The 115,343-nt window shown below is 53.1% G+C and carries 78 protein-coding genes (2 of these 78 cut by a window edge); 48 read left to right on the plus strand and 30 right to left on the minus strand.

Going from position 1 to position 115,343, the window contains the following annotated elements; all coding sequences use genetic code 11:
* Window positions 1-1,237 carry the 3' portion of a glycosyl hydrolase gene (locus tag DUE52_RS17470; RefSeq protein ID WP_114407326.1) on the plus strand. 1,589 nt of this gene lie to the left of the window's left edge, so only the last 1,237 of its 2,826 coding nucleotides appear in the window; its start codon lies beyond the left edge, outside the window; the stop codon is at window positions 1,235-1,237.
* Window positions 1,234-1,953 (plus strand): SGNH/GDSL hydrolase family protein, encoded by a 720-nt coding sequence (locus DUE52_RS17475; RefSeq protein WP_114407327.1) that lies wholly within the window; start codon window positions 1,234-1,236, stop codon window positions 1,951-1,953. Before DUE52_RS17470 ends, DUE52_RS17475 begins: the two co-directional genes overlap by 4 nt.
* Here the strand turns inward: DUE52_RS17475 and DUE52_RS17480 are convergent.
* From DUE52_RS17480 to DUE52_RS17490, 3 genes are all read right to left on the minus strand, one after another.
* On the minus strand, window positions 1,943-2,707 hold the full coding sequence (locus DUE52_RS17480; RefSeq protein WP_114407328.1) for a GntR family transcriptional regulator: 765 nt from the start codon (window positions 2,705-2,707) through the stop codon (window positions 1,943-1,945). The genes DUE52_RS17475 and DUE52_RS17480 overlap by 11 nt on opposite strands.
* 220 nt (window positions 2,708-2,927) lie before the next feature.
* Entirely contained in the window at window positions 2,928-3,266 is a 339-nt protein-coding gene (ytxJ, locus tag DUE52_RS17485; protein ID WP_114407329.1) for a bacillithiol system redox-active protein YtxJ, read from the minus strand.
* Between the two features lie 65 nt (window positions 3,267-3,331).
* Window positions 3,332-3,631, minus strand: a complete 300-nt coding sequence (locus DUE52_RS17490) for a phosphoribosylpyrophosphate synthetase (protein ID WP_114407330.1) — start codon at window positions 3,629-3,631, stop codon at window positions 3,332-3,334.
* Between the two features lie 66 nt (window positions 3,632-3,697).
* On the opposite strand from DUE52_RS17490, the gene DUE52_RS17495 reads away from it, so the two are divergent.
* Genes DUE52_RS17495 through rsgA form a run of 3 tightly spaced genes read left to right on the plus strand, consistent with a single transcriptional unit; the run spans window position 3,698 to window position 6,342 of the window.
* Window positions 3,698-4,951 (plus strand): 3-deoxy-D-manno-octulosonic acid transferase, encoded by a 1,254-nt coding sequence (locus tag DUE52_RS17495; RefSeq protein ID WP_114407331.1) that lies wholly within the window; start codon window positions 3,698-3,700, stop codon window positions 4,949-4,951.
* 30 nt (window positions 4,952-4,981) lie between these two features.
* Complete coding sequence (locus tag DUE52_RS17500) at window positions 4,982-5,374, plus strand: GxxExxY protein (protein WP_114407332.1); 393 nt, start codon at window positions 4,982-4,984, stop codon at window positions 5,372-5,374.
* A gap of 41 nt (window positions 5,375-5,415) precedes the next feature.
* The gene (gene rsgA / locus DUE52_RS17505; protein ID WP_114407333.1) at window positions 5,416-6,342 is read left to right on the plus strand and encodes a ribosome small subunit-dependent GTPase A; all 927 of its coding nucleotides are present in this window, start codon (window positions 5,416-5,418) and stop codon (window positions 6,340-6,342) included.
* A gap of 68 nt (window positions 6,343-6,410) precedes the next feature.
* Here the strand turns inward: rsgA and DUE52_RS17510 are convergent, their stop codons facing one another.
* Genes DUE52_RS17510 through mce form a run of 5 tightly spaced genes read right to left on the minus strand, consistent with a single transcriptional unit; the run spans window position 6,411 to window position 10,981 of the window.
* Complete coding sequence (locus tag DUE52_RS17510) at window positions 6,411-7,346, minus strand: sugar phosphate isomerase/epimerase family protein (protein WP_229312206.1); 936 nt, start codon at window positions 7,344-7,346, stop codon at window positions 6,411-6,413.
* Between the two features lie 10 nt (window positions 7,347-7,356).
* Entirely contained in the window at window positions 7,357-8,733 is a 1,377-nt protein-coding gene (locus tag DUE52_RS17515; RefSeq protein ID WP_114407335.1) for a cystathionine beta-synthase, read from the minus strand.
* On the minus strand, window positions 8,730-9,353 hold the full coding sequence (locus DUE52_RS17520) for a DUF4276 family protein (RefSeq protein ID WP_114407336.1): 624 nt from the start codon (window positions 9,351-9,353) through the stop codon (window positions 8,730-8,732). Before DUE52_RS17520 ends, DUE52_RS17515 begins: the two co-directional genes overlap by 4 nt.
* Window positions 9,350-10,510, minus strand: coding sequence for an AAA family ATPase (locus tag DUE52_RS17525; RefSeq protein ID WP_229312207.1), 1,161 nt, complete (start codon window positions 10,508-10,510; stop codon window positions 9,350-9,352). The genes DUE52_RS17520 and DUE52_RS17525 overlap by 4 nt, the downstream gene beginning before the upstream one ends.
* 51 nt (window positions 10,511-10,561) lie before the next feature.
* The gene (gene mce / locus DUE52_RS17530; protein ID WP_114407337.1) at window positions 10,562-10,981 is read right to left on the minus strand and encodes a methylmalonyl-CoA epimerase; all 420 of its coding nucleotides are present in this window, start codon (window positions 10,979-10,981) and stop codon (window positions 10,562-10,564) included.
* A gap of 170 nt (window positions 10,982-11,151) precedes the next feature.
* Between mce and DUE52_RS17535 the strand changes: the two genes are divergently transcribed.
* A complete protein-coding gene (locus DUE52_RS17535; RefSeq protein WP_114407338.1) occupies window positions 11,152-11,478 on the plus strand; it encodes a HesB/IscA family protein in 327 nt (108 codons plus the stop codon).
* Between the two features lie 68 nt (window positions 11,479-11,546).
* Here DUE52_RS17535 and DUE52_RS17540 read toward each other — a convergent pair whose 3' ends face one another.
* Entirely contained in the window at window positions 11,547-11,960 is a 414-nt protein-coding gene (locus DUE52_RS17540) for an energy transducer TonB (protein ID WP_114407339.1), read from the minus strand.
* A 41-nt stretch (window positions 11,961-12,001) separates the two neighbouring features.
* On the opposite strand from DUE52_RS17540, the gene DUE52_RS17545 reads away from it, so the two are divergent.
* On the plus strand, window positions 12,002-12,559 hold the full coding sequence (locus tag DUE52_RS17545) for an acyl-CoA thioesterase (protein ID WP_114407340.1): 558 nt from the start codon (window positions 12,002-12,004) through the stop codon (window positions 12,557-12,559).
* Window positions 12,560-12,620: 61 nt separating this feature from the next.
* Here DUE52_RS17545 and DUE52_RS17550 read toward each other — a convergent pair whose 3' ends face one another.
* The 3 genes from DUE52_RS17550 to DUE52_RS17560 all read right to left on the minus strand — a co-directional run bounded on the left by DUE52_RS17550 (window position 12,621) and on the right by DUE52_RS17560 (window position 14,869).
* Window positions 12,621-13,052 (minus strand): nuclear transport factor 2 family protein, encoded by a 432-nt coding sequence (locus DUE52_RS17550; RefSeq protein ID WP_114407341.1) that lies wholly within the window; start codon window positions 13,050-13,052, stop codon window positions 12,621-12,623.
* A 65-nt stretch (window positions 13,053-13,117) separates the two neighbouring features.
* Window positions 13,118-14,077, minus strand: coding sequence for a methylenetetrahydrofolate reductase [NAD(P)H] (gene metF, locus DUE52_RS17555; RefSeq protein ID WP_114407342.1), 960 nt, complete (start codon window positions 14,075-14,077; stop codon window positions 13,118-13,120).
* A gap of 126 nt (window positions 14,078-14,203) precedes the next feature.
* The gene (locus tag DUE52_RS17560; RefSeq protein WP_229312208.1) at window positions 14,204-14,869 is read right to left on the minus strand and encodes a response regulator transcription factor; all 666 of its coding nucleotides are present in this window, start codon (window positions 14,867-14,869) and stop codon (window positions 14,204-14,206) included.
* Window positions 14,870-15,467: 598 nt separating this feature from the next.
* On the opposite strand from DUE52_RS17560, the gene DUE52_RS17565 reads away from it, so the two are divergent.
* On the plus strand, window positions 15,468-16,568 hold the full coding sequence (locus DUE52_RS17565) for a ScyD/ScyE family protein (protein ID WP_114407343.1): 1,101 nt from the start codon (window positions 15,468-15,470) through the stop codon (window positions 16,566-16,568).
* Between the two features lie 89 nt (window positions 16,569-16,657).
* On the opposite strand, the gene DUE52_RS17570 is transcribed toward DUE52_RS17565, so the two are convergent.
* The 4 genes from DUE52_RS17570 to DUE52_RS17585 form a co-directional block, all read right to left on the minus strand.
* A complete protein-coding gene (locus DUE52_RS17570; RefSeq protein ID WP_114407344.1) occupies window positions 16,658-17,407 on the minus strand; it encodes a porin family protein in 750 nt (249 codons plus the stop codon).
* 59 nt (window positions 17,408-17,466) lie between these two features.
* Window positions 17,467-18,627, minus strand: a complete 1,161-nt coding sequence (locus DUE52_RS17575; RefSeq protein WP_114407345.1) for an NAD(P)-binding domain-containing protein — start codon at window positions 18,625-18,627, stop codon at window positions 17,467-17,469.
* Window positions 18,628-18,661: 34 nt separating this feature from the next.
* Entirely contained in the window at window positions 18,662-19,945 is a 1,284-nt protein-coding gene (locus DUE52_RS17580; RefSeq protein WP_114407346.1) for a M20/M25/M40 family metallo-hydrolase, read from the minus strand.
* A 166-nt stretch (window positions 19,946-20,111) separates the two neighbouring features.
* A complete protein-coding gene (locus DUE52_RS17585; RefSeq protein WP_114407347.1) occupies window positions 20,112-21,263 on the minus strand; it encodes a fatty acid desaturase family protein in 1,152 nt (383 codons plus the stop codon).
* A 329-nt stretch (window positions 21,264-21,592) separates the two neighbouring features.
* Here DUE52_RS17585 and DUE52_RS17590 point away from each other — a divergent pair, with 329 nt between their 5' ends.
* A complete protein-coding gene (locus tag DUE52_RS17590; protein ID WP_114407348.1) occupies window positions 21,593-22,612 on the plus strand; it encodes a zinc-binding alcohol dehydrogenase family protein in 1,020 nt (339 codons plus the stop codon).
* A 71-nt stretch (window positions 22,613-22,683) separates the two neighbouring features.
* Window positions 22,684-23,268, plus strand: a complete 585-nt coding sequence (locus DUE52_RS17595; RefSeq protein ID WP_114407349.1) for a PepSY domain-containing protein — start codon at window positions 22,684-22,686, stop codon at window positions 23,266-23,268.
* A gap of 241 nt (window positions 23,269-23,509) precedes the next feature.
* Here the strand turns inward: DUE52_RS17595 and DUE52_RS17600 are convergent, their stop codons facing one another.
* The 5 genes from DUE52_RS17600 to DUE52_RS17620 form a co-directional block, all read right to left on the minus strand.
* On the minus strand, window positions 23,510-25,915 hold the full coding sequence (locus tag DUE52_RS17600) for a TonB-dependent receptor (protein ID WP_114407350.1): 2,406 nt from the start codon (window positions 25,913-25,915) through the stop codon (window positions 23,510-23,512).
* Window positions 25,916-26,085: 170 nt separating this feature from the next.
* The gene (locus tag DUE52_RS17605) at window positions 26,086-26,634 is read right to left on the minus strand and encodes a hypothetical protein (RefSeq protein WP_133299865.1); all 549 of its coding nucleotides are present in this window, start codon (window positions 26,632-26,634) and stop codon (window positions 26,086-26,088) included.
* A gap of 133 nt (window positions 26,635-26,767) precedes the next feature.
* Complete coding sequence (locus DUE52_RS17610) at window positions 26,768-29,839, minus strand: VPS10 domain-containing protein (RefSeq protein ID WP_114407352.1); 3,072 nt, start codon at window positions 29,837-29,839, stop codon at window positions 26,768-26,770.
* A 98-nt stretch (window positions 29,840-29,937) separates the two neighbouring features.
* Window positions 29,938-31,341, minus strand: a complete 1,404-nt coding sequence (locus DUE52_RS17615; protein WP_114407452.1) for a RagB/SusD family nutrient uptake outer membrane protein — start codon at window positions 31,339-31,341, stop codon at window positions 29,938-29,940.
* Window positions 31,342-31,389: 48 nt separating this feature from the next.
* Window positions 31,390-34,380: a SusC/RagA family TonB-linked outer membrane protein gene (locus DUE52_RS17620; RefSeq protein WP_114407353.1), complete on the minus strand. Its 2,991-nt coding sequence runs from the start codon at window positions 34,378-34,380 to the stop codon at window positions 31,390-31,392.
* 1,174 nt (window positions 34,381-35,554) lie between these two features.
* Between DUE52_RS17620 and DUE52_RS17625 the strand changes: the two genes are divergently transcribed.
* The 5 genes from DUE52_RS17625 (at window position 35,555) to DUE52_RS17645 (ending at window position 45,525) form a co-directional block, all read left to right on the plus strand.
* The gene (locus DUE52_RS17625; RefSeq protein WP_114407354.1) at window positions 35,555-38,815 is read left to right on the plus strand and encodes a WD40/YVTN/BNR-like repeat-containing protein; all 3,261 of its coding nucleotides are present in this window, start codon (window positions 35,555-35,557) and stop codon (window positions 38,813-38,815) included.
* Between the two features lie 991 nt (window positions 38,816-39,806).
* On the plus strand, window positions 39,807-40,769 hold the full coding sequence (locus DUE52_RS17630; protein WP_114407355.1) for an NAD-dependent epimerase/dehydratase family protein: 963 nt from the start codon (window positions 39,807-39,809) through the stop codon (window positions 40,767-40,769).
* Window position 40,770: 1 nt separating this feature from the next.
* Window positions 40,771-41,970: a glycine C-acetyltransferase gene (gene kbl, locus DUE52_RS17635; protein ID WP_114407356.1), complete on the plus strand. Its 1,200-nt coding sequence runs from the start codon at window positions 40,771-40,773 to the stop codon at window positions 41,968-41,970.
* Window positions 41,971-42,088: 118 nt separating this feature from the next.
* On the plus strand, window positions 42,089-43,075 hold the full coding sequence (locus DUE52_RS17640) for a DMT family transporter (protein WP_114407357.1): 987 nt from the start codon (window positions 42,089-42,091) through the stop codon (window positions 43,073-43,075).
* A gap of 197 nt (window positions 43,076-43,272) precedes the next feature.
* The gene (locus tag DUE52_RS17645; protein ID WP_165840964.1) at window positions 43,273-45,525 is read left to right on the plus strand and encodes an ELWxxDGT repeat protein; all 2,253 of its coding nucleotides are present in this window, start codon (window positions 43,273-43,275) and stop codon (window positions 45,523-45,525) included.
* A gap of 137 nt (window positions 45,526-45,662) precedes the next feature.
* Here DUE52_RS17645 and DUE52_RS17650 read toward each other — a convergent pair whose 3' ends face one another.
* Together DUE52_RS17650 and DUE52_RS17655 are read right to left on the minus strand one after the other, a co-directional pair.
* Complete coding sequence (locus DUE52_RS17650; RefSeq protein ID WP_114407359.1) at window positions 45,663-47,441, minus strand: glycoside hydrolase family 9 protein; 1,779 nt, start codon at window positions 47,439-47,441, stop codon at window positions 45,663-45,665.
* Between the two features lie 104 nt (window positions 47,442-47,545).
* The gene (locus tag DUE52_RS17655) at window positions 47,546-48,103 is read right to left on the minus strand and encodes a sigma-70 family RNA polymerase sigma factor (RefSeq protein WP_114407360.1); all 558 of its coding nucleotides are present in this window, start codon (window positions 48,101-48,103) and stop codon (window positions 47,546-47,548) included.
* 372 nt (window positions 48,104-48,475) lie between these two features.
* On the opposite strand from DUE52_RS17655, the gene DUE52_RS17660 reads away from it, so the two are divergent.
* The 25 genes from DUE52_RS17660 (at window position 48,476) to DUE52_RS17780 (ending at window position 92,340) form a co-directional block, all read left to right on the plus strand.
* The gene (locus tag DUE52_RS17660; RefSeq protein WP_114407361.1) at window positions 48,476-48,727 is read left to right on the plus strand and encodes a hypothetical protein; all 252 of its coding nucleotides are present in this window, start codon (window positions 48,476-48,478) and stop codon (window positions 48,725-48,727) included.
* Window positions 48,728-49,018: 291 nt separating this feature from the next.
* Window positions 49,019-52,072 carry a SusC/RagA family TonB-linked outer membrane protein gene (locus tag DUE52_RS17665; protein ID WP_114407453.1) on the plus strand — a complete coding sequence of 1,018 codons (3,054 nt, stop codon included), beginning with the start codon at window positions 49,019-49,021 and terminating at the stop codon, window positions 52,070-52,072.
* A gap of 11 nt (window positions 52,073-52,083) precedes the next feature.
* Window positions 52,084-53,577, plus strand: a complete 1,494-nt coding sequence (locus DUE52_RS17670) for a RagB/SusD family nutrient uptake outer membrane protein (RefSeq protein WP_114407362.1) — start codon at window positions 52,084-52,086, stop codon at window positions 53,575-53,577.
* Between the two features lie 124 nt (window positions 53,578-53,701).
* Window positions 53,702-56,062: a DUF1549 domain-containing protein gene (locus DUE52_RS17675; RefSeq protein WP_170315700.1), complete on the plus strand. Its 2,361-nt coding sequence runs from the start codon at window positions 53,702-53,704 to the stop codon at window positions 56,060-56,062.
* A 55-nt stretch (window positions 56,063-56,117) separates the two neighbouring features.
* Window positions 56,118-57,551, plus strand: a complete 1,434-nt coding sequence (locus DUE52_RS17680; protein ID WP_114407363.1) for a DUF1501 domain-containing protein — start codon at window positions 56,118-56,120, stop codon at window positions 57,549-57,551.
* Between the two features lie 399 nt (window positions 57,552-57,950).
* The gene (locus tag DUE52_RS17685; protein WP_114407364.1) at window positions 57,951-61,160 is read left to right on the plus strand and encodes a SusC/RagA family TonB-linked outer membrane protein; all 3,210 of its coding nucleotides are present in this window, start codon (window positions 57,951-57,953) and stop codon (window positions 61,158-61,160) included.
* Window positions 61,161-61,209: 49 nt separating this feature from the next.
* Entirely contained in the window at window positions 61,210-62,718 is a 1,509-nt protein-coding gene (locus DUE52_RS17690) for a RagB/SusD family nutrient uptake outer membrane protein (protein ID WP_114407365.1), read from the plus strand.
* 411 nt (window positions 62,719-63,129) lie between these two features.
* Complete coding sequence (locus DUE52_RS17695) at window positions 63,130-65,823, plus strand: c-type cytochrome (protein WP_114407366.1); 2,694 nt, start codon at window positions 63,130-63,132, stop codon at window positions 65,821-65,823.
* Between the two features lie 143 nt (window positions 65,824-65,966).
* On the plus strand, window positions 65,967-66,755 hold the full coding sequence (locus DUE52_RS17700) for a 3-keto-disaccharide hydrolase (protein WP_114407367.1): 789 nt from the start codon (window positions 65,967-65,969) through the stop codon (window positions 66,753-66,755).
* A 124-nt stretch (window positions 66,756-66,879) separates the two neighbouring features.
* The gene (locus DUE52_RS17705; protein WP_114407368.1) at window positions 66,880-67,935 is read left to right on the plus strand and encodes an aldose 1-epimerase family protein; all 1,056 of its coding nucleotides are present in this window, start codon (window positions 66,880-66,882) and stop codon (window positions 67,933-67,935) included.
* Window positions 67,936-67,964: 29 nt separating this feature from the next.
* On the plus strand, window positions 67,965-69,188 hold the full coding sequence (locus DUE52_RS17710; protein WP_114407369.1) for a class I mannose-6-phosphate isomerase: 1,224 nt from the start codon (window positions 67,965-67,967) through the stop codon (window positions 69,186-69,188).
* A 22-nt stretch (window positions 69,189-69,210) separates the two neighbouring features.
* Complete coding sequence (locus DUE52_RS17715; RefSeq protein ID WP_114407370.1) at window positions 69,211-70,242, plus strand: sugar phosphate isomerase/epimerase family protein; 1,032 nt, start codon at window positions 69,211-69,213, stop codon at window positions 70,240-70,242.
* A gap of 115 nt (window positions 70,243-70,357) precedes the next feature.
* On the plus strand, window positions 70,358-71,521 hold the full coding sequence (locus DUE52_RS17720) for a Gfo/Idh/MocA family protein (RefSeq protein WP_114407371.1): 1,164 nt from the start codon (window positions 70,358-70,360) through the stop codon (window positions 71,519-71,521).
* A 111-nt stretch (window positions 71,522-71,632) separates the two neighbouring features.
* Window positions 71,633-73,123 (plus strand): sugar ABC transporter ATP-binding protein, encoded by a 1,491-nt coding sequence (locus DUE52_RS17725; RefSeq protein ID WP_114407372.1) that lies wholly within the window; start codon window positions 71,633-71,635, stop codon window positions 73,121-73,123.
* Between the two features lie 23 nt (window positions 73,124-73,146).
* A complete protein-coding gene (locus DUE52_RS17730; protein ID WP_114407373.1) occupies window positions 73,147-74,130 on the plus strand; it encodes an ABC transporter permease in 984 nt (327 codons plus the stop codon).
* Between the two features lie 90 nt (window positions 74,131-74,220).
* A complete protein-coding gene (locus tag DUE52_RS17735; protein WP_114407374.1) occupies window positions 74,221-75,162 on the plus strand; it encodes a sugar ABC transporter substrate-binding protein in 942 nt (313 codons plus the stop codon).
* Window positions 75,163-75,301: 139 nt separating this feature from the next.
* The gene (locus DUE52_RS17740; protein WP_114407375.1) at window positions 75,302-77,626 is read left to right on the plus strand and encodes a PSD1 and planctomycete cytochrome C domain-containing protein; all 2,325 of its coding nucleotides are present in this window, start codon (window positions 75,302-75,304) and stop codon (window positions 77,624-77,626) included.
* 5 nt (window positions 77,627-77,631) lie between these two features.
* Window positions 77,632-79,086 carry a DUF1501 domain-containing protein gene (locus DUE52_RS17745; RefSeq protein ID WP_114407376.1) on the plus strand — a complete coding sequence of 485 codons (1,455 nt, stop codon included), beginning with the start codon at window positions 77,632-77,634 and terminating at the stop codon, window positions 79,084-79,086.
* A gap of 42 nt (window positions 79,087-79,128) precedes the next feature.
* On the plus strand, window positions 79,129-81,300 hold the full coding sequence (locus tag DUE52_RS17750; protein ID WP_114407377.1) for a c-type cytochrome domain-containing protein: 2,172 nt from the start codon (window positions 79,129-79,131) through the stop codon (window positions 81,298-81,300).
* A gap of 65 nt (window positions 81,301-81,365) precedes the next feature.
* Window positions 81,366-81,971: an RNA polymerase sigma factor gene (locus DUE52_RS17755; protein WP_114407378.1), complete on the plus strand. Its 606-nt coding sequence runs from the start codon at window positions 81,366-81,368 to the stop codon at window positions 81,969-81,971.
* Between the two features lie 112 nt (window positions 81,972-82,083).
* Window positions 82,084-83,211, plus strand: coding sequence for a FecR family protein (locus DUE52_RS17760; protein ID WP_114407379.1), 1,128 nt, complete (start codon window positions 82,084-82,086; stop codon window positions 83,209-83,211).
* Window positions 83,212-83,458: 247 nt separating this feature from the next.
* Window positions 83,459-86,848 (plus strand): TonB-dependent receptor, encoded by a 3,390-nt coding sequence (locus tag DUE52_RS17765; protein WP_229312209.1) that lies wholly within the window; start codon window positions 83,459-83,461, stop codon window positions 86,846-86,848.
* Window positions 86,849-86,868: 20 nt separating this feature from the next.
* A complete protein-coding gene (locus DUE52_RS17770; RefSeq protein WP_114407381.1) occupies window positions 86,869-88,407 on the plus strand; it encodes a RagB/SusD family nutrient uptake outer membrane protein in 1,539 nt (512 codons plus the stop codon).
* Between the two features lie 121 nt (window positions 88,408-88,528).
* Complete coding sequence (locus tag DUE52_RS17775; protein WP_114407382.1) at window positions 88,529-90,877, plus strand: PSD1 and planctomycete cytochrome C domain-containing protein; 2,349 nt, start codon at window positions 88,529-88,531, stop codon at window positions 90,875-90,877.
* Window positions 90,878-90,882: 5 nt separating this feature from the next.
* Window positions 90,883-92,340 (plus strand): DUF1501 domain-containing protein, encoded by a 1,458-nt coding sequence (locus DUE52_RS17780; protein WP_114407383.1) that lies wholly within the window; start codon window positions 90,883-90,885, stop codon window positions 92,338-92,340.
* 223 nt (window positions 92,341-92,563) lie between these two features.
* Here DUE52_RS17780 and DUE52_RS17785 read toward each other — a convergent pair whose 3' ends face one another.
* Window positions 92,564-93,805 (minus strand): alkaline phosphatase family protein, encoded by a 1,242-nt coding sequence (locus DUE52_RS17785; RefSeq protein WP_114407384.1) that lies wholly within the window; start codon window positions 93,803-93,805, stop codon window positions 92,564-92,566.
* Between the two features lie 6 nt (window positions 93,806-93,811).
* A complete protein-coding gene (rhaT, locus tag DUE52_RS17790; RefSeq protein WP_114407385.1) occupies window positions 93,812-94,849 on the minus strand; it encodes an L-rhamnose/proton symporter RhaT in 1,038 nt (345 codons plus the stop codon).
* A 473-nt stretch (window positions 94,850-95,322) separates the two neighbouring features.
* Here rhaT and DUE52_RS17795 point away from each other — a divergent pair, with 473 nt between their 5' ends.
* The 6 genes from DUE52_RS17795 (at window position 95,323) to DUE52_RS17820 (ending at window position 102,685) form a co-directional block, all read left to right on the plus strand.
* The gene (locus tag DUE52_RS17795) at window positions 95,323-96,033 is read left to right on the plus strand and encodes an SDR family NAD(P)-dependent oxidoreductase (protein WP_114407386.1); all 711 of its coding nucleotides are present in this window, start codon (window positions 95,323-95,325) and stop codon (window positions 96,031-96,033) included.
* 64 nt (window positions 96,034-96,097) lie between these two features.
* On the plus strand, window positions 96,098-98,995 hold the full coding sequence (locus DUE52_RS17800) for a M16 family metallopeptidase (RefSeq protein ID WP_114407387.1): 2,898 nt from the start codon (window positions 96,098-96,100) through the stop codon (window positions 98,993-98,995).
* Window positions 98,996-99,300: 305 nt separating this feature from the next.
* Window positions 99,301-100,545 carry a hypothetical protein gene (locus DUE52_RS17805; RefSeq protein ID WP_114407388.1) on the plus strand — a complete coding sequence of 415 codons (1,245 nt, stop codon included), beginning with the start codon at window positions 99,301-99,303 and terminating at the stop codon, window positions 100,543-100,545.
* A 139-nt stretch (window positions 100,546-100,684) separates the two neighbouring features.
* Window positions 100,685-101,296: a TetR/AcrR family transcriptional regulator gene (locus DUE52_RS17810; protein ID WP_114407389.1), complete on the plus strand. Its 612-nt coding sequence runs from the start codon at window positions 100,685-100,687 to the stop codon at window positions 101,294-101,296.
* Between the two features lie 72 nt (window positions 101,297-101,368).
* Window positions 101,369-102,115 (plus strand): SDR family oxidoreductase, encoded by a 747-nt coding sequence (locus DUE52_RS17815; RefSeq protein ID WP_114407390.1) that lies wholly within the window; start codon window positions 101,369-101,371, stop codon window positions 102,113-102,115.
* A 90-nt stretch (window positions 102,116-102,205) separates the two neighbouring features.
* Window positions 102,206-102,685 (plus strand): YdeI/OmpD-associated family protein, encoded by a 480-nt coding sequence (locus DUE52_RS17820; RefSeq protein ID WP_114407391.1) that lies wholly within the window; start codon window positions 102,206-102,208, stop codon window positions 102,683-102,685.
* Between the two features lie 108 nt (window positions 102,686-102,793).
* On the opposite strand, the gene DUE52_RS17825 is transcribed toward DUE52_RS17820, so the two are convergent.
* The gene (locus tag DUE52_RS17825; RefSeq protein WP_114407392.1) at window positions 102,794-103,231 is read right to left on the minus strand and encodes a nuclear transport factor 2 family protein; all 438 of its coding nucleotides are present in this window, start codon (window positions 103,229-103,231) and stop codon (window positions 102,794-102,796) included.
* 247 nt (window positions 103,232-103,478) lie between these two features.
* Window positions 103,479-105,980, minus strand: a complete 2,502-nt coding sequence (locus DUE52_RS17830) for a glycoside hydrolase family 95 protein (protein ID WP_229312210.1) — start codon at window positions 105,978-105,980, stop codon at window positions 103,479-103,481.
* A gap of 627 nt (window positions 105,981-106,607) precedes the next feature.
* Between DUE52_RS17830 and DUE52_RS17835 the strand changes: the two genes are divergently transcribed.
* A complete protein-coding gene (locus tag DUE52_RS17835) occupies window positions 106,608-109,157 on the plus strand; it encodes a TonB-dependent receptor (RefSeq protein WP_229312211.1) in 2,550 nt (849 codons plus the stop codon).
* A gap of 21 nt (window positions 109,158-109,178) precedes the next feature.
* On the opposite strand, the gene DUE52_RS17840 is transcribed toward DUE52_RS17835, so the two are convergent.
* Window positions 109,179-109,865: an SDR family NAD(P)-dependent oxidoreductase gene (locus DUE52_RS17840; RefSeq protein WP_114407395.1), complete on the minus strand. Its 687-nt coding sequence runs from the start codon at window positions 109,863-109,865 to the stop codon at window positions 109,179-109,181.
* A 113-nt stretch (window positions 109,866-109,978) separates the two neighbouring features.
* Between DUE52_RS17840 and DUE52_RS17845 the strand changes: the two genes are divergently transcribed.
* Complete coding sequence (locus DUE52_RS17845) at window positions 109,979-112,597, plus strand: PQQ-dependent sugar dehydrogenase (protein WP_114407396.1); 2,619 nt, start codon at window positions 109,979-109,981, stop codon at window positions 112,595-112,597.
* Here DUE52_RS17845 and DUE52_RS17850 read toward each other — a convergent pair.
* Together DUE52_RS17850 and fdhD are read right to left on the minus strand one after the other, a co-directional pair.
* Window positions 112,578-114,860, minus strand: a complete 2,283-nt coding sequence (locus DUE52_RS17850; protein WP_114407397.1) for an FdhF/YdeP family oxidoreductase — start codon at window positions 114,858-114,860, stop codon at window positions 112,578-112,580. The two genes, DUE52_RS17845 and DUE52_RS17850, sit on opposite strands and share 20 nt — an antisense overlap.
* A 147-nt stretch (window positions 114,861-115,007) precedes the next feature.
* Window positions 115,008-115,343: the final stretch of a formate dehydrogenase accessory sulfurtransferase FdhD gene (gene fdhD / locus DUE52_RS17855; protein ID WP_114407398.1), read on the minus strand. The gene runs 480 nt beyond the window's last position; only the last 336 of its 816 coding nucleotides appear in the window; the start codon falls outside the window, past its right edge — the gene reads right to left on this strand; its stop codon occupies window positions 115,008-115,010.

Here is a 115,343-nt window from a genome sequence, read left to right on the forward strand (position 1 = left end):
TTACGGCGATAAAGTCCCGAATTTTGTACCGCCCAAAAACACCCGGTTTTCGGTTGGAGCAGGCTACGATTACGAGATTATCAACACGGATATTCTGCTCAATGACCTCACCGTAAAAAACGGAAAACTGACGTTATCGAATGGGGCCACGTTCAGCGTGCTGGCGTTGGGTGATGTGGAAAATCTATCGCCAAAAATCCGGGCCAAACTCCGGGATCTGGCGAAAAAAGGAGCGGTGATCAGTGGTACGAATTTTTCGAATGAAACCGCTTTGGCTTTGCTTAAAAAACGCAACATTGGGCCGGATTTTAGTTCTACGAATCTACCCTTATCTGCTTTGGATTTTGTTCATTACCGCCACCAGACTACGGATTTTTACCTGATTCGAAACACCACCGATCAGCCCCTTTCGGCCAACGTTTCATTTCGACAAACGGGTAAAGCACCGGAAATCTGGAATCCGGTTACGGGTGAAATGGTGCCGGTTTCTGTTTTTAATCAGGAGAAACAACAGATTCGCTTACCGTTGAGCTTACCGGCGTATGGCTCCTGTTTTATCGTATTCAATCCGTCTGTCTCCAAACCGCCCTATACCGGTTTTGCCTCAGCCAATCCACTGCCGCTGTTTGAATACACACCCAACGGCTTGCGGTTTTTGCAACCGGGAACAGTCGAATTAACGAGCAAAAACACAGCGGCAACGAAGCGGATTAATACTGAAATCAGAACGCAGGACATAACGGGAGCCTGGCAGCTTGGTTTTGCAAAAAATTGGGGGGCGCCGGAGTCGGTCACGTTGCCGAAACTCATCTCCTGGACGGAGTCCGACCAACCCGGCATCCGGTATTTTTCGGGCATCGGCACCTACGAGAAAACGTTTTCCTTCTCCCCGACTTTTGATTTGTCACAGAACGAGCGAGTCTTTTTAAATCTGGGAAAATTGTCGGAACTAGCGGATGTTTGGCTAAACGGCCAGCATCTGGGCATCAGTTGGGCCGAACCGCACCGTTTTGACATCACGAATTTGGTAAAAACCGGTGACAATACCTTGAAAGTGGAAGTGGCCAACACCTGGTCGAACCGGCTGACGGGCGATGCCATCACTGGCGAAAAGTTTACGAACACCAACATTGCCATTGGGTATAAAGGAACGCCCTGGAAACAGGTTCCGCTCATCGAATCCGGTTTATTGGGGCCGGTTACGATCCAAACCATCAAAACACAAGCCGTAAAATGAGAAAAGTGACTGGTTTTCTTATTGCTTTAATACTGAATTTCGCCGGTGTTTCAAAGGCGCAAAACCCGGCCATTGCCGATCCGGCGACGTATTTGGCCGATTTACAAAAGGAAATGGTGATCGAGTGGCCGAAAAACCGGACGATCAACCTGGTTTTTCACGGCCATTCGGTGCCCGCTGGATACTGGCACAACCACGAAGTCCACACGCTGGAATCGTATCCGAATCTGGTGCTGACGAAACTGAAAGAACGCTATCCGTATGCGGTGATCAACGTGATTGTGACGGCGATTGGTGGGGAAAATTCAGTGAAAGGTCAGGAACGGTTTGAACGGGATGTTTTGGTACATAAACCGGATGTTCTGTTCATCGACTACGCCCTCAACGACCGGGGAGCCGGATTGGAAAAAGCCAAAGAAGCCTGGGAGAAAATGATTCAGTCGGCGCTTTCCAAAAATATAAAAATCATTTTACTGACACCTTCACCCGATCAGCGGGTCGATATTCTGGCCGCCGGAAATCCGCTGGAACAGCACACCAATCAGATTATAAAACTGGCCGAAACGCACCACATCGGACTGGTCGATTCGTATGCACAATTCAAAAAAATCACTACGAAAGGTGATTTAGTGAAGTATATGTCGCACGTTAATCATCCCAACCTGGAAGGGCATCAACTGATTACCAACGAATTGGTCAAGTGGTTTACGAAGTGATCGGTTTAGCGGGCCGGTAGTCGTGTTCGGGGCTGGCAATGACGGCGAATTTGTATTTATCACCGTGGTAATACGAGCGTTCGATTTCAACCACTTTCTCACCCGTACAGATGACCGCGCTGTCCAGCACAAAAGCCGGTGTGGGTTTACTGATCTCAAAATTATTGGTGTTGGGCTGCATGATGGTTACGCCCAGCGTTTGTTGTACTTCCGTGATTTTCAGGTGGTAGCTATTTTCGTAGACTTTGAAATACGAAATTTCTGTCGGCATTTTATTGATCTTCGGACACAAGGTAAGGGATATGTATTTCACTTCATCCTTGATCAATAAATCATCCGCATACCGAAGTTGGTGCAGTTTTAAAACCGGGCCGTCGATGATAAAATGTCGCCCGTTTATTTCGGAGGAAATTCCATCATCCAGAATGGTTTTTTCCAGAACGATATTTTTAGGCGTAAAACCTTCGGCAATTAAACTATCGTGAAAACCGCGTCGGGTCGCATAGATGGACCCCAGCGTACGGATTAAATGGTGGTCGTCGGTGCGGTTTAATACATACGTTCCCTTGCCTTTTATCCGCTTCGCCCAGCCTTTTGATTCGATTTCGAGCAGGGCTTTCCGCGCCGTTGTATTACTGATACCAAAAAATTTAATCAACTCATTTTCGGAAGGAATCTGGTCACCCGGCTGCAACTCGCCGGTTTTAATTTTCTCGATAATGCTATCGCTGATTGCAATGAATTTTGATTTCATTTCTGCTGGTAACTAAAAAACCCATTCACTGCCCGATTGCCGAGAAGAAGACTCCGCTCTAAAAAGTAGTGTTTCACGACCGAAATTACGGTAGTCTTGCCCAAAGTGCAAAATGTCCGGTTATCTATTGCGGCTCGACCGGGCAGTTTGGAGCCGGTTGCATAAAAAAAGCGCCAGTCTTCCCCGGAAGACGGCGCTTGGCAATTCGATCAGAATTGAATTATGCCGATACGACCTGCTGTTTCAGGTCATCGAACGAAATTTCAAAATGAGACGCATCGTAAATGCATTCGCCATTCTGAATCAGGAGAACCTGCGGGGATTGATGATCGACCCCGAACTCGTCGGCCACCTGGCCCGACACGGAACGGAATGCAATCAGGTCTAGATAATACGGTTTGATACCGACTGAGTTGCTCCAATTGCGTTCCATTCGGCTCAAAGCCGTCGAACTGATGGAGCAGCGGGTGCTGTGTTTGAAAATCAATACCGGCTGTTCGGCCGACTCTTGTTTGATTTGGGCTAATTGGGCGTTGTCTTGCAGTTTGTTCCAGTTCATGATGCTTGTTCACACGTAACTACGTGCTTATAAGCCCGATTGCGCTGGAAAAGTTTCTTTCGGAATCAGTGAATCTTTAATTTTTCCATCATTTCATTCGACACTTCGTCTGCGTAGGCCCCATAAGCGCTGACCAACGTTCCTTTCATGCCATCGGTCGACTCGATCGCGTAAAGAATGGAACTGTCATCCGGGTTGCTCATGCCTTCGAAACGGAACACGTCCACAATGTGAAACTGCTCGGGCCGAAGCTGGACGTTTGGCGTGTGGCAAATCAGGCAGTCGTCGGCAATATTAAAGTCGTGCGTGTAGCCTTTTTTAGTGAGGTCGTCGAGGGCTTCGACGAGGGTATCATACGATTGCATGGGCTGATGCGTTAAAATATACCGATTGAGTTTGTAGTTTTACGGATCGAACCAACGAACATCCGCTTGCTTTCTGCACTGTATACAACGTCCATCCTACTTTACCAGGCTGCGCTTCAGGTTGCGGCCCGGTTTCACCCCAAAGCCCGGCTGGCGGTGGAGGGGCGACGTGGATGGATGGAACAAATAAACACAAAATTGGCTGATAATACAGCACCGATTGCCTGGTTTCATGCGGCTTCGCTGGGTGAATTCGAGCAGGGGCGTCCGGTGATGGAGGCTTTCCGGCAACAGTATCCCGGGTATAAAATCCTGCTGACGTTCTTCTCGCCGTCGGGCTATGAGGTTCGAAAAAACTACGCGGGGGCTGATTATATCTTTTATCTTCCCTTCGATACGGCCGCCAACGCCCGGCAGTTTGTCGGGCGCGTCAACCCGACCATTGCGTTTTTTATCAAGTATGAATTCTGGTATCACTACCTGAGGGAATTGAAAGCCCGGCAGATTCCGATTTTTTCGTTTTCGGCTATTTTCCGGCCCGACCAGATCTTTTTCAAACCCTACGGCAGTTTCTATCGCTCCTTTTTGCGGTTTTTCAACCATATTCTGGTGCAGAATCAGGAGTCGGTCGATTTGCTAAAGAGCATCGGTGTAACCAATGTGACGCTGGCGGGCGATACGCGGTTCGACCGGGTGAAGCAGGTGGCTGATGCCAAAAAGGACATCCCGGTGGCCCGGCTGTTCAAAGCCGATACGCCCCTGCTGGTGGTCGGCAGCGCGTGGCAGGCGGATATGGATGTGCTGATTCCGTTTTTGAACCGCTTCGACAAACCGCTAAAAGTCATCATTGCGCCCCACGAGATTCACGACGACGAAATCGAACGCTGGCGCAGCCAGCTCCCCGGCCCAACCATCCGGTTTTCGGAAGCGCAATTTCTTAACCATCAAACCATTGAACCATTTAGCACTTTAATCATCGACAACGTCGGTATGCTTTCGTCGCTTTACCAGTACGGCGAATTTGCTTATATCGGTGGCGCGTTTGGGAAGGGATTGCACAACATTCTGGAAGCCGCGACTTTCCGGATGCCGCTGTTTTTCGGACCCAACTACGGCAAATTTCAGGAAGCGGTCGATCTGGTGAAGGCGGGGGCGGCTTTTCCGGTTTCCAACTCCGCTGAACTGGAGACCGTTTTTACGCGGCTTTATGAGGATTCTTCAGCGGCTTCCGCTATTTCCGGTGATTACGTTACTCTGAATACCGGTGCTACGTCTAAAGTGATGGAGATTGTGAAGGACACAATTGTTTCGCGGAGATAAGCGAAGTTTCACAGAGTTTAGCGGAGGTATATGGAGGATAGTAAGTTGTCGTATCAGATTATTCGGGGGGCGATTGAGGTTCATCGGGCATTAGGGCCGGGTTTACTGGAATCGGCTTATCAGGAGTGTTTGCAGTATGAACTATCGGAATATGGGTTGTATGTTGAACGAGAAAAACCGATGCCGATAGTTTATAAAGAGGTTCGACTGAATCACGGGTACCGGATGGATTTATTGGTAGAAGGACGAATCGTTGTGGAAACGAAAACCGTGGAGACACTAACGGATGTTCATTTTGCCCAACTGCTCACCTATCTAAAATTAGGCAAATTTCGGTTAGGTTTGTTAATCAATTTTCACGTAACCTTGTTAAAACAAGGAGTCAGCAGAGTCCTGAACCCGGAACTAAGAAACTCCGCTTAACTCTTTTAAACTCTGCTCAACTCCGCGAAACAAAAATAACCTTGCAAAACGGCTTAATCCTACGCTCCACCGGCTCCTGGTACGAAGTCCGCAACAACGACGGACACATTTACCGCGCCCGGCTGAAAGGCAAATTCAAGATTCAGGGCCTGAAGGTCACCAACCCGATTGCCGTGGGCGACCGCGTGCGCTTCGAACTGGAAGATGAACTCGAAAATACCGTGGTCATCACCGACATCGAGCCCCGCGACAATTACATTATCCGCAAATCCGTTCACAAAACCGGCCATGGACACATTCTGGCCGCCAACCTCGACCAGGCGGTTTTGATCGTCACGCTGGCGTTTCCGCGCACCTCGCTCGGTTTCATCGACCGGTTTCTGGTCACCTCCGAATCGTTCCGCATCCCGACTACGCTGGTTTTCAACAAAGCTGATATTTTGAAAGACGAGGCCCTGGACTACCAGCGGGAAATCATCGACTTATACGAAAACATTGGCTACCGTTGTCTGGAAACCTCAGCCACCGAAGGTGCGAACGTCGACGTGTTCCGGAAGTTGCTGGATCAGAAAATCAGTCTGCTGGCGGGCCATTCAGGCGTTGGAAAGTCATCACTAGTCAATGCCGTGGCTCCCGATCTGCACCTGCGAACGAATGAAGTTTCGACGTTTGCCAACAAAGGTGTTCACACCACGACATTCGCCGAGATGTTCGAGATTGCGCCCGACACCTACATCATCGACACGCCCGGTATCAAGGAATTGGGGTTGGCCGATATGGCGAAAGAGGAAATCAGCCACTATTTTCCCGAAATGCGTGACCGCCTGAACCAGTGCCGGTTTCACAACTGCCTGCACATCAACGAACCGGGTTGCGCCATCAAGGAAGCCGTCGGCACCGAAGACATTGCCGAAAGCCGCTACTGGAGTTATCTGGGCATGGTTTCGGGGGACGACAACCGGAGGTAGTTATAAATGATGAGTTATGAATGATGGATGATGAATTTACTATATGTACATTCATCGTTCATCATCCATCATTCATAATTCTTTAGGGCTTTCTTGACTTTTTCGTAGAAGACGGGGACTTTCGTTCGGGGGTCGCCTTTGCCCAGCGTTTCGATGGGGAGATAACCGCGATAACCCGATTCGCGGACAATCTGCATGATTTTAGGCAAATCCGTCACGACTTCCTGCCCGTTGATAAACAGGTTTTCCTTGATCTGCCACGTTGCTGCGTGCGGAGCCACGCTGGCGATCTGCGCGTAGGGATCGCCGATTTTAAAGCTGCCAATATCCAGATTAACCGCCAGCCATTCCGAGTTTACCCGTCTGACAACGTCCAGAAGCTGATCCGCCGTCTGAATAAAATCCGCGTGGTTTTGCAGGACAATGATCACGCCCTGCCGGGCCGCGAACTCGACACATTCCTGAAGCGCGTCAACAACCCAAGTCGTAACTTCCTCGCGGTTATAACCGGCTTTGAGTTCCTTGCCAACTCCGGAGAAAACCCGCAAGACGGGTGCCCCGAACCGGGCGGCAAAGCCCACCCATTTTTTGACCAGCTCGATTTCGGCTTTCCGGCGCGTTAGGTCGGGCAACGTAAAGTCGTTCCGCACGCCGGTTCCGCTGATGTCGAGGCCCAGCCGAAATGCTTTTCGCTTGATTTCGTAAAGATAACTGTCGTCTGGTAAAGCCGGATAGCCGGGGAAGTAATAGGCGGTCGGATCAACCGCATCGAAGCCCAGTTCCGCGCAAAAAGTCAGCACCTGTTCCAACGTCATCTGGCCACTCATCAGCGGATCGTTGAACGAGTAAAGATTGCAACTAAGCCGAACCCGCTCCGGTTTGGCCTCTAGCAAAGGAGTCACCGAAGGCACTCCACTAACCAGAAGTGGCACGCCAGCAAAGGCGGTTTTGAGAAAACTCCGGCGATCCGATTGCGGCTTTTCCATCCATCGTTCATCATTCATAACTCATCGTTCAATTGGTGATCGCTGCCAGCAAATCCGCCTGCGTAATGATGTGGACCTGCTGGTTTTCGTCGCGCACCAGCAACGCCTTGTTGTCGCGGTCGATGAGTGACGACAGCACATCGACGGTGTTGTCGAGCGCGACAAATTTGAATGGTTTGTCCATCACCTCGCCGACAGTGAGGTCTTTCACGGCGGGGTCTTCGATGAGTTTGCTCAAAATGGTCGAGTCGGTCAGGCTGCCGACGATTTCGCCGTTGGTTTCCGTCACCGGAATTTGCGAAATGCTGTGCTGGTTGAGCAGCCGGATGGCGTCGCCCACTTTCAGTTCCCGGCCGACGGTCGTTAGGGCTCCTTTTCCGTTTTTGCTGCGAACAATGTCGCGGGCGGTCGAAAACTCGCGGGATTCCAGAAAACCGTGGTCTTTCATCCAGGTATCGTTGTAGATTTTGCCGAGGTAGCGTGTGCCGTGGTCGGGCAGCAGAATGATCAGCACATCGTCGTCGGTCAGGTGTTCCCGCGCCCATTCCAACGCCCCGTGCACCGCCGAACCGGTCGACCAGCCGACGAAAAGCCCTTCCTCCTTCGACAACCGCCGGGCCATAATGGCCGCGTCTTTGTCGGTCACCTTCACGAAATGATCGATCAAACTGAAATCGACGTTTTGCGGCAAAATATCCTCGCCGATGCCTTCCGTCAGGTACGGATACACCTCGCGCTGGTCGAAAATGCCGGTTTCCTTGTATTTTTTGAACACCGACCCGTAGGTATCGATGCCAACTGTGACCACATTCGGATTCTGTTCTTTCAGGAATTTGGCCGTTCCGCAAATCGTCCCGCCCGTTCCGACGCCCGCGGCAAAGTGCGTGATTTTGCCTTCCGTATCGCGCCAGATTTCGGGTCCGGTGGTGTTGTAATGAGCCGCCGTGTTCGAGAGGTTGTCGTATTGGTTGGGGTAAATCGAGTTCGGAATTTCGCGGTTCAGGCGTTTGGCCACGGAATAATACGATCGCGGATCATCGGGTTCCACGTTGGTCGGGCAAACGACCACATCGGCACCCACCGCCCGCAGAATGTCGATTTTCTCCTTCGACTGTTTATCGGCCATCGTGAAAATGCACTTGTAGCCCTTCGCAATGGCCGCCAGCGCCAGACCAAAACCGGTATTGCCGCTCGTGCCTTCGATGATGGTGCCGCCCGGCTGGATGATTCCGGCCTTCTCCGCGTCCTCGATCATCCGAACGGCGATGCGGTCTTTCACCGAGTTGCCGGGGTTAAAGTACTCGACTTTTGCCAAAACCGTCCCCCGGATGCCTTTGGTCACCTTATTCAGCTTCACCAGGGGCGTGTCGCCGATGGTATCTATGATGGAGTTGTAGTATTTCATGGTTTTGTGGTGTTGTTGTACGACGCCAGAAAAGTAACGATTTGTTTATGAAAATGGTCAAACGAGCGGGATTGTTTCGCGAGTTCTTCAAAATCAGCTTTTTCGGCGACGGTTTGCGCTACTTCCTCTATTTTCCATTGTTTTGCTTTTTTATCGCCATAAACAAATGCCTTTAGCTCATCCTGATGATTTTTTTCAAGGCTATTATTGGCAGGGCGTTTTCCATCGTCCAGTCTATATTTTTGATAAGCCAACCAATGTTCGATTGCCTGAACAGGTACATAAAGCTTAATCTGGTGTCCGTATTTCTTCAAGATTGGCTTAACGGCATTCTCAAGTTTTTTCAACTCTTTTGTATGATCGCTTTGCTCGGGTGTCTGATCGGGTCGATCTAAATCAACGCCAATTAAGCACAAAACAGCACCATCCTGGAAAGCACTTTGCCCTAACTTGGCAGCTTCGTTATAGACTTTGGATTTACTTGGTTGTTTTTTCAACAGGTCAATTTTACTTCGTTTAACCTGCAATCCAAGTGACGAAGTCATGCGCTGGAGGTAAACCGGAATAAACTTGTATTCGGAATATCCCTCAGCGATCAAGGCATACTTAATTGATTTCATAATTCTTCGGTGGGAACTCCTCCTAATAATCCATACATCCAGTTTTTGCCTAAATCATCTGTAAAATCGATTTCCTCAAGCCCATCTTCACGACTCCGTTGATGAGAGGGTTCTATGATGTCTTTCTGCAAATTCCGAACATAAGTGGCCCCTTCTTCATCTTTGTTAAAGACAAAAACTGCTTCGGGCATAGATGTGAATTCGTTCAATACATTTTCGTTATGCGTTGTCAGAATAATCTGAATGTCTTTTTCATCAGCCAAACGAAAAATGAAATTCATGACTTCATGAATCCGGCGTGGATGAATGCCTTTTTCTGGTTCTTCGAGAAGGAGAAGTTTGGGCGGATTGGGTTGGTGAATAATACACAAAAGAATCAAAAAATAAAGAGTACCTTCTGACAATTCATCTGCCCAAAAAGAAAGATTACTTTTTTCATTATGCAACCCAAGCCGTTTAAAAGTTTTATCTCCAAAAGATCTTCTTAAATAATGATCACTACCAATATCAACAGGATCAAAACTTATATAATCAAACTCGGGCAAGCACCTTTTTAAATCTTGTTCAATTTGATAGTAGTTAGTCCTGTATTTATCTCTTAATAGTTCTAAAAAAGGAATAATATTAGTTCCAAATTCATCAATATAATCGTTACCGGCTAAAATAGGATATGCTCCCCGAATCTTTTCCGGTTGAGGTGTATATATTTTTAGTTTATTTGATCTTATGTACGAAGATCTATACTCAATATCCAGCTTTTTCTTTTGCAGATCTGTCAACTCGTCTATCTCTCTTGGCTGATTATCCATCCAAGTTTCTTCTTTAACTTCATCTGCAATAATTTTATATATTCTTTTTATAAACAACTCACCATATGTGGTAGAGGTACTAATTGTAATAATAGTATCCTCTACTCTTTTATTAAATGTATGATTCCAATTATCTGGATACTTCATTACGTTATATGAGCTAAAAAACTCCAGCGCCTTCAAAAAATTCGTCTTCCCCGAGTTATTCGGGCCAATCAATAGATTGACTTTTTCAAGATTCAGTTTAACGTCTTTCAGGCTTTTGAAATTCTGGATGGAAACGCGCTTTAGCATATTCGTATGAGCTAAACCGTTGAAACGGTTTTTATTGAACGGGTTTGTTTTCATTCAAACCCACGACTAAAGTCATGGGCTGGTTACTTCTCTATTCTTTCTTCTTTACTCCTTGCTCTCCTCTTTCACTTCCTGACACAACTCCACCAACACGCCGTTCGTTTCTTTCGGATGCAGGAAGCAAACCAGCTTGTTGTCGGCGCCCCGTTTGGGGGTTTCGTTCAGGGGCGTAAATCCTTCGGTTTTCAGGCGGTCGATTTCAGCGTAAATATCCGACACCTCGAAGGCGATGTGGTGGATGCCTTCGCCCTTTTTTTCCAGAAACTTCGCAATGGGGCTGTCGGGGTGGGTGGCTTCCAAGAGTTCGATCTTGGTCTGGTTTATTTTGAAAAACGAGGTCGTCACGCCCTCCGACTCCACGGCTTCAGCCTTGTAAGGTTTTTCGCCCAACAACTTCGTAAACAAGGCATTGGAAGCCGCCAGGCTATTTACCGCAATGCCGATATGCTCTACATTCGTCAACATTTCTCCGCTAATCTCTTTAGTTCTCCGCTTATCTCCGCGAAACCGCTTTCAAGTTATAAAGTTATTTCGCAGAGTTGAGCAGAGAACCGCAGAGTTAAGCGGAGTTTTTGAAGAAACTTTTCTTTTCCGTACACGGTTTTTACCTTAGCGTCCAACTACTACGTAAGATTATGGTTTCGGTAACTGATAAAGCCAAAGATAAAATTGTTGAACTCCGCCAGAAAGACGGTTTGAACGACAACTATGCCATCCGCGTGGCGGTTGAGGGCGGGGGTTGCTCCGGTCTGATGTACGATTTGCAATTCGATACGGCTCAGCAACCCAACGACCACATCGTCGAAGACAAAGGCATCAAAATTTACGTCGACCGGAAGAGCCTGCTCTATTTGGCCGGCACCGAACTGGATTTTTCCGACGGCCTGAACGGCAAAGGATTTCAGTTCAAAAACCCCAACGCCAGCCGGACCTGCGGTTGTGGAGAGAGCTTCTCCGTCTAAGCAGCGACGGACACAATTCTTGATTAGGTTTGTTAAAGGCACCGTCGGCTTCCACGCGGTGCCTTTTTTTAGGGCTTTGGTGGAAACAACACGGGAATGTTATACTTGACCGATACGGGTTTATTCAAAACGGTTCCCGGTTTCCAGCGCGCCATGTTTCGTACCAAACGGACGGCTTCTTCATCGCAACCATATCCAAGACCTCTGATTACCCGAACGGTAGAATCCTGAATATAACCCAGCGAGTCGATTCGAAAGCTAACAAACACGCGGCCTTTGATACCGTTTTGGCGAGCCTCCTTCGGGTACCGTGTGTTTTGGTTAAAGTAAGGCTCTATGCCTCCCGGATACTCAGGACTCGTCTCAACCGGCCCGAATGTCCTGTCTTTTGCATCCTTAATTTTGACTTCCACCCTTTGCTGCTGCCCATACACACTTCCGATTAGCCCCCAAAACCCTAGAATCAGCACCAATTTTTTCATTGCTATGGTATATCGGTTAATTTGCCACAAAATAATCAAAAATGGCTCCCAAATCCGTAACCTCCTCCCGCACCACGCTCACTGAGCTGATGATTCCCTCCTACGCCAATTTTGGCGGTAAAATTCACGGCGGTATTCTGCTATCCCTGATGGACAAAGTCGCCTTCGCCTGCGCGTCCAAACATTCCGGGGCCTACTGCGTGACAGTTTCGGTGGAAGGCGTCAACTTCCGGCAGGCCGTGGAAGTGGGCGAACTGGTTTCGTTGATGGCATCGGTCAATTACGTCGGCCGGACGTCGATGGTGATTGGGATTAAAGTGATTGCCGAAAACGTTCGAACCGGATCGGTCAAACACACCAACACCTCCTATTTTACGATGGTGGCCACCGACGACGACCACAAACCGACCGAAGTGCCTCCCCTCCTGCTCGAATCACCGGACGACACCCGCCGGTTTCTGGAAGCCATGAAACGGAAAGAACTCAAGGAAATTCACCGGGAAGAATTCGACAACGAAAAATCCCGGCTGCGCGTTGAAGACGGCGGGCTGGAAGTCCTGAAAAACGAACGCTGTGTAGTGAAGAGTGAAGAGTTATGAGTTAAAAAGGGTGCGTCAGCCAACTCTTAATTCTTAACTCATAACTCTTCACTCTTCACTCCTAATTCGCCAGGCGGAGCGATTGCCAGGCGACCATCTGCCACTGCGGACCTTTTTTGACGTAAACATCCGTGTAGCGCAGTTTGGTGTTGATGGTTTGCCCGTTGTTGGCAGCCTTGACTTGACAAATACCGCTCACCACCGCCGTATTGCCATACAGAAGCACTTTGCTCTCCAGCATTTCGATCGCATCGTAGCTTTGTTTACCGTCCCGGATCGATTGGATAAACGACTGTTTGGTGTCCTGGTTGCCGTTGGAATGGTTGTAAATCAGATCATCGCCCAGCACTTTTTCCAGAACTGCATAGTTTTTAGTGACTTGTGCCTCGAAACGCTGTTTTTCAATGTCCAGAACCGCTTTCTCACCCGTGGAGGATTGGGCATAGGCAAAGGAAGAGATCAATACCCCGCAAAAAAATAGGAAGGATTTCATAGAAAGAAGAGTTTGGTTTAGGAATAAGTATGGCCAGACAAATACCCCTTCATCCGGCCAGTCGATCAGAATATTTCCCGGGCAATTTTAACAATGTTATCCGATTTTCCCATCGTGTAAAAATGGAGTCCCGGCACACCGGCTTTCGTCAGTTCGCGGCACTGCTGAATGCACCAGTCGATGCCGACCTGCCGGGCCTGTTTGTCGTCCTCACAGGCTTCCACGGCTTTCACAAAATCGGCCGGCATTTCGAGGTGAAACAGCCGGGGCAACACCTGCAACTGTTTGCGCGTGCTCAGCGGTTTCAGGCCCGGAATGATCGGAACGGTAATGCCCGCTTCCCGACAACGCCGGACGAAATCGAAATACTTCTGATTGTCGAAAAACATCTGCGTCACGATGTAATCAGCACCTTTGTCAATTTTCAGTTTCAGGTACCTGAAGTCGGTATCGTGGTCGATGGCTTCGAAGTGCTTTTCGGGATAAGCCGCCACACCGATGCAGAAATTACTGGGCGTCATGGCGTGCGAGCCTTCGTGCAGGTATACGCCCCGGTTCATGTTGGCCACCTGCGTCACCAGTTCACTGGCGTAGGCATAGCCATTCGTTTTGGGCTTGAAAGTATCAAACGGTTTGGCCGGATCGCCCCGCAAAACCAGCACATTGTCGATGCCCAGGTAATGCAGATCGATCAGGAAATCTTCGGTTTCTTCCTTTGTAAAACCGCCACAAAGCACGTGCGGCACCGGATCGACGCCAAATTTGTGCATGATGGCCGAGCAGATGCCCACCGTTCCGGGTCGTTTTCGGGTGATAATTTTTTTAACCGTTCCGTCGGGTTCGACTCGTTCGATGTACTCCTCGCGGTGGTACGTCACATCGATGAACGGAGGTTTAAACTCCATCAACGGCTCGATATTGTCTAACAGATTTTTGAGATTGTCGCCTTTGATCGGTGGGATAACTTCAATTGAAAAGATCGTTTTTCCGTTCGCCTGACGGATGTGATCAGAAACTTTAGCCATGTGCTTTTATCTGGAACAGTAGAACGATACCGGTCGCCCGGTACCGCGAATAAACCCGGCAAGGCTGTAGTTACCACCCAACCCTGCGTTGGTGCAAAAGTACGGGAAAAATCGGAGATAACCGGCTTATAGCTGTACCAACCCCCAGCGGATGGCATCGAGCACCATACCGACGCGGGTTTTTACCTGCATTTTCATAAAAACCGACTCCCGGTAGCCATCGACGGTTCGGGCACTGACACACATTTTGTCGGCAATTTCGACATACGTCAGCTCGCTGCACGCCAGCTTCAGGAACGTGAGTTCACGGTCGTTGAGGTTAAAAAGGGCCGCCGGGGTGCCGTTTTCAGTGGGATTCAGGCTCCGGACGAGCTGGGTGGTCATGAACTCGGAATAGTGATAGCCTTTGGTGCGCAGGTCGTCGAGCGCCAGCCGCAGTTCGGCAGGTCGGCAACCTTTGAGGAGGTAGCCCCGAACGCCATTCCGAATCATCCGCACGATGTTCTCCTCGCGATCCATCATCGAGAGAGCCAGCACTTTACAGGTCGGGCAATGTTCTTTCAGATACGCTGCGGTTTCAAAACCGTCCATCTCGGGCATGTTGATGTCCAGCAACACAATATCGGGGCAGTCGCCCTGGCTCAGGTGCCGGATCAGATCGCGGCCATTTTCGGCCACAATGCGTACTTCGTAGTTGTCGAATTTCTGAATCAGGTCAGCCAGGGCCTGAGCCAGCAGGCGGTGGTCATCGACAATGGCGATGGAGGTTTTTAAGGCGATAGAGGTTTCCACAGAGACAGCGTTTAGTCAATGGTTTGAAATTAAGGCAAATCCACACTCCATGCAAGTCGTCTTAACCAATTGTCAGACCGTATTTTTACCTATAGTCCGACGTTCAGTGACTCCTCGTCCGGTGATTAGGTTTCAATATGATCCATTTTGCCGTTCAATAAATTCTTTGCCCGGTTATTCAAATGAAACCGCCCTCAATACGGCCAGCCGCGGGCCAATGAACCCCAAATAGGCGGGCGGTTTTACGGGAATTTTCCGACTAAATACGGGAATTTCCCCGTCTTGCTTTCCTCGATTCTCATCCCTCAAAACCTTTTTCCAGACTACTGACAGCGACTCAAGGTGTACAACTACCTACCGGATTACCCATTCCGCGATAGAATGCAGTTACGTTCTAAAACCGACACAACCTCTCCTCCGGGCCAACGGAAAACCGGTTGACCGGCCAAAAATGCGGTTCTACGCTCGAAAAAAGTCACCAGATAATAAATTAGCGTAACATTCCCCCTATTCTCGGACTAACTTGCGGCTCTTGCAGTTTTTGTCCGAGTTCTACTTAGCTTGATTCTTTTTTTTCAATTCCTAACCATTTTTACGCATGAATACCAGACATTTTACACTCCGATCCCTACTGGCGCTGTTGGTGGTCAGCACGCTGATTTTTGGCGTTACCAGTTGCTTCAAACAGATTCAGGATCACCAGTTCCCGAATCCGACTACGTTCTCAGCCGTTCAGGGTCCGCCGGTAGCCAGCGGCCTTAGCTCGCCGATTGGAATGGCAGAAGATAACAAAGGGTATCTGTGGGTTACGGAAGCCGGCAGTGGAACGGCCAGCCCCGCCAGTGGCCGGGTTTCGGTCATCACCCCCGGCGGTACGTTTACCGCCATCACCGGTTTTCTGTCCGCCGAAAGTCCGGAAGGCTCACCCGAAGGGCTCAACCACTTGGCTTACAGAGACGGCAAGCTATACATTTTGCACGGCGTCGATGACGCGCTGTACATTGCGGATATCTCTTCATTCGTTCCGGGCGTGACGGCTCCAATTCCGTTTGGTTCATTGACCAAAATCGACATTGGTACATTTGTGCGGCAGGAGCATCCGAATGCCCCCGACCCGAAAGATTCGAACCCTTATAATTTAACCTTTGGACCGGACGGGGATCTGTTCATTGTCGATGCCGGTGGAAACGCCATCGTACGTCGGGACAAGGATACCGGAGACTTGAGTATCTACGCGATTTTCCCGGATGTGCCGAATCCTATTTTTGACCCTTTGGATCCATCGACCGGCCCTCCGACCATCGACCCCGTACCGACCGGTATCGTCTTCAACGGAACCGACTTCCTCGTTACCACCCTGGTGGGCTACCCCTTTCCGGCCAATCTTTCGACCATTTACAAAGTAAGTGCCATGGGTACCGCTCCGATTACACCGGTCGCTTATAAAACCAAATTCTCGGCCCTGACCGACATCGCGCTGACATCGGGAGGCAAAGCGCTGGTGACTGAATTCGGATTCTCAACCACCCCACGGGTTGCCAACGGCGATGTGGATGGTGACAGCTCGGGCGGAACGTTGTTCTCGGGGGCTTTCCCGTACATCACGCCGGTAGATATACTGGTCAGTAACACCGCCGATACCTATTTTGTCCTGTATTACGGTTCAGGCATGATCGTAAAATTCACTGGAGGCAACTGATTTTAAAGTAGTTACTAATTAAAAGCGGCAATCCCATCACCCGGAATTGCCGCTTTTAATTTGTAAAGGTTATGCCGGATGACCCTGGCTTACAACGTCAGCAACACCCCCGCCGACGCGTAATTGATCCAGGTAAAGGTATAAATTTCGTCCGTATCGGCTCCGCCCTCAACGACCCGGTAGCCCAGTTTGAAACCCAGTTTCGGGCTGGCTTGGTAGACCGCTCCCAAAAAAACATCTTCAGCCCGACCTGCCTTTGCCCCCAGCGCGTCGCCCTCCAGCAGTACGCTCCAGCGATCACCGGGCGAATAGGCCGCGTAGAAATTCAGCAACGGCACGAAGCCTACATTGTCATAATTGGCTTTACTGACCTCATTCTCAAACCGCGTGTCGGCATCCCGAATTTTAGCGGTAAAACCCGCGCCCACCCGCCAGCGGTCGTTAGCCACAAAGTCGTAGCGGTACGTAAGCCGGTAAGAGTTAAATTTGTAGTAGGCCGTCGCCGGTTGATTGGCCGGAAACAGGACGTTGTTAAAATTAATATCCTGGTCGAAATTCCCCTGATACCGAACCGTCAGGGGCGCATACAAAGCCGAAATCGTGTGCCGGTTGGCAATGGTATACCCCAACCGGGCGCGGTAAAAAACCTTGGGTTCTGCGCTTAGCTGCTTCGATAAATCAACCAGCGTGCCCCCCTGATTGGGAATCCGAACATCCGTGTAATTCGTTCCAAGAACCAGCCCCGATTCGAGATCAAGTCGTAGTTGGGCCTTCGAGGGCAACGTCAGTAACAGCAATAAAACCGGGGCAAGCGTCCGCGAAAAAGAAAGAAAGTTCATAAAGTTTAGCCTGTGAATACACAAGCTAAACCCTCCACGAGCCAAATGGTTTTGCCGATTTATACGGGCGTCGGTTCGCTCCGGTTCAGTGCCGCCCCAACCAGACGGGACGCTGCCCGAACACCAATGGTGAACCCCAAATAAGGCCCGAAGGCCAATCCGGCCGGAAAACTGGTAACGTACAAACCGGGTACGCTGCTCTGAAAACTCTCGTCCAGCACCGGAAAACCGTTGTTGATGGTCAGCTCATTCAGCAGCGATTCATCCAGAAAGGGCAGCCGCCGAATGTCGACCTGATAGCCCGTTGCGGCAATCACCGCATCCACCGCCAGTTCTTCGCCCGAATCCAGCGTTATGGCTAAACCCTCCGGTTTTTCGGTGACAGCCGTCACCTGCGTCCGGGGGTGGAGGCCAACTTCCGGCTGGGAAATCCGCTCCGCCAGCCAGGGTTCCAGCTTCAGCCGTCCCTCCGTCCACAGATTCAGGCGATGCATTTCCTGCTCCTCGGCCGACAGGTTCCGAAACCAGCCGGGCTGATCGACCATGCCTTCCACCAGCGTTTCGACCCACGACCAGTCCGATGGAATGAATTGGGGCGTATCGTGCCGGTAAGAGAGATCGATGCGGGCGGCACCGGCTTCACGCAGGAGGGCCGCCCACTCGAACGCACTCTGGCGACCGCCCACGATCAACACCCGTTTACCCTGATAGTCAGCCATATCCACCGCATCACGGGTGTGCCGAAGCCGATCCGCAGGAATCAGGTTCGACAACGGGACCGGAATGTGGCTGTAGGAATAAAACCCGGTCGCAATCACCACCTGCCGGGCCGTCACCGTCGAGCCGTCATTCAATACCGCCCGAAAATGACCATTGTCCCGACTCAGTTGCGTCACATAGGCCGTCTGCACCGGAATTCCCGCTCTTTCCACAAACCAGTCGGTATACGCCAGATACAATTCCCGCAAGAGCGGTTTTTCCGGCTTGGGCGGTTCTCCGCGTTCGGCCAGAAAACGTTCGATGGTCCAATGACCGTCGGGGTCCAGGTGCCATTCGACACCCGAGCGCAGCAGCATTCCGGCGGGCATATGCTGTTTCCAGAATTCCATCGGATGCCCAATCACCCGGAAATCGTGCTGCCGGTTTTGAAGATAGGATGCCAGGCCCAGCCCAAACGGGCCGGCCCCAATGATCAGGGTTTCAGGAGAAGGGTTCATCATGATTTAAAGAGGTCGCAGGGTTTTGTTGGATGCGTCAGCGCGTCAGGCGATACAGCAGTAAAGCCGCCCGCTGAATCAGAAACGGGTATTCTTTCAGATTGATGTTTTCCTCAATGCTATGCGCGCCTTTTCCCGATGCGCCGAGTCCGTCCAGACACGGCAGGTATTCTGCCACGAACGAAACATCCCCGGCTCCCCGCGACCCCGGATCACCCGCCAGCACCGGCCCCAGACCCATGTCGCGGCTGATCTGATCCACTACTTTTCGCAGGTTTTCGTTTTTTTCCGACGGTTCCATCGCCGGAATGCCGTCCTGAAACGTGATCGTTGCCTTGGTCAGCGGCAGGCTTTTTTCCACAATGTCGCGCATCCGGGCGCGGGCGCTTTCTTTCTGTTTTTCCGAAATAAACCGCAGATCCCCTTTCACCAGCGCCGACGGGGCCACGATGTTGGTTTTTCCGGTGGTTTCGCCTTTGGCAGATTTGTTGTCATATCGCACTTCCGACCCGCCGACCATCAGGCCCGGATTGAACGTCAGGTATTGCTCCTGCCCCAGTGTTCGCCGAAATTCGTTCAGAATCCGGGCGGTTTCAAAAATGGCACCGTAGCCCAGATCACTGAAAATCCGCGACGAATGCCCCGTTCGGGCTACCACTTTCAGCGTCCAGCTACTCGAACCGCGCCGACCGGTGGTGACGTGGGTCAGTCCCTGCGCCCCTTCGAACGCCAGCGCCAGGTCGCATTTTTTGGCTCGTTCGATGAAATCACGCCGACTTTCGGGGCCGCCACTGCTTTCTTCGTCGCCCGTGAAATAGGCTGTAATCGAGACATCGTCCAGCAGTTTCTGGGCGTGTAATGCTTTCAATGCCGCCAGAATGAGCACGTTACCGCCTTTGATATCGTTGGCTCCCTGACCCGTAGCCGTCGAATCGTTCACCCGCGTAAAGGGCTCAAACGGAAGGCTTTTTTCAAAAACCGTATCCAGATGTCCGATTAGAAACAGCTTCTTTCCACGTTTTCCCTGCCGGGTGGCCACCAGGTGACCGGCGCGGTTGAGGGAGTCGGGCAGGGTCACCCACTCGGTTTTGAAACCCAGTTTTTCAAATTCATCGGCCAGGAGTTTGCCGTTTTCCCGGACGCCCTCGAGGTTGAGCGTTCCGCTGTTGATGTTGACGGTTTTTTCCAGAAACTTCTCCGTTTCCGGGTGAATTTGCCGGACGGTTTCAATCACTTTCTTCTCAGTGGGCGAAAGCGATTGGCTATAAACACCGGGGGCGATGCATAGCAATAGGAGTACGCGAACGTAGAGTTTGGTCATAGCTCAGAATAAGCAGGTTGTTTCTCAAATTAAGCAGCGAATTTCATAAATGCTTCTTTTTTGAAAAACATTCCTTCAAGCATCAACCAGGGGGATTAATCTCCTGCGCGTGGGAAGTCTGCGTCAGGTGAAAGCAATAAAATTCTGCAACAACAATACCCGGTTTTTACACCTCCTGCGAACTGGCAACCGGCTGCGGAACACAGACAACCCGCTGGGCAGAAACGATTTGTCCGGCTTGTGGTCGTCCCAGATTTTTCAGCATGTTAACGTGCGAACCCAGCGCATCCATCAGCGAGGTTTTCTGGTAATACGGGAGTCCGAATTCCTGCGCCGTGGCCTGCACGATGGGCGCAATGGCTGGGTAATGTACGTGGCCAATCGACGGAAACAGATGGTGTTCAATCTGATAATTCAGCCCGCCGATGAACCACGACAAAGGCCGGGAAACCGCAAAATTAGCCGTGCTTTCCAATTGGTGAATGGCCCAGGCATTTTCAATGTTGCCCTGATCGTTCCGAATCGGCGAATGCACTTCTTCAATGATGTGCGCCAACTGAAAAATGACGCTCAGCACAAAGCCCGCAACAAAGTTCATCAGCAGAAAACCGAGTGCCCATTGTCCGAACGTGATGTCGGTCAATGCCAGGGGCAATACGCCTACAAAAACGACATAAAACAGCTTGCCCGCCAGCAAAATCAGAATTTCGCGCGACGAAAACGGCTTGGTCAGTTTCGATTTAGACTTCCGGTTGAACTCCCCGATCTGTTTGAAATCTTTCACCAGAAAGGAGAAAGTCATCAAACCGTACAGCAAAAAAGCATAAATGTGCTGGTAGCGGTGCATTTTTTGCAGACGTTGCTGGTCGCACAGCCGCAGAAACGGTTTTCCCGTAATATCGCTGTCCAACTGGTCGATATTGGTGTAGGTATGGTGCAGGGTGTTGTGCTGAACTTTCCAGTTATAGACGTTGCCGCCGAGCAGATACAGACTGCCGCTGAACAGCGTGTTGACCCAGGGGGAAGTTGAAAACGAACCGTGGTTGGCGTCGTGCATGACCGACATCCCCACGCCGGCAATCCCGATTCCCATGATGCCCGACAGAATCAGCATCGCCCAGGCTGGAAATAAATTGGTCAGAATCAGGATGTAAGGAACCAGATACAGGCTGAGCATAAAAATCGCTTTGCCCACCATGGGGGAGCCGCCTGATTTGCAAATGGCATTTTCCTGGAAGTACTGCTCAATTCTCGTACGGAGTACCGGAAAAAAAGTAGACTTGTCTTTGTTCAGAAACTTTACGTTTGTAGTCGTCATATTCAACTTACTGGGTTACTAGGCACTTGTCAACCGATTATTCACTGACGACTGTATCGCTCCCCTACTTCTAAATTGTGCTTATTGTTACTTTGGTTAACAATGTATAACCTATAACGATGAAAACCGTATTTTATACTGTGTCTATTAAATATATATATTAATACCACTTCCGGTTTCGTCCTCCGTTTGGTTCATCAAAAGCATACGATCGCTGCCAGTATGATAAAATAGCATACGAATCGGGTATTAAAACAGAACCGATCTTCAACTATTTGCTTTTCCTTTGCAGGAGAAATAGAAGCGGGGCAAATGACACCCGACAAAAAATGGAAACACTCGTATGCACCACACCGGGCCAGTTTGAATACCGTCCCGGCATAAAACCGGAACTAACGCCGGGCCACGCCATTGTAAAAATTCAGCGCATCGGCATCTGCGGAACCGACCTGCACGCCTTTGAAGGAACGCAGCCGTTTTTCGAATATCCCCGGATTCTGGGTCACGAACTGGCGGGTGAGCTGGTCGATTTCGACGATGCACCCGGTTTTCAGAAAGGCGAACGGATTACGTTCATGCCCTATTTCTACTGCGGAACCTGCGTGGCCTGCCGCGTCGGAAAAACCAACTGCTGCGCCCAGCTTCGGGTTTCGGGTGTTCACATCGACGGCGGTATGGTCGAATACCTGAGCGTTCCGAGCTATTCGCTGATTCACGGCGACGGCCTGAGCCTGGACGAACTGGCCCTGGCCGAACCGCTGTCCATCGGTGCCCACGGCATTCGGCGGGCGGATGTGCAGCCCGGTGAGTTTGTGCTGGTGGTGGGCGCCGGGCCGATCGGTCTGGGAGTCATGGAGTTTGCGCGCATCGCGGGCGGTCAGGTCATCGCAATGGATGTCAACGAATCCCGGCTGGCGTTTTGCCGGGAGAAACTCCGGGTGCCCTACACCATCGACGCCCGCTCGGCCGATGTGGCTGAACAACTCCGCGAAATGACCAACGGCGACATGCCAACCGTGATTGTCGACGCCACCGGCAACCGGACGGCCATCAACAACGCGTTCCCGTATATGGCCCACGGCGGGCGGTATGTGCTGGTCGGTTTGCAACGGGGCGACGTCTCTTTGAGCCATCCGGAATTTCACAAACGCGAAGCCACGCTGATGAGCAGCCGGAATGCCACCCGGCAGGATTTCGAACACGTTCTGGCCTGCCAGAAAAAAGGGCTGATCGATCCGGTTACCTACATTACACACCGGGTTCAGTTTGGTCAGGTTAAGGATGAATTCTCCGGCTGGCTGAATCCGGCCAACGGCGTGATCAAAGCGATGGTAGAACTCAACAACTGATTCGGCAGAGCCGGTTTTTGATGCAGAAACAATAGGGTTCCCGCGCTGAATTTGGTATCTTGCCTTTACGTATGAAAGACATTAAAGACCGCTCGCGCAGGCTTCGATTCTACCGAAAAATTCACGGTGTATTGGGCGGAACCCTCTTCTTCTTTTTCTTAATCATTGCGGTGACGGGGCTCCTGCTGGGTTGGAAAAAACATTCCGGCGGGGTATTACTAGCGAAATCGTACAAAGGCGTTTCGGCCGATCCGAAAACCTGGCTACCCGTCGATTCGCTCCAGAAAATTGCGTTCAACACCCTGCGCGATTCGGTTTCCGCCGAGCTGTCGACTGAACTGGACCGGATCGACATTCGTCCGCAGAAAGGCATGGTGAAATTCGTGTTTGCCGATCACTACGCGGGCATTCAACTGGATTGCACTACCGGTCAGGTCTTACACATCGAAACCCGCCGGTCCGATTTCATCGAAAAACTGCACGACGGTTCCTACCTCGACGCCCTCATCAAACTGGATGAACAACCGTTCAAACTCCTCTATACCAGCATCATGGGTATCGCGTTGATTCTGTTTTCAGTCACCGGTTTTTACCTCTATTACGGCCCGAAACGGATTCGCCAGGAGAAGCTGACGCGGTCGGCCAAGTTGGTTTAAGGTTTATGGTTATTACCCCTAAATCCCCTGAAGGGCAGGGCTGTTACGTTCTTCCGCTTTTCGCCCCCAACCCCCTAAAGGGGACTTTAAAATCCGGATGTTTTAGCCCGGCACCGGCCGCCCGGCCTTTAGGGGGTTGGGGGCGAAAAGCGGTTCGAAATTGCCAACTTTAACGCTCATGATTTCCAGAACTTAACAGCCCTGCCCTTCAGGGGATTGAGGGGTAATAACCAAAACCGCCCTAAAACCTCGCCCGCAGCGAAACGATGACGTTCCGGCCCGGTGCCACGATTCCCGAGCTGTAGGGACGATACCGCTGATCGGTGAAGTTTTCCACCCCCGCATTGATCGACAACAGATCCGTGAGTTGGTAGTGCGCTTTGAAATTCAGTGTGTACCAGCCCGGCGAATACGGTTTTCCGTCGGCGTCGATGGCGTACATGTAATCCTTGCCCTGTTCTTCCTGCGCCAACTCGCTGTTCGCCACCTTGTCATTGTACATCCCGTAGAGTTCCAGCCGCATTTTTTTGGCCGTATAACTCAGCCGCGTGATGCCGAACCAGGGAGCCGCATGGCGCAGCGGGCTGGTGGTGCCGTCGTCCAGTTCTTCGTCACCCTTCTGGTAGGTAAAGTGTGACGACAGACCGAATCCGGCGGGGAGCTTGATTTCCAGACCAGCCTGAATCCCGTAGACCGTCGCTTTGGCCGCATTCTGAATCGCCTGAACCTGACTCAATTCGCCATTGTACTGAATGCTGTCCTGACCGTTCAGCGTGAAATTCCGCCGAACCAGCGCGTTGTCCAGATACGTATAATACGCCGTCAGGTCAACTTTTACCCGGTTTCCGAAGACTTTGGCAACGCCCACTTCCGCATTGTAGGCATACTCCGCCTTCAGATTTGGATTGGGAATGACCACCGAACCCGGCTCCGATTCGAACACCTTCCCGACATCATCGACGTTGGGCGAGCGAAAACCGGTGGACAGATTCGCACTCAGGCTCCAGGTGCTGGCCGGATGATAGACCAGTCCCGCGCTGCCGGTCAGGGCGCCGTTGTTGAGTTTCGCGGTGGTAAACGGGAACGGGTAAAACGTGGTTTCAAACTTCGAATTCAGGACAAACTGGTTGTAGCGCGCTCCGGCCTGAAACGTCACTTTGTCGCTGGCTTTTAACTGGTACGTCAGGTAAGCCGCATACGATGCCCAGTTCGATTTGGGGTAGCGCGGGGCACCCGGAACGGACACATTCGTGACAATATCCAGATTCGTAGCCGTCGAAATCACGTCGTTGTAGATCGCTTCCAGTCCGTAAAACAGCTTCTGTTTGTCGTTCAACTGTTTGTTGAAGTCGATACTGGCCGAAAAAGCATTCACCTTTTCGAGCGTCGTCCGCCGTTCCGAGTCGTTCAGATCGCGGTCGATGCGGCTTTCTTCAAAAAACTGGTGGGCCAGCCGGATGCTCATCTGGTCGTATAATCCTCCACTTGCGGTATTCGTGATTGTGAGGTTGTTCATCATCCATTCCTGCGGGCCGTAGTTCCATTCCGCACTGCGCGGCAGATTCCGGCGGTAGCGCAAAAGCCGGTCATATCGCGCGTAGTTGGACGTGGTCGAATACTGAAAACCGTAGTCGAAATCCCAGCGGTCGTTCGGTTTGAACCGAATTTTCTGCATCAGATTGATCTGCGAATAGCCCGTTGGACGCTGCACCCGCTGATCCTTGTTCTGAATCACCCGGTCTTCGCTGTCGATCCGCTCGACGTATTCCTTGCGGAGGTATTCGTCCGGCCCGTGCGCACCCATGCGCAAATCGCCGAAATCGTTGTGGGAAATGCTGGTGGCAATTCCCCACTTTTTCCAGCCGACACTGACGTCGGCGTGGCCGGTCAGCTCGCTGTTGGCGGACGAATACCGCCCCACCGCCGAACCCGACACCAGCGGTTTTGCACTGTCCGACAATTTGGGCATCAGCGTGTAGAAACTCATCACGCCACCAATGGCATCGCTGCCGTACATGACCGAACCCGGCCCGAAAACCACCTCCGTATTTTCGATGGAAAACGGATCGAGCGAAATCACATTTTGCAGGTTCCCACTCCGAAAAATTGCGGTATTCATCCGAACCCCGTCGACCGTAATCAGCAGACGGTTGGTCGAAAAACCGCGAATCATGGGGCTTCCTCCGCCCTGCTGGCTTTTCTGGATAAACACTTCGCCGGATTGGCCCAGCAAATCGGCCGCCGTCTGCGGATTCTGAAATGCCACCTCTTTGGCGGAGATCGTCGTAATTTTGACCGGCACATCCCGGCTCGACTGATTCCAGCGGTTGGCCGTCACCACCACCTGATCAAGCGACAGCGACGACGGTTTGAGATAGAAGGAAAAACCGGGTTTCGCCAGCTCGTCGTAACTGACGGTTTGGGTCTGGTAGCCAATGGATCGGATCTCGATCCGGTCAGCGCCTTTAAAAGCGGTGATATCTACCTTGCCTTTGGCCCCCGAAAGGAGCAAAACCGTCGGGTCCTCGCTCGAAAGAGTCACCAGTTCGAGCGGCCGGGAATCTTCCCGGTCTTTGATGGCAATCACTTGGGCGTAGCTTTCCGCATAGGCCCCAAGCAACGCCCAGAGAATTATAATTTTTTTCATAGCTAACCGGTTAGGAAGACACGAGCGGAAAGAGCTGAGAAGAGAGACACCCCCTTGATCACCAGGAAAATACTCTATACTCTTTTGTCTTTATTCTCTTGTCTTCGGCATTCGTTTCACACATTCAGACACACGCATTCAAAGCTGACGGGAAATGGTCAGCCCGAAAATCAAACGTACATGATGTGAAACGACCGTTCAGGCGGAAGCTGCGGAGGAGTGAGGGCCACGTAGAGGGCAAACTGGTTGATAAAACCGCCGACCCTCGGTTCAGGAAACCAGTTGGTCGGGAGCGAAATCCAGGAAAGCAATTCCTGGCAGAAAAGCGGTTGTAAAAAGGGGGAGGCTTCGGTCGATTCTTCTTCTTGCTGCGCGTCTTTTTCGAGCGCTTCCAGCGACGCCAGTTGCCGGTTCAGGCGGGTTTCTTCTTTATCCCACCAGCACTCGTAAAATACACTGTCGCCGACCACCGTCGTTGCGATCAGGTCATACATCTGCCCCTGGTATTCAAACTCGCGGTCGTGTTCCCAGCGCAGATTGGTTTTGATTTCGGAAACCGCCAGTTTCAGGGTCACCCGCTGCGATTCCGTACGACCCTCTTCCAGACGGTTTTCCACGTCTTTCCTGACCCGGTATTTTTGGGATTGCAGGAGCGTATAGGTTCCCCAGAAAGGCAAACCCAGCGTCATCAGGAGCAGTATGAGTATCGACGTCCTCAATCCGGCAAATGGGTAAAGAGCGTAAAAATTAGAGCAAGCGGAACACGGGATATTTTAAACGAAAAAAATAAGAACCAGCTAACCGGGACTTTCGTCCTGATTAGCTGGTGATGGGCAGGGTTAGTTAGTCAATTTACAAACTCTTGATGGTCTTCGTCTTCAGAATCGACTCCAGTTCGCCCAGGTGCTGATTCAGTTCTGCCGACAGTTCTTCGTACACTTTATACGAGCCATCGGTCGGTTTGGCATCCCCGGTTTCAACGCTCCGCCACAACGACGCCAGGCGGTTGTTGAGCTTGATCGGGAAGTTCAGCGGATCCTGACCACTCTGGTTGCGAATCTGGTACAGGTTTTCTTCCACGATGCTCAGTTGTTCGATGATCTTTTTGTTGGCCGGGCTGTTGGTTTTGCCCAGTTTTTCTTTCAAATCCCGAATCTGAACCACCGCGTCGTTGGCCTTGCTGGTCTGGTCACGGAGTTTAATCGCCAGTTGGAATTGTTCCTGAACGTCGGCATCGGTTACGCCCTTCAAACGCGGATCAAGCTTGATTTCAAACGGTTGCGTGAGGGTTTTGCCAGCGGTTGTGAGCCGGATCTGGTATTTGCCCGAAGGAGCCAGCGGTCCCATCGTGGGCCGGGCACTCCAGACAATCATGCCCTTGAACTCGGTGGCTCCCGGATACCGCATATCCCACTCGAAGCGGTTCAGACCGGCATTTTTCGTCGGCGGTTTTACGCGTGGAGCGCGTGGATTGTCCTCTTCCATCTCGGCCGCCGGTGCTTTCTCTCCCGCTGCCGGTGCATCGACGCTTTCGAAACTGCGAACCAGATTGCCTTTCGAATCCAGAATTTCAATTTTCACCTTGTCGGACGGTTTCGCCAGGTAATACTGGAAAACCGCATTTTGAACCCGACGGACAGCACTATACGGTTTGAAAAAATGCACGTCGGCTTTGGCAACTTCGGGCGAAAATTCCCGAATCGGAGCCACATCGTCCAGCACATACATCGAACGACCGTGGGTACCGATCACCAGATCTTTTTCGGTTACGATCAGATCGGAGATTTGGGTGTCGGGCAAACCCAGTTGCATCGGCTGCCAGTTGTCGCCGTCGTTGAACGACACATAAACGCCGTGTTCCGTACCGGCATACAACAAACCGGGCTTCGTCATGTCTTCCCGAACCGTGTGGGCGTAATGCCCCGCACCAATGCCGGTCACGATTTTTTTCCAGGTTTTTCCGTAATCATCCGTTTTCCAGAGATACGGCGCGCGGTCGTCCATCTGATACCGTTTGGCGGCAATGTAGGCCGTTCCGGGTTTGTGCCGCGAGGCATCGATGATGCTGATCCGGGTGTGCTTCGGCAAATCTTTCGGCGTAATGTTCTGCCAGGTTTTGCCATGATCGCGGGTGATGTGTACCAGCCCGTCGTCGGAACCGGCCCAGATCGTGTTGACATCGTGGAACGAAGGCGCGAGCGCAAAAACCGTCGCGTAGATTTCCGGACCGTTCATGTCCATCGTAATGACCCCGCCACTTTTTCCGAGTGAGGCCGTATCGGCCAGCGTCAGATCCGGGCTGATTTTCTGCCACGACTGTCCTTCGTTGGTCGACATCCAGACGTGTTGCGAACAAACGTACAAGCGGTTCGGATCGACCGGCGAGAACACGATGGGATACGTCCACTGCCAGCGTTCGGGCAACGCACTGGAGGGTTCGCCGGAGAAAAACCGGGGATACACCTGCACATCGCGGGTCTGGCCGGTGGCGCGGTTGTAGCGCGTCAACAACGCCCCCTGGCTACCGGCGTAGAAAATGTCCGGGTTTTTCGGGTCCTGGGCAATGTAGCCGCTCTCTCCTCCGCCAACGTCGTAATACCGCTCCGATTTCTTGAGTGAATTGGACCGGGCCTGCATGTGATTCCAGCCTTCGCTGGCCACGGCCACGGTTGAGTTATCCTGCTGAGCACCCGCCACATGGTACGGAAAATCATTGGTCACCGTGATGTGGTACAACTGCGCCGTCGGGAAGTTTTCATCCGTCCAGGTTTTGCCGCCGTTCACCGAAACCGTTCCCCCGCCGTCGTTGGACGACACCATCCGCATCGGGTCAGTCGGGTCGATCCACAGGTCGTGGTTGTCACCGTGGGGCACCGTAATCGTTTTGTCAAATTTCACCCCGCCGTCCGACGATTTGAAGAAACCGACATTGAGGCAGTATACGCCATCTTTGTCTTTCGGATCGGCGTAGATGCGCGAGTAGTAGAACGCCCGCTGACGCAGTTTCCGCTCGGAGTTAACGTATTTCCAGGTCATCCCGGCATCGTCCGACCGGTATACCCCGCCGTCGTTGGCTTCCACAATGGCCCAGACGCGGTTGGGATCGACCGGAGAAACCGTCACGCCAATTTTGCCGACCGGCCCTTTCGGCATCCCCGGTTTGTTGGTCAGTTCGGTCCAGGTGTCGCCCCCGTCCGTCGATTTGAACAAACCGCAGGCACCACCGCCCCCCCACATTTTGTAGGGCGTGCGATACACCTGCCAGATCGACGCGTAGATCACTTTCGGATTCGTGGGATCGATGATCAGGTCGGCGGCTCCGGCCTTGTCGCCTTTGTACAGGACTTTTTTCCAGGTCGTACCGCCGTCCGTAGTCCGGAAAACGCCCCGCTCTTCGTTCGGGCCGTAGGGGTGGCCCAGAGCCGCTACGTAAACCGTATTCGGGTCGGTGGGATGCACGCGAACCCGGGCAATGGCCTGCGTATTTTTCAGACCGATGTTCTTCCAGGTTTTGCCCGCGTCGGTGGTTTTGTAAACGCCATCGCCCTGCATGATGTTGCCCCGAAACTGGGTTTCGCCGGTTCCGATGTAGACCACATCCGGGTTGGTTTCCGAAACGGCCACCGCCCCCACTGAAGAACTTTGCAGTTGACCATCGGTAACGGGTGCCCAGGTATTCCCGCCATCGACGGTTTTCCATAAGCCACCACCAACCGCGCCAAAATAGTATTCCTGTTTGCGCGAGGAACTCCCCGAAGACCCCAGGGAGCGACCGCCCCGGTTGGGACCAATGTTGCGCCAGGTCATTCCTTTAAAATGCAGGGAGTCGGTCGCCAACACCGGCGAAGACGACTGAGCCGCGGCCGGCTCGGTCAGCAGAAGCCCCCCTAAAGCCGTCAGAATGAGACAGTGGTGTAATTTCATAGACTGTTTTTTCAAAAAAAGTATGTAGGGTTAATTTAACGCTTCATCAGGAGATCCGGATGGGTTATTTATTGATCGTCCAATTCCGGGTCGATTCTCTAGCGGTAGCCTTCGTTCTGATCCAGATTCTTGTTGGAATCGATGTCCGCCAGGGGAATCGGGAAAACCTGCCGTCCCGCGTTCGTCAGCGTAATCGGCGGACCATTTTTCCGGGCAACAGCCACCAGTTTGGTCATGGCCTGGTTGGTCCGGACCAGATCGAAGAAGCGGTGGCCTTCAAACGCCAGCTCAATTTTCCGTTCCTGCCAGATGGCCTGCAAGGTCGGCTGCAAACCGGTGACCGTCGAAGCGGCCAGTCCGGCCCGCGTTCTGATCCGGTTCAGATCGGCCAACGCACCGGTCAGGTTTCCGGTTTGGGCCAGGGCTTCCGCCCGGTTCAGATACACCTCGGCAATCCGCAGAATATGAACGTTATCGATGTTACCGGCTTTCTGGTATTTCGTCGAGTAATAGACACCGACCACATTGTCACGGGCCGTCATTTTTCCCCGCACATCGCTTGGATTGGCAATCAGTTCGGCGTAGAATCCTTCGTGAATGGCAATGTCGCCCCGGCCACCCATACTGGACGGAAAATACCAGTTGCGAAGACCGCTCTGGTCGGTGGAACCAAAGGCTAGTTCAAAAATGGATTCGGTAGAAAAAGCCCCCGAGAAAATCGATTCGTAAGAACCCAGCAAGGCATATTTACTGTCGTTGATGACCAGGTTGGCATACTCGATCACTTTCTGGGGCTGGTTGGTATACAGATACAGGCGGGAAAGCAGCGCCCGGGCGGTTCCCTTCACGGCCTGCGAACGGGTGGTCGTGATGTTCGCGTGCGTTTCCGGCAATAGCTCAAGCGACTTCAGAAGATCGCTTTCCACCTGCGCATAGGACTCCACCAGCGTAGACCGGCTCGGAAACAACGAATCATCGACCTGCTTGGAAGGCTTCAGCACCAGCGGAATGCCCATCGTCCCTACTACACCCGGCACGCCCCCGTATGACCGGGTCAGGTCAAAAAACGTCAGGCCCCGGATAAAATACGCCTGCCCCAGAATGGCGTTCTTGGTGGCATCCGGAATGTCCGTCAGGGTCGGAACGGCTTCGATCAGCGTGTTCGCGATGTTGACCGCGCGGTAGGCCCGGGTCCACATGGCGGCATTTTCCCGGTTGGCCGGTGCCGTAACGTAGGTGTCCATTTCCCGGTAAAAATCCCAGGTTCCCACGCTCTGTGAAATATCGGCTGCGACATCGCCCATCAGGATGAAGTTTCGCCCGTAATAGTTTCCGTCCTGGAGCTGGTTATACATCCCGGCCATGGCCGCGGTGGCACCTTTCAGGTTGGTAACGGCCACGCTTTCCGACACCTCGGCCTGCGGTTCCTGCTCCAGCACATCACAGGCCGTCAATACACTGCACAAAGCAGTGGTCAGAAGAATATGATTCAGTCTTTTCATGGCGTCAATTTTAAATGGGTACATCATGTCAGTAGCGGTTGAGAACGATTAAAAACTCACGTTGATACCAGCCATATACACCCGTGGTTGCGGCATCGTGTAGAACTCGATGCCCTGCGTGAGGTTGGTAGCCGCCGTTCCGGTCAGTTCCGGGTCCAAACCGGTGTACTTCGTGAACGTCAGGACATTCTGGCCGGACACGTAAACCCGCGCACTCGACAGCTTAATTTTGCTCAACAGCGTAGCTGGCAGGCTGTAACCGATCGACAGGTTTTTCAGACGCATGTACGAACCATCTTCCAGAAAGCGCGAAGGGCGCAGATTGCCCGAATAGTTTTCCGCCGTCATTTTCGGGATCATCGTTTCATCACCCGGTTTTTGCCAGCGATCCAGTTGGCTCGTCATGAAGTTGGTATTCCGCGTACCGCCGTGTTCCTGGAAAAAGCGGTTCCAGTGCAACTGCATGTTTCCATAAGAATACTGGAAGAAGAACATCAGGTCGAAGCCTTTGTAAGACAGCGTGTTGGTAATCCCGCCGAAGAAATCCGGGTTGGCGTTGCCCACGATTTTGCGATCAACGTTGGCATCAAACTTGCCATCACCATTCACATCCGTAAAAATGGGCGCTCCCGTTTCCCGGTTGACGCCGGTTTGCTCGTGGAAATAGAACGAATACATGGAGTAGCCCTCTTCGTAGCGGTAAATATCCCGGTTGTAGACGGTGAACGGCGCAGCCAGCTTGGTCAGGCGGTTTCTGTTGGTGGCAATGTTAAAGTTCACATTCCAGTCGAGCTTGTCTGCTCCACCGCGCAGGACGTCGGCATTGATACCCAGTTCGACCCCACTGTTCTGCACCGAACCGTAGTTCTGCACCAGCGTATTGAAACCGGACGTCCGGGGAACCGGAACAGCCAGCAACAGATCGCGCGTATTCTTGACGTAATAGTCGGCGGTAATTTTCAGGCGGTTTTTCAGGAGGCCCAGATCAAGCCCGATGTTGCTTTGCTCTGTGGTTTCCCATTTCAGATTGGGATTGGCCAACTGGACGGGTGCCGTTCCCGGCAAGTTCACATACGCCGAAGAACCGGACACATCGCCCAGATCGTTCAGGTTGCCACCCCAGAGGCCCAGGGATTGAAAATTCGTAATCCCGCTCTGGTTCCCCGTAAAACCGTAGCTGGCCCGGAGTTTCAGTACATTGATCGCCGACACCGACTTCATGAACGACTCTTCGGAGAGCAGCCAGCCCACGGACACCGACGGGAATGTTCCCCAGCGATTGGCCACCCCAAACCGGGAAGAACCATCGCGCCGGACGTTCACCGTGGCCAGGTATTTGTTTTTGTAGTCGTATACAAACCGGCCAAACACCGAAGCGATTCCCCAACTGGAACCTTCCGACGTACCGGTTTGAACAGCCGCCGAGATGATTCTGCGGAAGTCATTGCTGGGAAATTGCTGGCCCGTCGCCGACGTCCGGCTGAAAACCGATTCCTGAACCGACGTTCCCACCAGTGCATTGATCGAGTGATTGCCGAAACTCCGCTGGAACGTCAACACGTTCTCCTGCACCCAGTTATCATCCCGCGTGTTGACCGAACGGGCCGAGCCGTTGACCGCAGCACCGTTGTTCAGAAACGTGTCGTCGTAGAGATCTTCCTGGATGTTGCTGTAATCCAGACTGAAGCTGGACCGCAGACTCAAACCCGGTATAATGTCGTATTGGGCGTATACATTGGCCAGAAACCGGTTGGTCGACATCGTGATGTCGTTGTGCTCAACAGCCGCCAGCGGGCTTTCGAAGGTACCGAACTTGGTATACGAACCATTGGTCTGGTAGAAAGGCAGGTTGGGCGGCAGAAAGAAAGAGCCTTCCAGTGCCCCGGAAATGTTGTCGTCGTTCCGAACCCGGTTCCGGAAGTTCCGGGAGAACAGGACGCTGGTTCCGACTTTCACTTTGTTGATGGGCGTAAAGTCGAGGTTGACCCGGCCGCTCGTCCGTTTGAAATCCGAGCCTTTGATCACCGCTTCCTGAAAGAAATTGTTAACCGAAACCAGGTACTGAATTTTGTCGGTACCACCCGTAATCGACAGGTCATGGTTGCGCAGAAGTCCGTTCTGAAAAACCGGCTCTCTCCAGTCGGTGTTGATGGTTCCGGCCGGATTGGCATACGGAGCCGCCTGGCCGTTGTTGACGGATGCTTCGTTGATCAACGTTTCGAAGGTCGTTCCGTCGACCACGGCGGGTTTGCGCCACAGGTTTTGCGTACCGATGTAGGTACCAAAGCTGATCTTAGCTTTTTTATTGGCTCCGCGTTTGGTGGTAATCAACACGACACCATTGGCCGCCCGCGCCCCGTAAATCGCGGTGGCAGAGGCATCTTTCAGAATTTCCATGGAGGCAATGTCGGCCGGGTTGATGTCGGCGATGGGGTTGGTGGTGCTTCCGCCCAGGCCAATCGCCGAAAGGCTGCCCGACTGGATCGGAATACCGTCGACGACGTACAGCGGATCGCTGGAGCCGTTGATGGAAGTGGTTCCCCGCACCCGGACCATCATGCCGCCCCCGGGCGTACCGGAGTTGGCACTCACCTGCACCCCGGCGGCCCGGCCCTGCAGGAGTTGGTCGCTGCTCGGAGCCGGAATGTTTTCGATGGCTTTACCGCTTACCGACGCGATGGAACCCGTGATGGTTTTCTGGGCCTGTGTTCCGTAGCCCGTCACAATCACTTCCGTTAAAATCTTGGTATCGGTTACCAGGACGACGTCGATTTTCGACTGGTTTCCGATGGTCACTTCTTTATTCTGGAACCCAATGGACGAAAAAACCAACGTTCCGCCTTTGGTACTGATGCTGAGCTGATAGGCGCCATTGGCATCGGTGGTCGTGCCAATCGAAGTGCCTTTCAGCACCACATTCACGCCCGGTATGCCGGTATTTTCTTCCTGGCTGTTCACGATCCCTCTCAGGATGCGATCCTGCGCATGCAGAAGATGGGCGGAAAAAATAAGAATAAGAACAGTAGCAATTTGCTTCATTGGATGAGTTGATTTTGGGTTACACAAACTCCGGTGGAGGTGGGCAACGGACGTAGCAGCCTTCCCGGATCTACTAGTCCGGTGATTGGGGTCGATTCATTTCCGTTTGCAAACAGGTTACGCTCTAGCCGGATACGCTTGGCAAACAAGCCAGCGTGCCTGGCAGGCAGATCGGACGCCGTAGACGAGTCGGTATTCGTGTATTTGAAAAACCAGCAACTGTTAATGTACAGGCCTGGCAGCAGTATGTAAGAAAGTAGTAGCCATGATAACTCGTGGTTAGAAATGGGAAACTCCGTCTGAATTGGTTTCAAACGGCTACTTTTCTTGCTTGACTGGAAGGGAATAAACAGAGCTGGCGGATGACGCAAACCCTGAAAATGCAACTGGAGAGTTACGAAGAATATTCTTTGGCAAATTTAGGAAAAAGCCAATTTTAATGCAAAGAAAATGATCAATAATATTTTCTTTTATTTTAAACTTCAACAGTGTTTTTTATTGTAAAACCAAAATGTAGCTTATTATTTTCTCCACCCATCGTCAAATAGACGGAATATATTGTACATCGAAACAATTGGATTGGTACGCATTTATATTGGTTTTTCCCTGATTGTTCAAAACAAAGTAAACCGAATTTTGCACTATTCTTTTATATTGTTTTTTCTATCTGCGAAAATCATTAGTTGTCAAAATTAAAATACTGTTAAACTTGACATCGGTTGGATTGCTTCTAATATTTGGGAGGAGTTTACGAAATATTTACAAGGCTTACCATCCGTTACCCGCTTCCAGCCGCACTCGAAGCCCGTAGCGAAAACCAGCAGTTGACATAACAACTGTATCGGGTTGTCATTGACAATCCTGATCTTTCATCATTGCGTATTGTAACAGGTTTTTACAACCTGAACGGATTTTTGTGTGCATTGCCACTCTGGAAGGGGAGCAGCAGGAAAGCACGGAAAACGGTTTGGGATTTTGTATAAAGAACCTGAAGATCTTGCTTGATTGGTATACCGGCCCGACTGTCTCCGACCGACGAGTTATGTGCGGCCTGACCCGGCGTGTTCGGAGCAGTCGTTGCCCGGTGTTTTACCAGAAAATACTTCCCACAGATGTCGTGCTCTTGGGCCAATGCCTGACTTGTACGGCCCTGCACAACTCTTATCTTTCGTTCATGAAAAATCATTTATCAGCATCTTTTTTGGGCAATCGGGCCTCAGCCGCCGTTGCGTGGGTCGTGCTGGGTCTGCTCCTGAGCCCCAGCCTGGCCGTGGCCCAGCGAAAAGCCAAAACCGCATCCCCAACCCCAGCCGTTTCTTCACTTTCGGAAAGTCTTTTCAACGGCTTACGGTGGCGTAACGTCGGGCCGTTCCGGGGTGGGCGCTCCCTGGCAGCCGCCGGCCACGTCGATCAACCCCTTACTTACTACTTCGGAACCACCGGCGGTGGCGTCTGGAAAACCGTCGATGGCGGGGCCAACTGGCTTTCGATTTCCGACAGCACATTCAAATCCAGTTCGGTTGGTGCGATTGTTGTCGCCCCTTCCGATCCGAACATCATCTACGTCGGCATGGGCGAATCCGATATTCGGAGTAACATTTCGTACGGCGACGGCGTCTACAAATCGACCGATGCCGGCAAGACCTGGAAACACATGGGCCTGAAAATGGCCGACGCCATTGGCAACATCGAAGTCCATCCCCAAAACCCCGACATTGCCTACGTGGCCGCTTTGGGCAACCCGTTTGCCCCGAACAAGGAACGCGGTGTTTTCCGGACCACCGACGGCGGCAAATCCTGGAAACACATTCTGGCTAAAAACGACAGCACGGGTGCCGCCGTGGTGGAACTCGACCCCAACAATCCATCGATCGTTTACGCATCGATGTGGCAGGCCTACCGCAACAGCTACATGATGAGCAGCGGTGGACCGGGTTGCGGTTTATACAAATCGACCGACGGCGGTGACACCTGGATCAGCCTGCACGACAAACCGGGTATGCCCAAAGGTCTCCTCGGAAAAATCGGTATCACGGTTTCGCCGGTCAACTCCAACCGCCTGTATGCGATGGTCGAAAATGCCAAAGGCGGTTTGTACCGGTCCGATAATGCGGGCATGACCTGGCAACTGATCAACGAAGACAAAAACCTGTGGCAACGTCCGTGGTATTACATGATGCTGGCGGCCGACCCACAAAACGAAAACGGCCTGATCATCCTGAACGTAAATGCGTTAAAGTCGTACGACGGCGGTAAAACCTTCGCCCGGATTCCGGTTCACCACGGCGATACGCACGACATCTGGTGGAATCCGAAGAACCCCCAAAACTTCATCATTGCCGACGACGGCGGGGCCGAAGTGACCTACAACGGCGGGGCAACGTTCTCCGACATCGACATTCCGACGGCGCAGTTTTACCACGTTTCGCTCGATAACGACTTTCCGTATAACCTCTACGGTGCGCAGCAGGACAATTCGGCGATCCGGATTGCCAGCCGGACGACGGATTTCTCGATTGGTGCTGGTGCCTGGTATCAGGTGGCCGGTGGCGAGTCGGGTTACATTACGTCCGACCCCAACAATCCCGAAGTGACGTTTGGGGGAAGCTACGACGGTTTGATCACCCGCTACGACAAGGCGACCGATCAGAACCAGCGCATCAACGTCTACCCGGACTACAGCATGGGCGCGCCTTCCGCCGACCGGAAATACCGGTTTCAGTGGACGTTCCCGATTGTTTTTTCTCCGCACGACCCCAAAGCCCTGTATGTGACCTCGCAGCACGTTCACCGCAGCTACGATTACGGCCATACGTGGGAAGACCTCAGCCCAGATTTGACGCGCAATGACCCGAAAACGCAGGGCGATACGGGCGGGCCGATTACGAAAGACAATACGGGTGCAGAAACCTTTCCGACGGTTTTCACCTTCGCGGAATCACCCATCGAGAAAAACGTATTCTGGGCGGGTTCCGACGACGGTTTGATGCACATCAGCCGCGACGGTGCCAAAAGCTGGCAGAAAATTACCCCGCCGACTTCGCAACTGCCCGAATGGGCCATCATGAGCATGATTCACCCGTCGGAGCACACGACCGGCAAGGCCTATCTGGCGGCCAAACGCTATATGTCGGGCGACCGGAAACCGTATCTGTTCAAAACGACGGATTATGGCCAAACCTGGACATCGATCACGGCAGGCATTCCGGCGGACGAATATTGTCACGTGGTTCGGGAAGATCCCAACAAAGCCGGTTTGTTGTATGCCGGTACCGAACGTGGTGTGTATGTATCCTTCAACGATGGAACCTCCTGGCAGAAGCTGAATCTCAACCTGCCCATTACGCCCATCCGCGACCTCCAGATTCACAAACGGGAAAAAGACCTGGTGGTGGCCACGCACGGCCGGTCGTTTTGGATCATGGACGACATTACGCCCCTGCACGAGATCGCCGATCAGCAGGCCAAAGGCACGTTAGCCGGCAAATCGGTGCATTTGTTCAAACCACGTCCGGCCTACCGGATGGACGGCGGCACCGAAAACCTGCGCAGCGGTCCCTCGCTGGACGAAGGCGAAAACGCGCCTAATGGCGTTCTGGTGCGGTATTACCTGAAAAACAAACCGGCGAAGGAACTGAAGTTGCTCTTCATGACCACGGCGGGTGATACGATCATCACGTATTCCAATACCAAAGACAAAAAAGGAACACCGCTGAAAATCGCGAAGGAATTTTACGACGATGCGACAGCAAAAAGACCGGGAACGGCTCCGGCGCTTTCGGGCATGAACGCGTTTGTCTGGGACATGCGGTATCCGGATGTAACCCCGGTCGATGGCATCAACGTGATGTGGACGGGACGCGGAACGGGGGCCAAAGTGGTGCCGGGGCAATACAAAGTCCGGCTTTTGCTGGGCGATTCGCTGGTGGCCGAACAACCGTTCGAAATCCTGAAAGATCCCCGTTTGAAGCTGACGGATGCGGATTACAAAGCGCAGTTTGACCTGTTGTCGAAAATCAACAACAAGCTGTCGGAAACCCACAAGGGCGTCAACCAGATTCGCCAGATCCGGAATCAGGTGAGCGGGTATATGAAGGACGTGAAAGACCCGGCGGTGGCGGCAAAATTCAAGAAAGTAACGCAACCGATGCTCGAAACGCTGGACAAACTGGAGTCGGAGCTGATGCAGCCGAAATCAAAAGCACAGCAGGACGCCCTGGCCTATCCCATCCGCCTGAATGATAAGCTGGCGGGGGTTAGCTCGGTGGTTTCCTCGGCCGACACCAAGCCGACCAAATCGTCTTACACGGTTTATGAAGCCCTGGAAAAACAGGTCGACGGTTCCCTGACGAAACTGAAAGACATTATCAATCAGCAGGTTCCGGAGTTCAACCGACTCGTAACCGAGCAACGCATCCCGGCCATTACGCCGTAATGACTTGTGAGAGGTGAGAAGAAATACGTGAGCGCAAAGACCTGTTCTTCCAGCTTTCACGACTTTCTTCTTTTTCCTTGCTTAACTTGCTTTCAAGACAGTTTCTTGAGACCCCATTTCACCTCTCTTAAGGTCGCATAGCGACCAGATGTTTGTAGCCCAAGTCTGACCGAAGCATAGTTTGGAAGGTCGCATAGCGACCAAATGTTTGTAGCCCACGTTGCACCGAAGCATAGTTTGGGAGGTCGCATAGCGACCGAATGTTTGTAGCCCAAGTCTCATCGAAGCATAATTTGGAAGGTTGCATAACGACCAAATATTTGTAGCCCACGTCTCATCGAAGCATAATTTGGGAGGTCGCATAGCGACCGAATGTTTGTAGCCCAAATCTCATCGAAGCATACTTTTTGGTCGCGTAGCGACCGAACGGCATCTTCTGTCTGATCGCTACGCGACCAAAAGAATCAAAAACAACCTGCTTTCTACAAACATTCGGTCGCTATGCGACCCGCAGGGCACCCGGAATGCTACATTCTGAGGGGCATCTGTTCACCGGAAGCGAATCGTTTTATTGGATTTCTTCCTCAGGTATTTTTCTAGCGAAAACCGCCTAAACAAATTACAAAAACCGTTACCAAGGCTTCTTTGTCCCGTTTTCAATAGAACAGGAACACTTTACCCAACGGTTTTACCATCCCGTTTTCCACTCGATCACCAGCTCATTACCGACACTTTCTACACGCTTTGCCGATCTCTGCTCTATACGCCTAGAAAAAATTTCTGCCAGTTGGTAAGACAGAAAGCAGATTCCGATTAAATTCCTACCAATAGTCGCATACGCAGTAATATTAATTGAGTTTTGCGTATTTTATAAGTTAAAATCGTTTATTATTTAGATTTGTAAAGGAAATTATCAAAGCACCTTATTCTCTTTTTACGCATAAACGACTTCATCAACAACCCTTTTTCAGCTTTCTGAGACCACACGTACATGAAGCGAGACACTATTTTACTGATCGGAGCCAACGGACAAATCGGTACGGCTCTGCTCCCCCGCCTACAGGATAGTTTCGGAATTGACGCCGTGGTGGCGTCGGATTTACGAATGCCAACCCTGCCGCAGGGGCCGTTTGAAATCCTGGATGCCACGCAACCGGACGAGCTGGCCCGGTTGATCCGAAAATATAACATTACCCAGATTTACCACCTGGCCGCCGTTCTCTCGGCCAAGGGCGAATCTGACCCGATCAGTGCCTGGAACCTGAACATGCAAACCCTGCTGAACGTCTTTGAAGTAGGCCGGACCTACAAACTCGATAAAGTGTTTGTTCCCAGTTCCATTGCGGCTTTCGGCGATCATTCACCCAAATACGAAACACCGCAAACCGCCTACATGGACCCGTCGACGGTGTACGGCATCAGCAAAGTGGCCGCCGAAAACTGGTCGATGTATTACCACAAACGATACGGGTTGGACATCCGCTCGCTGCGGTATCCCGGTGTCATCAGCTACCAGTCCATGCCCGGCGGAGGAACCACGGATTATGCCGTCGATATTTACCACAAAGCGGTTCAGCACTTGCCGTTTGAGTGTTTTCTGGCCGAAAACACCCGTTTGCCCATGATCTATATGGACGATGCGATTCGGGCGACGATGGAACTGATGGAAGCGGCTGCGGATCGGGTTCAGGTGCGAACCTCGTATAACCTGACCGGCATGAGTTTTACGCCGGCCGAACTGACGGCGTCCATTCAAACGTATTTTCCAGATTTTGTGACCCGCTATAAACCGGACTTCCGGCAGGAAATTGCCGATTCATGGCCCAAAACCATCGACGATTCGGCGGCCCGGCACGACTGGGGCTGGCAACCGCACTACGATCTGCCCGCCATGACCCGCGAAATGATTACCCAACTCACCCAAATTTACGATCCACAATCTCAATTGAAATAATATGACTCCTTACGAAACCACCCGCGCATCCTTTCAACAGGAACTGGACGGCATCCGGGAAGCCGGTCTTTACAAGTCCGAGCGGATCATTGTCTCCCCGCAGTCGGCGATAATTGCCGTGAAAGACGGACAGAAAGTGTTGAATTTCTGTGCCAACAATTACCTGGGACTTTCCTCCCACCCCGACGTGATCGAAGCCGCTCACCAGGCCCTTGAGAGCCACGGTTTCGGCATGTCGTCGGTGCGGTTTATCTGTGGTACGCAGGACATTCACAAGGAACTGGAGCAAAAAACCGCCGAGTTCGTCGGTGCGGAAGACTGCATTTTATACGCGGCTGCCTTCGACGCCAACGGGGGCGTTTTTGAACCCTTGCTGAACGAAGAAGATGCCATCATTTCGGACGAACTCAACCACGCGTCGATCATCGACGGCATCCGGCTGTGCAAGGCCAAACGGTTCCGGTATAAACACAATGACATGGCCGATCTGGAGGCTCAGCTACAGGCCGCTTCCTCGTCACGGCGCAAACTCATTGTTACCGACGGCGCCTTTTCGATGGACGGAACCATCGCCCAACTGGATAAAATCTGCGATCTGGCCGACCAATACGGTGCCATGACGATGATCGACGAGTGCCACGCCAGCGGTTTTCTGGGCCGAACGGGTCGCGGCACCGCCGAATACCGCAATGTTCTGGGGCGAATCGACATCATCACCGGCACCTACGGAAAAGCACTCGGCGGGGCTTCCGGCGGTTTTACGGCAGCCCGGAAAGAAATCGTTGAACTACTCCGCCAACGGTCGCGGCCCTATCTGTTTTCCAACACGCTGGCACCATCGATTGTCGGCGCATCGCTGAAAGTGCTGGAGTTGCTGAATGCCTCGACTCACCTGCGGGACAAGCTGGAAACCAACACCCGGTATTTCCGGGAAGCGATGACGGCCGCCGGTTTCGACATCATCCCCGGCGAACACCCGATTGTGCCAATCATGCTCTACGACGCACCGCTGGCGCAGGAATTTGCCGCCCGGTTGCTGAAAGAAGGCATCTACGTCATCGGTTTCTTCTACCCGGTTGTTCCCAAGGGCAAAGCCCGGATTCGGGTTCAGATTTCGGCGGGTCATGAGCCGGAGCATCTGGAAAAAGCGGTGGCGGCCTTCACCAAAATTGGTCAGGAACTGGGCGTGATTCCCGCCTGATCGAGTTCATTCCCCTACCATACAGCCTGGGGCCGGTCGGAACACACCGGGTAGGGGGATTTGTGTTCATGTCATTGCGTTGCGTTTCGACAGAAAGAATACAACTCACTGTAAATCAATGACAAAAGAAAGCAAAACTGTAATCCAGGCCATTGCGCTGGGATTGGTCAGTAACCTGTTCCTCTCCGTTGGGCTGATTGTCAATAGTCTAATGGCTTTTTCCGGTTCACACTGGGCCTGGACGGCATCGCTCCGGTATTGGCTGCTGCTTCCTTTTCTGTTGATCATCGTGGCCGGTAACCGTCAGTTAAAACCGCTGCTGATCGCCATGAAACAGATGCCCGGCACGTTTCTGATCTGGGGCAACATTGGCTTCGGCATTTTCTACGCCTTTCTGACTTTTGCTTCACTTTTCGCACCCGGCTGGCTCGTGGCCGCTGGTTTTGAAATCACCATTCTGGCGGGTTTGCTGCTGGCGCCGTTCATTTATTCGGATCACCGGGCCATTATTCCCCGCAAGGCCCTGCTGCTTTCGGCCCTGCTCGTGGTCAGCATTGCAGTGATGCAGCTTGAGAAAATGAAATCTTTCCACCTGGGTGATTCAACGCTGATTAGTCTGGGTTTAACGCTGGTTGCCGCCTTCCTGTGGCCACTCGGTAACCGTAAACTGATGCTCGATCTGGAACACCGCAACATTCACCTGAGCGCCTGGCAACGCGTTCTGGGTATGTGTCTGGGGAGCCTGCCGGTTTTGATTCTCCTGGCAGTTTACGGTTTTTATGAATCCGGTCCTCCGGCCAAAGTGCAGGTGTTTTCGTCCTTGATGGCGGCTCTTTTTTCAGGGGTTCTGGGAAGCGTTTTATTCTTCAAAGCCATTCAACTGGTTCGGAAAAACCCCACGGCCCTGGCCACGGTCGAAGCGACGCAGGTCACCACCATCTTCTTTACACTGCTCGGTGAAATCATTTTTAAAGGCGTCGGCTGGCCCGGTTTTTACGGCAATCTCGGTTTTCTCATCATGCTGCTCGGACTGAGTTACTACGTCTTTCTGTCGGTCCAAAGCAATAAATCCAAAAAAATCCTGCAACCGGATCACGTTCACTGACGTTCCCCTGCGATTTTGCCTACCCCGCCCAACGACAGAGCGGGGCAGACGTCGTTGCTTTTATTGTCAGGTATTGGCAAATGTCACCGATTATTCGTTCGGACTCCCCTGTTGTTAACTTGCGTTCCTGCCCGGCGTCTTTCCTGCTTAGTTTTACGCCATCGTTACGTTCTCCACACCATTTACTTTTGAACACCATGAAGAAATCTACGTTTATTCACCTCGTTCTGGGGTGCTGGATCAGCTTTGTCAGTACATTTTCCGTTCAGGCTCAGGCTCCCCTTTCCCTCAAAACATTTCCCGGCGGTATTACCGAAATCATTCAGTATAACGGCGCCCTTTATTTCAACGCCAACGATGGCATCAACGGTGCCGAACTCTGGAAAAGTGACGGAACAGCCGCCGGAACCGTGCTGCTGAAAGACATCAATCCCGGCGCAGCCAGTTCGTCACCCGTACGCATGATCGTGGTCAACAACACCCTGTTTTTTGCGGCCAATAACGGCACCAACGGCCAGGAGCTGTGGAAAAGCAACGGAACAGCCGCCGGAACCGTGCTGGTGAAAGACATTCGCAGCGGTGGTTATGAGTCGATTCCAGCCTGGATGACCGATGTCAACGGCACGCTGTTTTTCCGGGCCAACAACGGCACCCATGGCAGTGAAATCTGGAAAACCGACGGCACCGAAGCCGGAACGGTGTTGGTCAAAGACATCAACTACGGAACCGCCGATGGCGATCCGCAGTACCTGACCAACGTCAACGGCACGCTCTTTTTCAAGGCCAACAACGGCACCAACGGTTCTGAACTCTGGAAAAGCGACGGCACCTCCTTCGGTACGGTACTGGTGAAAGATATCTATACCGGTGCCAGCGGATCCAACATTGCTTACTCAGCCAACATCAACGGCACCCTGTATTTTGCGGCCTGGACTTCGGCGACGGGCAGCGAACTCTGGAAAAGCGACGGCACGGCTGCCGGAACCGTGCTGGTGAAAGACATCCATGCCGGCCCTTCTCCTTCCGAAGTCTCCTTTCTGACCAACCTCAACGGCGTCGCGTATTTTAAAGCCTATGAACCAAATGCCGGCATCGAACTCTGGAAAAGCAACGGTTCGGCCCCCGGAACCACGCTGCTGAAAGACATTCTTCCCGGCGCACCGGGCGAAGCCAACGGCGTACCCGGTTTTCTGACGGTGGTCAACAACCAGATTTTCTTTACCGCCAATACGTTCGGAAAAGGTCGGGAACTGTGGAAAACCGACGGCACGACCGCCGGAACCGCGCTGGTGAAAGACATCAACCCCGGCCAGGAAGCATCGGATGCAACCAGTTTCGCCGAGATGGGCGGTGTGCTGTATATGAGTGCCAAAACCGCCACGACCGGTTTTGAACTCTGGAAAAGCGATGGTACCGAAGCCGGAACGTTCCCGATTGCCGATATCAATCCCGGCGTTCCCGATTCATCACCGTATGAATTAACGCCCCTCAATGGTGTGCTGTATTTTGCCGCCACGGGTTCAAACGGCACCAAGCAATTGTTCCGTCTGAATCCCTGCGTCAGTCCGCCCGCGCCGAACCTGGCTTCCGGTGGTCAAAACAAGGTAACCGTTACCCAAAATGCCCCGGCGGTGGTTCTCACGGCGTCCAACTGTTCAGGACAATTGAACTGGAGCGGGCCAAACAATGCGACCGGCACAGGCAACATCACCGTTCCGACCTCGGCGACCGGCACGTTCGTCTACACCGCCCACTGCGTCGTCAGCGGCTGCATCAGCCCGGCGTCCAGTGCCACAGTCATCGTTCAGCCCGCCGTCAACAACCCCGGTCCCGGGCCGGTGGTAACGGGTAATTTCGAAGGGTATCTCGACAAGGTAGAGTGCGGCACGATGCGTGGCTGGGTTTGGGATAAAAACCTGCCAAACACCGTCATGAAGGTCGAATTCTTTGCGAACGGCAATTCCATTGGCACCATCGACGCCAACATTTTCCGGCAGGATCTGAAGGATTCGGGCAAAGGCAACGGGATTCACGCATACAGTTTCCCGACCCCGGCGACTCTGAAAAACGGGCAAACCTACTCGATCAGCGCCAAGGTCTTCAACAGCAATTATGTGCTGAAGTGGGCACCCAAAAACCTGACCTGCCCGAACGGAAGCCGCATCGCTACTGAATCGGCCGAAACGCAAAAACCGCTCGACGTGGTCGTACTCGGCAATCCGGTCCAGAATGAGCAGGTAGAAGTCGAAGTGCGCGGGGCCGAAGGCCAACCGTTGCGGTTGCTGTTAACCGACCTGCAAGGCCGGGTGCTGGCCGAAAAAGAGGTTGTTCGGGCTTCCGAAGTGGAACATCAACGGTTCTCCGTACACCATGCCGCACCGAGTATCTTGCTGCTTCGGGTTGCCAGCCTCCGCCAATCCCAAACCGTTAAAATACTGAAGGCTAATTAATTTTACCTGCTCCCGATCAGTCCTACAAAAACAAGCCTGAAAGGCTTGACGCTGGATAACCCCGGATGCAACCCGGGGCTACCGGGGCACTGGGCCAAGGCGAGACTAAAGATGGCAAAATCGGATGGCTAGCTTCTTCAGTGAGCCGACTGCAACGCTTCCAATGCCCCGGCCAGATACACCAGCGGAGCATTCCAGTTGATCGCAATTTCGTTGGACGCGTAGGAACAGGACGCATCGATGAACAGCTCATCCGCCGACGTGGCCGTGTAGCCTTCGCACTTGTCCTGTTTGGGTGCATTGCCGTTAGGGCCACCCGACAACAGGCCCGGAACCGGGGCTTCAATGCCATCGGCGACCGAGGGCCGGTGGTGCGGATTCATCACCGGTTTGTCGCCAAAACCGGTGACGAAGCAATAGCCGGTGGCATTGCGGCCCAGCAAATAATCGAAGTTGGTTAGGGCGTTGCGCAGGTATTTTTTGTCGTTCGTCAAGCGATACGCCTGAACCAGCGCAATGCCCTGATTGGCCGCGACCGCGCTACTGCCCCAAATGTAATCCCGCGCCGACTTGCCCATAACAGTTTGGTAGGCCTGTTGGTCGACATCCCGGATCAGTTCATCGGCAAAACCGGTCAGCCGTTTTTTGAGTTGCGGAAGGTCTTTCTGACCCAGTGGCGTCAGGCTTTTCTCAAACCGGGCCAGGGTGTAATACCCCAGCAGCCGAACCTGCGCCCAGGAGGGCAAGGGCATTTTTTCGTCCGGAAACAGGTTGACCGCCGTATAATAGGCCTCGTTCTTCGTGGTTACGTACAATTCAGCGGCCGCCCAGATCCACTCGTCGCTGGCGTCGCGGTCGCCGTATTCGCCGGTAACCACATCCGGGTCGAACGCTTCATTCATCGCATTCTGGCGGTAGTACTGATTCGGATTTTTCCTGGCCCACGCCCACGCCCGAACGGCAGCCGTCACGCAGGAGTCCGACAAACCCGGCAATTCCCGGCTCAACGGTTTGAAAATCCGCCCGGCCTGCGCCATCACAGCCGCAAAGTCGAGAGCCGCCGTGATGCTTTTCTGAACGACATACCGTTCCCTGGTGGCTTTGTCGGGCATCACCATGCCGTCGAAGCGGGCGTTGGTCAGTTTGTGATAAACCCCGCCGTCGGCTGGATCCTGCATGGTGAGCATCCAGCGCAGGTTCCAGAGCGACTCGTCCAGAATGTCCGGTATCTTATTCTCACTTTCGGGAATAGCGGTTTTGAAGGTCTGGCAAAACTGCGGAAAGTCTTCGTAGAGGGCCAGCAGCGTTCCGGTCGTAATCCCCGAATTGACAATGTATTTGTTGTAATCTCCGGCATCGTACCACCCGCCCGGCGACGACAGAACCGTACCCGCCGGACGCCCTTCCGAAACCGCCGACGGATGCACCAGCACCTGCGCATCTTCCCGGACATGACCCGCCGGACGGCTCCACTGCCCGGCGTATCGGGGGGGTAAATCCGTCGAAACCCGTTGATAATAAAAACCTTTCAGCGAACCAACGGCGACCGCGCGGTGAACCTGGGCCTTGATGTCGAAGGGATAGGAACGACCCAGACCGGGAATCAGAACGACAAACGTGCCGGTGGCTTTCAGCGCGGAGAAATCCGCCGTCCGGGCGGTTTTGCCCGAAATCGCATTCTGGCGGGCTTCGCTCAGTGTGCCTTTAAAAACCGTTTTCTTCAAATCCGGCGTGGTGATCCGGAATTCACCCGAGGCATTGCCAACGACAATGGCAACTTTGGTGGCATTGGGGTAAAAGCCGATCTGATTCAGGCGAATGTTGGTGGAAAGCGGTTGTGTTTGGGCAAAACCGGCGTCCAGCACCAGTAGAAAAGACAGCAAAACAGAAAATTGGGCAGGTTTGGGAAATCGCATGGACGTAGATTTTAGTCAAATCTACAACGATTCTAGGCGTTTACGGTTTCTTCAGAGTCGAATTTGCATGAAAATCAGGCTGCGAATCCTGTTGTATCTACTCCTTAAACCGCCCCTACATATTCTTTTAAATGACACCGGAGCGTTCGCAGCGATTGCATGATGTGGTATTCGACCGTTCGTTCCGGGATGCAAAGCTGAAGCGAAATTTCACGAACGGAGTGGTTTTCCATCCGGTTTAGCCGGAAAATCTGCCGGGTTTTGTCGGGCAGATGCGCGATGCCCAACTCCAGAGCTTTGGTCAGATCGTCGTAGGCCAGCAAATTTTCAGTATGGCAATCGTGGTCGGACAGGCTGGCAATCTTGAAATTTTCGTATTTCTGCCGAATCAACACGGCTTTGATTTGATTTAGTATTTTGTATTTGACTGCTCCGAATAAATAATTCTTCAGATCATCGATCTGAACGGTTTGCCGCCGTTCCCACAAATCCACAAAAAGATCCTGAACCAGTTCTTCGGCATTCTCCTGCGAGTACAATTTTTTCCGGGCTACGGCAAAAAGCGGATGCCAAAACTTGCGGTAAATCGCCTGAAAAGCCTCTTCGTCCCCAGTTTGGAAGAGTTTTACCAAAACGGCATCACATAAAACCGAGTAGTCCATAGAAGATAGCGATAGTGGGTCTGCCTTACCATTTTTGCGGAGGACACTCCCCAAAAAGAATAAATTATTATTCTAAGATTCCCATTTTATGCTTACACGCTATCCTGTACTTACCTGTGTTTACGTACCCGTAAAATGGGTCACAACAAGCCAATTCACGGATTAGTCCTATTTTACCCAGTATTCCTTTACGGACTGTCCGTGGCGTATTCCTGCCTATAACAAAACAAAGAATTTTTAGAAATTACCCGCATAATAATATAAATATTTAATTATTTAACAGTACGATTTGCGGTTTATCTTCTCAGGATTGACGTACCGGTATAGTCAATTCCCTGCCCTATACTGACGATTCCGGATTTGTGACTGAGAATGCAAACGAATCACAAAAGCTTTTTGGAACTGCTCCAGCGCTACATGGATGGTGTCTGCTCATCGGAAGAAAAACAGATGATGGACTACTGGTATAGCTTGCTGGATCAGGATCAGGAAGAAAAAACCGGTAAGCTCTCCAGACAACAACTGGAAGAACGGCTGTGGACAAAAATTCAGCATCGGGTCCAGCGGAAAAATGAATCCGAAAATCACACAATCAATCTCAAATGGTGGCAGCACGACGAATAAAGCACCGTTGCCCCAGGACCTTTTCTTTTTTTCACTAAACCCAAGACCAATGCGTAAGACACTCTACCGATGCTCCCGAAAGTGGCCAAACCGATCCTGATCTGCCCCGCCACGATTTGCTCTTTTCTGTCAAATCAAACGCCGAACTCCCTGACTATAAGCCAGTTCGCAAACCGCAAAAAAAAGTATCCATTGTTCTACTTCCTTAACAAAAAAGCAATGAAAAAACGCTTACAATTCATACCCATACCGGGTAATTTCATTCGGGCTTCGTTCCTGCTGTGCCTGCTGATGCTGGCCGTAACGAGTCTGTATGCGAATGAAAATGTCCCGCTCGACCGAACCATCACCGGCACCGTTAAAGATGAAAAAGGCGAAGGCCTGCCGGGTGTCAGCGTCGTGCTGAAAGGCTCCACCAAAGGAACCTCTACCAATGCGGATGGCAGCTACCGGCTGGATGTTCCGGAAAACAACGCTACCCTTATTTTCTCCTTTGTGGGGTATCTGTCGCAGGAAGTGGCCGTCGGCAACCGGACCCGGGTCGATGTGCAACTTTCCGTAGGCGACCGCTCCCTCGATGAAGTGGTCGTGGTGGGATATGGTTCGCAGCGGAAACAGGATATTACCTCCGCCGTATCGGTCATCAACATGAAAGACATCGGCGAACAACCGGCCAACAACATGAACCAGATGTTGCAGGGCCGGGCCGCCGGGGTCGTCGTGAAGCAGAAAAGCGGAACTCCCGGCGGTACCTTCGAGGTTCGCGTACGGGGGGTCGGTTCGCTGGGCGCGGGTAGTAATCCCCTGTATGTTGTCGACGGATTTGCAGTTGGAACGGACATTGGCCCCAACCTGAACCCCAACGATATCGAAAGCATCTCGGTGTTGAAAGATGCCGCGTCGACGGCCATTTACGGAGCCCGGGGTTCGAACGGTGTCGTTTTGATTACGACCAAAAATGCCAAAGAAGGAAAAACCAATATCAATTTTTCACTGGATTACGGGATTCAGACCCTGCCCGACTCCCGGCGGGTGAAAATGCTGAATGGCGTAGAATTTGCCCAGTTCAAAAAGGAAATCTTTGAAGATCAGATTCGTATCCTGCAAAACCGGGAGCCAACACTGGAAGAGGTGCCGATCGGTTTCCGCTATCCGGAACAGACGAAATACTCAACCGACTGGTATGGCCTGATCCTGAACAACAACGCGCCCTACACCGATGCCAACCTGACGATTTCGTCCGGTCAGGGGCCACTTAAGGCACTGTTATCGGTGGGTTATTACAAAGAAGATGGTGTCGTCAAGCATACGGATTATGACCGGATTTCGGTGCGCTCCAACCTGGGCGGGCAGGTCAACAAATTCATCAACGTAGGGCTGAACATCAACGGAACCTATACCCGGCAAAACCAGGCGAACACGAATGGCCGGAGTGCCTTGTTGGGCGGTGCGCTGCTGATGGACCCGCGGGATACGCCCTACAATGCCGACGGGAGTCTAAAACCGTATAGCAACGGTGTCGATGGTGTTTTTGGCTTTCCGAACCCACTGTATGTGCTGGAAAATGTACTTCGCAGAAGAAGCATTGCCGACCTGCTGACCAACGCATTTGTCGAAGTATCGTTTCTGAAAAATTTCAAGTTCAGAACCTCAGCCAACGTCAAACTGAATAACAACACGTACAAGGAATATATTCCGTCCACCATTGGTCTTTCCGTAGCATCCGGTACGGCAGGTGCCCCTCCGCGGATTGCCACCTCAACCAATACGACCGAAGAACTGGTCAACTACTCGCTGGATCAGTTGCTAACGTATAACCCCCAAATCGGCGATCAGCATTCCCTTGACTTTCTGGTCGGTTATACGGCTCAGCAGGAGCGGGTGCGCGGGTTTTCCGGCACCGGGAATACTTTCCCCGATGACCTGGTTCCCTACTTAGGAGCGGCATCCATCCGGTCTTCCAATTCGTACGAATTCGGCTGGGTCAACCTGGCCGCATTGGCCCGGGCCAACTACTCGTTTAAAGACAAATACCTGTTCTCGGCTTCGTTTCGCCGGGAAGGAAGCTCACGGTTTGGGGCGAAAAACAAGTACGGGACGTTCCCGGCCGCTTCGATCGGCTGGCGCGTAACGGAGGAATCATTCATGCCGAAAACCGACTGGCTAACCGACCTGAAACTGCGCGCCAGCTTTGGGGTGACGGGAAACAACGACATCGGTAACTACCCGAGCTTAGCGTTCGTCGGAGCCAATAACTACATTCTGGGCAACTCCTTCGCAGCCGGTAAAGTGGTAAGTTCGTTTGCCAACTCCGAACTGAAGTGGGAAAAATCGAACCAGTTAGACATCGGGATGGACCTGGCCCTGTTTAATAACAAGCTGACGTTGAATCTCGAATACTACAGGAAGATTACCAACGACATGCTGCTGCCGATTTCGATTCCGGCCGTATCCGGTTTTACCACCAGTTTGGCCAACATCGGGAAAGTACAGAACAAAGGGGTTGAAATCGGGGCTGATTTCCGGACCAACATCGGCGCGGTGAATTTCCGGACCAATGCCAACATCACCTTCAACCGCAGTAAAATTCTGGAGATCAAGGGCGCGAACGACATGCTCTGGTATGGCGGTTTCTACGGTGGCTACAACGTTCAGAAAGTGGGTCGCCCCATCGGGATGATCTATGGCTACCGGAAGTTGGGCATCTTCAACACGCAGGCCGAAATCGACGCGGCACCGAAGCAGGATGGGGCCATTCCGGGTGCCATGAAGTTCTTTGATGCCACCGGCGATGGCGTGATTTCTTACGACACCCAGGACATGGTGGAAATCGGCAACCCGAATCCGGCCTTCAACTGGGCCTGGACCGTGGCCGCCGACTACAAACGGTTTGACGTGAACGTTCTTTTTGTGGGTGCCCACGACTTCGATGTATATCGAAACATCGAGGCTTCGACGATGAACATGGACGGTGTTTTCAACGTGCTCGACAAAGCGAAAGACCGCTGGCGGTCACCCGAAAATCCGGGTTCCAACCCAAACGCGAAAAACTCGCAGGGCGGTACCAGTTACTTCAAATGGTCGCGGGAGAGCAGCGAACGGTATGTCTATGACGGCAGCTATGTCTGGCTGAAAACCGTCACGCTGGGATACACCCTGCCCAAAGTCAAATCGGTGCTGAGCGATGCCCGGATTTTCGTGACGGCGAACAACCTGTTCCTGTTTACCAAATACCCCGGAAACAACCCGGATGCCGGTGTTCGGGGTGGAACCGAACTCAACAACGACGATGAGTCGTATCCGATTCCGAGAACGTTTGCCGCTGGTCTCAAACTGAACTTTTAATTGACACAGACATGAAAAAAATAACGGTTATAGGTACAATTCTGCTGAGCATAGCCCAGTTTTCGTGCTCGGATGATATGCTGGTAACGACCGATCCCACCCGGATTGGTGCTGACCTTTTTTACAAAAACGAAACGCAGTTGTTGCAGGCTCTGAATGGTGTATACGGTCAGTTGCAGGGCATTACCAATACAGCCTACATCTTTCAGGAATTTCCGTCGGACAACACAACCCTCGACTTCAACCCGCTCGATCGCGGGGGCGCGGCTGGTTGGGAAGCCTTCGAGTTTTCGACCGTCAACCAGGGAAATGGTGAAATTTCCAACGTCTGGAACCAGTACTATTCCATGATGTACAACATCAACTACGCGCTGGAGAAAATCGCGGGAAGCACGGTCGATGCCGCCATCAAAGCCCCCATCGAAGGCCAGTTGAAGTTTATCAGAGCCTACGGCTACTTCAATCTGGTTCAGTATTTTGGCGATGTCGTGCTGGTCACCCAAACCCTGGCCAACCCGGATGCGGCCTTTGAACTGACGCGTTCTCCGCAGGCCGAAGTCTGGGCACAGATTGAAAAAGACCTGAAAGAAGCCGTTGCCGTTCTACCGGCTACCTATCCGGCGGCTCAACTGGGCCGGGTCACGAAAGGGGCTGCGCTGAGTCTGTTGGGCAAATCGTATCTGACCCAAAAGAAATACGCCGATGCTGTCACGACGCTGAAACAGGTGACCGGTTACACGTTAAACCCGTTGTATGCCGACAATTTCAATCCGGCCAGAAAAAACGGCCCTGAATCCATTTTCGAGATTCAGTACCAGGGTGGAAATGACCTCGGCGAGTGGAGCAACTTTGCCTACGTCTTTGCACCCCGGCTGTCGGCAGGTGCCGTAACCGGTTTTGCCAATACGCCCCCCGCGGGTCGGAACATTCCGACCAACGACATGATCGCGGCCTACGAAACCGGCGACTTGCGCAAAGATGTTTCGCTAAAAACCAGCTATACGCTGGGCGGCAAGGAATTCGCCATCCCGTACGTCATCAAGTTTACGCATCCCCACACAATTACGGGCCGGACGGACAACAACTGGCCGGTGTTGCGGTATGCCGACGTGCTGCTAATGCTGGCCGAGTCGATCAACGAAGCCACCGGACCTTCGGCCGAAGCGTTCGATTACCTGAATCAGGTGCGCAAACGGGCGGGTCTGGCGGCCAAAACCGGTCTGGATAAAGTAGCCCTCCGCGATGCGATCATGAAAGAGCGCCGGGTGGAGCTGGCGTTTGAAAACCACCGCTGGTTCGATTTGCGGAGAACGAAAACACCCGCCGAATTAACCGCCTTCATGAACGCCTATGGTGCGAAAGAAAAAGCAAAACCGACTGTCGACCGGGGCGGTATTGCGTTCAACGCGCTGGATTATGTGTTTGCCGACAACGAGTATTACCTCCCGATTCCGGCCCCACAAATTCTGATCAGCAGCAAACTGACTCAAAATCCGGGGTACTAAAGGAAAGTGCAGGATAGTTAATCGTAAAAAATGCACCTTATTGGACGGAATACTGTTAAAGTAGGATTGATCCGTGCAGTAAGGTGCATTTCCTATAAAACCCTCAACTAATCCCTATTACAAAGTGACCATTTTGACAGAATCCTTTTGGCTTTGGCAGTTTCTGGGTCGTCTGCATCCGCTGATCGTCCACTTTCCGGTCGGTTTGCTCTGTGTGGCCCTGTTGCTGGAAATCATTGGCTGGTCCCGCAAGTCCAACGACCTGCGGGCCGGTATTACGGCCCTGGTCTGGATCGGTGCCATCAGTTCGGTAGTGGCCGCGGTCTTTGGGCTCATTTTGATCAACCAGGAAGAATACGGCGGAGATACCGTCACCGTTCACCAGTGGTCGGGGCTTACGACCATGGCCCTGGCCATTGTTACCGGTTTTGCACTCCGTTCGGGCCGACTGGCGTTGTACCGGGGCCTGCTGTTTCTAACGGTTTTCGGCGTTAGCATTGCCGGCCATTATGGTGCCTTGCTGACCCACGGCGAAGACTATTTGACCAGCGTTTTGCCCTTCGGCAAGGACGCGAAAGCCCCCTCGACGACGGATCCGAATCTGGCCTTCATCAGCAATACCAATCAACCGCTAACCGACAAGCAGATCGAGGACCTAAACCTGGAAGTCCGGTCGATTCTCGCCCACAATTGCTACAGTTGCCACAGTGCGACCAAAACCAAGGGAGAACTGCGGCTGGATAAGAAAGAATTACTCTTCAAAGGGGGCGAAAACGGCGTTATTCTGAAAGCCGGCCACCCCGAAGACAGCGACATGATCCGGCGGGTCAAGCTCCCGGCGGGTCACGACGACGCCATGCCAACCAAAGGCAAGCGACTGACGGACAAAGAAATAGCGATCCTCGAATTCTGGATCAAACAAGGTGCGCCCTGGCCCAGTGGTACCGAAAAAAGCATTTACCGCGTGGCGGCTCTGGAACCCCGGATGCCCGCCATTCCGGCCGCTACCGGTGACCTGGTCAACCCGGTCGACCGGTTTGTCAACGTCTATTTCCAGAAGAATAAAGTGGCCTGGAAAACCGTCGTCGACGACCGCACCTACCTGCGCCGGGTGTATCTGGACGTGGTGGGATTACTACCGACGCCCGACAAAATTGCGTCCTTCACGGCGGATACCCGACCGAACAAGCGGGAAATTCTGGTGACCGAACTGCTGAACCGCAACGAAGACTACGCCCAGCACTGGATCACGTTCTGGAATGATGCGCTGCGCAATGACTACTCCGGAACCGGTTACATCACCAAAGGACGCTTCGACATTACGAAGTGGCTCTACAGTTCCCTCAAAACGAATAAACCGTACAACCAGTTTGTACGCGAACTGATCAGCCCGACCGAAGAATCGGCCGGCTTTATCAAAGGCATCAAGTGGCGCGGAACCATCAACTCAAGCCAGAGCACCGAAATGCAGGCGGCCCAAAACGTGTCGCAGGTGTTGCTGGGCCTGAACCTGAAGTGTGCTTCGTGCCACGACAGTTTCATCAGCGACTGGAAACTGGCCGACGCCTACGCCTTCGCCAACGTATTCTCCGATACGACACTGGAAATTCACCGCTGCGACAAACCGACGGGCAAAATGGCCGGCACCGGCATTCTGTTCAAAGAACTGGGAACCATCAACGGAAAAGCCCCCACCGAACAGCGGCTCCGCGAACTGGCCGAGTTTATGGTGCAACCGAAAGATGGCCGGCTCTACCGGACACTCGTGAACCGAATTTGGGCGCAGTTGATGGGCCGTGGTCTGGTCGAGCCGGTCGATATGATGGACAACGAACCCTGGAGTCAGGATTTGCTGGACTGGCTGGCGTCTGATTTTGCGGCCAACGGCTACGACATCAAGCGGTTGATGACCACCATTTTAACTTCGAAAACCTACCAGTTGCCGTCCATCAGCGTGAAAGATCCGGCCCTGCTCACCGCCCCGACCTTCGTGTTCGAAGGCATGGTGCGCCGTCGGCTGTCGGCCGAGCAGTTTGCCGACGCCGTTAGCATTGCCTTCAACCCGGTTTACGGGGATTCTTCCCTGGCTACCAAGCTTTTACCGGAAACCATCAAGCAGGAAATTCCCTTCCCACGGGCATCGCTGGTGAAGAACGACCCTTTCCTGACGGCTTTGGGACGGCCCAACCGCGAAACCGTCAGCACCAGCCGGACCTCGCAGGCCAACCTGCTGCAGGCACTGGAGTTGACCAATGGAGCCAAGTTCAACGACGCGTTGAAAAAAGGCGCGCAGATCTGGAAAGCCAAATATCCTTCGTCGGACCAGATCGTCAAAGAACTCTACCGAAACGCCCTGGGGCGCGAACCGCAACCGAAGGAACTGGCGGTTGCCGAAAAAATTGTGGGTAAAACCCCGAGTATCGAAGGCATCCAGGATCTGGTCTGGGCCATTAGCCTACACCCTGAATTTCAGTTGATCAATTAAAAACCACGAAACCTGTTAGGTCTCCAAGACCTAACAGGTTTTAAAATAGAACACCATGAAGAACAGTTGGAACAGACGGGAGTTTCTGCAACGCGCCAGTGCGGCAACCATGGCGGCACTGGCGGCAGGCGCTCCCATGGCAAGCCTCCTGTCAGGCTGTAAAACCAAGAAAATCGGCCAGACCGACGGCACCGCCGACACGGTTATCCTGCTTTGGATGGCCGGGGGCATGGCCCATACCGAAACGTTCGACCCGAAGCGCTATACGCCTTACGAAAAAGACATGGAGGGCAACCGGGTCCTGAGCACGTTCAAATCGGTTCCTACGGTTTTGGACGGCATTCATTTTTCGGAAGGGCTTCAATCCATCGGCAAGGTGATGGACAAAGGGACACTGATTCGCTCATATGTCTCGGCCGACCTGGGACACATTCTGCACTCGCGTCATCAGTATCACTGGCATACCTGCTATGAACCGCCCCAAACCGTGGCGGCTCCGCACATCGGTTCCTGGATTGCCAAGGAACTGGGGCCTAAAAACCCGGTAATTCCGGCCTTCATCGACATCGGCCAGCGGTTTACGGTGGGCGAAGCGGAAGAATTGAAGGCGTTTCATACCGCTGGTTTTCTGGGGAATGAATTTGGTCCCTTCTTCATTCCCGACCCCAGCCAGGGGCTGGAAAGCGTCCGGCCACCGGTGGGCATGAACGCCAGCCGGTTCGAGCGTCGCAACCAGCTCTACAACGACCTGGTGAGCAACAGCCCGATTGGGGAGTTTGGCAGTGATTACCAGAAAGAATCGCTCAAACGGTCGATGGAACAGGCCTATATGCTGCTGAATTCGCCGGAAGCCAAGGCGTTCGACCTCAGCACCGAGCCGAAGGAAAGTTACGACATTTACAACACCGGTAAGTTTGGGCTGGGGTGTCTGCTGGCGCGTCGGCTGACCGAACAGGGTGCCCGGTTTATCAGCGTAACCACTGAATACGAGCCGTTTAAAGGGTTCGATACGCACGAAAACGGCCACACCCGAATGGTCGATATGAAAAAGTTGATCGACGGTCCCATTGCTCAACTCATCAAGGATCTGGACAAAACCGGGCATCTGGACCGGACGATGGTGATTCTGGCCAGCGAGTTCAGCCGCGACATGATGGTAGAAGGCCGCCCCGGCGAAAAAGTAAAGGAGCAGGTGAACCAGCCGGACATTCTCTCCGACATGAAATTCTACGGGATGCACCGCCATTTTACCGACGGAGCCTCCGTGCTCATGTTCGGGGGTGGCATCAAAAAAGGGTTTGTATACGGAAAAACCGCCGACGAACGGCCCTGCAAAAGCATCGAGAATCCGGTCAAAATCGATGGCATTCACCAGACCATCTACCACGCTCTGGGCATTGCACCGGATACCCAGTACGAAATCGAAAAACGACCGTTCTACACGACACCTGACGGAAAAGGGAAAGCCGTCATGGAGTTACTCGCCTGATACACGGCGTTCTTTTACGCGAATTCTGAAGCTTCGGGATTCGCGTAAAAAATCCCTCCAGCTAAAAAAACAGGCTTTTTTACTCAAAACAGTAGAGTAAAGGATAGTCATTGGCCTGCCTTTTTGTTAATTGAACTAATTTTATAAATACTTGCAATTTGCTCATTCAATTAATTGGATGATAGTGATTTTTCCGCGTGATTTAATCACGCTATGCCAAGACCATCCTTATAACCTGAAATGTACATTCAACCACTTACTACCATGTCTTAATCAAAACCCGTTAGAAAAACCCATGATCCGGAATCGCATTGGTTTCAGCGACCGGATCGATGCCAGACAAACGTTTTTTTTGAACCCTGGGACTTCGAGATCCCTAAACCTTCCAACATCTCTATTATGAAAAAATGCATTACCTCATTGGGCAACTCCCAACGCTATGCAAAACGGCTCCTGGTACCGTGCCTGTTTGCCAGCTTATTCACCACGCCTGCCTGGGCCAATCCCGACAGTTACAAGAATGGCCCGGAAAGCCGGTCGACGATAAACCGGGAAGTTCTTCTGGCCGATGTTACCGGTACGGTAACCGATGAAGCCGGCACCGGTTTGCCGGGTGTCAACGTCGTGGTAAAAGGTTCCAGTTCCGGAACGACCACCGATGCCGAAGGCCGGTTTAAAATTTCTGTACCCAACGGAAGAGCCGTTCTGGTGTTCAGTTCGGTGGGATATCTGAAACAGGAAATCGCCGTTGGAAGCCAGACCAGCCTGACGATCAAACTGGTTCCGGATGACCAGACGCTGTCGGAAGTCGTCGTCGTGGGTTACGGTAGCCAGTTGAAGAAAGAAGTAACCGGTGCTGTTCAAACCGTTACAGCAAAAGAACTCAAAGACATTCCGGTTTCGCAGATCACCCAAAAACTGCAGGGTCGTCTGGCCGGGGTTCAGATTAACCAGGCCACGGGTAAACCGGGCCAGGGAATGTCGGTTCGGATTCGGGGCCAATTGTCGGTTTCGGCCGGTAGCGAACCCCTGTATGTGGTCGACGGTTTCCCGATTACCGGGAGCATTGGTGCCATCAACCCGGATGAAATTGAAGATATTTCCGTTCTGAAAGACGCATCTTCGACTTCGCTATACGGTTCGCGGGCGGCCAACGGCGTGGTGCTGATCACGACCAAACGCGGAAAGGTCGGCCAGACCAACATCAGCTTCAACGCTTTTGCCGGCGTGCAGCAGGTGCCGGAACGGGGTCGGATCAAAATGCTGAATGCCGTTGAATTTGCGCAGTTCAAAAAGGAATTCTATGAAGACATGAACCAGGCGGTTCCGGTTGAATTCCAGAACCCGTCGCAATATGAAGGCAAAGACAACGACTGGTATGGTGCCTTGCTGCGGACCGCACCCGTGCAGAGCTACAACCTGACGATTACGTCCAACACGGAAAAATCCAGAACCGCCATTGTGGGTGGGATTTTCAACCAGGAAGGCGTCGTTCTGAATAACAAGTACCTGCGGTATTCGCTGCGGATGAATACGGATTATGACATCTCCCCGAAAGTACGCGTCGGGTTCAACATCGCTCCGCAGTACGTTTTTGACAACACGCCCCGCACCGATGGTGACCGCGGAACCGGGATTCTGTTCAACGCCCTGCACACCTGGCCGGTCATGCCCATTCGGGATGCCAACGGCGAACTGACCAAGTTCAACCAGTTTCCGGGCAGCACGGGGAACATCTTTGCCTACCCGAACTGGGTGCGCGCTGCGGAAGAGCTGGTCAACGAAACCAAGCAGACCAAGTTACTGAGCAATGCGTATGTTCAGTACAGCCCGATCAAAGGGTTGAATCTGAAATCGACCGTCAACATCGAGTATGAAAATAACAAGTTCTTCTTCTTCAACCCATCGACGGCCACCAGTGCTATCAACGTACCGATTCCGACCACGGCGGTTTCGATCCGGCAAAGCCTGGAAAACATCGGCTGGCTGAACGAAAACACGGCGACGTATTCGCGGACGTTCGGCGATCATAACTTCGAAGTGCTGGGTGGTTTTACCAATCAACGCTACCGCCAGGAATTCTCCCGGATTCAGGCCGATACCTACGCGGATGACCGGCTGCCAACCATCCAGGGCGCACTCAACATCAACCGGGGCGGCACCCAGAACGGGATCAACGAATGGACGCTGACCTCGCTTCTGTCGCGGTTGAACTACAACTACAAAGGCAAATACCTGTTTACGGCTTCGATCCGTCGGGATGGTTCGTCGCGATTCGGGGCAAACAACCGCTGGGGTACGTTCCCATCCGTTTCGGCGGGGTGGGTCATTTCGGATGAAGATTTCCTGAAAAGCACCCCACAGATTTCGTTTGCCAAACTGCGGGCCAGCTACGGGGTGATCGGGAACAACAACATCGGTAACTACACCCAGTATGCCCTGGTCAACAACACCGTCAACGCCGTGTTTGGCAATACCGTTGCTACCGGCGCCGTCGTTACGTCGCTGGCAAACGCAAATCTGGGCTGGGAAACCACCAAGCAGTTGGATTTAGGGCTGGACCTGGGCCTGTTCAACGACCGGATTCAGTTTACCTATGACTATTATCAGAAGAACACCACCAACCTGCTGTACAGCGTTCAGATTCCGCAGGAAGCCGGCTTCGGGAACTTCTTTGACAACATTGGTGAAATTAAATTCTGGGGTCATGAATTTGCGCTGAACACCCGCAACACCGAGGGCAAACTGAAGTGGACGACCAATGCCAATATCTCCTTCAACCGCAATGAGGTTGTCGCTCTGGCTCCGGGCATCGACCGGGTCTATGGAACCTTCCACATCACGCAGGTGGGACAACCCTTCGGTCAGTTCTATGGACTGCAAAAAGAAGGATTTTACCGGAGTGCCGAAGAACTCGCCAATTCGCCGATCATTCCGGGCCGCTCGGCCATCGGGACCATCAAAATGAAAGACGTCAATGGCGATGGGGTCATTACCTACGGTGGTGATGCCGATGACCGGACCATCATCGGTACGCCGTTCCCGAAATTCACCTACGGTATTGTCAACAACCTGACCTACGGCAACTGGGACCTGGCGATCGTTGGCTCCGGCTCGTATGGCAACCAGCTTTGGATTCGTCACCTCTACAGCACGGCCAACCTGGACGGCGTTTTCAACATGGTAGCGGGCGTGAAAGACCGTTTCCGGGTTAAAAATGTGACGAATGCCGCTGGTCAGGGCGTGGCTACGACCGTGATCACGGAAGGAAACGGCATGTTTGGCGCGACGAACAATGGCGGTAACTTCACCGGAGTTGAACGCGACTGGAACAGTTCACACTTCCTGGCCGATGCCTCGTTCTTCACGATCAAGAACATCACGCTGGGCTACAACATGGGCGCGGTCAATAAGTTTTTCAAATCCGCCCGGATCTATGCCTCCGTTCAGCAGGTGTACGTCTTCACGAAATACTGGGGTGGCCCAAACCCGGAAACCAGTGCGCAGGGGGATGGCAACGGCGATGGCGGAAACCTCAGCCAGGGTGTCGATCTCTCGAACTACCCGGTTCCGCGTACCTATACGCTGGGTGTTAACCTGAATTTTTAAAAGACAAAATTCAGATCAACTTTCGACCATCTTTATCTCCTTTACCGGAATGAAAAAAACAATCATACTCTTTGGTCTTCTGGGGCTTCTATCGACGGGCTGCCAGGACGATTTTCTATCGGTCGTTCCCGAAACAAGTCTGAGTTCGGCCACCTTCTTCAAATCACAGGCCGATTTTCAGCAGGCTGTCAATGCGGCCTATGTGCCGCTGCGGCAAATCAACAACGAACGGGCCTGGGTGTTGGAAGAAATGCACTCCGACAATACCTACTACGCTCGGAATATCCTGTTTGGCGCGGTGGACAATACTGAAAACGTGGCCGACTTTGCCATCCCAACGGCCAATGGCGTAACCGCCAACGACAACGTTCTGGTGATTTACCGGCTTTATTTTCAGATCGTTGCCCGCACCAACCAGATTCTGGCCCTGATCGATGGCGTGGAATTCGATGCCGCTGTTAAAAGCAATCTGAAAGGACAGGCGCTGTTTCTGAGATCATACGCGTATTTTGAACTGGCCCGCCTGTTCGGAAAAGTACCGCTGCATTTAACGCCGGTTACGGGCCGCGAAGAAGCCGCCCTGCCCCTGGCTACGACTGACCAGCTCTACGCCCAGGTGGAAAAAGATGCGACGGAAGCCGGGAGCCTGCTGCCGAACAAAGCCACTCAGGAAGCCGGCCGGGCCACTTCCGGAGCGGCTAAAACGGTTCTGGCCAACCTCTACATCGTTCAGAAGAAATGGGCACAAGCCGAAACCGTGCTGAAGGATGTTATAGCCAACGGTGGCTACGCCCTCGTTCCGGACTATGCCAACACCGTTTCTACGACCACGGCCAACAAGAACAATTCGGAGTCGATCTTCGAAGTGCAGTATATGGAAGGGGCTGCGGGTTTCAATGGCAACCAAATTTACCGCTTTATTCCTGCGCCCATTACGATCGCCGAGTTGGCGCCGATAACCGGCACTTCGAATCCGCAGGCGATTTCGGGCGAAAACAACAACATTCCGACCCCCGACCTCATCGCGGCTTATGAAACCGGCGACAAACGGAAGGATCTTTCCATCGGTTATGTTACCCTGAGCCAGAGTCAGCGGGAGAACAAGGTGTATCCGTACATTAAAAAATACGCAAAAACGCACTCGGTTCACAACAACACCGGCCAGAACTGGCCCGTTTACCGCTATGCCGAAGTGATCCTGTTTATGGCCGAAGTGCTGAACGAACAGGGAAAAACCGCCGAAGCGGCTCCCTTCCTGAACCAGATCCGGACGCGGGCGGGGCTACCCGCAACCACAGCCGCTAACCAGACGGCCATGCGGGAAGCCATTTTCAAGGAACGCCGGGTCGAACTGGCTTTTGAAAACAAACGCTGGTTCGATCTGGTCCGGACGGGCCGGGTCAAGGAAATCATCGGTGCGCATGGTGCCCGGGTGAAAGCCAATCCGCTGGATTATTATTTTCCAAAAGGGGCCGTTCCTCCGCCAAATGCCTTCACGGTTTTGGACGACTACTATCCCCTTCCGGCCGTTGAAGCGGCTTTGACTCCGCACTTTTAAGATTGGTTATTCTGCCGGTTTCGCTTCTGAAACCGGCAGAATAGTTCATAGTACGCTTGACCAGAATGTTGACGGTGCTTTCTTTTTTATTCAATCAGTAAGAAGGCTTTTCTTTTACCTTATTACACCACGGTTTAGCCACCGGGGAATACGTTCAACGCCAAACCCGAAATAACCCGGAGCCGCAAGGCCCATTTTATCCATTCAGCAGTATCGTATAGAATTGAACCATCTCGCAGAACTCAAACCGAGAGAAAAGAATAAAGATCAAAGAATAAAGACCATTTTCCTCGTCCCGGATTCAAGTCTCTTTTCTCTTGTCTAAAATCTTTACTCTGGTATTCAAACTCAACGGCTTTGCCCGACGTCCGGGTCGACAAGCATTTTTTACTGTATAAACCCTAATTACTTATGTTTTCTACGTACAGATCGGTCAAGTTAATGCTATCGGTCTCGGCACTTGCTCTAGTGGGCGCTTCGTGGGTCGGTTTAAACTACCCGGAAACGAACCGGCAGGGGGCCGAAAGTCCGAAGGTCGACAAACTAAAACTACTGCCCGGTTTCAAGGCAGAACATTTGTACAGCCCTTCCGAAAATAACCAGGGTTCCTGGGTTTCGATGACATTCGACGACAAAGGGCGTATGATCACTTCCGATCAATATGGTGGACTTTTCCGGCTCAAAATTCCGGCCATCGGTTCCGGTTCGACGAAACCCACCGTCGAAAGACTCAGCGTTGGAAAAGATACCTTAGGAATGGGGTATGCGCAGGGGCTGCTGTATGCATTCAACAGCCTCTATGTCATGGTGAACAACCGGTCGAACCCCCGGTTTCCGAAGGCCAGTGGCCTATACCGCCTGCAGGATACCGACAATGACGATCAATTCGACAAGATAACCCTGCTGAGAGAATTGAAAGGGGAAGGCGAGCACGGCCCGCACAGCATCGTGTTGTCACCCGATAAAAAATCGCTGATTGTGGTGGCAGGTAACCACACCGACGTACCCCCGATGGATGCGTATCGGCTTCCTTCCAACTGGAAAGAAGACAACCTGTTTCCGCTCATTAAGGACCCACGCGGTCACGCCAACGACCGGATGGCCCCCGGCGGCTGGGTCGCCACAACCGACCCCGAAGGCAAGCGCTGGGAACTGCTCGGCGCCGGTTTCCGGAACGAGTTCGACGTTGCCTTCAACGAAGCAGGTGATATGTTTACCTACGATTCGGACATGGAGTGGGATTTTGGCACGCCCTGGTACCGCCCGACCCGAATTTGCCACGTTCCGAGTGGGGCCGAATTTGGCTGGCGCACCGGGAATAGCAAATGGTTACCCGGCAATCCGGACAACTTACCGCCCTTGCTAAACATTGGTCAGGGTTCGCCCACCAACGTATTCTACGGAGCGAATGCGAAGTTTCCCCAAAAATACCGCCAGTCCCTGTACGCATTCGACTGGAGTTTTGGGATTATCTATTCCATCCATCTGAAACCGAAAGGAGCAACTTACGAGGGCGAACGGGAAGAATTTATCTCGGGTTCACCACTTCCGCTCACGGATGGCTCGATTGGCCCCGATGGTGCCATGTATTTTCTGGTGGGCGGTCGCCGGCTGGAGTCCGATCTGTACCGGGTTTATTACAACGGTTCTGAATCCACTTCAACCACCCCGCTAACACCAACCGTTACGGCTGAGCATAAGCTCCGGACCAACCTGGAACAATACCACCTGGAACCCAACCCGGCAGCACTGGCAGCCGCCTGGCCGCACCTGAGCCACCCCGACCGGTTTGTTCGTTATGCTGCCCGGATTGCGGTTGAACACCAGCCCGTTGCCCAATGGCAGGATAAGGCACTGAACGAAACCAACCCGCAACGGGCCACGCAGGCCATTGTTGCCCTGGCCCGGCAAGGCAGTGAATCTGCCAAAAGCGGAGCCATCAACACCTTGCTGAAGATCAATTTTGCTCAGCTTCCGGAGTCGCAACAATTTGACGTTCTGCGTGCATTTGAATTGATTTTCCTGCGGATGGGTGCGCCGGCCGACGCCGACAAAGCCAAAGTTATTGCGTACCTGAATCCTCATTATCCGGCCAAAACCGCGTTAATGAACCGGGGTTTGAGTAAGGTATTGATTTACCTGGAAGCGCCGGGCGTAGTGGCCAAAACACTGGCGTTGATGGACAAAAAAGACGAGCCCGGTATGGCCGACCTCAATCTGACCCCTGCGACGGCCTCTTCGGACCTCATTTTGCGCAATCCGCAATACGGACTGGACATTGCCAAAATGCTGGAAAAAGTACCACCGCTGCAACAGACGTATTATGCCGTCATGCTGAGCCGCCAGGAAACCGGCTGGACCCCTGAACTGCGGAACAAGTATTTCACGTGGTTTGGCAATGCCTTCAAATACCAGGGCGGTCGCAGCTATGTAGGCTTTATCGACCGGGCCCGGAAACTGGCGTTGGCACACGTTCCCAAAGACCAGTTTGAAAAATACAACAAAATGTCGGGCGCGGATTTGCTAACGACGAACGGGAATGATCTGGCGATGGGCTACGCTCCCAAAGGACCGGGTCGGCGCTGGCAACTGGACGACGCCGTTGCGGCTGTCGGGACGGAATTGACGGGACGGAATTTCGAAGAAGGCAAAAAAATCTACGGGGCCGTTCTGTGCAGCCGTTGCCACTCGATTCAGGGTTCGGGCGGTGACATTGGCCCGGATCTGACGCAACTCGGCACCCGGTTTTCGAACAAGGACATGCTGGAAGCAATCATCAACCCGAACAAAGCGGTTTCTGATCAGTATGCGTCCACGATCTATTACCTGAAAAACGGACAGTCGGTGTTGGGGCGGCAGCTTTCGGAAGACAAGACAAGCTACACCATTTCGCAGAATCCGTTTGCGCCGGATCAAACCCGGAAAATTCTGAAGAAAGACGTAACCTCCACCAAGTATTCCACCGAATCGGTCATGTTACCGGGTCTGATCAACAGCCTGAACCCCGAGGAACTGAAAGACTTGATGGCGTATCTGAAAGCCGGTGGCAACCCTGAAAATCCCGTCTACAAAGGCGGAACCGGGGCGGCAAAAGGTGATAAGTAAATAAACGTTCCTCAATCCCCTAAAGGGCAGGGCTGTTACATTTGCCCCCCAGCCCCCTAAAGGGGGAGTTTTCTCGCGCTCCAAGCTCCCCCTTTAGGGGGCTGGGGGGCATTAGTTGTTCAAGTGTAAAAATTAAAAATGCGATGTTGAAAAAAGCAAAGTATAAATTCCTTCCAGTTGGACTTCTCCTGGCGGCCGTCCTAACCGGCGGTTTGACCACCGGCTGCGTAGGGCAAACGAAGAAAGAAAAGAAAGAGGGTTTCGTAAAAATATTCGACGGAAAATCCCTGAAAGGCTGGGATGGCGACCCGGTTTACTGGAAAGTCGAAAACGGCAATCTGGTGGGTGAAATCACGCCGACCACGCTCTTGAAAACCAACTCCTTCATCATCTGGAAAGGTGGCCAACCAGCGGATTTTGAATTGAAAGGCGAGTTCAACATCACCGAAAGCGGCAACTCCGGCATCAATTACCGCAGCGAGCAACTGACCGACATTCCGTTTGCCCTCCGGGGCTATCAGGCCGACATCGACGGTGCCAACCGCTACACGGGTCAGAATTACGAAGAACGCAAACGGACGACGCTGGCCTATCGTGGTCAGAAAACCACCATCAAGCCTTACACGGGTCCCGCAACGCCGGAAGGAATTCGGTCCAATGTCAGCAAAAATGCCTGGAATGGCCTGACCGTAACCGGTTCGCTGGGTAGTTCCGACTCCTTGAAGACTTTAATTAAGAAGGAAGACTGGAACACGTTTCACCTGATTGTGAAAGGCAATAAGCTGCAGCATTACGTCAACGGGGTTTTGATGAGTGAAGTGACGGACGAAGACACCGTCAACGGAGCCGCCAAAGGCCACCTGGGTGTCCAGGTACACGTCGGCCCACCCATGAAGGTGCAATACCGCAACCTGATGCTGAAGCAGTTGTAATTAATTGGTATTCGGTTTACGGTATTCGGTTTATGGTAGCTGACGCGAGAGAAAAGCATGCGTCAGTCCCGGCGGGGAACCGCACCGTAAACCGAATACCGTAAACCGTAAACGATATCTAGTTTTGACACCACCAAACTGGCATAAAAAACTTTCTCACCCGGCCCAATGGGGAGGCATCGAAACCGCCGTGCTCGACAACGGCGCCGGACGAGGCACCCGAATTGCCTGGATCAATACCGGTACCGGACTCCGTTACAAAGTGGTGATCGACCGGGCAATGGACATCGCCGACACGTTTTACAACCAGCACGGTCTGGCCTGGCTGAGTCATTCCGGGATCACCCCCCCGCAACCGTTTTCGGACAAAGGCATCGACTGGCTCCGCACGTTCAACGGCGGACTGCTCACGACCTGCGGACTGACGCACGTGGGCGGCCCCGAATCGGACGCCTACGGCGAACGCGGTCTTCACGGTGAAATCAGCAACATTCCCGCCGAAATTGTTTCCATCATTCAGCCCGACCCCGCCCTGGGGAAGCTGGACATGAGCATTACCGGCATCATCCGGCAAACCCGGGTTTTCGGCCCCAGTCTGGAACTCCGGCGCACCATTTCGGGAACACTCGGCCAGCCGACAATCCGAATTCACGACGAAGTGATCAACCGAGCCAATACCCCGGCCCCGCACATGCTGCTGTACCATTTCAACTTCGGCTGGCCGCTGGTCGACGAGGGAACAGAACTGGTGTGGCAAGGGCCGTGGCAACCCCGCCACCCGGATCAGGAATACAAAATTTTCGTAGCAGGAAACGACTTCAAAAAATGCCCGGCCCCGCTGGACGACCACAGCGGTTTTGGCGAGGAAGTCGCCATCATTGACCCTACGCCGGACGCCGATGGCTGGTGTACCGCCGGGCTCTACAACGCCCAACTCGGTTTTGCCTTATCAATGCGGTTTCAGAAAGCGCAGTTGCCCTGGCTGACCAACTGGCAACACTGGGGTGCGGGTGAATACGTAACGGGCATCGAACCGGGAACCCACGCGCCCATGGGCCAGGCCAAAGCCCGGGAGTTGAACGAACTCATCTTTCTGGCACCGGGCGAAAGCCGCCAGTATGAGGTCGAACTATCCATTTTGACCGAACAGGACCCAATCACGGATTTTTTAGGAAAATAAGTTTAGGTAGATTAAAAAGTGACCCTTTCATGGAAACAACCGAAAAAGTGAGTGTAGCTCAAAAAGCATTAGAACAGGGACAAGGTATTCTGCGGCTGGCTCCAACCTGGGTGCCCCGCTCCTTCTGCGTACCCGGCCGCCGGATCAAGTTGCACCCCGATGATTATTACGTGCTGGGCGGTGAACGCGGTGGCATCGACGAACGCTGGCTGTCCTCAACAACCCCCGCCAAAAACGGCCCGCTGACCGGCGAAAACGAAGGCTTGAGTCAGGTGGTGTATTCGGACGGAACCACCGAAGAGAAGATCTTGCTGAAAGATGCCATCGACGAGCTGAAAGGCGAATTGATCGGCGACCGGCTGTGGAACGAATACGGTGCCTGGCCAATGTATTCCAAGTTTTTCGATAACATGGGGCCACTCCCCCACCACCTCCACCACAACGACGAACAGGCTGCGCTGATCGGTCAGTTGGGCAAACCGGAGGCCTATTATTTCCCCCCGCAACTGAACAACCACGGCGGTGATTTTCCGTATACATTCATCGGTATTGCGCCAGGCACCAGCAAGGAGCAAATCAAGGAATGCCTCCAGAACTTCACCAAAGGCGATAATAAAATCACGAATTATTCGATGGCCTACCGGCTCGAACCGGGAACAGGCTGGGATGTTCCGCCCGGACTGCTCCACGCACCGGGCAGTTTGTGTACCTACGAACCGCAGAAAGCGTCGGACGTTTTCGCGATGTACCAGTCACTGGTCAACGAAGCCATCATTCCGGAAGAACTGCTCTGGAACGGCACCCCGAAAGACCGCATCGGCGACTACGACCAACTGATGGAAGCCATTGACTGGGACCTGAACGTCGATCCGCAGATGATGGCCAACCGGTACATGGTTCCATTGCCGGTGAAAGATACTGCCGAAATGGAAGCCGAAGGCTACCGCGAAGTCTGGGTTTGCTACAAATCCGACGCCTTCAGTGCCAAGGAATTGACGGTGTTTCCCGGACAAACCGTGACCATCAAAGACAGTGCGGCTTACGGCATTATCGTGATGCAGGGACACGGCAAAATGGGCGTTTGGGACATCGAAACCCCGGCCCTGATCCGCTACGGCCAATTGACCAACGACGAGTTTTTCATCAGCGAAAAAGCGGCTGTCGAAGGCGTTACGATCGTCAACCCGTCATCTACCGACCCCATCGTCATGCTGAAACACTTCGGCCCGGCGAATCCTGATTTAGTTTTATAAGTTTCTAAACCCAACTTTATTCATGAGCACGAATAATTATCCTAAACTCCACAACGCCACCTGGCCTGGTGTTGTCGGAAAAGGACCGGATTCTGAACCCCTGATTCCAATCGACACGATGCTTGAACTGACAGCGGCTGCGGAAGTAGACGGAGTGAAGTTCGACGGCGTCGATGTCGGTCTTTTCGATCCCAGCATCGATATCAATGACCCAAAAGAGGGTGCAAAAAAACTAGCCGATAAAGTAGCCGCACACGGTCTGGTGATCGGTTCGCTGGTGGCACCCATCTGGGGAGGCCCGGTCTTGGGTACGAAAGAAGACCGCGCCGTTTTTGTCGACATGGTGCGCAAAGCCTGTCAATACGGTCAATACCTGAAAGAAATCGGCATTCGGCCCTACGGCGTGATTCGCATCGACTCCGCCAGCTCGCCCGAAGCCTGGGCGGCCGATCCGGTCGGAAACACTAAAATTATTGCCGAAACCTTCCGCGAAGCCTGCGATGTGGCCGCCGAATACGGCGAAAAACTGGCGGCTGAAGGTGAAATCTGCTGGGGCGGTATGCACAGTTGGCGGGCGATGCTCGACACGCTCGAAGCCGTCGACCGGCCCAACATGGGCTTTCAGGCGGATATGTCGCACACCTTCCTCTATCTGTTGGGCTACAACAGTCCGCAGGACCGGATTTTGCCCGCCGATTTTGAGTGGAGCGACCGGGCTACGCTGGAAGAAGGTCTGAAAAAACTGACCAACGCCCTGCGCCCCTGGACCATCGACTTCCACGTCGCGCAAAACGACGGAACCGTTCACGGAACCGGCTCGCACGACAAAACCGGTCGCCATTGTCTGGCTACCGACCCCAACGGCAAACTCGACATCGCCCACGACGCAGGCTATTGGCTGCGCGACGATACCGGCGAACTGACCAAAGCCTTCAAACACATCTGCTGGGATGGCTGTATGTTCCCGAACGAGGTCATGTATAAACAACAGACCTGGAACGACATCCTCGCGGCTTTGATTAAAGTCCGTAATCAGCACGGCTGGAGTGAATAAAAAAAGTTTAAGGTTTAAAGTTTAAGGTTTAAAGTTCGCTCACGCCTGCGTTTTAGCTGACTTTAAACCTAGGCCTTAAACCTTAAACGTTAAACCTTAAACCATTAACGTTTAAATGGCAACGAAAAAAGAACTCAGAATTGGATTGATCGGAACCGGTTTTATGGGCCGGACGCACTCCAATGGTTATAATCGCGTACCCAATTTTTTTCCGGAACTGGAATACACGCCGGTTTTGAAGGCGGTTTGCTCACGCAACGCCGAAAAAGTGCAGGCTTTTGCCGATCAGTGGGGCTATGAATCCATCGAAACGGACTGGAAAGCCCTGATCGCCCGGGATGACATCGACGCGGTGGACATCTGTACCCCGAACGATACGCACGCCGAAATCGCCATTGCTGCGGCTGCGGCTGGTAAAATGATTCTCTGCGAAAAACCGCTCTCCCGCAATCTGGCCGAAGGTGAGCAAATGGTGGAAGCCGTTGACAAAGCCGGGGTTGCCAACACGGTTTGGTACAATTACCGTCGTTTGCCGGCGGTTTCGCTGGCCAAACAGATTGTAGCTTCCGGGAAACTGGGCCGGATTTTCCACTACCGCGCCAACTTCTTGCAGGATTGGACCATCAATGCCGACGTGCCACAGGGCGGCACCGGCACCTGGCGAATGGACCTGGAAGCCGCCGGTTCGGGCGTAACGGGTGACTTGCTGGCCCACTGCATCGACACGGCCATGTGGATCAACGGCGGCATCACGGATGTGTCGGCGGTAACCGAAACGTTTGTGAAAGAGCGGATGCACGCCCTGACCGGGAAAGTGCAACCCGTCGGCATCGACGACGCCTGTATTTTCCATTGCCATTTCGAAAACGGTTCATTGGGTTTGTTCGAATCGACCCGCTATGCCCGTGGTCACAAGGCGCTGTATACGCTTGAAATCAACGGTGAGCACGCGTCGATCCGATGGGATCTGCACGATCTGAACCGCCTGGAATACTTCGATCACTCCGATGAGTCGATTGTGCGCGGCTGGCGTTCCATCCACGTCACGGACGGCGACCAACCCTACATGGACAAGTGGTGGGTTCCGGGTCTGGGCATTGGCTACGAACACGGTTTTGTGCACCAGGTGGCCGATTTCCTAAAAAGTCTGGAAACCGGTGAGCCCTGCAATCCCACCTTCAAAGACGCGCTGGAAACCCAGAAAGTGTGCGAAGCCGTAATCAATTCCGCCAAATCGAGAAGCTGGCAGGATACCGGCGTTGAATGGACGGAGAAATAATCCCATACATTTTGCCCCTAAATCCCCTAAAGGGGACTTGAACGCAGCCATTTCCGGATGCAAAAAGTCTCCTTTAGGGGATTTAGGGGTTTTGACCCGAATTCGCCGATCATGACTCCTGATTACATCCTCACCGTACGCGGATTGACCAAAACCTTTTCGGGCGTCAAAGCGCTGGATCAGGTGCAGTTGAACCTGCGGAAAGGCGAGGTTCATGCGTTGATGGGCGAAAATGGAGCCGGAAAATCCACCTTCATGAAGATTCTGATTGGGCTTCACACGCCCGATTCCGGGGAAATCATCTTTGAAGGCAGCGAATTAAAAGCCAGTGATGTAAATGAGATTCTGAAAAAGGGCATCTCGATGATTCACCAGGAAATCCTGATCGTTCCGGAACTGACCGTTGCCCAGAACATCTTCCTGGGGCAGGAGTCGAACCGGGGCTTCTTTAGCTGGATCGACGAAAAAAAACTGAATCAAAAAGCTGGTATTCTGCTGGAGCAGATGGGCGTCACGATTTCGCCCACGACCCCCATGAAATACCTCAGCGTTGCCGAAATGCAAATGGTGGAAATCGCCAAAGCCATTTCCAACGACGCCAAAGTGATTATCATGGACGAGCCGACCTCCGCGCTGTCCGACAAAGAAGTGGCTACCCTCTTCGGCATCATCCGGGATTTGAAGAAAAAGGGTGTCGCCATCATTTACATTTCCCACAAAATGGACGAAATATTTGAAATCTCCGACACCATAACGGTCTTGCGGGATGGCAAATACATCGACACCAAACCGGCCGCCCAACTGGACACGCCGACGCTGATCAAGCTGATGGTGGGCCGGGAAATTGACAGCCTGTTTCCGGTCTCGGTTGCGCAGAAAGGCGCTGAAATTCTGTCAGTTAAAAACCTCAGCCGGGCCGGAAAGTTTTCCGACATTACGTTTGCGGTTCACGCCGGGGAGGTGCTGGGCATCGCCGGTTTGATGGGCGCGGGTCGCACCGAAATTGCCCGCGCCATTTTTGGCCTGGACCCCGTCGACAGCGGTGAAATTTATTTAAGAGGAAAACAACTTATTATCAAGACTCCACAGGATGCCATTCGATCCGGCATTGGGTATGTTAGCGAAGATCGGAAAAAACTGGGGTTTATTCCCGGCATGTCGGTGAAGCACAACATGACGCTGGCGAGTCTGCCGAACCACGCCAAAGGCCTGTTTATTCAGGACAAAAGCGAGACAGCAACGGCGGCCCAAATGATCGCCGACCTGCGGATCAAAACCGCCGGGGCGGATCAGAAAGTGACGTTTCTGAGTGGTGGAAACCAGCAGAAAGTCGTCATCGGAAAGGTATTGCTGGCATCACCGGATCTGGTCATTTTGGACGAACCGACGCGGGGAATCGACGTAGGTGCCAAATTTGAAATTTATAAACTCATCAACCGGCTGGTTTCCGACGGCATTGCCGTGATCATGATTTCGTCCGAATTACCCGAAATTCTGGGCCTGAGTGACCGGATTCTGGTACTGTCGAAAGGAAAACAAACCGCCTTGCTGACCAAGGCGGAAGCGACACAGGAAACCATCATGCAGTACGCAGTGCATTGAATCATTACGCATCCTAAACCCGAATGGAAAACCCTGTTCAAACCGACCGAAACCCGGTTGGGATATCGACCAAAAACCGCATCCGGGGAATCGGGCAATACGGTATTTTCATTGCCTTTATCCTGATTTGCCTGGTCCTTTCGGTTGTTACGCCCAAGTTTCTGACGGTTTCCAACCTGACGATTGTCGTCACGCAGGTGTCGATCAACGCTTTGCTGGCCTTTGGCGTTACGTTTGTGATCATTACGGGCGGCATTGATTTGTCCATCGGTTCGACCGTGGCCGTTACGAGTGTGGTAGCCGCGTCCTTCGCCCATCCGGACACGTACCCCGTTGTCGTACCCATTCTGGCCGGTTTAGCCGCCGGTTTACTCCTCGGCGCATTCAATGGCTTGGTCATTACCAAAAGCAAGGTTCCGCCGTTTATCGTCACGCTGGGAACGATGACCATCGGCCGTGGCCTGGCGCTCATTCTGAGCAAGGGCCGTCCGGTGTCCAACCTCTCCGATTCTTTTAATTTCATCGGTGGGGGGCATCTGCTGGGCATTCCGACCCCAATTCTCATCCTGATCGTGTTCTTTATCATCTGCTCGGTGGTTCTCAAAAAAACCGTGTTAGGGCGCTACATGTACGCGGTGGGCGGAAATGAACAGGCGGCTCAGGCATCGGGTATTCAACTGAATAAAGTCAAAATGGTGGTGTATACGCTGTGCGGAGGACTCGCGGCTCTGGCCGGTATCTTGCTGACGTCGCGCATCACCACGGGCCAGCCCAATGCCGGCGTCGGTTTCGAGCTGGACGCGATTGCCGCAGCCATCATCGGCGGAACCAGCACCTCGGGTGGAACCGGCACCATGACCGGCACGCTGATCGGGGCGTTGCTGATCGGGGTCATCAGCAACGGACTGGATTTGATGAATGTCACCTCGTATTACCAGCAGGTCGTGATGGGAATCATCATCATCGGAGCCGTGGTATTGGATAGTTTAAATCAAAATAAGAACTAAAATATCCCTCAATCCCCTAAAGGGGACTTTTGCATCCGGAAGCGGCTGCGTCCAAGTCCCCTTTAGGGGATTGAGGGGTAAAAAATCAACATGAGACGTATTTATTTTATCAGTTTATTTATTCCTGTTCTATTCTCGGGTTGCAACCAATCTTCATCGGGCGAAAAAACCGGCGAAACCGGCGACAAAAAACTGACCGTGGGCGTCACGATGCTCAGTATGCAGAACGAGTTTATTGTCAATGTCAGCGACGAGATCGAGAAGAAAGCGCAGGAATCGGGCGTTGAGTTGATTACCGTCGACGCCGAGCGTTCGGCCCTGAAACAGATCGAGCAAGTGGAGAGCTTTATTGCGCAGAAAGTCGATGTGATCATCATGAATCCCTGCGAGGTGGAAGCCAGTTCGCCCGCGGTGACGAAGGCACTGGCCGCGAACATTCCGATCATCAACGTCAACTCCGAGACCACCGCCAAACCGTCGGCATTCATCGGTTCCGACGACGTGGAATCGGCCCGGATTGCGATGAAGTTCATTGCCGAAAAACTGGGCGGAAAAGGCAATGTGGTGATGATGCACGGCTACATGGGTCAGGCCGCCCAGATCAAACGCGAACAGGGCGCGCGGGAAATTCTGAAACAGTATCCGAACCTGAAACTCATCGCCCACCAGACCGGCGAGTGGGATCGGGCGAAAGCCATGTCGCTGATGGAAAACTGGATTCAATCGTATGGCACGACTATCAACGCGGTTTTTGCCCAGAACGATGAAATGGGCATGGGTGCCGTCAAGGCATTGACCGACGCCGGTTTGAAAGACAAAGTCATCGTGGTCAGCATCGATGCGATTCCGGATGCGTTGCAGGCTGTCAAGAAAGGAACGCTCGATGCGACGGTTTTTCAGAATGCCGAACAGCAGGGTGCCAAAGCCATCGAAACCGCCATTAAAATTGCAAAAGGGGAAGCCTATGAGAAGGAAACCTTGATTCCGTTCCAGTTGGTAACCAAACAAAACTTGGCTAAATTTATGAAATAATATCACTATGGCACCAAATCGTATCATGTCTTGTTACATTATTTCACGCAATTGGACGCGTTTTTAGCGTAGCGCCAACGCTTCACATCTTCCTAAACCAGTAGGATTCTTCAACTACTACCGAACCAATTTATTTCCTATGCTTAAGCAGTCCTTTTATTTGATCGGTGTTTTGGCAAGTGTTCTCGGGGTGATCCAGGCCTGCAATACGGGTTCAACGCATGGCGTTGAGGACGAAAAATTGCCGGATGTCGTTAGTTATAATTTCGATATTCGCCCCATTCTGTCGGACAAATGCCTGGCCTGCCACGGCCCGGATGCCAATAAACGGGAAGCGGGTCTGCGGCTCGATGTGGCCGAAAGTGCCTTCAAGGCGCTGGCCGAAAACCCGTCGGCTCACGCGCTGGTGGCCGGGAAACCCGAACTATCGGCGGCTTTTCTGCGCATCACCACGCAGGACACATCCCTGCTGATGCCTCCTCCGGCGTCTAACCTTAAATTGTCGACCCGCGAAATCAACCTGATCGAAAAGTGGATCAAGCAGGGAGCGAAATATGAAAAACACTGGGCATTTGTGGCCCCTAAAAAACCGGCCGTTCCGGAGGTTGACCAAACAGACTGGCCCAAAAACGAGATCGACCACTTCATCCTCCACAAACAGGAGCAGAAAGGTTTGGCCCCCAACGAAGAAGCCGATAAAGAACGGTTGCTGAAGCGGTTAAGCCTGGATTTGACCGGTTTACCGCCGTCGCTGCCCCTGATGGATCAGTTTCTGGCCGACAACAGCCCGAATGCTTACGAAAAAGCTGTCGATCAGTTATTGAAGAATCCGGCTTACGGCGAAAAAATGGCCTTGCACTGGCTCGATCTGGCCCGCTACGCCGATTCGCATGGTTATCAGGACGATGGCTACCGGACGCAGTGGCCCTGGCGCGATTGGGTGATCCACGCGTTCAACAAAAACATGCATTACAACGACTTCGTCACCTGGCAATTGGCCGGCGATTTGATGCCCAATGCCTCGAAAGAACAACTGCTGGCGACCGGTTTTAACCGGAATCATAAAATCACCGAAGAAGGCGGGGTCATTCCGGAAGAATACCGGATCATGTACGTCACCGACCGAACCGATCTATTGGGAAAAGGACTCATGGGCGTCACGATGGAATGTGCGCACTGCCACGATCATAAATACGACCCGTTTTCCCAGAAAGAATACTACCAGCTTTTTGCGTTCTTTAATAACGTGAAAGAAGTGGGGATCGAATCGGTGATTGGGGGGCCTGAAACCTACGCCAAAAAACCGCTGATGGAAATCAGTGATGACGAAGTCAAAAACATCCTGACGTTTGTCAACAAACCGGATACCAACCGCTTGATTGTGTCGATTATGGGCGATATGGACCCCGATACGATGCGCAAAACCTACATCCTCAAGCGGGGTGTTTACGACGCGCCGGGCGATGAAGTGGAACCCGGAACGCCGTCGTCCATTCTGCCTTTTAACAAAAACTATCCTAAAAACCGTCTGGGCCTCTCGCAGTGGTTGTTTGATAAAAAGAACCCGCTAACGGCCCGCGTGTATGTCAACCTGCTGTGGCAGGAATTCTTCGGAAAAGGCATTGTGAAAACCTCCGGCGATTTTGGGATGCAGGGCGATCTGCCGTCGCATCCGGAATTGCTCGACTGGCTGGCCGTCGATTTTATGGAACACAACTGGGATATCAAACGGCTGGTGAAACAGATGGTTACTTCGGCTACCTACCGTCAGTCGGCGGTGGTGACGCCCGAAAAGTTGAAAAACGACCCTGATAACGTGTTACTGGCGCGTGGCCCCCGCTACCGAATTCCCGCCGAATTCATCAAAGACCTGGTGTTGTCGAGCAGCGGTTTGCTGAATAAGAAAATTGGTGGCCCCAGCGTAAAACCGTATCAGCCCCCCGGCTTGTGGGAAGGCGCGACTTCGGGACGCGGGCTGCTGTCGACCTACAACCAGGATCACGGGCCGAGCCTCTACCGCCGGGGCATGTACACGCTCATCAAGCGAACCGTTCCGCCCCCATCGCTGGCCATTTTCGACGCCAGCAACCGGGATTTGTGTGAGGTGAAACGGCTGAAAACCAACACGCCCTTGCAGGCTTTGGTGATGATGAACGACCCCACGGTGCTGGAAGCCTCCCGCGTTCTGGCCGCTAACCTGTTGCAGGAAAACAGCGTGTCGAAGGATAAAATCAGCAAGGCGTTCCGCCTGATTGTGGGTCGAAAACCGAAAGAAAAGGAAATCGACATGCTGACGGCCTATTACGAAAAAGGGCTGAAGGAAATTAAAAAACCGGTCGCGGAAAAGGCCCTCGCCGTGGGCGAATACCCGATTCCGGAGAAAATAGACAAGACGAAACTGGCCGCGATGATGCGGGTGATTTCGACAATTTATAACCTGGAAGAAACCATTACAAAGACGTAGTGAACATGGAAAAGGAAATCTTAGAACACGGCTTTAATTTCAACCGGCGTCGCTTCTTATCCCGCTTGAGTTTAGGACTGGGCAGTGCGGCTTTAGGATCGCTGATGATCCCCGATCTGTTTGGCGGCAACAGTACCGATGAAGAAGGGCTTACGCCCGGCATTCCGCATTTTGCGCCCAAAGCCAAACGCGTCATTTACCTGTTCCAGAATGGTGCGCCGTCGCAGCAGGAATTGTTTGACTACAAACCCAAGCTCCGGGAAATGCTGGGGCAGGAAATTCCGCCGTCGGTGCGGGGAACACAACGACTGACCGGGATGACGGCCAACCAGGCGTCGTTTCCACTGGTGGGTTCATTCGTGAATTTCAAGCAGTACGGTCAGTCGCGGGCGTGGGTGAGTGATCTGTTTCCGTATACCGCCAAAATCGTGGATGATCTGTGCATCGTGAAATCCATGTTTACGGAAGCCATCAACCACGATCCGGCGCTGACGTTTCTGCAAACCGGCTCGCAGCAGGGCAACCGCCCGAGCATGGGGTCGTGGCTGAGCTACGGGCTGGGCAATGAAAACAAAAACCTGCCGAATTTTACGGTGCTGCTGTCACGCGGCATCGGCAATGGGCAGGGCGTGTATTCCAAGCTGTGGTCGAACGGTTTTCTGGATTCGATTCATCAGGGCGTGCAGTTCAGCAAGGGCGAAGATCCGGTCTTGTACCTGCGCGACCCCGAAGGCATGGACCGGCACGCGCGCCGGGATATGCTGGACAATCTGGCGGAACTCAACGACCTGGCATACCAGGAATTTGGAGATCCGGAGATTACCGCTAAGGTAAAGCAATACGAAATGGCGTACCGGATGCAGACGGCGGTTCCGGAAGTAATGGACCTGTCGAAAGAGCCGGACGACATCATCAAGCTCTACGGCCCGGACTGCCTGGTGCCCGGCACATTTGCCGCCAACTGCCTGCTGGCCCGGAAGTTATCCGAAAACGGCGTGCGGTTTGTGCAGTTGTATCACCAGGGCTGGGATCAGCACGGCAACCTGCCGTTCGAAATTGCCAAACAGGCCAAGGACGTCGATCAGGCGTCGGCGGCTCTGGTGACCGACCTCAAACAACGCGGTTTGCTGGACGAAACGCTGGTGATCTGGGGCGGTGAATTTGGGCGTACCAGCTACACGCAGGGCAAGCTCACGGCCGATAACTACGGTCGCGATCACCACCCGCGCTGCTTCACGATCTGGATGGCCGGGGGCGGTATCAAACCCGGAATGGTGTACGGCGAGACGGATGAACTGGGCTATAACATCGCGCAGAACCCGGTCCACGTCCATGATTTTCAGGCCACGGTTTTGCACCAGTTGGGCCTGAATCACGAGAAGTTGATTTTCAAACACCTGGGTCGCCGGTACCGTTTGACGGATGTTTCCGGCAAAGTGGTCCGGGATATTTTGGCGTAATCAGTACCCTACTATTCCTAACCCACTGGATTCCTTGTTGTGATGACTAAAAAGGTCAAAAGTCTGGCCGAGCAGGCGTTGTTTGCTTCTGCCGTTTTTATTCTGTTCCTGCTGTTTTTTGAGAGTAAAATCGTGGTGCCGACCTGGGTGCAGCCCGTCGGGCGAATGCACCCGCTTTTCCTCCATTTCCCCATCGTGATCCTGTTGCTGGCGATGGCAATGGAAATTTTTCGCTTCAATGCGTCCTACGCCACGAACGAATTTTACCGGGGCTTTCTGTCTAATCTGCTGCTGGTAGGCGTTTTGTCGGCTGGCATTACGGTCATCATGGGCCTGTTTCTGTCCAAAGAAGACGGCTATACCGGGGAGGTCTTGCAGTGGCACAAATGGTCGGGCGTCAGCCTGTTTTATCTTTCGGCGCTTATTTACTGGAGTCGGAACCGGGACTGGTACCAGGCCACGGTAGCCAAATCGGGTGCCATTCTGGCCGTTGTTTTCCTGATTGGCGCGGGACATTACGGGGCGGTTTTAACGCACGGCGACAACTTCATTACCGGGCCGATCAGCAACCCGACCGTTGAACCGGTGGCACTCGATCAGGCGCTGGTTTTCGATCACGTCATTCAACCCATTTTCCAGCAAAAGTGCATCAGTTGCCACAATCCGGAGAAACTGAAAGGCGAACTGAACATGGCCAACGTCGATGCCCTGCTGAAAGGCGGCAAATCCGGCAAACTGTTCAAAGCCGGTTTTCCCGAACAGAGCCTGTTGCTCCAGCGCATCCACCTGCCGATGGAAGAGAAAAAACACATGCCGCCGACGGGTAAAACCCAATTGACGGACAACGAAATCACGCTGCTGGCGCTCTGGGTGAAAAGCAAACCGGATTTCAAGAAAAAGGTCATTGACTTGCCGCCCACCGATTCGTTACGGCGCATTGCTGCCACCCTGCTCAAACCCGCCGAACGGCAGGAGGTGGTCTATGAATTCGATGCGGCTGACGAAGAAACCGTTCAGAAGCTCAACAACGATTACCGGACCATTGCCCCCCTGGCCCGGGAGTCACCAGCGTTAGCGGTCAATCTCTACAACCGGAACACCTATTCCGTGGATAAACTGAAGGAACTGAGCGACATCAAACAACAGGTCGTTTCCCTGAGCCTGAACAAACTGCCGGTTAAAGATGCGGATTTGAAAACGATTGCCCAGTTTGAAAACCTGCAAAAGCTGGACCTAAATTTCACCGACATTACCGGAAAAGACCTGAAAGAACTCGCGGCCCTGAAACACCTCAACACCCTGACCTTATCGGGCACCAAAGTGACGTATGCCGACTTGCAAAAACAGATCGGCGATTTCAAGAGCCTGAAAACCATCTCGCTCTGGGAAACCAAACTGTCGGTTTCGGAGATTCAGCAATTGCAGAAAGCCAATCGAAATATCGCGTTTATTGCCGGGTTTAAGGACGACGGCAAAAACCCGATTACGCTGAACCCTCCGCAGATTAAAAACAGTTCAACAATCTTCGACAAACCGACGGCCCTGCAACTGAAGCACCCGATCAAAGGCGTTCAGATTCGATTCACCACCGACGGCACCGAGCCCGACAGCGTCAACTCCCCGGTTTTCAACAACCAGACGGTTTTGACGGACATGACGACCATCAAGGCCCGGGCGTTTAAAGATGGCTGGTTTGGCAGCAGCACGGCCACCTTCGACTTTTACAAGAGTGCTTACAAACCCGACAGCGTGACGCTGTTGCTGCCACTCAATCGCGTTCACCAGGCGGAGGGGGCCAAGTCGCTGTTTGACAAAAAACTCGGTACTTTCAATGCCAACAGCCCGGCCTGGGCCAACAACTGGACGGGCGTCCGCAACAACGACATGGTGCTGGTGGCGGAATATAAAAAACCGGTTACGGTTTCCTCCGTGGCCCTGCGCATCATGGTGGAAGAAGCTACCGGTATTTTTCCGCCGGGCACCGTCGAAATCTGGGGGGGAGACAGCCGCGACAAGATGAAACTGCTCTCGACGGTCAAGCCGAAAATGCCCGCCAAAGGCGAAACGCCGTCGATCCCGAACGTAACCTGCACCTTCAAACCGCAATCGCTGGCTTACATCAAAGTGGTCGCCAAACCGTGTACGCTGCCAGAATGGCACGGCGGCAAAGGCAAACCGGGGCTGGTGCTGGTGGATGAGATGTTTGTAAATTAAAACAGGCCAGTCGAAACACGCACATTTTCAAGTGTTTAGAACCGCATGTTAATGGGTAATGGCATATGGATCAGAAGAAACACCCCCTCAATCGACCCGCAGAACTTGTTGTATGGCAACAGTTTCTGTCTGGCGATACTGTGGCTTTTGCCTATCTGATGTCTTCTCATTTTCAGGTTCTGTTTCGGTATGGGAGTAAATTTTCGAAAGACAAGGAGTTTGTCAAGGACTGCATTCAGGACCTGTTTCTGATCATTTGGGAACGTCGTGACCGACTCAATTCGGAGGTTGCGGTGAAGCCCTACCTGATGGCCTCGCTCCGTCGGCTGATGAACCGCAGCGGCCAATCCCGAACCGGTTTATCGAATGAAATTCCCGGCGAAAACCAGGAGGGCTTTGACATTGAATATTCGGTCGAAGAGGAGTACATTGAACAGGAAAGCGTCCGGGTCATCACCCAGCGTTTCAAAAAGCTGCTGGATGAACTTCCCAAAAGGCAGAAGGAAGTCATTTATCTAAAATTCTTTCAGGAAATGGACCGTAACCAGATTTCGGAGGTGATGGACATTTCTCCCCAAACGGTATCCAATCTGCTTCAGATTGCCATCAGACAGCTAAAGGAATACTGGAAAGTGGAACTCTTGACGCTGCTTCTGGTCCATTTTTACTGATAAGCGGACCAGTCCAATTGGCAACATTCTATTTTTTTTCAAAATAATTCTAATTCTTTTGGTATCGCGGCTGTGATTTCGTCTATCGTATGATATAGATGCACAGGTAGGTATGGATCAGTACAGAAGTTTCAAAACCGGCGATTTTGTCTGGGATCCTTTTTTCCGGCAGTGGGTTCTTGCGCCCACCAGCGAGACGGATTTCTTCTGGAATCGATGGATGCAGGAAAACCCGGACCGCACCGACCGGATTCACGAGGCCCGAACCGTCGTGCTGTCTCTTCAGGTAAAAGAACCTACGCTGCCCGCACACGAAATTGAGCAGGTTGTCAAATCGACGATTTCCAGAATCAATCAGTCGTCATCCTCAACTCCGGAATACAGGCAGCGTCCTTTACCGGTTTATAACCGTAGCTGGTTCCGGGTGGCCGCGTCGGTCAGCCTTATTCTGCTGGCCGGTTGGCTGACTCTCCCCTATTTCCGTTCCGAGGGGCCTTCCACCCAGTTGGATTCGCCCTTCACGATTGCCAAAAATCAGACATCGGCCGTTACCGATACCGCGAATACATCATCCCAACCGGTGGTGATCCACCTCGACGATGGCAGTACTGTTACCCTCGCGCCCGCCAGCCGGATTCACTACGCCAAAAACTTTTCAACCCCCAAACGGGAAGTCTACCTCAACGGAGAAGCTTTTTTTGAAGTCGCCAAAGATCCGGCCCATCCTTTTTTGGTTTATGCAAACGGACTAATTACCAAAGTTTTAGGAACCAGTTTTACGGTAAAAGCCTACGAAAGTTCGCGGGAAGTGATCGTTGAAGTGAAAACCGGACGCGTTTCGGTGTTTGCCCAGTCGGATCCCAAAGCAAAGGAGAAAGCCATCAACCGCGAACTGGAAGGAGTCGTTCTTTCCCCCAATCAGAAAATTGTGTACAAAACGGACGAAGTACGGATGCGAAAGACCCTGGTGGAAAAACCCGTGTTGCTCAAGACCGTTGTTCAGCCTTCGTTTCACTTTGAAGACAAACCCGTGAGCGAAGTTTTTGCTGCGCTCGAAAAAGCCTACGGTGTTCCGATCATTTATGACAGAGACCTGATGATGGATTGCCCCTTAACGGCTTCCCTGGACAGTATGGCATTATATGATCAGCTAACCATTATCTGTAAAGCCGTTGAGGCCCGGTATGAGCTGGTGGAAGGGCAAATTGTTATTCACGGCAAGGGATGTAAAACGAATTAAAGCGTACCTGTCAAGCGGGTTTATAAACTGGCTGAATTCTTTTTCTGATCGTAATAACCTAAACCCTTAAAAACTTTATGCGGTATGATGACCCCAAAAACCTGCAATCTGAAAAGGTGCCGGGCTGAGTTCGTTCGGTCCGGTTAAATCCCAACGCTTTCTTTCAAAACTGCTTTTCATGCTACTCCCCGAAAAAGGGGAGCCGGGACAACTATTGCCTGTTCAAACTCCTATACCCTTAACTTTTATGAAAAAACCCATACAGATTCAACCGTTCGTCTGTCGAATCTTCTGCCGAACCCTGGGTCTCACGGCGATTCAGACCTTGTTCGCTTTTTGCTTTGCCGGACTGGGCTACGCCAGCGACGGCGTAGCCCAGTCGCTTCTTAATCAGAAAATTACGGTCAGAGCGCAGGAAATGGAGATAAAAAAAGTACTGAGCCAGGTGGAACGGCAGGTAGACGTCCGTTTTGTGTTTAGCTCGAAACTGATTCAATCCAGCCGAAAAATCACCCTTTCTGCCGAGAACCAACCGCTTCAACAGGTGCTCGACCACATCCTGAACCCGCTGGGATTGCAGTATGAACTGACCGGAAAAGTCATTATTATCAGACGCGAAGAGGTTGCACCGACACCGCTCCCGCCCGTTGGCCAGGTGGCCCCCAAGCGTACGGTTTCCGGAAAAGTGCTCGATGAAACCGGCAAAGGACTGCCCGGTGTCAGCGTCGTTGTGAAAGGAACGCAGCGGGGTACGATTACGAACGGAGAGGGCGACTTTCAGATGGAAACGGATGACAATGCCACCCTCGTTTTTAGCTTCGTTGGCTACAAAAGCCAGGAAATGATCGTGGGCAACCAGACCACTTTTTCCATTGCGCTTGCTCCGGAAGACCGGGCGCTGGAAGAAATCGTGGTGGTGGGCTACGGAACGCAGAAACAGCGGGAAGTTACCGGCTCCATTGCATCACTGCCCGCGGCCCAACTGGAAGACCAGCCGGTGGGTCAGTTGGCTCAAAAGCTTCAGGGACGGATTGCCGGTGTCCAGATCAACCAGGCTTCGGGAACACCCGGCAGCGGAATGGCCATCCGGATTCGCGGGGCGGCCTCCATCAATGCCGGTAACACACCCCTGTATGTGGTCGACGGATTTCCGATTGTGGGCGGTATCAACAACATCAACCCCAACGAAATCGAAAATTTCTCCGTCCTGAAAGGCGCTTCGGCGGCTGCTTTATACGGTTCGCGGGCGGCCAACGGCGTGATTCTGATTACCACGAAACAGGCCAAAGAAGGCCGGACCACCATCCAGTTCAGCGCCACCTACGGCATTGCTCAGGTTCCGCAGCGGGGGCGGGCCAAGCTCATGAATGCGAAGGAGTTTTTACAGGACCGGAAGGAAATTTTTGAAGACAAAATTAAATACGAAGGCTATACCGGCGGCATACCGGAGCTGTATCAAAACCCCGAAGCCTATACCGGAAAAAGCACCGACTGGTATAACGAACTCTTGCAGACGGGCGGGCAGAACAGCTATAACCTTTCCATTTTATCAAACAAAAACAATTTCAGTTCGGCCACCACCCTCGGCTATTACAAAGAGAAAGGCGTGGTGTTGAACACCAATTACGAGCGGTTTTCCCTGCGGTCCAACAATCAGTACAAGATCAACGACTTTGCCCGGGTCGGCATCAACATTGCCCCAACCTATCAGCGCAGTCTGAATCAGGAAACCGACGGTTTTTACAGCACGCTCTATTCGGCCATCATTACGCCCCCCATCTTTTCGCCCGATGACAAAAATCCCGACGGTTCTGTCAAACTGAGTTTTACCGGACCGGGGCTTTTTACATTTCCGAACTGGAAAAAAACCTTGCTCGAAACCACCAACCGGACCAACTCAACCCGAATTTTGAGCAATGCCTACGCCGAGATCGACTTTCTGAAAAATTTCCGGTTTAAAAGCTCCCTCTCGCTGGATCTGGAAAGCCGCAAACAGCGGATTTTCAACCCGTCGACGGCGGGCGGTATTTTTGCGCCCCCGCCCAAGCTGGCCACCGGCTCCTACGAAACGAATGAATATACCTCGTGGCTGACCGAAAACACCCTCAATTACAGCAAATCCTTTGCGACAGACCACCACGTCGAAGCCCTTGTGGGGTATTCGGCCCAACAGTTCCGGCAGGAAACCAATCGGCTCACGGGCACCAGCTTTCCGGATGATGCCGTTACCTGGATCGACGCGGCTGCCATCAAAAACGGAAACAGCAACTCAACGGAATGGTCGTTGCTCTCGATGTTTAGCCGGGTGAACTACAACTACAAAGGAAAATACCTGTTGGCCGCTTCCATTCGCCGGGATGGCTCATCCCGGTTTGGATCGGCAAACCGCTGGGGTTCTTTCCCCTCCATATCGGCGGGCTGGATCATTTCAGACGAAGGTTTTGCTCAAAAATGGAGTAGCGTGAGTTACCTGAAATTACGGGCCGAATACGGAGATGCCGGCAATTTTAACATTGGTAATTACAGCCAGTTTGGCAACATCGTCTCCACTAACTATATGTTCGGAAATGCCCTCGTGCAGGGCCGAAGCCCCAACACGATCGGGAATACCAGCCTGACCTGGGAAACCACCACCGGGATGGACATTGGTCTGGATGTGGGGCTGCTGAACGACCGGATTTCGCTGACGGCCGATTATTACAACAAAAGAACCAAGAACATGCTGTATCAGGTGGATATTCCGACGGGTACCGGTTTTTCCAACATCCAGGACAACATTGGCGAATTCCATTTCTGGGGGTATGAATTTGGCGCCACCACCCGCAATCTGGTTGGTACACTGAAATGGACCAGCGATTTCAATATTTCGTTCAACCGAAACAAGGTCATCAAGTTAGGAACGAATGATACGCCCATCGGCGGCATCGGCAACTATTCCAGCACGATCTGGAAAACGGAAGTGGGCCATCCAATCGGGCAGTTCTACGGCTATGTGTTCGATGGCATCTACAAAACGCAGGAGGAGTTTGATTCGCAGCCCAAACACAGCACGTCCAAGGTGGGCACCATGCGCATGAAAGACATCAACGGCGACGGGATCATCAACACTCTGGATAAAACGTACATCGGCAACCCCAATCCGAAATTTGTCTATGGCATCAACAATACGTTTGCCTACAAAAACCTGGATCTGAATATTGTGATTTCAGGAGCCTACGGCGGAAAGATGTACTATGCGCTGGCAGAATGGACCGAAACACTGGAAGGAATTTTCAATGTCGAAACGTACATGAAAGACCGCTGGCGGTCGCCCGAAAACCCCGGTGCCGGAATTGTCGGACGGTCGCTGTCGGGAACCACCGAATTTCCGCGCAATGTACAGGATCGTCTGTCGCTCGATGCGTCGTATTTAACCGTAAAAAACATCACGCTGGGCTACACCCTGCCGAAAGTTTCGCGCTACATCACCAAATCCCGGATCTTTCTGAGTGTGCAGCAGGCGCTGGTTCTGACCAAATACAAAGGGGCTAATCCGGAAGCCAGTTTCAACGGGTTGAGCGGCCTGAGCGAAGGGGTCGACATCAGTCCGTATCCGGTTCCCCGGACGTTTGCGCTGGGCCTGAATTTGAATTTTTAATCGTATCGAAAATCAAAGACATGAAAAAGCTCCTGTATATATCGCTTTTAACGACCTTGCTCCTGACGGGCTGTTCCGAAGATTTTCTGGAACGGGTGCCGGAAAGCTCCGTCACATCCGGTAATTTTTACCAGACCGAAGCCCAGTTCGAACAAGCCATGGTGGGTGCCTATGCGGCTGTGCGAGACGCCAAAGGATCCATTGCCGCCTGGTGCATGGGCGAGATGCGTTCCGACAACACGCACCTTGAGTTCAACAACACCAACCGCGGCCCGGCCTACATCGAACGGGAGTATACCGATTTTTTTCTGGATGATGTTACCAGTACGCTGGTTGCTGACAAGTACAACCGGTGTTACGTCGGCATTGCCCGCGCCAACAGCATCATCGACTACCTGCCCGGCGCGGGGTTGAGCCAACAGGTGGCCGACCGGCTGACGGGTCAGGCCCGGTTTCTGCGGGCGTTGTTTTACTTTGATCTGGTGCGTTATTTTGGCGGGGTTCCGCTGTACCTGAAAGCCGTATCGGGAGCCGGTGATGCCTATCTTCCGCGTTCGTCCGTCGAGGAGGTGTATAAAGTCATTATCGACGACCTGAAAGACGCCATTGCCAAACTGCCGGCACCGGCGTTTCCGCAAACAGGACGCGCCACGCAGGCAGCGGCTAAAATGCTGCTGGCCGATGTGTATCTGACGCAGAAGAATTTTGCGCTGGCCGAAACCGAATTGAAAGGGATTACTTCGATGGGCTTTGCGCTCCTGCCCGACTATGCCTCGGTTTTCAGTTTATCGAATAAAAACAGCCGGGAGTCGCTGTTCGAGATCCAGTACCAACAGGGCAATCAGGGGCAAAACAGCAACTTTCTGTACCCTTTTCTGCCACTGGCTTCGGATGTCAGCAAGATCACCGGCATCACCTCACAAAACCGCCAGGGGGGCGGCTGGAACGTTCCGACCTTCGAGATGATCGGCACCTACGAACCCGGCGACAAGCGGCTGGAAGCGTCGATTGGCATTGCGGAAGGAACCGGCGTGGTGGGCGACATGGCCATTGAAGCCATTAAAAGCCCGATTGGCTATGTCAAACCTACGGGTAAAAGAGCGTATCCGTTCATCAAAAAGTACCTTCACCCCCACAGCCTGGAGCAGAATACCGACGATAACTTCCCGGTCTATCGCTATTCCGATGTGCTCCTGGGACTGGCCGAAGCCCTCAATGAACAAAATAAAGGTGCCGAAGCGCTGACCTATTTGAACCCGGTTCGGGTTCGGGCGGGTCTGGCCCCGTCGATGCAAACCAGTCAGACGGCTTTGCGGGACCTGATTGCTCACGAACGGCGCGTTGAATTTGCCTTCGAAAACAAACGGTGGCTGGATTTGGTCCGCACCGGCAAAGCCATCGAGGTCATGAACAAGAACGGGGAGTACATCAAGGCTTTTCATGCCGGCGAATCGTATCTGCCCGGCACCAGTTACGCAGTGACCCAGAACCGGCTGCTTTTCCCGATACCGAACCGCGAAATATTGATCGGGAAGCTGCAACAAAATCCGGGTTATTAACGCGGAATGTAAGTAAGAAATCAGGATTAACCTGTTTTATAAATGAGACGCTCCAGGGCGGTTTGTTTATAAAACAGGTCTTTTAAATTTTAGTCAAATTTTAGTCAGTCCAGACGTTACAATGAAAAGGCTTTCTTATTTGCTGTTCATGGTGGCCGGTGGTGCAGGTGCTTTCCAATCCTGCTCTACGGGCTTGACGAGCGGGTCAGCGGAGGAGAAACTACCGGAAACCGTCAGCTATAACTTTGACATCCGGCCCATTCTGTCGGATAAATGCCTGGCCTGCCACGGTCCGGATGCCAACAAGCGGGAGGCCGGGCTGCGGCTCGATGTGGCTGAAAGTGCCTTCAAAGCCCTCGCTGAAAACCCGACGGCCCACGCGCTGGTGGCCGGGAAGCCCGAATTGTCGGCGGCTTTTCTGCGGATCACCACGCAGGATACGTCCCTGCTGATGCCCCCACCGTCGTCTAACCTGAAGCTCTCTACCCGCGAAATCAATCTGATTGAAAAGTGGATCAAACAGGGCGCGAAGTACGAAAAACACTGGGCGTTTGTGGCTCCCCAAAAAGCCGCCCTGCCACCCATCGATCAGACGGCGTGGCCACGGAATGAAATCGATTATTTTATTCTCCACAAACAGGAGCAGAAAGGCCTGGCCCCCAACGAAGAATCCGACAGGGAGCGCCTGCTCAAGCGCGTCAGTCTGGACCTGACCGGATTGCCGCCCACCTTGCCGATGATGGATCGGTTTCTGGCCGACAACAGCCCGAAGGCCTACGAAAAAGCGGTCGATCAGTTGCTGAAAAGTCCGGCCTATGGCGAAAAAATGGCGCTGCACTGGCTGGATCTGGCCCGGTATGCCGACTCCTACGGCTACCAGATGGATAATTTCCGGACGCAGTGGCCGTGGCGGGATTGGGTCATTCATGCCTTCAACCAGAACATGCCGTACGACCGGTTTATCACTTGGCAACTGGCGGGCGACCTGCTGCCGGTATCGCCCGGTGGCTCTTCCAACAAAGAACAGCTCCTGGCCACCGGTTTTAACCGCAACCATAAAATCACCGAAGAAGGTGCCGTCGACGAAGAAGAATACCGGGTTACCTACGTGACCGACCGCAACGACACCTTCGGCAAAGGGCTGCTGGGCATCACGCTGGAATGTGCGCATTGTCACGACCACAAGTATGATCCGTTTTCGCAGAAAGAATATTATCAGCTTTTCGCCTTTTTCAACAACGTCGATGAAATGCGCCCCAAATACACGGCCATCGACCCCGCCGTTGGCAAACCGGAGTCGTATGCCAAAAAACCGCTGATGGAAATCAGCAACGACGATGTAAAGAGCCTGTTGAAGTTTATCAACAAACCGGACACCAGCCGCCTGATTGTATCCGTCATGGGTGATCTGGACACGCTTCGCAAAACCTACATTCTGAAACGGGGTGTTTTCGATGCCTACGGCGACGAAGTGCAGCCCGGCACCCCCGCGTCCATTCTGCCTTTCAATGCTAATTATCCCAAAAACCGGCTGGGACTGGCGCAGTGGCTGTTCGACAAAAAGAATCCGCTGACGGCCCGCGTCTATGTTAATCGAATCTGGCAGGAGTTCTTCGGGCGGGGTATCGTCAAAACCGCCGGAGACTTTGGCATGCAGGGCGAGCTGCCCTCCCATCCGGAACTGCTGGACTGGCTGGCCGTCGACTTTATGCAGCACGGCTGGAACATCAAACGGCTGGTCAGGCAGATCGTCACGTCGGCCACCTACCGCCAGTCGATTGTTGTTTCCCCCGAAAAGCTGCGGGCCGATCCGGAGAACGTGCTGCTGGCCCGGGCACCGCGTTACCATATTCCGGCCGAACTGGTGAAAGATATGGTGCTGGCGAGCAGCGGTCTGCTCAACCGGGCCATCGGTGGCCCCAGTGTAAAACCGTATCAGCCAGCCGGGCTGTGGGAAAGCGCCACCGCCGGGGGCGACGGCATGTTGTCAACCTACAACCAGGATCACGGTCCGGCTTTGTACCGGCGCGGTATGTACACGTTCATCAAGCGAACCGTTCCGCCCCCCTCCATGGCCATTTTCGATGCCAGCAACCGTGACCAGTGCGAAGTAGGCCGGAGCAAAACCAACACGCCTTTGCAGGCCCTGGTAATGATGAACGACCCCACGGTGCTGGAAGCTTCGCGGGTACTGGCGGCCCGTCTGTTGCAGGAAAACACCGGGATGGAAACCAAAATCGGCCAAGCCTTCCGGCTGATTGTCAATCGAAAACCGACCCAGCCCGAACTGAGTGTACTCGTGACCTATTTCGGGGAGGAAATGCAAACGATAAAAACGACGGAGATTGAAAAAGTGATGGCCGTCGGGGAATATCCGGTTCCCGAAAAGATCGACAGAAAGCGGCTGGCGGCTCTGATGCGCGTGGTATCGATGATTTACAACCTGGAAGAATCCATTACTAAATCCTGACCGTTATGGAAAAAGAACTGCTGGACCATTTGCTGACCTTCAACCGGCGTCGGTTTTTCTCGAAATTGAGTTTGGGCCTGGGCAGTGCTGCGCTGGGTTCGCTGCTGATACCGGATCTGTTTAGCAAAAACAGCGACTCCGACGACCCTGATTTCATTCCCGGAATCCCGCATTTTGCGCCAAAAGCCAAGCGGGTCATTTATTTATTCCAGAATGGCGCGCCTTCCCAACTCGAAACGTTTGACTACAAACCCAAGTTGCGGGAGCTTTTTGGCAAAGACCTCCCACCGTCGGTGCGCGGTGGGCAGCGACTCACCGGTTTTACGGCCACCCAGGCCTCCCTGCCTTTGGCCGGATCCTTCGTCGATTTCAAGCAGTATGGGCAGTCGCGGGCGTGGGTGAGCGATCTGTTGCCGCACATGGCCAGCATTGTAGATGATCTGTGCATTGTGAAATCCATGCACACCGAAGCCATCAACCACGACCCGGCCATCACGTTTTTTCAGACCGGTGCCCAGCAGGGCAACCGCCCGAGCATGGGGTCGTGGCTGAGCTACGGACTGGGCAATGAAAACAAAAACCTGCCCAATTTTACGGTATTGATTTCCCGGGGAAAAGGCAACAGTCAGGGGGTGTATTCCAAACTGTGGTCGAACGGTTTTCTGGATTCCATTCACCAGGGGGTGCAGTTCAGCAAGGGCGAAGATCCGGTCTTGTACCTGCGCGACCCCGAAGGCATGAGCCGCCAGTCGCGCCGAAAAATGCTCGACCGCCTGGCCGAATTGAACCAGTTGGCGTATGAGGAAGTGCATGATCCTGAGATCAATGCCAAAATCAAGCAGTACGAAATGGCGTACCGGATGCAAACCGCCGTGCCGGAAATTACGGACCTGTCGAAAGAACCGGACGACATCATCAAGCTCTACGGCTCCGACTGTCTGATTCCCGGCACCTTTGCCGCCAACTGCCTGCTGGCCCGGAAGTTATCCGAAAACGGCGTGCGGTTTGTGCAGTTATACCACCAGGGCTGGGATCAGCACGTCAATTTGCCCGTAGAGATTACCGGCCAGACCAAAGACGTCGATCAGGCGTCGGCGGCTCTGGTGACCGACCTCAAACAACGCGGACTGCTCGACGAAACGCTGGTGATCTGGGGCGGTGAGTTTGGCCGAACCTGCTTTAGCCAGGGCAAGCTGACGAAAGAGAATTACGGCCGCGACCACCACCCGCGAAGCTTCACGATCTGGATGGCCGGGGGCGGTATCAAACCCGGCATGGTATACGGCGAAACCGACGAATTCGGCTACAACACCATTGCCAACCCCGTTCACGTCCACGATTTTCAGGCCACGGTTTTGCACCAGTTGGGCCTCAATCACGAGAAGCTGGTTTTCAAACACCTCGGCCGCCGATACCGGTTAACGGATGTTTCGGGAAAGGTGGTGCGGGATATTCTGGCGTGATGGATTGGAAGACGTTGACAAAAATTTCATTGTTAAAAAAGATGACAATGGATTTTTTGTCAATGACTGCGGGCCTTTCAAACCCACGCACGACTGAACCGAGCCGCCGATGCGGTCATGGGGTGTTGAAAAAATGCCAAATCTGCGGTCCATTGAACCAGCCCACGATTTGAATCGTGGGAAACAGGCCAGCCCAACGGTTTTAACCGTTTCATTCCCGGCATCACTCCACAACCCAGCGGCTTAACGTATTATACCGCCCTTCCAGTACGATCTTGTAAAAACCGGTGGGCAGTTTCGAAACGTCGAGCACGGCTTTTTCAGCCTTCACCGGCACTTCGTCCATCAGCAAATACCGGTCGCGCTGGCCTTCTTCGAAGTGGTTGGTGGTCGTGAGCCAGATTTTGACGGTGCCTTCCGGGTCGGCGGCTTTCCAGCTCAGGGCGATTTTCCCGGCGTCCTTTTTCGCCGTCGGCTCGGTCAGCGACAGTTGGCCGGTGAGCGGAATACCATCAATCTCAAAGGCTTGCTCTTTCGGAATGGAAACCTGCAGGTGCCGGGCCAGCGTCGGCATGATGTCGACAATGCCGGGGGTTGCCTGTCGGAAATACGGATTCAGGTTTTTGGCGTTCGTCACCATCCATGTACTCCGCTCCCGCTCCGACTGCCCGCCGTGGTTTTTGCCAGTATCCGCGCTCCGGCCGTGGTCGGTCGTGATGAACACCTGCCAGTCTTCGCCAAACGTTTTCTGCCGGTATTGCACCGCTTTCCACAAGCGCCCCATCTGGTCGTCCATCATCCGGATGGCCTCGTAAAACCGCTCACCATCGCCGTAGCGATGGCCCATGTCGTCGGTGTATTCCAGGTATACCCATGACAAATCCGGGCTTTCCTGCCGGATGTAGGCAGCGGCTTCGTTCACCACTTTTTCGTCAATCTGGTGGATGTACAGCTTGTCTTTGTCGTGCGGAAAATGGAGCGTGTCCAGCTCAAAACCGTCGAACGAATAGTCGAGACGCAGGTGGCCCGTGGCCGGAAGCCCTTCGCCCACCAGCCTGGTGCGGTTGTCTAACCAGGTCGAGAAAACGGCGGTTTTTTTCTGGGGATATTGCGATTCAAAAAACCGGAAAATCGTCCAGTACTGATAATTCGGGTCCTTGATGTCGTTGTCCCAGACGTTGTGCTTGTTGACCCACGTCCCCGTCAGCAGGCTGTTGTAGCCCACCGCCGAAATCGTCGGCGTCTGCGAATACGTCCCTTTCTGTCCACCGACGTATGCCCGGACATACCCGCCTTCCCGGGCAATCGCATCCAGATTCGGTTTGGCAATTGTCTCGATTACATCCGCCGAAATCCCGTCGACAATGACAAACAACGCCTTTCGCTGGCCCGGCTGACCAACGCTGGCGTGCGTCCTGACTAAACACAGAATCAGCAGGAGAACCGGTACAATCCGAGGCTTCATCCGGTTTTATTCCGCCAGATAATTCCCGATGCCGACCACAACCGTCGAAAACACCACGGTGGCTATTCCCAAAGTAATGGTGCGCATAGTCTGCCGGTTGGCTCCGCGCCACTCGTGCAGATACAGCCCCCAGAAGCTGCTGAAGGCAATGATGAACGCCATGTGTAGCGTCCAGCCCGAAAACCGGTATTCGCCCATTTTGCTGTCGCCCATGCCGTAGAAGAAGAATTGCAGATACCACGTCACCCCGGCCATGGCGCAGAAAATGATGTTCCGCACGGCGGGGGCCGTTACATTGCCGTAATCGGTGTAGGTTTTATTCTTGATGTTGAGGTAGATACACCAGATGGCGTTGGTGGTCAAACCGCCCAGCAGGATGAATACGAGGGGCGCATTGTTCATGTAGAGCGGGTCGGCGCCGTTCTGCACCGCCAGATCGGCAATGGGTTGGCCGGCCGTTAGTCCGAACGAAAAACAGGCACTCATAATGCCCGAAAAAACCGCCACGAGAACGCCCTTTTTGAGATCAAATTCGGCAATGGTTTCTTTTTTCTGGTCGTCCGTCATCGACTTTTCCTTCATCATACCGGCAATACCGCAAATCGAAATGCCCAGCACGCAAACCGCCAAACCCAGAATGATGACCTGACCGGACAACGTGCTCATCAGCGTGCCGAATTGCCCCTGCCAGATGGGTGGCACGACGGTTCCGAAAACCGCACAGAGTCCCAACACCACGGCCATACCAAGCGACAGGCCCAGATACCGCATCGTCAGGCCGAACGTCAAGCCGCCGAATCCCCAGAGAACACCCCAGAAATACGACCACCAGACGGTTTCGGTTGGTGCTTCGGCCAGCACCCCAAACAGATTCGGAACGGTGAGCAGACCGAAAATCAGCGGGGCAAACACCCAGGAGAAAATACCACCCACGAGCCAGTAACTTTCCCAGGACCAGCCCTGTACTTTTTTATACGGTAGATAGAAACTGCCGGAAGCAAACCCTCCGAGCGCGTGCAAGACTACTCCCCAAATGACGGCCATGTATAGTGTTTTTTCAACAAATCTGTGTAGTTTCCGGAGAAAGACCTTCCTGCGCTCTCCTGAAGTCATAAAGCGGGAAGACCGCCTGGTCTAACGATACAGCCCCTAAACTATTTTTTTGAAGACCGGACAAAGCAGGAGACCACGGTATAGTTAGCTCGTTCTAAGTCAATACTTTTGCACCGTAGAATACTATTTCATCATAGGTTAGTAGGATAAGCCCGTTAGATTTCTAATGGGCTTATTTTGTTTTTACGGCTTCAGGTGCTCTTTTTCTTCTGGGACTTACGTCTGATAATCCTGTTACATCACTTTCGCTTTCTGTCCCTAAATCCCCTGAAGGGGACTTTAGGCATCCGGATTAAGCTGCGTCCAAGTCCCCTTCAGGGGATTTAGGGGCAGAAAGCGAAAGTCCTTTTTTCTTATCATCAACTTTTTTCTAACCACAACGCTCAACATTGTGTTGGCCCCTCATGAACAATTTTGAAGGAAAAAACATCCTGATTGTCGGCGCATCGTCCGGCATTGGTCAGGCAACCGCCCAACGGCTTCAGGCGGCAGGTGCCACGGTTTTTACAGCCGGTCGGCGACAACCCGAAGGCATTCAATCTACCCACCTGACGTGGGACGCCACCCAACCCGGTGAGTCCGACCTGAGCGGTTTACCCGATACCTTACACGGGCTGGTGTATGCGCCCGGTTCCATTCGGCTGGCTCCGTTTGGCCGGCTGACCCTTGATCACTTCCAGGAAGATTTCACGCTGAACGTGCTGGGGGCCATCGCCATCCTGAAAACCGTCATGCCTGCCCTCCTCCAGTCCAAGTCGGCCAGTGTGGTGTTGTTCAGCACGGTAGCGGCTCAACTCGGGTTCGGGCTGCATTCGTCGGTCAGCGTGTCGAAGTCGGCGGTTGAGGGCCTGACGAAATCCCTGGCGGCCGAATATGCCCCGCAACACATCCGGTTCAACACCGTGGCACCCTCCCTCACCGATACGCCCCTGGCACAATCCGCCGGACTGGTGTCGCCCAACCGGCTCGAAGCGGCTGGCAAACGGCATCCGCTGGGTCGCATCGGCACCTCGGCCGACATCGCCGGGATGGTCACCTTTCTGCTGTCGGAGGAGTCCGGCTGGGTCACGGGCCAGATTCTGGGCGTCGATGGTGGAATGAGTACGCTCAAATAAGCAAACCGCTTTCAATCCTGCGCTTATTCCAGTTAATTTGTATAGATTTCATCAGCCTATACAAATGAGAAAATTACGCTACGGCATCGGGCTTCTTGGCCTGATGCTGACCCACCTGGCCTGGTCACAGACGAAACTCGTGGAGACCGTCACCCGCAAAGAGGGCGAACTGATTATTCCGTACCAGAAGTACGTGTTACCCAATGGGTTGACGCTGGTCATTCACGAAGACCATTCCGATCCGATTGTCCACGTCGATGTCACCTACCACGTCGGATCGGCGCGGGAAGAGATCGGCAAGTCGGGGTTTGCCCACTTTTTCGAGCACATGATGTTTCAGGGCTCCGATCACGTGGCCGATGATGAGCATTTTAAACTCGTGACCGAAGCCGGCGGCACCCTGAACGGGACTACCAACGGCGACCGTACCAACTATTTCGAAACCGTACCCAGCAACCAACTGGAACGCGCGCTCTGGCTCGAAGCCGACCGGATGGGCTTTTTGCTGGATGCCGTGACCCAGAAGAAATTCGAAATTCAACGGGCGACCGTGAAGAACGAACGCGGTCAGAATTACGACAACCGCCCATACGGTTTGTCTTACGAGTATACCGCCAAGAACCTCTACCCCTACGGCCACCCGTATTCCTGGCTCACCATCGGCTACATCGAAGACCTGAACCGGGTGAATGTCAATGACCTGAAGAACTTCTTCCTGCGCTGGTATGGCCCCAACAATGCGGTTTTGACCATCGGTGGCGACGTGGACCCCAAACAGGTGGTGCAACTGACCGAGAAATATTTCGGCAGCATTCCGAAAGGCCCGGAAGTGACCAAAACCATTGTGCCTCCGGTGGTGGTCGACAAAGACCGCTACGTGTCTTACGAAGACAACATCCGGTTTCCGATGCTGCGGATTACGTACCCGACCGTGGCGCGTTTCCACCCGGACGAAGCACCCCTGGACGCGCTGGCCCAGATTCTGGGCGGTGGCAAAAGTTCGTTGTTCTACAAAAACCTGGTCAAAACCGAAAAAGCGGTTCAGGCCAACGTCGGCCACCCGGCCAATGAGTTAGCCGGGGAGTTTACGTTTACGGTGCTGCCTTTCCCGAACGTCCGGCTGGACAGCGCGGAAACGATCGTCCGGAACTCGCTGGCCGAATTCGAAGCCCGTGGGGTGACCGACGACGACCTCGCCCAGTTTAAAGCCACACGCGAAGCCGAAATTATTGATTATCTGTCCAGTGTTTCCGGCAAAGTTTCGCAACTGGCTTCTTTCCAGACCTTTACCGGATCGCCAAATTACCTGCCGACCGAACTGAAACGGTATCAGGCGCTCACGAAAGCCGATATCATGCGGGTTTACAATCAGTATATCAAGGGCAAAAACGCCGTTATTCTGACGGTTTATCCCAAAGATAAAAAGGAGATTGTGGCACATCCCGACAACTACACCATTGCGACGGAAGGATACAAGGCCCCGGATTACGGCTACGACGGTTTGAAATACGCCAAGGCAAAAGATTCATTCGACCGGAGCAAAAAACCGGCTCCCGGTGCCAGCCCAACCCTGAAAGTTCCGCCGTTCTGGTCCGACAAGCTGCCGAACGGTTTGAAAATGATCGGGACTAAAAACGATGAAATCCCGACGGTAACCCTGCTGTTTTCGGTAAAAGGAGGTCACACGCTGTCGGCGAAAGACCCTTCCAAAGCCGGGATTGCCCAGCTTACGGCGGCATTGATGAACGAAGCAACGCAGAATTTCAGCAATGAGGAAATCAACGCGAAGCTCGAAAAACTGGGTAGCAGCATCCAGATTTACGCCAGCACGGAAGAAATTCAGGTGTCGGTTTCGTCGCTAACCAAAAATCTGGACGCAACGCTGGCGCTGGTGGAAGAGAAAATGTTCCGCCCCAAATTTGCCACGGAAGACTTTGTTCGACTGAAAAAACAACAGCTCGAACTGATCTCGAACCAGAGTACGCAGCCGGTGGTGATTGCCAACAAAGCCTACAGCCGACTGCTCTACGGCGCGGACAACATCCGGGCCATTCCGACCAGCGGGACGGTTAAAACCGTTGAAAACATCTCGCTGGACGACGTGAAAGCCTTCTACCAGCAGAATTTCTCGCCCTCCGTCACGAACCTGGTCATCGTGGGCGACGTCGAAAAAACCGCCATTCTGCCGAAGCTCGATTTCCTGAAAAAGTGGGCCGCCAAACCGGTCACTTTACCCAAAGCACCCATTGCCAAAAAAATCGACAAAACCCGTATCTACCTGATTGACAAAGACAAAGCCGCTCAATCGGAAATTCGGATCGGGTATTTGACGGATTTGCCATACGATGCCACGGGCGAGTATTACAAAGCCGGGCTGGCCAACTACATCCTCGGCGGTGCGTTCAACAGCCGGATCAACATGAACCTGCGTGAAGACAAAGGCTGGACGTACGGCGCGCGTTCGTCGTTCGGCAGCACCAAAACGCCTGGTCCTTTCACGGCTCAGGCCGGGGTGAAAGCAGCCGCTACGGATAGCTCGGTGGTCGAATTCGTTAAAGAACTGACGAACTACGGCAAAACCGGGATTACGGAAGACGAACTGGCCTTCCTGAAAAGTTCGGTCGGCCAGCGGGATGCGCTGCGGTACGAAACCTCGTTCCAGAAGGCACTTTTCCTGAATCAGATCATCGACTACGATCTGCCGGGCAACTTCGTGGAGCAGCAGAGCCAGATTTTGCAAAAAATGACGAAGAAAGAAATCGACGCCATCGCCAAAAAACGCCTGCCCGTCAATAACCTGATTATTACGGTCGTGGGCGACAAATCGGCCGTTAAACCGGGTTTGCAGCGGCTGGGCTACGAAATCGTTGAACTCGACAAGGAAGGCAATCCGGCCGTTGCGGAAGGTACCTCGACCCCGGCTTCGCTCGGTGGTGCCTCGTCGACCAATCCGAAGAAATAAATCCGGAATTGAAAATAGATTTACGCCAAAAGCCACTCCCGGGAGTGGCTTTTGGCGTAAATAGTGATTGCTTCGGTTGTTTCAGAACGCCCGGTATAAAAACCGCAAATATTTTTGGAACTGCTCTTGTATCTTATGAATTTGTTTTTAACTTTGAATCACAAAGTACTTTTAGTAAGAACAAAAACAGGAGGCTATCCGGAACACTGCTGATGCACTCATCCATTGGGCATTGTTCGGAAACGCCAGGTCAACCCTTTTTACAGGCAAAGAAACAAATCCTATTCACTTTAAATTACTGTGTCATGAAAGATGAAATTCTATCAAATCTCAACAACCCCGGACAGCTTGAGCGTTTGTATAGAGCCGACAAACCAACGTTTAAGCGCGCATTCAAAGCGCTCTATCCCGAACTAAAAGACAATGCCCTGCTTACCTTTTGGAACGAACGAATCAATTTCGCGAGTGAAGACATTTCCTGGGGTTCGCGGAAAGACCTGATCGTTATCCTTGTTGCTTCTCTTGTGGCCGGTGGCATCGCTAAGTTACCGGTACTTTTATCCATCGATGAAGAGTATTTCTATACCCGAAACATCGGTTTTATCATTTTTCCGGTACTGACAGCCTACTTTGCCTGGAAGAATAAATTATCAATGGGTAAGCTTTTTTTTATAGCAATCTCAATCCTCGCAGCTATATTTTTTATCAATTTTCTACCCGACGTTAAAAGAAGCGACACCCTGGATCTAGCGTGCATTCACGTTGTCTTATTTCTATGGTCGATACTCGGTTTTGCCTTTGTTGGTGAGACGGGCAATGCCGATGAGAAACGGCTTAACTATTTGAGGTACAACGGTGACCTGATCGTCATGACCACCCTCATCCTAATCGCCGGCGGCATCATGACCGGTTTAACCATCGGTCTATTCAAGCTGATCGGCTTTGAGATTGAAAAGCTTTATTTCGATTACTTTGGCATTTTCGGGCTTTCTGCGGCCCCCATCATAGGGACTTATCTCACCCAGACCAATCCGCAATTAGTCGGTAAAGTTTCTCCGGTGATCGCTAAAATATTCAGTCCGCTAGTCGTCGTCATGCTGGTTATCTATCTCGTAGCCATCGTTTATTCCGGCAAAGACCCCTACAACGACCGGGAGTTTTTACTGCTTTTCAATGCGCTATTGGTTGGCGTTATGGCCATCATCTTTTTTTCCGTCGCAGAAACATCGAAAACCACAAAAAGCCAGATGGAAATCTGGATTCTTTTTCTGCTATCGGCTATCACGATCGTGGTAAATGGCATTGCGTTATCGGCCATCCTGTTCCGGATTTCAGAATGGGGCATCACGCCCAACAGAACCGCCGTACTGGGCAGTAATGTTTTAATTTTAATCCATCTTCTGCTGGTAACAGCACAACTTTTCAGGGTCCTTTCCAGGAAGACGACGATAGCCAGCGTCGGAAAAACCACCGCCTTCTACCTTCCCGTTTACGCCCTATGGACCATCATTGTGACCTTCCTGTTTCCGGTTTTGTTTGGGTTTAAATAGCGTATTGCCCCATATCAATCCCGACCTGACTCATCAACGTTCCGAAATCAGGAACCGCTCACTCAGCCCGAATGAGTGGTTCCTGAAAAAAAATTCAGAAATAGTTTGCACTTCATATACCGATCGGTATATTTGCAGCATGAAATTTACCCCGCGATCGGAAGCCACCCGCCAATTCATTATTGAGACTGCCGCCAGCATTTTCAACAAGAAGGGCTATGCGGGCACATCGCTATCGGATCTGACGGAGGCCACGCGGCTGACGAAGGGCAGCATTTACGGAAATTTCGAGAACAAAGAAGACGTTGCCCTGGCGGTTTTTAATTTCAATGCCGCCCGCCGGAACAAGCTGGTTCGAACCCGGCTCAGCCGGGCCGTTCGTCCGAAAGAGAAACTACTGGCCTTTATCGATCTGTTCAATCAGGAAGAAATTCAGCAATTTCCGGAAGGCGGTTGTCCGCTGCTGAATGCGGGCGTTGAAGCCGATGATACGCACGAACCCTTGCGGCAACGCGTAGCGGAAGAACTGATCGAAACCCAGACCGAACTGGCTTCCATTATTCGGACGGGCATTCAGGTAAACGAGTTTCAGGCCAATACGGATGCCGAAAAGGTGGCCGTTGCGCTGGTTGCGCTCATTCAGGGCGGTATTTTCATTGCCCGGACGACGCAGAATCCGTTTTATCTGGATACGGTGCTGGAAACCGCCCGGAAAATGGTACACAACATCGAAACAAAACCTACATCTTAATTTTTTTTGAGCACATATATACCGATCGGTATACATCATTTATCCAATCAATTCACAGTCTATTTTACAAACATGAAAACGCAGAACAACACGGTTTTAATTACGGGCGGCAGTGCCGGTATCGGTTTTGAAATCGCCAAATTATTCGCCCAACGTGGCAATCAGGTCATTATCACTGGCCGCAATGCCGAACGACTGCAACAGGCCGCAGCGCAACTGGACAACACCACAGCCATCGTCTCCGACGTCAGCAATCCGGCGGATGTCGATCAGTTGGTGGAACGCTTGAACAAAGACTTCCCGACCCTGAATCTGGTCATCAACAACGCCGGGCGGGCATTCTATTATTCCCTGTCTGAAGACGGCATTCAAGCGAGCGACAAAGCCGGGGAGGAAATGACGACGAACTACCTTGCCATCATCCGTTTGACGGAAAAGCTATTGCCACTCCTGAAAAAACAAAGCGAGGCCGCGCTGGTCAATGTCTCGTCCATTGTCGCCTTCGTCCCCGGTCACACCACGGCTACCTATTCGGCCAGCAAAGCCGCCTTACACGCCTACACGCAGGCGATGCGGTATACACTGGCGAAAGATACGGCCATCAAGGTTTTTGAACTGATGCCGCCCTTGGTCAATACTGACTTCTCGCAGGAAATTGGCGGCATCAACGGCATCTCGCCCACGGTCGTAGCCCAGGATCTGCTGACAGCCCTCGAAACAGACACCTACGAAATCCATGTCGGCAACACCGCCACGCTCTATAAACTCTTCCTTTCCTCACCCGAAGAAGCCTTTCTGGCGTTGAATACCGGTCGATAAAAGCGGTTTTTTCCTGCCTTCGCAGGCTATCCAGGGCCTATTTTTATGCCTATCTTTGGGCAATGGCGTTGAATAGGCCGCCTTACTGCTATGGAAAAACCGTTGGTCAATGGCTCGTATCTGTTGGAAAAATTTCAGGGGAAAGGGGGCTGGACGTATGCCGCACTACCCGAAGTGAAACCAGACAAAAAAGCGTATTTCAACTGGGTGAAGGTAAACGGCACGATCGACGGTTACGAAATAAAGAACTACAGCCTGATGCCGATGGGCAATGGCAAGCTGTTTCTGGCGGTAAAGGCCGAAATCAGGAAGCAGATCGGAAAGAAAGCGGGCGATTGGGTGGAGGTGGTGCTGTATCCCGCTCAGGCTCCGGTCGATACACAAAAAGACCTGCTGCTCTGCCTGGAAGACGAACCAGCCGCCCACCAAACATTTTTAAATTACACCAAAGCCGAGCAAAAAGCGTACATTGACTGGATCGATTCGGCCAAAACGGAGGAAACCAAAATTGACCGACTGGCCGAAACCATCAACCGGCTGTTGAGGCAGCAAAAGTTTTCGGAGAAGTGAAGGGTGGTTTACGGGGTATTCGGTTTACGGGTTACGGTGGCTGACGCATGCTTTTCTCTCGCGTCAGCCACCGTAACCCGTAAACCGAATACCCCGTAAACCGTAAACTTAAATCTTAACCGCCTGCCGGGCGAGCAATTTCCAGTCGCCTTTCTGCTTGACCCAAACGAGCAAAACCGAGAGTTTGACCGTTCCGGCCACGCCTTTATTGTTGGTCGTTCCCGACAGTTTGTGCCGCACCCAGGCGGTGTTATCCACGATGGAAACGCTCTGATCGGTCAGGTCAATCGTCACGAAATCAGACTCTTTGCTCACCAGGGCTTTAACAAAAGCGGTTTTATCTTCCAGCAATCCATTCGAGTGTCCGTACGTCAGTTGATCGGTGACGAGGGATTCGAGCGTGGCCTGATCGGCATCGATGATGCCTTTCCGCAGCTTCTCAACGGCTTGCTCAACGGCCTGTTTTTCGTCTTTTTTACCGGGCTCGGTGGCCATCAGGTTGCCGGTTACCAACAACAATACAAGCAGGCATTTCAGGGTTTTCATGGTCGTAAAAGTAAGGGTTACATGTTAGGAATAAGACAATAGAATAAAGAGGTGAGACAAGAGATCTGAGACAGAAAACCGGTGAATAATTTCCGGTTTCTATTCTCACTTCTTTATTATCTTGTTTTTAGTACTTACGTCTGATACATTTATTTGAATTTAAAACGCCCCTAAATCCCCTAAAGGGGACTGTCAAATCCGGATCACAAAGTCCCCTTTAGGGGATTTAGGGGCGAAAGTCCTAGTCTTATACACCCAGCAAAACATATTCTTTCCCCGGTTCCGTCGCCAGATCGTAGAGATAAACGCCGTTGGCGGGGGTTTCGGGTTTGGTCGTTTGGTAGCGGTTCTCCGGTTGCTGAAAAAACGCATTCGGGTTGGTGCCTTTGGCGGTTTGAAGCCGGGTTTTCCCATCGCTCTTCAGCGCACTCGTCACCCGCAGCCGGCAGTTGCCGCCCAGCGCCGAGCGAACGGCCACGCGCGTCAGTTTGCCGTTTTTCCAGCTCATATCGAGTTCATAACCGCCCCGTGTCTTCATTCCTTTCACCTCACCCGTCGCCCAGCCATCAGGCCGGGCGGGCAGCAGGTTGAGCAAACCGTCGTGGCTCTGCACCAGCATTTCGCCAATGCCCGATGTGCCGCCAAAATTCCCGTCGATCTGAAACGGCGGATGCGCACAGAACAGGTTGGGATATGTGCCGCCCCCTTTGGCGTAATCGGTCCCTTCCATGCCCGTCAGTTTCAGCAGTTCGCGCAGGAGCTTATAGGCATGATTGCCGTCGTGCAGCCGCGCCCAGAAGTTGATTTTCCAGGACTTGCTCCAGCCCGTTCCGCCATCGCCCCGGATTTCGAGGGTTTTGCGGGCCGCATCGGCAAACTGGGGCGTGGTCAGCGGAGAAATTTCGCGACCCGGATGCAGCGCGTACAGATGCGAAACGTGGCGGTGCTGCGGGTCTTCGTCCTGCCAGTCTTTGTACCACTCCTGCAAGTTGCCGCTTTTTCCGATCTGCAACGGAAACAATTTGCTCTTTTTATCGGACAATGTTTTCCGAAAATCCGCATCAATTCCCAGTTGCGACGAAGCCTGAATGACGTTCGAAAATACATCCCAGATCAAACCCATGTCCATCGTGGTAGCCACGGAAACGGATTGCTTAACACCTTTTTCGGTGATAAACACGTTTTCCGGCGATGTAGACGGTGCCGTTACCAGACGTCCCTGCGGGTCTTCCACCAGCCAGTCGAGGCAGAACAGGGCCGCATCCTTCATCAGTGGATAAGCGTAGGTTTGCAGGTATTTTTTGTCGCCGGTAAACAGGTAATGGTCGTAAAGATGCTGGCTCAGCCAGGCACCACCCACGGCCCAGTTGGCCCACGACGGACTGCCCTTGCCTTTGTCGCCAACGGGATTCGACGCGCCCCAGATGTCGGAATTGTGGTGAACCGTCCAGCCCCGGGCGTTGTAAAAGTTCTTCGTGGTTTCACGACCGGTTTTTGCCATATACCCAATCCAGGTCAGCAAGGGCGTATGCAGTTCCGACAGGTTGACCATTTCCGCCGGCCAGTAATTCATTTCGGCGTTGATGTTGGTCGTGTAGTTGCTGCTCCAGGGGGGGCGAACCATCGGATTCCAGAGGCCCTGGAGGTTGGCTGGTGGTCCGCCGGGGCGGGAACTGGAAATGAGCAAATACCGCCCGAATTGAAAATACAGCGTTTCCAGTTCCGGGTCGGCACCGCCTTCGGCATACCGTTTCAGCCGTTCGTCCATCGGCAGATTCACCGCCAATGCAGTTTCCAGCGTAAAACTGGTGCGGTTAAAATACCGTTGGTAATCAGCCACATGAGCCTTCCGAAGCGCATCGACGGTTTTGGTGAGTGCTTTTTTCAGGTAGCCGTCGGCCAGTTGTTTTTCATCCCGACCTTCCCGATCGGGGCATTTGTCAAACCCGTTGAAACTGGTAGCCGCTGTCAGCAGCAAAACCGCTTCCGTCGCATTTTGAATGCGAATGCCGGCCGTATCGGTCGAAACCGTACCATCCGTCGAGCGCACTTTCACCCGCCAGTCGAAACGCATGCCTTTGCAGCCTGCGGAATCGCCGTAAATAACCGGTTTTGGATTGTAGTTGACGTAATTCGGATCCGCGTGGGCGGGGGCTTTTCCGCGAATAACCAGTTCATCGCGCCCCACCGCCGATTTGGTAACCGGATGCGGACTTCGGGCGGCTGCCGTGACATTCAGGGCTCCTTTTTGATCCGCCGTCAACCGCACGACCACGACCTGATCGGGCGCGGAGACAAAGATTTCGCGGGTATAGTTGACGCCATTTACCCGAAACCGGGTGGTCGCCGTGGCATTTTTTATATTCAGATCTCGGTAGTAATCAGCAGGTTGTCCCGAGAAATCCTGTTTCAGCAGCAGATCACCGAGCGGTTGGTAGGCTTCCGTATACAGCCCCTGCATGTGCTGCGTCAGTTTGGCCGCTGCTTCATAATCTTCCCGGAAAAGCGCTTCCCGAATTTCGGGTAAATACCGGGCAACTCCGGGATTGGGATTCCGGCTGACCGGCCCGCCCGACCAGAGCGATGCTTCGTTCAACTGAATCAGTTCGTCACCGGCGCGGCCAAAAACCATCGCACCCAGCCGACCGTTGCCCACCGGCAGGGCTTCATTCCAGTTGCGGGCGGGCTGACGATACCAGATTGCCGACGGATTCTGGGCAAATACGGCATGAATGATCAGCCACAGCAAACCAGTCCAGATAAATCTTCGATTGATTAGGGAATAGAGTCGTCTAAAAAAAAGAATGAAAAAGAACATGTGTTTGAAAGCGAATGAAAGCTGCAAATTACGACACGAACCGGACTTTACAGCACATTAAACCACGGGCAAGCCCGATTCTGGGAAACCGCTCCCGACCCTTCCCTCAATAGTTACCTGATTAGCAAGGGATTACTGGAAATAGAACCGCTTTCCGGCCGGTTGAATTAAACGCCCTGTGTCTCCGGCAGATTTGGAGATCCCTCAAACCGCCGGGAACGGCTCCTTTTCACCATTCGCTTTCCCGTTTCGCCGGAATCCCACTTCATTTCGCTCCGAATCGGGGCCGTCCCTTCGTCAAAATTCGAGATAGCGCCTTGATGTGTCAAGGTGAATTGTTTCAAAATAAACAGGAATTATCCCAAAACCAATCCGGTTTCCGGGCGATTAGACAGGACTTTGCAACAAACCCCAAAACCGTATAGTAATAACATTATCAGACACTTAGGATTAAAACTTACGAATTTGCTAGTTCGTATCGGCTTTCTTCTCTATCCTATCCTGTTTGCCTGCAGTCTGTTTTTAACGACTCAGTCTACAGTCATCTCTCTTTTTATCATGAAGGCAACGCTATATCACAACCGGAAATCACCCAGGCTCCACTGCCATTTCTGTATCGACTTATCCGTCTGGACTCGTGAACGGTTCCCGGGCTTTTCGGTACCAATGCTCGGCCTGATCGGATTCTTTCTGCTGGCAGCCACCGAATCGCATAGCCAAACCACCCTGAACGGAATGATCCGCGACGGAACCGACAAACCGCTCCCGTTTGCGAGCGTGGCGCTGCTCAACGCGATCGATTCGAGCCTGGCCAAAGGAACCGCCAGCGATCAGCAGGGGTTGTATGCCTTCGAGAACGTGCGAACCGGCCGGTACGTGGTTCGGGCGACGGCGGTTGGCTACCAGAAAACGCATTCGGCCTTGGTGGAGGTCACCACCGGCACGATAACGGTGCCAACCCTGACGCTGTCTGAGGTAAGCAGCAAACTGGCCGAGGTGCAGGTGACGGCCAAAAAACCGTTTGTCGAGCAACAGATCGACCGCATGGTGATCAACGTAGCGAACAGCATCGTCGGCAGTGGAAGTTCGGCCCTGGAAGTGCTGGAAAAAACGCCGGGCGTAACGGTCGACTACCAGAACGAACGACTCCAGCTCCGGGGCAAAGAGGGCGTCATCGTGCAGGTCGACGGAAAACAGACCTACCTTTCTGCCCAGGACGTCATCGCTCTCCTGCGGAGCATGTCGAGTGACAACATCGATAAAATTGAGCTGATTACGAACCCTTCGGCCCGCTACGATGCGGCTGGCAATTCGGGCATCATCAACATCCGGCTCAAGAAAAACGGCAATCTGGGGACAAACGGAACCGTATCGGTTGCCGGGGGTTCGGGTCGGTTTGACCGGGAGCGGGGTAGCCTGCAACTGAATCACCGCACGCAGAAGGTGAACCTCTTCGGCAATTACAGCCTGAACCGGGGCGGTAACTACTGGGATCTTCAGCTCGACCGCAACCAGCCCGACCCCAGCCCGTCGGATGCCTTACGGCGCAATCTGGTCAGCCAGTACACCCACCTGACGTTTCGGGATCTGGGGCAGAACGCCAAGGCCGGACTCGATTTTTCACCCACTACAAAAACCACCATCGGCGTCGTCTGGACGGGTTTCTGGAGCGATCACCGTGAAAAAGGACCCGCCGGAGCCACCTTCCGGCGAAGCGCGGGCGGGCCGGTTTATCTACAAATGCAGACTCATAAAACCTATGATGTGCTGAGTCAGAATCAGGTCGGTAATCTGAACCTCCAGCACACTTTCGGTGAAAAGAAAGGGCAACTAACGATGGATGTCGACCTGGGACATTTTACCCGGCAATATACCAACAGCCTGCTCACGGAAACCCTCGTTTTGACCAGCGATAGCGATGTTCAGCCCCCCGCCGGTGCGCTCCTGATTACGCAGCCGTCGACGGTGGACATCCGGACGTTCAAAGCCGACTACAACCGAACGCTGTCGAACGGCTGGAAGCTGGAAACGGGTCTGAAAAGTGCCTTCGTAAAAACCGATAACGACCTCCGCCTGAGCAGCGGCCCAGCCGGAGCCCTGGTACCGGATCCGGCCCTGTCGAACCATTTTCAGTATACCGAGCGGGTGAATGCGGGGTACATCAGCTTCTCGGGGCAGTTGGGCCGTGGCGATGGTCCGAAGACCGAAATCCAGGCGGGCCTGCGGGCGGAGCATACGCATTCGGAAGGCAATTCGCTGACGCTGAACCAGATCGTCGCCCGTGATTACCTGAAGTGGTTCCCGAGTCTGTTCGTGTCGCGCGCGCTGTCGCCCAACCAGACACTGACCTTTTCGTATAGCTACCGGATCGACCGGCCGAACTACCAGAATCTGAATCCGGCACGGGGGTATGTCGATCCGTATGCCTACAACCAGGGCAATGCGTACCTGAAACCCCAGTTTACACACGCGCTGGAGGGCAAACTCAGCTTCAAAAACGGGATTTTCACCTCGCTGGGAGCCAATTACACCACCGACCTCATGTTTTTCACCATCCACGCCACCGAAGGGAATAAGACGTACGTCACGATGGAGAATCTGGGCAGCTCGCAGGGGTACATCACCACCCTGAGCTGGCCGGTAACGGTGATGAAAGGCTGGCAACTGCAAACCAATGTGCTGGGCTACTACAACCGCTTTCGGTATAATTACGAAGGCACGATCCTGCAAATCGAGAACGTTGCGGGCCGACTGAACGGCAACAATGCCTTCACACTGGGCCACGGCTGGACGGCGGAACTCAACGGCTGGGTCAGCACCCCCGCCGTAAATGGCATCTGGACGTCGCCCTGGCTGGGGGCGCTGGACACCGGTATTCAGAAAGCGGTTTCGTCGGATCTCAAACTGAAATTCAGCGTTCAGGATGTGTTTCATACCAACCGGTTTCGACCCAGCGTCAACACGCCGATGGCCAACCAGAAAGGCGTTTTGACCTTCGATACGCGCATCGCTTTACTCAACCTGACGTATTCATTTGGTAACCAGCAGGTAAAAGCCGCCCGGCAACGGCGAACCGGCTCCGATGATGAAATCCGGCGGACCAATTGACAAACCGTTTTTTCGGTTTCTCTAGGCCTTGTTGTACACTTTCAAAACCGATTCGCGCAGCATCTTTCCGGCGCCAAAGGCCACAAAATCAATCAGTTCGGCGATATCCTCGGGCTTTACCCAGTTGGCCGGATCGGCGTCGGGCATGGCTTTGCGGTTGGTCGGCGTGTCGATGGTGCTCGGTACCAAAACCGTCGAAATAATATTTTTGTCTTTGCCGGCGGCATTGAGAATTTCGGACAACTGGATAACCAGCGATTTCGAGAGTGCATAGGCCACCATGCTCTTCCCGGCCGACGGAACCAGGGCCGGGCGGGCACCAATCAGCACAAACCGTCCGCCCTTCGCCTGTTGGCTCATCTGCTCAAAAACCGGGCGGGCCACCTGGTAGGTCGTCTGAAAATTCAGCCGGAACAGGTGGTCGATGGCGGCAAAATCGGTATCGGTGATCGACCCCATCGCAAAACCGCCCACCAGCAGGATGGCCGCATCAATGCCACCGTGTTCGGCCACCACCTTCTGAACCAGAGCCTGACAACCCGCTTCGTCGGTCAGGTCAAGCTCGTGCGTCACCAGATTGGGCTGCGCATCGAGCGTATGTCCACCCGGTTCGAGGGTGGCAATAACGGTATGGCCGCTGTTCAGCAACTGTTGGGTAATGGAGCGGCCCAGACCACCGGCTCCTCCGGTCAATAATACGGTTGACATAGGGTGTTGTGTTGATCAGGCTAAAAATCAAATGTAAGGAATGGAACGGGCCTATACCAAAACAAAACCGGATTGAATTACATTTGAATAAATGAGTCGTCCCTAAACACGCTATGAAAATAGTCCGTCTTTTTTTGCCACTGATCCTGGTTGGTGTGTTATCGGTTGCTTTTCGGCAGGACCGCCCGACCGAAGTGCCCGACGAACACCGGTTTCGGAAAGTGGAACTCACCGGCAACCTCCGCGACCTGATCGAACTGGACATTGCCCCGAATGGCGATGTGTACTACATTGGTCACCGTGGTGAACTGTATGTTCACCGGATTGCCACCAAAGAGAATAAACAGATTGGCAAAATCGACCCGCAACCGTCGGAAGCCACGCTACAGGCCATTGCGCTCGATCCGGGATTTATGCAAAACCGTCACCTGTATTTGTACTATGCCCCGAAAACCCGCAAGAACGTCAACGTGCTGTCGCGCTTCACGCTCCGGGGAGATTCGCTCGATCTAAGTTCGGAAAAGATGATGCTGGAAGTGCCCGATTCGTGGGAATGCTGCCACTCGGGCGGGGGCATGACGTTCGATCAACACGGAAATCTGTACCTGACCACCGGCGACAACACCAATCCGTTCGGCACCAATTTTGCCCCGCTCGACGAACGGCCCGGCCGGGAAATCTTCGATGCCCAGCGTTCGGCGGGCAATACGCACGATTTGCGCGGGAAGATTCTCCGGATTCATCCCGAACCCGACGGCACCTACACCATTCCGAAAAGCAATCTGTTTGCCGATTCCAAAGACACGCTGACCCGGCCCGAAATTTACGTCATGGGCTGCCGGAATCCGTTCAAAGTGACCGTCGATCAGGACACGGATTTTGTGTACTGGAGCGAAATTGGCCCCGATGCCAGTGATACGGAGTCGCGCGGCCCCCGGGGCTACGACGAACTGAATCAGGCCCGCAAAGCGGGTAACCACGGCTGGCCGTTGTTTATCGGCAACAACGAACCGTATGCCAAGGTGGATTTTACGAAAGATTCCGTCCTGTTTCAGTTTGATCCGCAACATCCCATCAACACCTCGGTGAACAACACCGGTTTGCGGGATTTGCCCCCGGCCCAGCCGGCTTTTCTGGCGTATCCCTACGATGTATCGACCGAACACCCGGAATTAGGCTCCGGTGGGCGAACGCTGGTGGCCGGACCGATTTACTATTTTGACCCGAAAAACCCCTCCCCCATCAAATTCCCGGCCTATTTTGACCGGAAATTGTTTTTGGGGGAATGGATGCGGAACTGGATAAAAACCGTGTCGTTCGATGAGCAGAAAAACCTGAAAGCCATCGAATCGTTCATGCCTTCCACGGCCTTCCGCAAACCGATTGCCATGCGATTCGGACCGGATGGAGCCCTCTACCTCATCGAATTTGGGGCCTTGTGGGGTGGAAACAGCGATTCGCGCCTGGTCCGGATTGAATACATTGCCGGAAACCGTCCGCCGGTGGCGAAGCTGGAAAAAACGACCGAAGCCGGGGCCGTCCCGCTGCCGGTTCAGTTTTCGGCCAAAAACTCGCTGGACTACGACAAAAACGACCAACTCACCTACCGCTGGTTCATCAACGGAAAACCGCTCAGCCAGACGGCCGCCGACCTTTCCTACACCTTTCGGCAACCGGGAAATTACCGTGTCAAACTGGTGGTCAGCGACCGGGCGGGGCTGCGTTCGGAAACCGAAACGGTGGTGAGTGCGGGCAATAATCCGCCCAAAGTAACGATTGAACTGGCCGAACCGGGGCGGCTGTATGGCCCGGCGGTTTCGTACCGGACGAAGGTGGAAGATGCGGAAGATGGCCGCGTCGATCCGGCCCGGATTCAGGTGAAACTGACGTATCTACCCACCCGAAAAACCGTTTCGCTTTCGGAGAAAGGCGAGCTGAAATTGCCCAACCAACGTGGCTACACCTGGATCGAGGAGAACGACTGCAAAGCCTGCCACGCCCTGAATGACAAATCCGTCGGGCCGAGTTTTAGGGAGATTGCCGTGAAATACCAGCCGAAAAAAGCCGATCCGACGCTCATCGAGCAACTCAGCAAGAAGATTCTGAAAGGTGGTTCCGGCGTGTGGGGGCCGACCAACATGAGCGCCCACCCGCAGCTTTCGGATGAGGTAACCTCCGAAATGGTGCGCTATATCCTGTCGTTATCAGACGAAAAAACCGAGAAAAAAGTACCCGCCGAAGGCAAATTTTCCACCGATCCGACCGCTCAGGGGACGTATGTACTGACGGCTACCTACACCGACAAAGGGAATAAAACCGCCCGCCCGCTAACCCGCCAGTCGACGGTGGTGCTGCGCCCGCCCGTGCTGACGGCCCAGGATTTTGATGCACATTATGAACTTCAACGCAGTGATATTCTGTACGATATTCACAAAGCGGGCTGGGTGATGATGCGCCAATTCGACCTCACCGGCATTCACGCCATCGACTTTACCCTCGCCACCGAAACCAAAGGCACCAGCATCGAAGTCCGGATTGACAGCCCTTCCGGTGAGTTAGTGGGCGAAATGGATGCACCCGCCAACGGAAAGCGGAGAGTGTGGGTGGAGAAAACCCTGCCCATCAAACCGGTAACGGGTGAACACGATATCTATATTGTTTTCCGTAACCGCCTGACCGTCGTTGACCTGATGGAAGTGAAAGAAGTTCGGTTCAGGAAGGATATACCGTAATCACAATCGACTTCGACGTGGGCGTCAGGCTCCCTTCGGCGTATTGGTCAATGGGTAGCAGCACGTTGGTTTCCGGAAAATAAGCCGCCGTACAACCGCGCGGAATGTTGTAAGGAACCACGATAAACCGCTCGGCGGTGCGGATTTTTCCGTCATACCGGCTTTGCAGATTCACGACCTGCTGCGGTTTCAAACCCCGGTTTGCGATGTCGTCGGCGTGCATGAACACCACGCGCCGTTCGTTGTGAATGCCCCGGTAGCGATCATCCCGGCCATACACCGTCGTGTTGAACTGGTCGTGGCTGCGGATCGTCATCAGCAGCAGTTCGTCGGGTTGCAGCGCGATTTGACTGGGGACATTGATGGAGAAGTGCGCCTTGCCGTCTTTGGTCGGAAACTTCCGTTCGCGGGGGCCGTTGGGCAGGTAAAAACCGCCCGGTTTCCGGACACGCTCGTTGTAATTGTCAAAACCGGGAACAACTTGCTCGATCAGGTCGCGGATATAATCGTAATTGGTAATCGCTTTGTCCCAATCAATGGTGTTCGGGCGGTTTTGGAAAACCGCCTTGGCCAGTTCAGCCACAATTGCCGGTTCACTTTTCAGGTGTTTCGAAACCGGTTCCAGTGTGCCATGCGACTGCTGCACCACGCCGGTGGTGGCTTCGGTCGTCACAAATTGATCACCCGAAGCCTGCGCATCCCGGTCGGAACGCGCCAGACACGGCAGGATCAAGGCCGTTTCGCCATGAATCAAGTGACTGCGGTTCAGCTTGGTAGACACCTGAACGGTGAGTCGGCAGCGTTGCAGAGCCTCGGCGGTGTAATCGGTATCGGAAACCGCCATCAGGAAATTGCCGCCCATCCCGAAAAACACTTTGGCGTCTCCTTCGTGCATGGCTTTCACCGCTTCGACTACGCTAAAACCGTGCTCGCGCGGGGGTTCAAACCCGAAGACGGTTTTCAGTTTGTCCAGAAACTCCGGTTTCGGACGTTCCCAGATGCCCATTGTCCGGTCGCCCTGCACGTTGCTGTGCCCGCGAATGGGAGCCGCCCCTCCGCCTTCGATGCCAATGCTGCCCTTGAGCAACAGCACATTGATCACTTCGTTGATCGTCTGGACGGAATTGCGGTGTTGCGTCAACCCCATCGCCCAGCAGATGATGATCTTCTTTTTATGTTTGAGTATATCGACCGTCTGCTGAATCTCCGCCAGCGACAACCCGGTCTGGCCCACCAACTCGCTCAGTTCGTAGTGTTCCAGACTACTGGTAAACGCCTGGTAATCTGCCGTATACTTTTCAATAAAAGCATGATCAATGACTTTGCCCGGTGTTTTCTTCTCCTCTTCCAGCAGCAGTTTACAGATGGCTTTCAGGAAAGCCAGGTCGGAGTTGATCCGGATTTGCAGGTAGAGATCGGTCAGTTTTTGTCCGCCCAGCACCATATCGCGAACACTCTGTGGAAACTGGAAGGCCAGCAAACCGGTTTCCACCAGCGGATTAACGGCGATGATGGTGGCGCCGTTGCGCTTGGCCTGTTCGAGGGGCGTCAACATTCGCGGGGCGTTGGTGCCGGGATTTTGACCCATGATCATGATCACCTCCGCTTTTTCCAGGTCTTCGTAGACAATCGACGCCTTGCCCAGCCCGAGGGTTTCGGCCAGCGCAACGGAGGTCGATTCGTGGCACATGTTGGAACAATCCGGCATGTTGTTCGTGCCATATTGCCGGACAAACAACTGATACAGAAAGGCCGCTTCGTTGCTGGTTCGTCCCGACGTATAAAAAACCGCTTCGTCCGGCGAACCGAGCGCGTTCAGGTGGTCGGCAATGAGTTGAAAGGCATCGTTCCAGGCAATGGGTTCGTAGTGTGTCTGCCCTTTCCGAATCACCAGCGGCTGCGTCAACCGCCCCTGCTGACCAAGCCAGAAATCGTCTTTTTGCAGCAAGTCAGCCACCGAATACCGCTGAAACAGAACCGGCGACGCCGTGTGTTTCGTCATCACTTCATCGGCGACGGCTTTGGCACCGTTCTCACAATACTCCGCAATCGATGAGCGGTGGTCGTCGGGATCGGGCCAGGCGCAACTCGGGCAATCGTAGCCGTCTTTCTGATTAAGCTGATACAGGGCTTTCCAGCCGCGCACCAGTTCCGTCTGGCGGAAAACGTGTTGAAATGAAACCGTAACGGCGGTCAGCCCGGCGGCAGTTTCTTTCGGTTTGGTAATTTTCAGATTCGTTAAGGTATCAGGAGCAAGTTTCATGATTTATTCTGTTACCGCCCTGTCAGCGGTCGAAGACCCTGACAGCGGCAAATAGGTGATAACTACAACTATGGGGCTTTCATTACAGTTTTTAACCAAACCGCTGTCAGGATCTTCGACCGTAACGACGGCCCGGCGCTGACAGGGTTAATTATATTGATTAAACCGGTTTTCCCGGACAAAACCGAGCAGCGTCATCCCGGCTTCGTTCGCCAGTTCCACCGCCAGACTCGACGGCGCGCCCACAGCGGCCAGCAGCGGAACACCCGCCATCCAGCATTTCTGCACCAGTTCGAACGCAACGCGACCACTGACCATCACCCCAAACCGGCTCAGCGGCAACCAACCCTGCCAGAAAGCCGCGCCAATGAGTTTGTCCAGCGCGTTGTGCCGCCCGATGTCTTCCCGAACCAGCCGCAACTGCCCGGTTTCGTCGAACAAAGCCGCTGCGTGTAGTCCTCCCGTGTAAGCAAACGTCCGCTG

This window comes from Larkinella punicea, from assembly GCF_003334855.1.
GTDB classification, from domain to species: domain Bacteria; phylum Bacteroidota; class Bacteroidia; order Cytophagales; family Spirosomataceae; genus Larkinella; species Larkinella punicea.

Excerpts from the sequence above, each read along its gene's own strand:
- DUE52_RS17710 (WP_114407369.1), top strand. The coding sequence starts at position 67,965 with ATGGAAACAACCGAAAAAGTGAGTGTAGCTCAAAAAGCATTAGAACAG.
- DUE52_RS17475 (WP_114407327.1), top strand. The coding sequence starts at position 1,234 with ATGAGAAAAGTGACTGGTTTTCTTATTGCTTTAATACTGAATTTCGCC.
- DUE52_RS17845 (WP_114407396.1), top strand. The coding sequence starts at position 109,979 with ATGAAAATAGTCCGTCTTTTTTTGCCACTGATCCTGGTTGGTGTGTTA.
- DUE52_RS17820 (WP_114407391.1), top strand. The coding sequence starts at position 102,206 with ATGGAAAAACCGTTGGTCAATGGCTCGTATCTGTTGGAAAAATTTCAG.
- DUE52_RS17755 (WP_114407378.1), top strand. The coding sequence starts at position 81,366 with ATGGATCAGAAGAAACACCCCCTCAATCGACCCGCAGAACTTGTTGTA.
- DUE52_RS17815 (WP_114407390.1), top strand. The coding sequence starts at position 101,369 with ATGAAAACGCAGAACAACACGGTTTTAATTACGGGCGGCAGTGCCGGT.
- DUE52_RS17785 (WP_114407384.1), bottom strand. The coding sequence starts at position 93,805 with ATGAAGCCTCGGATTGTACCGGTTCTCCTGCTGATTCTGTGTTTAGTC.
- DUE52_RS17795 (WP_114407386.1), top strand. The coding sequence starts at position 95,323 with ATGAACAATTTTGAAGGAAAAAACATCCTGATTGTCGGCGCATCGTCC.
- DUE52_RS17525 (WP_229312207.1), bottom strand. The coding sequence starts at position 10,510 with ATGAAAACAAACCCGTTCAATAAAAACCGTTTCAACGGTTTAGCTCAT.
- DUE52_RS17720 (WP_114407371.1), top strand. The coding sequence starts at position 70,358 with ATGGCAACGAAAAAAGAACTCAGAATTGGATTGATCGGAACCGGTTTT.
- DUE52_RS17540 (WP_114407339.1), bottom strand. The coding sequence starts at position 11,960 with ATGAAAAAATTGGTGCTGATTCTAGGGTTTTGGGGGCTAATCGGAAGT.
- DUE52_RS17800 (WP_114407387.1), top strand. The coding sequence starts at position 96,098 with ATGAGAAAATTACGCTACGGCATCGGGCTTCTTGGCCTGATGCTGACC.
- DUE52_RS17810 (WP_114407389.1), top strand. The coding sequence starts at position 100,685 with ATGAAATTTACCCCGCGATCGGAAGCCACCCGCCAATTCATTATTGAG.
- DUE52_RS17825 (WP_114407392.1), bottom strand. The coding sequence starts at position 103,231 with ATGAAAACCCTGAAATGCCTGCTTGTATTGTTGTTGGTAACCGGCAAC.
- DUE52_RS17840 (WP_114407395.1), bottom strand. The coding sequence starts at position 109,865 with ATGTCAACCGTATTATTGACCGGAGGAGCCGGTGGTCTGGGCCGCTCC.
- DUE52_RS17850 (WP_114407397.1), bottom strand. The coding sequence starts at position 114,860 with ATGAAACTTGCTCCTGATACCTTAACGAATCTGAAAATTACCAAACCG.
- DUE52_RS17610 (WP_114407352.1), bottom strand. The coding sequence starts at position 29,839 with ATGAAATTACACCACTGTCTCATTCTGACGGCTTTAGGGGGGCTTCTG.
- DUE52_RS17680 (WP_114407363.1), top strand. The coding sequence starts at position 56,118 with ATGAAGAACAGTTGGAACAGACGGGAGTTTCTGCAACGCGCCAGTGCG.
- DUE52_RS17550 (WP_114407341.1), bottom strand. The coding sequence starts at position 13,052 with ATGAAATCCTTCCTATTTTTTTGCGGGGTATTGATCTCTTCCTTTGCC.
- DUE52_RS17535 (WP_114407338.1), top strand. The coding sequence starts at position 11,152 with ATGGTTTCGGTAACTGATAAAGCCAAAGATAAAATTGTTGAACTCCGC.
- DUE52_RS17585 (WP_114407347.1), bottom strand. The coding sequence starts at position 21,263 with ATGACGACTACAAACGTAAAGTTTCTGAACAAAGACAAGTCTACTTTT.
- mce (WP_114407337.1), bottom strand. The coding sequence starts at position 10,981 with ATGTTGACGAATGTAGAGCATATCGGCATTGCGGTAAATAGCCTGGCG.
- DUE52_RS17500 (WP_114407332.1), top strand. The coding sequence starts at position 4,982 with ATGGAGGATAGTAAGTTGTCGTATCAGATTATTCGGGGGGCGATTGAG.
- DUE52_RS17715 (WP_114407370.1), top strand. The coding sequence starts at position 69,211 with ATGAGCACGAATAATTATCCTAAACTCCACAACGCCACCTGGCCTGGT.
- DUE52_RS17750 (WP_114407377.1), top strand. The coding sequence starts at position 79,129 with ATGACTAAAAAGGTCAAAAGTCTGGCCGAGCAGGCGTTGTTTGCTTCT.
- DUE52_RS17695 (WP_114407366.1), top strand. The coding sequence starts at position 63,130 with ATGTTTTCTACGTACAGATCGGTCAAGTTAATGCTATCGGTCTCGGCA.
- DUE52_RS17640 (WP_114407357.1), top strand. The coding sequence starts at position 42,089 with ATGACAAAAGAAAGCAAAACTGTAATCCAGGCCATTGCGCTGGGATTG.
- DUE52_RS17620 (WP_114407353.1), bottom strand. The coding sequence starts at position 34,380 with ATGAAGCAAATTGCTACTGTTCTTATTCTTATTTTTTCCGCCCATCTT.
- DUE52_RS17520 (WP_114407336.1), bottom strand. The coding sequence starts at position 9,353 with ATGAAATCAATTAAGTATGCCTTGATCGCTGAGGGATATTCCGAATAC.
- DUE52_RS17625 (WP_114407354.1), top strand. The coding sequence starts at position 35,555 with ATGAAAAATCATTTATCAGCATCTTTTTTGGGCAATCGGGCCTCAGCC.
- DUE52_RS17645 (WP_165840964.1), top strand. The coding sequence starts at position 43,273 with ATGAAGAAATCTACGTTTATTCACCTCGTTCTGGGGTGCTGGATCAGC.
- DUE52_RS17775 (WP_114407382.1), top strand. The coding sequence starts at position 88,529 with ATGAAAAGGCTTTCTTATTTGCTGTTCATGGTGGCCGGTGGTGCAGGT.
- DUE52_RS17700 (WP_114407367.1), top strand. The coding sequence starts at position 65,967 with ATGTTGAAAAAAGCAAAGTATAAATTCCTTCCAGTTGGACTTCTCCTG.
- DUE52_RS17735 (WP_114407374.1), top strand. The coding sequence starts at position 74,221 with ATGAGACGTATTTATTTTATCAGTTTATTTATTCCTGTTCTATTCTCG.
- DUE52_RS17565 (WP_114407343.1), top strand. The coding sequence starts at position 15,468 with ATGAATACCAGACATTTTACACTCCGATCCCTACTGGCGCTGTTGGTG.
- DUE52_RS17760 (WP_114407379.1), top strand. The coding sequence starts at position 82,084 with ATGGATCAGTACAGAAGTTTCAAAACCGGCGATTTTGTCTGGGATCCT.
- DUE52_RS17665 (WP_114407453.1), top strand. The coding sequence starts at position 49,019 with ATGCTGGCCGTAACGAGTCTGTATGCGAATGAAAATGTCCCGCTCGAC.
- DUE52_RS17480 (WP_114407328.1), bottom strand. The coding sequence starts at position 2,707 with ATGAAATCAAAATTCATTGCAATCAGCGATAGCATTATCGAGAAAATT.
- DUE52_RS17515 (WP_114407335.1), bottom strand. The coding sequence starts at position 8,733 with ATGAAATACTACAACTCCATCATAGATACCATCGGCGACACGCCCCTG.
- DUE52_RS17745 (WP_114407376.1), top strand. The coding sequence starts at position 77,632 with ATGGAAAAGGAAATCTTAGAACACGGCTTTAATTTCAACCGGCGTCGC.
- DUE52_RS17575 (WP_114407345.1), bottom strand. The coding sequence starts at position 18,627 with ATGATGAACCCTTCTCCTGAAACCCTGATCATTGGGGCCGGCCCGTTT.
- DUE52_RS17690 (WP_114407365.1), top strand. The coding sequence starts at position 61,210 with ATGAAAAAAACAATCATACTCTTTGGTCTTCTGGGGCTTCTATCGACG.
- DUE52_RS17740 (WP_114407375.1), top strand. The coding sequence starts at position 75,302 with ATGCTTAAGCAGTCCTTTTATTTGATCGGTGTTTTGGCAAGTGTTCTC.
- kbl (WP_114407356.1), top strand. The coding sequence starts at position 40,771 with ATGACTCCTTACGAAACCACCCGCGCATCCTTTCAACAGGAACTGGAC.
- DUE52_RS17670 (WP_114407362.1), top strand. The coding sequence starts at position 52,084 with ATGAAAAAAATAACGGTTATAGGTACAATTCTGCTGAGCATAGCCCAG.
- DUE52_RS17655 (WP_114407360.1), bottom strand. The coding sequence starts at position 48,103 with ATGGACTACTCGGTTTTATGTGATGCCGTTTTGGTAAAACTCTTCCAA.
- DUE52_RS17660 (WP_114407361.1), top strand. The coding sequence starts at position 48,476 with ATGCAAACGAATCACAAAAGCTTTTTGGAACTGCTCCAGCGCTACATG.
- DUE52_RS17835 (WP_229312211.1), top strand. The coding sequence starts at position 106,608 with ATGAAGGCAACGCTATATCACAACCGGAAATCACCCAGGCTCCACTGC.
- DUE52_RS17630 (WP_114407355.1), top strand. The coding sequence starts at position 39,807 with ATGAAGCGAGACACTATTTTACTGATCGGAGCCAACGGACAAATCGGT.
- DUE52_RS17490 (WP_114407330.1), bottom strand. The coding sequence starts at position 3,631 with ATGCAATCGTATGATACCCTCGTCGAAGCCCTCGACGACCTCACTAAA.
- DUE52_RS17765 (WP_229312209.1), top strand. The coding sequence starts at position 83,459 with ATGAAAAAACCCATACAGATTCAACCGTTCGTCTGTCGAATCTTCTGC.
- DUE52_RS17685 (WP_114407364.1), top strand. The coding sequence starts at position 57,951 with ATGAAAAAATGCATTACCTCATTGGGCAACTCCCAACGCTATGCAAAA.
- DUE52_RS17580 (WP_114407346.1), bottom strand. The coding sequence starts at position 19,945 with ATGACCAAACTCTACGTTCGCGTACTCCTATTGCTATGCATCGCCCCC.
- DUE52_RS17725 (WP_114407372.1), top strand. The coding sequence starts at position 71,633 with ATGACTCCTGATTACATCCTCACCGTACGCGGATTGACCAAAACCTTT.
- DUE52_RS17805 (WP_114407388.1), top strand. The coding sequence starts at position 99,301 with ATGAAAGATGAAATTCTATCAAATCTCAACAACCCCGGACAGCTTGAG.
- ytxJ (WP_114407329.1), bottom strand. The coding sequence starts at position 3,266 with ATGAACTGGAACAAACTGCAAGACAACGCCCAATTAGCCCAAATCAAA.
- DUE52_RS17545 (WP_114407340.1), top strand. The coding sequence starts at position 12,002 with ATGGCTCCCAAATCCGTAACCTCCTCCCGCACCACGCTCACTGAGCTG.
- DUE52_RS17770 (WP_114407381.1), top strand. The coding sequence starts at position 86,869 with ATGAAAAAGCTCCTGTATATATCGCTTTTAACGACCTTGCTCCTGACG.
- DUE52_RS17570 (WP_114407344.1), bottom strand. The coding sequence starts at position 17,407 with ATGAACTTTCTTTCTTTTTCGCGGACGCTTGCCCCGGTTTTATTGCTG.
- DUE52_RS17730 (WP_114407373.1), top strand. The coding sequence starts at position 73,147 with ATGGAAAACCCTGTTCAAACCGACCGAAACCCGGTTGGGATATCGACC.
- metF (WP_114407342.1), bottom strand. The coding sequence starts at position 14,077 with ATGGCTAAAGTTTCTGATCACATCCGTCAGGCGAACGGAAAAACGATC.
- DUE52_RS17510 (WP_229312206.1), bottom strand. The coding sequence starts at position 7,346 with ATGAATGATGAACGATGGATGGAAAAGCCGCAATCGGATCGCCGGAGT.
- DUE52_RS17650 (WP_114407359.1), bottom strand. The coding sequence starts at position 47,441 with ATGCGATTTCCCAAACCTGCCCAATTTTCTGTTTTGCTGTCTTTTCTA.
- rhaT (WP_114407385.1), bottom strand. The coding sequence starts at position 94,849 with ATGGCCGTCATTTGGGGAGTAGTCTTGCACGCGCTCGGAGGGTTTGCT.
- DUE52_RS17590 (WP_114407348.1), top strand. The coding sequence starts at position 21,593 with ATGGAAACACTCGTATGCACCACACCGGGCCAGTTTGAATACCGTCCC.
- DUE52_RS17600 (WP_114407350.1), bottom strand. The coding sequence starts at position 25,915 with ATGAAAAAAATTATAATTCTCTGGGCGTTGCTTGGGGCCTATGCGGAA.
- DUE52_RS17615 (WP_114407452.1), bottom strand. The coding sequence starts at position 31,341 with ATGAAAAGACTGAATCATATTCTTCTGACCACTGCTTTGTGCAGTGTA.
- DUE52_RS17780 (WP_114407383.1), top strand. The coding sequence starts at position 90,883 with ATGGAAAAAGAACTGCTGGACCATTTGCTGACCTTCAACCGGCGTCGG.
- DUE52_RS17595 (WP_114407349.1), top strand. The coding sequence starts at position 22,684 with ATGAAAGACATTAAAGACCGCTCGCGCAGGCTTCGATTCTACCGAAAA.